Raw genomic sequence first — 114,088 nt, 5'->3', positions numbered from 1 at the left:
ACCACCGCACGATAGGGCGATGCGCCTCTACACCTCTTCCCACGGAAAACTATCCAGCCGTTCGACGCCCTTCTCCGTGATCACCACCTGCGTTTCCAGTTTCACGCATTCGCCTTTGCCGGCTTCGCCGATCAGGCTTTCGACACAGACGGTCATATTGTCCTGGAACACACCTTGGTAGGATGCCTGCCAATCGGGGTGCAGCGGGATTGAGGGATATTCGTCGGCGAGGCCCACGCCATGGACGGCGACGGAGTAGCGGCAGGCCAGATATTTCTCCGGGATGGCCCAGGATTTGGCGTTGAATTCGTCGAAGCTCATGCCGCTCCTGAGGATGCCGAGATTATGGTCGATCTGCTCCAGGGCAGCGGCATAAAGATCGCGCTGGTGCGGGTTCATCCTGGTGTGGCCGATGGTCCAGGAGCGGGAGAGGTCGGCGCAATAGCCATAGGGGCCGATCATGTCGGTGTCGAAGCCCAGCATGTCGCCGGCCTCGGCCACATGGTCGGAGCATTCCTTGAACCAGGGATTTGTGCGGGCACCGACGGTGAGGAGGCGCGTTTCCAGCCATTCGCCGCCCGAGCGGATGTTTTCGTAATGGAGCTCGGCCCAGATTTCCTGTTCGGTCTTGCCTGGGAGCGAATGGTCATAGAGGCGCGCCATCCCGGCCTCGCAGACGCGCACGGTCCAGCGTATGAGCTCCAGCTCTTCGGCACTCTTGATCGAGCGGGCGATTTCGGTGAGGGCCTGGCCCTCGACCACGGTGACGCCGCGCTTGCGGAGCGCGTCGATGCCGGGTGCGTCGAGCTTATCTATAGCGAGGCGCATGTTGCCGCCATTACGTTCCTTGAGGATCGAGACCAGTTCATCGGCCCAGGCATCGACCCGCTCCTGCAGCCGGTCGGCGGTGTACATGTAGAACCAGGCATTGCCGGGCCGGACCTCGTTCACCGTCTCATAGCCATCGGCCAGATGCTCGGCGCCGCGATAGGCGAATTCGATGGCGTGGCCGTCGGCAAAGACCAGGGCATAGTGGAACGGGTTGTGGGTCGCCCAGAGCTGCATGTTGGAAAGATCGAGGGCGTAGCGGATGTTGATCGGGTCATAGAGCAGGATGGCGGCGCAGTCCTTGGCCACCACCTGATCGACCAGCCGTTGCTTCCGGTAACCGCGCGCCTTGATCAGCGTCGCCTTGGGGATGGCGCTTTTCAGCGGCCGGTCGGCGCCCGCCGGGTTGAGATAGGTGGCCTTGCGCGCGTCCTTGAAAATCGGCCCCGTGGTTGGCCCCCCGGTTGGCCCCCTGGTTGGCCCTGGTGCGATCGAATCCGCCGACATGTCTGCCCCGATGAGACTGTTTCGCCGGCTGCAAATCTAGCGCCGGCGGCCCGGAACCGGGGATACTTAAATGGAATAGGCTGATTTCGGACATGAATATGTCCGAATTTGACCAATCCCCCGGGATTGCCGCATAGTAGCCTCTGCAGTGCACAATGCACCTTTTGGCCTTTCATGGAGCAGATGATGAATTCGTCGGTTGCCCGCATCCCCGCAAAAGCCCGGCTCGACAATTCGCATTACGAGGAGCGCTGCCAGCTGGCGGCAGCCTTCCGCTGGACCGCCGAGCTCAACATGCATGAGGGTGTCGCCAACCATTTTAGCCTGGCGGTCTCCGACGATGGCAGCCAGTTCCTGGTCAATCCCTGCGGCAAGCATTTCTCGCGCCTCAAGGCCAGCGACCTCATTCTGCTCGATGCCAACGATCCCACGACCATGGACCAGCCGAACGCGCCGGACCCCACCGCCTGGGCGATCCACGGCGCCATCCACCGGAATGCGCCCCATGCGCGCTGTGTCCTCCATGTGCATTCCAAATATGCGCTGACGCTGGCAACCCTCAAGGATCCCAGCATGCCGCCCATCGACCAGAACACGATGCGTTTCTATAACCGCATCTCCTATGATTTGGGCTTTGACGGCATGGGACTTGGCGACGAGGCCGAGCGCCTCTCCAAATGCCTTGGCAACAACAAGGTCATGGTCATGGGCCAGCACGGTGTGCTGGTGGCAGCCGAAACCGTCGCCGAAGCCTTCGATATTCTCTATTATTTCGAACGCTCGGCGGAGACGCTGATCACGGCCTATATGACGGGGCGCGAGCTCAACATCGCCAGCGCCGAGGTGGCCGAAAAGACCGCGCGCCAGTGGGAGGAATATCCCTCCGACATGATGAGCGCGCACCTTGCCGAGATCCGCGCCATTCTCGATGTGAAGCAGCCGGATTACGCGGAGTAGTTTCGCAGTTTGATCATACGTCATCCCCGGGCTTGACCCGGGGATCAGGTACGGCTGGGCTCTATCCTTCAGTTGCTGACTGATGCCCGGGTCAAGCCCGGGCATGACGTTATTGGGGAGATGCCTGCTTAGTTCACCTCCCCCCTTGAGGGGGAGGTCGCGCGGCGGGGGGTTGGGGCGTTTCAGTTTCGACCCATCGCGTGGGCTGAGAGATACCCCCCTCCCTGCCCTCCCCCTCAAGGGGGGAGGGGAAAAGAAAAGGGGGCGCTACAGCCCCTTCGCCTGCTCGCGCAGCAGGAATTTCTGGATCTTGCCGGTGGAGGTCTTGGGCAGTTCGCCGAAGATGATGCGCTTGGGGGTTTTGAAGCCGGCGAGGGATTCGCGGCAGAAGCTGATGAGATCGGCTTCGGTCGCCACGGCACCAGCCTTCAACTCAATGAAGGCGCAGGGCACCTCGCCCCATTTCGGATCGGGTTTTGCCACGACGGCTGCCAGTGCTACGGCAGGATGTTTGAAAAGCCTGCTTTCGATTTCGATCGACGAGACATTCTCGCCACCGGAGATGATGACGTCCTTCAGCCGGTCCTTGATCTCGACATAACCATTGGGATGCTGCACGGCGATGTCGCCGGAATGGAAGTAGCCGCCTGCAAAGGCTTTGGCGCTGGCATCTGCGTCCTTGTGATAGCCCTTCATCACGGTGTTGCCGCGGATGAGGATTTCACCCATCGCTTTGCCGTCGGCGGGTGGCGTGGCGCCGGTCTCGGGATCACGCAAGCGGATCTCTTCCGTGGTCGGGAAGCGCACACCCTGGCGCGCCTTGATCTCCGCCTGCTCGGTGAAAGGCAGTTCGTCCCACTCGGATTGCCAGGCGCAGTGCACGACATGGCCGAAGGTCTCGGTGAGACCGTAGACCTGCAGCACCTCGAAACCCAGTTCCGCCATCTTGGCGAGGACCGCGCTGGGCGGCGGGGCGCCGGCAGTCATCACCTTGACCGGGTGATCCACGGCGCGGCGGTCCGCCACCGGCGCGTTGACCAAAAGGCCCAACACAACGGGTGCCCCACCCAGATGCGTGATGCCGTGATCCGCGATGGCGTCGAAGATCGCCTTGGCACTGATATAGCGGCAGAGCACGGTGGTCCCCGCCACCAGTGCCATGGTCCAGGCATGGCCCCAGCCGTTACAATGGAACATCGGCACGGTGTAGAGATAGGTCGGATGGGGCGTGAGGCCCCAGCTGACCACAGTGCCGAGGCTCATCAGATACGCACCACGATGGTGATAGACGACGCCCTTCGGCCGGCCGCTGGTGCCTGACGTGTAGTTGAGCGAGAGCGATTGCCATTCGTCCGCCGGCAAGACCCATTCATGGTCGGGATCGCCGCTCTCGAGGAATGCCTCATAGGTAAGCGCGCCGAGGCGATCTGCCGGCGTACCGCCTGATTTTGCTTGGGTGTCGACGATGTCCACGATGAGGGGACGCGAACCTGTCATGCGTTCAAGGGCCAGGCGCACGGTACCGGCAAATTCCGTGTCGGTGATGAGAATCTTGGCGCTGCCATGATCCAGGATATAGGCGATGGTGTCGGGATCGAGGCGCGTGTTGATGGTGTTGAGGAGCGCGCCGGAAAGCGGCACGCCGAAATGCGCTTCAAAGATTTCCGGTGTGTTCGCGGCGATGATGGCAACCACGTCACCTTGTTCGACACCGTTCCGGATCAGCGCCGAGGCGAGGCGCGTTGCGCGCTCATGCACCTGGCACCAGCTATAGCGGCGGTCGCCATAGATGATGGCCCGCCGGTCGGGATAGACATCGCGCGCCCGCGCCAGGAAGGAGAGCGGCGAGAGCGGTACGTAATTGGCAGGATTCTTCTCGAGACCCGGTGTTTCCWTCTGGCGCCTCCACGCCTGCCCTTATGGCCCACGCCAATCGATGTCGCAGATTTCGGCGCTGCGACCGTCGAAATCCCAGACGCGGCCAAAGGCCCGGACGCGGCCCTGGTTGGCCTTGGCGACGGTGATGTCCGGGCCCATCCAATATTCGGTGTTGGTGATGACGACATGACTGCCGGGGTCCTTGCCGCCGATCGGCTCGACCTCGCCGATGATTTTCTTCGGCACGACGAGACGGCGCTTGTCGCCCTCCCGCTCAAAGCTGACGGGTGCGCGTTCGGCGCCGAGGAAGGTACTGACCAGGACCGAGAACAGGCCCGTGGTGCCGCGCGCCTTGCCGCTGAAGATAAGGCCGAGCTTCTCGAATTGCGCCTCTGAGGTACGCTCGTCGATATAGGCCGCGGCCGTCCAATTGCCGCGCGCCATGTTGCCGGGAATGTCGAGCAGCAAGGCGACGTTGAAACCGGAGAGATCGGTATCGCCGCTATGGCCTTCGTCGATGCGGATGCCGGCCCAGCCCTGGCATTGGCCTTCGGTCGGCGGATGCTTGCCCAAGGAGACGACACAGGGACAAAATACCGTGCAGCTGCAATTGAGGATCAATTCCCCTTTGAGAGCCCATTTTTCCATATCGTCTTCTTATCCTCCCGATCACAGCGCCTGCAGCGCAGTTCCCATCATGAAGCCTGCCGCCGACACCAGGATCAGCCCCAAGGGTAGGGTTACATAGCGTCCCGGGCCAGCGAGTTTTTCTAGGATCATCAACACCATGGCGAGGCCCATCCAGGCGAGGTTCATGGTGCCACCGATGAAGGCGAGGAGCATCAGCGCCCAGCAGCAGCCAAGACAATCGCGGCCATGCTTCAGCCCCATTTGGAAGGCGCCCGCGATGCCCTCGCGCCAATTGGCCATGAAGAAGGTCATCGGATGCCGGCAGCGCGTGAGGCAGGCATGCTTCATCCTGCTGAACTGATAGAGGCCGGCAAAGCCGAGCAGCCCTGCGGCCGTCAGGGGATCGGCAACGCGCCCGTCAGGTGCCAACCAGCCATGCTGCGAGAGCGCCAGCTGCATCCCGGCTGCCAACAGCGAGAAGCCGAGCCAGATAATCGTGTAGGCGGCGAGAAAGGCCAGAAAGCGCGTGGCCGCCAGATCGTCGGCACGATTCTGCACGAGAACGGCAAAGCGCTGCAGCGCCGGGAGGGCGGTGGGCAGCATCATGGCCAGCGACATCAGCGCCCACATGGTGGCGAGATGCGCAAGACCAAGGGCCGCGGGAGCGGCCAAGCAGCGCGCCCAGAAATCGTCCGCAACGGGCGCACCGTCCAGAGCGATCAAGCCAACCCAGGCCATGGCCACGATCAGGTAAAACGCGCTCCAACCCAAGAACGGATTGCGGTTCGCCAAGACCGAGATTCGATGTTGCACGTCGCTCATGGCGACAACAAAGCACGATTCACGGGCCGGTGAAATGGGGCGGTGAAACGGCGCCGATGTGCGCTGCAATGCAGCAGATGCAGCCTTGTTACTTAGGCCGAGACGCGTGGCAGACTGAGAGTGGCCACCAGGCCGCCTGCGGGACGGTTTGCCAAGGAGATGTCGCCGCCATGGGCGCGAAAAGCGTGGCGCGCGATGGCAAGGCCAAGGCCCGTGCCGCCCATCTCACCGATCGCGGCCAGATCACCATCGGGCGAGCGCGCCGGGTCGAGGCGATAGAAGGGTTCGAACACCCGTTCCTGCAAATCAGGGGGAATGCCGGGGCCGCTATCGGCGACGGTGATCTCGATCCTGCTGGCGCGTGCGGCCATCGTCACTTCGGCATGGCCGCCATATTTGACGGCGTTCTCGGCCACATTGGTGATGGCACGCATCAGTGACAAGGGGGCGGCTTCGATCTCGAGATAAGCCGGGCCTAGATAGGTGGCGGTGCCGCCAGCATCGGTGATCTCGTCGCACACGGATTGTGCGAGCGAGGCCAGATCGACCTTCACCCGCGCCTCGCCGGCAACATCGTCGCGGGCGAAGGACAGGGTCGCCGCGATCATCCGGTCCATGAGGTCGAGATCAGCAAGGTTCTTGCGCTGCTCGAAGCCCGCCTGTTGCGCCTCTGCCCGCATGCGCAGGCGCGACAAGGGTGTCCTGAGATCGTGGGAGATCGCGGCCAGCATCTGGGTGCGATCGTCGACGAAGCGCTTGAGCCGCGCCTGCATGAGATTGAAGGAGCGCGTGACCGACCGAATTTCACCGGGACCGGATTCAGCGAGGGGCATGGTCTCGATATTGACACCCAACCGTTCGGCCGCATCGGCAAAACGCTGCAGCGGGCGCGAAATGCCGCGCGCTGCCAGCAGCGAAATGGCGATGATGGTGACGAAGGCCAGTACCCAGGGCGTCCACGGATAGAAGGGGGGCGGCGGCAGCAGATCGCGGAGCGGCAGCCGGACCGAGAGCCAGGAACGATCGGCAAGGCGCAACCACAGGACCACGATCTGCTGCGGATCGAGCCGCGACCTGAAGGGTGGTGGTCCTGGCTCTTCCGGCAGGCGCCCCTCGATCAGGATCTGATCGACCAGGCCCGGCAGACGATCCAGCAACAGGCTGCGCGCGCGGCCGACGGGCGGGATATTGGCGATGAGCTCCCTTGGATCGAAAGCCGGCGGCGCCGCCAGCTCAAAATCGGCAGAGCTCAGGGACCGCAGCTTGGCGTTACGCTCGGCCACCGGTGTTGCCAGCACGAGCTCGATCGGTGCCCGGACGCGCGCAGCCAGGTTTTCCAGATGCGCCAGCGGCCCGAAGCCCCAGCGGTCACTCAGGAAAAGCAGATAGCCGAAGATTTGCGTTACCAGCATCGCCACGATCATGACCACGGCAATGCGCGTGGCGATGCGGTCGGGCCATACCTTGATCCGGGACCAGGAGGTGGGAGGCCGGGATGTGGAAGGCCGGAACGTGGAAGGCTGGGACAAGACGGCGCTGCCGTCTATTCCAGCGTCACGCTGGGGGCAAACAGATAGCCGCCGCTGCGCACGGTCTTGATGAAGCGGGGTGCCCGCGGATTCTGCTCGATCTTGCGGCGGATGCGGCTGACCAGGATATCGACACTGCGATCATTGCTGTCGCCACCGCGGTTGCGGGTCAGTTCCACCAGATGATCGCGCGTCAGGATGGTTTGCGGATGTTCGACGAAGGCCAGCAGCAGATCCGTCTCGCCCGAGGTCAGGGTAATGAGGACGTCGGTCGGCGACATCACCTCGCGCTTGGCGGCATCGACACGCCAGCCATCGAAACGATAGACCCGCTTCGCCCCCTTGCGGCCGGGGGCCGGCGGCGTGGCGCCTTCGGCCGTGCGCCGGGCGCGCCGCAGGACTGCGCGCGTGCGAGCCACCAGTTCCGCCGATTCAAAGGGCTTGGCCACGTAATCATCGGCGCCCATGTCGAAGCCGGCAAGCTTGTGCGGGCCACGGCCCAAGGCGGTCAGCATGATCACCGGCAAATCGGATTCCGCCCGGATGCGCCGGCACAAGGAAAGACCGTCCTCATCCGGCAGCATGACGTCGAGGATGACCAGATCCGGCCTGGCGGAGTCCAGCATCTTCAACATGGTCCCGCCGTCGGGAGCCAGCGACACACGAAAACCGTGGTCGCCAAACAGGCGCCCAAGCAGAAGACGGTGTTCGCGATCGTCGTCGACGATCAGCAGATGGGGGAGTTGGGTTGGAATCGGATCGGTCATTGCCTGTTCGGCCAACATCTTTTGGAAACCTGTTGCTTGATGGTCATGGTTTTACATGGCGGGGCTTTGCATCGCCGGATTGGGGCTATTTAATCACGCGGTTTTCTGCCGATCGCAAGGGATTGCTATGGAAATACCGCATGCGAAATGCCGCGGCCGGATATCTGAAGGTCATATTAAGGTTAAGAGGATGGAAGGTGCCCGGCCCCCGGCAAATTGTGCCGAGGACCGGGCGGTCACGATCAGGCAGTCGCTGAGTAAGTCTGACTGGCCTGACTTTCCTGCAGTTTCAGAAAGCTCGACAAGACGCTGGCGAGATCTTCCTGATTGACGCTGCTCGACTTGGTGCCTTCGGTCAGCTTCTGGAGCATCTCCAGCAGCGTGTCCTCGTCGTCATCATCGTCGTCGGTCGACGAGACCGATGAAGATGACGGCGGGCCGCCAGCACCACCGCCCGGCGGCGGGCCACCTGGCCCACCGGGCGGCGGACCGGATGGCCGGCTGTTCTTGAAGCCGGTATCCAGTTCTTCCGCAGTCAAGGAACCGTCACCGTCGCTGTCAAACGAGGCAAACATGTCCTTGAGTTCCGCTTCGCTTGGCCCTCTGCCATCCTGTGGTGCGCCGGCGATGAATTCGGCTTCATCGACGCCGCCGTCAGAATTGCTGTCGAGCTTGGCAAACATCTCCTCAGGTGACGGCGGTTGTGGCCGCGACGCCTCCTGCTGTGCGATCAACGTCGCCCGCATCTGATCGCTCAACTTCTGGAAACCAGTCTCCAGTTCGTCTTGCGTCAGCTTGCCGTCGCTATCGCTATCGAAGCTGCTGAACAGCTCCTTGGCGAGAGAGCTGGCACCGCTGCTGGACTTGCTGCTGCCGGACGTAGCTCCTGTCACGAACTCCGTCTCGTCGATGCCGCCGTCTGCGTTGGCATCCAGCTTGTCGAACAGCTGTTGTCGCATCTGGCTCAGGGCCGCCGTACTGGCGCCCGCCGAGCCATAGTTGGTTGAGATCATTCGTGATACTCCTCCATACGAGTGATGGATACGGGCAGAAATAGCATTTGGCGGATCCACCGAATGCTACACCATGCCAGTATCCGTCCGCGATTTCGCAGAAAACATGCCAGCGAATATTTGATGGATCGCAATCTGTTACTGCAGATATTGGAAATATATTTAAATAATGAACAGTAACTTGCTGAATTCATTGGTGGCGATCTGGCCCCGCCCCCAGCATCGCCGCGCATTCGGCCCGCCTGCAACAGCTAGTTTGTGACGTTTTATTTCTGTGGCGCAGAAGGGATATGTTGTGACACATGGATTGCCCGTCGGGCCGGCCGGGAGTTGGCCTGGGTGCACGGGTGTTTTCCCAAACATTGCCGGAACCAGCCCCTATACTGGCCCGGCAGACAGCAGAAACGGCCGACCGCATGAAGCCCATCAAGGTCAAAATCTCAGATATCTATGTTCCGGCCGCCCTCCGGGCGCCCATCGACGCTGCCAAGGTCGAAGCCCTGGCGCTCAGCATCGCCGAGACCGGCCAGCAGGTGCCGATCCTGGTGCGGGCCGATAAGGAACGCTATGTGCTGGTCGGCGGCCTCCACCGCATCGAAGCGTGCAAGGCCCTGGGCGAGGCCACGGTCATCGCCAACCTGGTGCAGGCCAGGAAGCATTGAGCAGTTCAAGTTTTGCAGGACACGAGGGAATGCCCCTCACCCCGACCCTCTCCCCGCTATCGCGGGGCGAGGGAGCTTTGACTGAGCTTGCTTAAAACCCCCTCGCCCCTCTGGGGAGAGGGGTTGGGGTGAGGGGTTCTTGATTCAGCCGGCGCGGCGCCAGCGTGACAGGCCGTAGACGGCGCCGCCGGCGATGAGGCCCCAGAAGGCGCCGCTGATCCCGAAGAAGCTGAGGCCCGATGCCGTCACGACGAAGGTGATGATGGCGGCCTCGCGGTCCTTGGGATCAGTGACGGCACCAAGGAGGGCGCTGCCGAAGGCACCGAACAGGGCGAGACCGGCCACGGCCTGGATGAGGATCGGTGGCGCGGCGCTGATGAAGGCCGTAGCAGCCCCTGCCCCCAACCCGAAGAGGATATAAAAGATTCCTGAGCTCGCCGCCGCCCAATAGCGGCGCGCCGGATCGGGATGGGCATCCGTACCGGCGCACAAAGCTGCCGTGATCGCAGCCAGGTTGACCGCGTGACCGCCGAAGGGTGCGGCGAGCAGGCTGAAGATGCCGGTGATGCTGAACAGTGGCCCCGGATCCGGGCGATAGCCGTTGACGTTGAGGACGGCGATGCCGGGGATATTCTGCGATGCCATGGTGACGATGAAGAGCGGCAAGGCGATGCCGATGAGGCCGGCCACGGAGAAGTGCGGCATCACCAGCACCGGCTGCGGCCACAGCGCATCGGCCTGCAAGTGCGAGACGTCGACGGTCAGCGCGATGATGACAACCGTCACCAGCACCGCGGCAGGCACCGCATAAAGACGCCGGAACCGCGCCACGAGCGCCCAGGTGAGGATGATGGCCAGGCCATAGACCGGCTCCTGCGCCACGGCCTTGACCGGTGCCAGACAGAGGCCCAGCAGCACACCGGCCAGCATGGCGTTGGCAAGCGGTGCCGGAATGGCGGCGACCGCGCGGCCCAGAGGTTTCCACAGACCGGCAATGACGATGAGGAGGCCGCTCACCAGGAAGGCGCCGACGGCGGTGGCAAATCCGCCTTCCGGCAGGGCTGTCGCCGCCAGAAGGGCAGCACCTGGCGTCGACCAGGCAATACTGATCGGCTGTTTCATCTTCAGGCTGACGACAATCGCGCAGAGGCCCATGCTGATGCAGAGCGCCATCAGGCCGGATGCGGCCTCTACCTGGCTGGCCCCGACCGCCGTCAGCCCCTGGATGATGACGGCAAAGGAACTGGCAGAGCCGACAAAGGCCGCAAGGAGGCCCGCGGCCAAGGCCTGAGCCGAGAAATCCGACAGGGCGCTGCCGCCGGTATCTTGTGGGGATACATTGTTCATGCGAGTCGCCAAGCTGTCGTCAGGTCGCCGACAATGCGAAAATCGCGCGCGTTCGTAAAGGGCTGCTAAGGGGTGGGGTCTTCGTCCCATGTCCCGACAATCGTCATCCCCGGGCGAAGACCCGGGGATCGGGAGCGACCGGCCTCTGTCTTTCAGTTGCGGGCTGATGCCCGGGTCAAGCCCGGGCATGACGAATGAAGCTAAGAGTGCAGGCGTATAGTTAGCTACTGCGCAAGCACCTTGAGGTCGCTCCCCGGATCGGCGATGGCGGCCTTGGTGACGGGCTTGCCGGATTCCAGCATCTTCTTGCCCAGTGCATAGGCCAGTGCATCGTTCATCGCGTCGATGGCGATGAGCGTATCACCACGAAAGTACCAGATCGATTGGCTGAGCGCGCGCTTGCCCGGTCGCAGGATTGTGCTGTCATAGCCGCGATTGAGGCCAGCGATCTGCAGCTTCACATCATATTGGTCGGACCAGAACCAGGGCATTGGGTCATAATCGGGGGCCTGGCCCAGCAGGCAGAGGGCTGCATGTTCGCCCTGGTCGATGGCGTTCTGCACCGATTCAAGGCGCGTACGCTGACCCTGCCACGAAAAATTCGCGCAATCGCCGGCAGCGAAGATGTCGGGAGCGCTGGTGCGGCATTGTCCGTCCACCAGGATGCCACCATCCACGGCAATGCCTGCCGCCTGCGCCAGATCGTCATTGGGCAGGATGCCGATGCCGACGATGGCAAGGTCTGCCGGAATGACAGTGCCGTCCTTGAGCCGGGCGCCCGTCAGTCGGTTACCCTCGCCGATCAATTCGGCAAGGCCCGTCGATTCGCGGATTGTGACGCCATGGGCCTGATGCAGCGTGCGGAAGAAATCGGAGGTGGGACCTGCTGCCACGCGCTGCAGGATGCGGTCGGCCATTTCGATGATGGTGACATCGAGCCCTTTCTGGGCCGCGACGGCCGCCGCTTCGAGGCCGATATAGCCACCGCCGATGACCAGCAATCTCGCCCCCGGTACCAGCGCCGGTGCGATCGCATCGGCGTCGGCGAGATTGCGGACGGTGAAGACATTGTCGAGACTGCCGCCGATCTCGGCCGGCAGCGTGCGCGGCCGCGAACCTGTCGCCAGCAACAATTTGGCAAAGGGCAGTTCAGCACCGTTGGCCAATATCAGTTTGTGTTCCGGAGCCTGCAGCCTTGTTGCGCGGGTACCCAGGCGCAACTCGATCTTCTGCTCGGCATACCAGGTGAGCGGGCGGATGAACAAGCGCTCCAGCGCCAGCTCGCCGGAGACATATTTCTTGGAGAGCGGCGGCCGCTGATAGGGTGCCGCCGGTTCATCACCGACGATCGTAAGCGGGCCGTCGTATCCCAGCATGCGCAGCTTGGCGGCACATGAGGCGCTCGCCTGCCCGGCACCCAGCAGAATGATCGGTGCGGTCATGGTCCACGCCCCGTCAATTATGCGGGACGTGCAGGATCAACCCGTCCAGTTCCTCGGTCGCCACGATCTGGCAGGAAAGACGGCTCATCTCGCGCCGCTCGGCGGTCGTGATTTCCAGCATGTCGTCCTCCATCTCGCCGGGCGTGGCGGTCTTTGCGGCCCAGGCCGGATCGACATAGACATGGCAGGTGGCGCAAGAGAGACAGCCGCCGCATTCGCCGATCACATCGGGCACGTTGTTGGCGACGGCAGCTTCCATCAGATTGTGCCCGATCGCGACATTGGCGCTGATCTCGCGGCCATCATTGAGGACCCAGGTGACCTTCGGCATCGTCACGTTCCTTCGGTATCAGACGTAGTTGATATAGTAGTCGCGCTTGGCGTCGCCTTCCAAGGCACCAACGCGTTCGACTTCATGCTGCTTGATGAAGACATGATTGTCCACCAGACCAGCACCCACAGCCGCCACCAGCGCCTTGTCGGCCACCAGCGCGTCGAGTGCACCCGTCAGGGTCTCGGCAACACCGTCCTTCGCGTCCTGGCTTTCCAGGCAATCGCTGGTCTCGGCTTCGGGCAGCGCATAATTGTTGGTAAAGCCGAGCTTGGCCGCCTGCAGGATGGTGGCGACCAGCGTGTAGGGATTGGCCGCCCCGTCGCCCATGCGATGCTCGATCCGCGACTTGGCGCCACCCTCGGCTGAAAGACGCGTGGTGACGCCGCGATGATCAACACCCCAATTGCGCCAGAAGCCAGAGAGGCTCGCCGGCTTCAACCGGTCGTAGGAATTGACCGTGGGCGCCACTAGGCCAGCCATGCCGGCATGATGATGCATGAGGCCCGCGATGCAGCCCTTGGTGAGTGCGGGCATCTTGTCTGGTGTCGTCACATCGCCGATCGCGTTGCGGCCGTCCTTGTCAAGGAAGCTGAAATTGACATGAAGCCCGCTGCCGCTGAGTGCTGGGATCGGCTTTGGCATGAAGGTGAGCACGATGCCAAAGTCCAGCGCGATTTCCCGCGCCATCATGCGGAACAGGAAAATATCGTCGACGGCTTTCAGTGCTTCATCATAGGTCAGCGTGAATTCGAATTGCGGCGCATCATATTCCGAGGTGAAGCTGTCGATGCGGAAACCGAGCTCGCTGGCCTTCTCCCAGATCGCGTCGGTGAATTGCAGCGGGTCGGCAAAACGGCCGGTGCTGTAGACATAGGCACCGGGCGTCTCATAGGGCACCAGCTTGCCGTCCTCGTTGCGCACGAAGGCATAGGCTTCGAGCTCCAACCCGACCTTGGGCGCATAGCCCAGCGCCTTCCATTCGGCGATGGTGCGCTTCAAGAGTCCGCGGCCGCAAAGCGGCAGGGGCGAGCCGTCATTGTTGTAGAGGTCGGAGATCACCACCTTGGTGTTCTTGTGCCAGCTGTCGCGGATATCGGCGGCCTTGTAGACCGCATCCATGTCGGGGAGGCCTTCCAGCATCTTCGACCCTGGTGCCGGCAACAGATCCTTGGCATAGGAATTGGCGAAGACACCCTGGCAGAAGCGCGAGGAGCCATCGCCGATCTTGCTCGCCGGGACATATTTGCTGCGCGCGATATTGAGATGATCACAAAACAGAAGCCGCAGCCTCTCACCGGTCGCCATTCATTCCTCCCAGATAGATCTTCAGCCACTCAGTTCAATTCTATGCGCACCGGCAGTCGTTTGATGCCACCAATGAAGTTGGAGCGCAGGAATTCATGGGCACCAACCTGTTCGATCGATTTTACGCGCTTCACCAGTTCCTGCAGCAGGATCCGGACCTCGAGCCGCGCCAGCCACATGCCGAGACAGACATGAGGACCACCTTGGCCAAAGGAGAGGTGCCGGTTGGGCGTGCGCAGGAGATCGAGTTCGAAGGGATCGTCGAAGGCCGTTTCATCCCGGTTGGCGGAGACGAACCACATCAAGACCTTGTCGCCGGCTTTGACGTTCTTGCCGTGAAGGTCGAAATCGCGCGTTGCCGTTCGGCGGAAATGCATCGTCGGTGACGCCCAGCGGATGAACTCATCGGGTGCTGTCTCCCAGATGTTGTTGTCGCCGGCGTGCAGCTGATCCATCAGGGCCGGCCGGTTGCAAAGTGCATAGAGCGAGGCTGCCAGCGAGTAGCGCGTCGTGTCATTGCCGGCCGCCACCAGCAGGCAGAAGAAGTTGCGGAATTCGGCTTCGGTGATGACATTGCCATGGGCATCCGGTTGCAGGATCAGATGCAATACGCCGCTGGTGTCGCCCCGGATCTGTTTATCCTGCATCAGCTTCTTGGCGTATTGATAAAGTTCGGCGCCGGCCGGTGAACGGAACGGCATCAGGCGGTAGGCATCGGTATCGGCCTGGTCCAGGACCAGGTCGGTGAATTCCGGATCGGTATTGGCGATCAGCTGATCGCCCTTCTCCACCAGCCAGTCGAGATCCTCGTCGGGCGTGCCAAGGATCTGGCCCAGCATGCGCATCGGCAATTGCCGCGAGACATCCTTCACGGCATCAAAGCTGCCGCGGGGCAAGACATCGTCGAGGATGGAATCGCAGATGTTGCGGATCTGCTGGTCGAAGAGGGCAACCACCGGCTTGGAAAACGCCTTGGCCACCAGCACGCGGGTCCTGGAATGTTCCGGCGGGTCGGTTTCCTGAAAGGTGCGGCGCGCCAGATATTCCTCATAGGTCTGGTCTTCCATGCGGATGCCACGGGCCGAACTCAGCAATTCGTGATTCTTGTTGAGATCGAGAATGTCGCTATGGCGCGTGATCGACCAGAAGCCGAGGCCACCCTTCATCTCGCTCCAGGACATGGGATCATCACGCCGCAGCCGCGCGAACGTGTTGTGCGGCGCGCCGCTCAGAAACGCATCGTGGCTGGAGAGATCGGCATAGCCGTCATCATCTGGCTTGAAACTCGTCATAAACGCAACGCTCCCCTTCACATGGATTGGTCAGCTTTCCGCACATTCCCGCAGCAGCTGCCACAAGGCTTCGACATCTTCCTGTTCGGTGAGGTGCGCGCCCAAAGACAGGCGCACCATCCATCTGCCGTCCAATTGGGCCGGCGTCACATAGGCGCCGCCAGACAGATTGACGCGCTCGGCCCAGGCCAGTGTGTGACGATCCAGTGCCTCACCAGAAAGTCCCGCCGGCTCGTGCCGCACGCAGAGTGTTTGCAAGGGCACGGGGGCAAGAACCCGCCAACCCGGCGTGCCCTCAATTTGTGTCAGCAGCCACTGCGCCTGTTTGAGATCGCGCCGCAACCGGGCTTGCAGGCCCTCGACGCCCTGCTCGCGGATGAGCAGCCACAGTTTCAAGGCGCGGAAGCGGCGGCCGAGCGGGAGGCCCCAATCGCGCAGATTCTTCACCTCGGCATCGGCATTGGTGCGCAGATAGCTGGGATTGGTCGACATCACGCGGATGAGATGTTCGGGATCGCGCACGTAATAAAGCGAGCAGTCGAAAGCGACACCCAGCCATTTGTGGGCATTGGTGACGATGGAATCGGCGCCTTCGACGCCGTCCCACATCCAACGGCATTCGGGGAGGATCATGGCGGAACCGGCCATCGCCGCGTCGACATGCAGCCATAGCCCGTATTCCTTGGCGATCTTGGCAATCTCGGCAATCGGGTCGAGCGCCGTGGTGGCGGTCGTGCCCGTGGTGGCGACGATGGCGCAAGGCTTCAGGCCGGCGGCAAGATCGGCCTCGATCTGCTGGCGCAGCGCCAGGGGCTGCATGGCATAGCTGGCATCGGTCGCGATCTGGCGGACATTGGCGCGGCCGAAACCGGCAAGCAAAGCTGCCTTGTCGACCGACGAGTGGCTTTGGCCTGAGCCGTAGACGATGAGCGGTTGCGCCTCGTCCTGCAGGCCGCCGCGATTGGCGCCGTAATCGGTGGCGCGCTCGCGGGCGCACAGCAAGGCGATGAGCGTGCAGCTCGATGCAGTGTCCTGGATGACGCCGCTCCAGCCGTCGCTGAGACCCAGCATGCGCCGGACCCAATCGGTGGTGACTTCCTCGAGCTCCGTGAGGGCCGGGCTCGATTGCCAGGAGAGGCCGAGGACGCCAAGACCGGTGGCGAGATAGTCGCCAAGCACGCTGACCAAAAGGCTGTTCGACGGGAAATAGGCAAAGAAGCGCGGATGCTGCCAGTGGGAGAGGCCCGGCATGATCAGCCGGTCGACGTCCGCCAGCAGATCGCCCACCGCCTCGCCCTGCTGCGGCGGGTCGGCCGAAAACTGCGCCTTGATGGCGCCGGGCTTCACCTGGGTCGTGATCGGCAGGCTGGCCGCCCGGGCACGGTAATCCGCGACCCAGTCGATGAGTTCATGACCCAGCTTGCGGAATTCCTCGGGTGTCATCGGATCTCCGGCACCAACGACTTGCCACCGTTCCACACCACACCGATCTGCCGATAATAGGCACCGATGATCTCGCGCGGCTTGAGATGGCTGAGTTCTTCCGTGGGCGAGTCGAACAAGGCGAAATGATCGACCGAGGCGGCGAAGGTCTGTGCACCCTCGAACTTGGCACCGGTCGATTCGATGAGTTCGGCATGAGCATCGCCCTTGCCGTCGATCGCCGGCAGCCAGCGATGATGCGCCATGGGATGGCCGTTGACGAAGCCGTTGCGCTCCGTGGGGCCTGTCAAGGTGATCACGGTTTCGGCCAGGCGGCGGTCACCCGCAGCAAGTGTCGCCCCGAACCTGCCACCCACGGCCACTTGCGGCGCCGGGGCGAAGGGGTGCGGGCGCGTCATATGGACCGAGCCGAATTTCTTCGGATAGCCCTGGTGGATGCCGCGCAGCATGGCAAAATCCTTGTCGACCCAGATATAGATGCAGCGCGAATAAGTGCGGCCTTCGAAGGTGCAACGCACGACGGCGAAGGCTTCCTTATATTGCGCGCGGATGGGATCGAGCATTTCCGCCTTTGTGCCGCCACAGGATTGCCAGTCGGCCCAGATGAGGGCGACGGCGCCGGGATCTTCCGCGGCCAGGGTCAGCGGTTTGGGGAGCAGATCGGCAATGAGCTTGGGATCGGTGCGGTATTCGACCGTGAGCAGGTCACCGGCATAATACCAGGGTGGTGGCGGCAGTAGGGCTGCTTGCCCGGTGACGGAGCGTGGGTAGAAGAAGCCTTGTTGCATCGTCATCTTTGCCCCCTCAGGCGCCGGGTTTCTTGGGCGCGCGGATACCGCGGAACTCCCAATCGCCACCGAGCGCGGTCGAAAGCACCTCTTCCGATTCCGTCGGCTGCGCACCGACATCGGCGCGGATCGGTTCCGGACCTTCGACGATGCGGTTCGACAAGCGGCCGAGACCTTCGACCTCGACCTCAACCAGGTCGCCGGGCTGGACGGGTCGCGAATTGGCGGGTGTGCCGGAAAGCAGCACGTCGCCGGGTTCGAGCGTGATGTTGCGGGCGATATCGGCCACCAGATAGTTCATGTCCCAGGTCATCTCGGCCGTGTTGCCGTCCTGCACCACCTTGCCGTTGACATAGGTGCGTAAGAATTTGTTGCGGAAGTCCCAGCCGGTGACGAAGCCCGGCCCCAGCGGGCAGAGCGTGTCGCTGCCCTTCACGCGCAGCATCGAACCCGCGTCAGTGTCGCGAAAATCGTGGAGGCCGAAATCATTGGCGATCGTGTAGCCGGCGATATAGCCGCCGGCCTCGGCTGGGGCGATGTTGCGGGCGCGCTTGCCGATGACGATGGCGACCTCGCCCTCATAGTTCAGCCATTTGCAGCCTTTGGGTCGCACGACATCGCCATTATGGGAATTCAGAGCGGAAGTCGGTTTCTGGAAATAGGTCGGCGTGGCCGAGAGCTTGATCTGGAATTCATGCACCCGGCTGACGTGGTTGAGATGGACGGCAATGATCTTGCCGGGCTGAACCGGCGGCAGGTGAATGGCGTCCTTGATCATGACGCGGCGCCCGTCGCGCGCCACCAGTTCGTCACCCTTGCGCTCCATCTCGACAATGGCGCCACTCAACAGAATCCGACGATATTCGGTCATCCTCAATCTCCCAGAACTTGGGCCTTACTCGGCCGCTTTTTTATGTGCTGTCCAGCCACCTTGCGGCCGGTCGAACCAGATATGCACCTGGCCGGTGCCGATCGAGTTCTCATATTCACTATAGAGCCTGCCGGGTGCCGAGAGAGCCTCTTCGCCCAGCGCCGCCGCCATCATCAGATAATGGCCGAAATTGGCCTCCGGCTTGAACTTCAGGAAGTCCGGCATGGTTTTGAGCACGCGCGCATGGTCGCCCGATTTGAACCAGTCGATCCGCTCCAGATCGGCTGCCGCGTGGGCCGGGCTGAAGATATGCTCAACGCCGGCTGCTTCATGGGCACGCAGTTTCTGTAGCGGCCAGAATTTATGGCTCATGGCGCCGGATGCCAGCAGCAGGACACGCTTATCCGATTGCGCGATCGCCTCGCCCAGGGCGCGGCCGACACGCAGGAAGTCCTCGGTCTCGCCGGTCTGGGCGCAGCTCACCGAGATCCAGGCTTCGTCTGCCTTCTGGAGATAATGCGCGACGTTCACCGTGGCATATTGGATGGGCAGATAAGGATCCGCATTTGCCGTGATCCAGGTACCATGCTTGCCGGCCTTACTCGCCACCAATTCGGCAAAGGCCGGGTCGCCCGGCAGATCATAAGGGACCTGGCTCATGCCACGCGGCAGCTCGTCCGATGTGTATTTGCCGGTGCGGCGGTCATGACTGGTGATCACGAATTCGACCGTGGTGAACCAATGCGAATCCAGCACCACGACAACATCGTAATCGAGCTTCGAGAGTACCTCGTTCTTCAGGCGCTGCAGGCCAGCAACCACGCTGAAATCCTCGCCCTTGTTGAGCTCGTGCCGGATTTCCAGCGGCAGCATGATGGTCGGAACATGGGCAATGAGCCCGCAGCCAACAACTTCGCCCATTACACCTTTCCTCCTACCTGGCCCCAGCCATTCGGCGCATAGACGCTGTTCTTGACGTCACAATAAAAATCGAACGACCAAGTGCCACCTTCGCGGCCGATGCCGGACTTGCCGTTGCCGCCGAAAGCCTGCCGGAGATCACGAACGAAGAAGCAATTGTTCCACACCAGCCCGGCGGAAATCTGCGCCGTCACCCGTTCGGCGCGAGCCTTGTCGCCGGTCATGATAACCCCCGCCAGGCCATAATCGGTGTCGTTGGCCATATTGATCGCCTGCTCTTCCGACGTGAAGGATTGCAGGCAGAGCACGGGGCCGAAAATCTCCTCGCGCAGGATTTCAGCACCTGCCGGTGGATCGAGGAACAGGGTCGGCTTGAAGTAGAGACCGCCGAGATCGGTATTGGGGCCGCCACCGATGACCGGTTTCAGGCCAGCACCGATGGCGCGCTCGACAAAGCCTTTGACGCGCTCGAAATGGGGGCGGCTGATCTGCGGGCCGATGTCATTGGCCTCGTCGCGCGGATCGCCCTGCTTGATCGCCTTGGCTTTCGCCAGGAACGCCTCGACAAAACGGTCGCGGATACCCTCCTCCACCAGGATGCGGGTCCCTGAGAGGCAGACTTGGCCGGCATTGTCATATTGGCCGATGGCCGTATTGACCGCGAGGTCGAGATCGCAATCGGCAAAGACGATGAAGGGCGATTTGCCACCGAGTTCGAAGGAGAGCGGCACCAGATTGGGAGCGGCGGCCGCCGCAATGGTCTTGGCGGTCGGCACAGAACCGGTAAAGCTCAAGCGCCGGATCTTCGGATGACGCGAGAGGGCCGCACCCGCTTCGCGCCCCAGACCCTGCACGACATTGAAGACACCGGCCGGCAAGCCGGCCTCCGCGGTGATGTCCGCCAGAAGCGAGGCCGTGAGCGGCGCCCATTCCGGCGGCTTGTAGACAACGGTGCAGCCAGCCGCCAAGGCAGGGGCAATGCGCCAGGTGCCCAGCATCAGGGGCGCATTCCAGGGGGTGATGATGGCGGCAACCCCGCTCGGGTCATAGCTCACATGGTTGCGGTGGCCGCGCACGTCGAAATCGGCGTGGGTAAGCTGCAGCAGCCAATCGGCAAAGAAGCGGAAATTCATGGCGACGCGGGGCATGACACCACGCCGGTGCGAGCGCAGGAGCGAACCGTTGTCGCGCGTCTCGACGACGGAGAGCTGCTCGACGCGGGCTTCGATGATATCAGCAATGCGGTGCAAATAGGCGGCGCGCTCTTCGCGGCTGATGCGCTTCCAGGATTGGAACGCCTTCAGCGCTGCTTCGACCGCTTGGTCAACTTCCAGCTCGTGGCCGGCTGCGACTTTGGCGATCGGCTGCTCGTCGATGGGCGAGATGCTGTCGAACGATTTGGCGCTGTCGACCCGCCGGCCGCCTATCCAATGCCTGCCATCAATTTCGACACCCTCGACCAGCGACCGCATCCGCCAACTCCGCAAAAATCGTTCGACGTCGAATAATTATTGAAAGCGTCAACCGAGTCAAGCGTCGCAGTGGCAGCTGGTCGCGGGGGCGGTTCAGTCGCCCTCGAGCGGCCCATCGAGTTCGTTGATGGTGGCGAGGATCAGGCGAATCGCGTCGGTCGCCGCCTGCATCTGCTTGGCGCTGAGGCGCGAAACGATACGGGTTTCCTCGGCGTTGAACTTTGGAAAAATGCCGCTGATGAGTTCGGCGCCAGGGGCGGTGAGATTAACGATCACCAAGCGGCGCTCCAGTTCATTGGTGCGGCGGCGCACGAGTTTGCGGCCCTCCAGCATGTTGAGAATGCTAGAGAGCGTGCTCTTGGCGACACCGGCTTCCGCGGCCAGGCGGCGCGTTTCCAGCTCGCCATAGATCCATAAGCACCACAGGGTCACGAAGGCTGACCAATGTAAATCGGCCTCTTCCAGCACAGTGCGTTCGAAATGATCGCGGATGAAGCCGGAGGCGCGGTGGATGTTGGAGACCAGCGCCATGGAATCGAGATTGATGCGCAGGCCCGCGACCCGCTTCTCGCCCAAGACCTCGGCCAAGGGCTTTGTCGACCGTTTGGTGGCTGCCGGCTTTGTCACGGGGTCCGACGATGCGGCTGCGCGGGCACGATTGCCCGAACTCTTCGCGGGTGCGGCAGGGCGGGCGGCGGTTCGGCGGTCCTTGTCCAAAGCTCTACTCCGAAAAGATCAACGCCGGCGCTTTATAGCATCGCTCCTCATTAGGACAGAAGGGGCCAATCGCCGCGCGGGGCTTGGTCGCAACAGGTCTCTTGCCGAGCTTGTCGATTCGCGTTATCGTTCGACATCGAATGAATAATAAAAATCATCGCGCAGGGCTGAGCTCATGCGGAAACGATGATGGTCGGCCTCGGGGAACCCTTTCGTGGCGCGCGCCAGTTTGCGTGACGCACGGCTGGGGCTCCCGTGTGCCATGCAAGGGGGTTTAGGGCGGCCAAGATCATTTGGCCGCCGACGTCTTAGGAGGGGACCAATGGAACAAGCCAATTCTACCGACAGGTTGCGCCGCAATGCCTTGGGCGTCGCCGCGGTCACATTCTTCGTCGTCTCTGCCGCCGCACCTTTGACGGCAGTCGCGGGCGGATTTCCGATTGCGATGCTGCTTGGCAACGGCGTCGGCGTGCCCTTGGCCGTGCTGGTGGTGATGGCCATCCTGCTGATCTTCTCGGTGGGCTACACATCGATGGCACGGCACATTTCCAATGCCGGATCATTCTATGCCTTCACCTCGCGGGGCCTCGGCGGTGTTGCCGGCGGCGGCGCGGCTTACGTCGCAGTGCTGGCCTACAACGCCATGCAGATCGGTCTCTACGGCCTGTTCGGCGCAGTGGCGGCCGGAACCTTCGGCAGTTTCGGCCTCAATTTGCCCTGGTTCGTCTGGTCGGGCATTGCGCTGGTCGTCGTCGCAATCTTCGGCTACCGGCAGATTGACCTTTCCGCCAAGATTCTCGCCATCCTGGTGGCGGCCGAATATCTCGTCGTGGTGATCATGGATTTTGCGATCATCGGGCAAGGCGGGGCGTCCGGCCACAGCATGGTGAGCTTCACGCCGGCAGCTTTCATGTCCGGCTCACCGGTCATCGGCATGCTGCTGTGCTTTGCCGGCTTCATGGGTTTTGAGGCCACCACGATCTATAGCGAGGAAGCGCGCGATCCCGAGCGGACCGTGCCACGGGCCACGTATCTTTCGGTCCTGGTCATCGGCATTTTCTACGCCTTCACCACCTGGTGCATGGTCAATGGCACGGGTGCCGACAAGCTGATGGAAACGCTGGGCGGCCTCGCCGACCCCACGACCTTCGTCTTTGTACTCTCGGATCAATATGTCGGCAGCGGCCTCACCACGATCATGAGCCTGCTGCTGGTCTCCAGTGTATTTGCGGCACTCCTCGCCTTCCACAATGCCGCTGCGCGCTATTTCTATGTCATGGGGCGGGAGGGCCTGTTGCCGGCCGGTCTTGGCCGGACCCATGCCGATCACCAGAGCCCCCATACCGGGTCGATCCTTCAGACTGTGCTGGGAATCATCGTGCTCGGCATCTTCGTCATCGCGGGCCAGGATCCGGTGCTGGCGCTGTTCGTGTGGCTGACCAACCTTGCGACACTCGGCGTCATCACGCTGATGGCCCTGGTGTCCTTCGCCGTCATCGTCTTCTACCGGCGCAACCCGGACCTCGCCCCCTCGCCCGTCAAATCCCTGGTGGCGCCGCTGGTTGCCGGCATCATGCTGGCCATCATCGCCTATTCCGTGGTGACGCATTTCGATCTCCTCACCGGTGCCTCGCCGATGCTGGCGATCGGCCTGCCGATCCTGGTACCGGTGGCGGCCATCATCGGCGCCGTCGTCGCCTACCAGCTGAAGCAATCGGGCGGTTCCCGCTTTGCCCAGCTGGGAGCGCATCAGAAGCTCTAACGACCCTCAGCAAAGGACGGAACGGCCAATACCGTTCCGTCCTTTTTTGTCTGGAGATGGTCATGCCCTTTACCGATCACATCACCGTCCAGGATCTGGAAGAAGATCCCTATCCGCTTTACGCCCGCATGCGCCACGAGGCACCCGTGGCCTTCGTGCCGGCCGTCAATATCTGGCTGGTGACGCGCTGGGCGGATGTTGAATATGTGGCGAAGACGCCGGAGATCTTCACGGCGCAGGTCACAACCTCGCCGGTCGAGCGCACCTTCGGCAAACCCACGATCCTCACCACCGACGGGCCGGTGCATAAGGAATTGCGTGCCGGTATCGACCCCAAATACAAGCCCAAGGCAGTCGCCTCCTATATCGATGCGCTGGTCAGGCCGATTGCCAACGACTATCTGGACAAGGTGCTGGCGGAAGGCTGCGGCGATCTGATGGCCGACTATTTCGAGCCGATCTCGACCTTGAGTCTTGCGCAATCGTTCGGCTTCAACGACATCGACATGCCAACCCTGCGGCGCTGGTTCTATGGCCTCGCGCAAGGGGCCATCAATTTCGAGAAAGACCCGGCACGGCAGAAGATCGGCGATGCGGTGAGCGCCGAGATTTCCGCCGCAGCGGATCTCATCTTCGATCGGCTGGAGCGGGTGCCGGATCATTCGGCCTTGTCGCACATGCTGCATGATGGCATGCCGGCAGGTCAGACACGGCCGCGCAATCTGCTACTGCCGACAGTGAAGGTGACATTGCTGGGCGGCATGCAGGAACCGGGGCATGGTGCGGGATCCGTGCTAGTGGGGCTGCTCACCAATCCCGAACAGCTCATGGCCGTGCGGCAGAATCTTGATGAGCTGCTGCCCAAGGCCGTCGATGAAGGCTTGCGCTGGGTGGCCCCCATTGGCACACAGACACGCGAGACCACGCGCGATGTCGCCTTGGGTGGCGTCACGATCCCAAAAGGCGCTGCGGTCGGGGCGGTGGTCTCCTCCGCCAGCCGAGATGAAGCGCGCTTTACCGATCCGGATCGTTTCAATGTTCATCGCAACGAGGGATCGCATGCGGCCTTCGGCTTCGGTCAGCATTTCTGCTCCGGCCGCTGGTTCGCCCGCGAACAGGTGATCATGGCTTTGCGTGTTCTGCTGGAGCGGACAGCCGAGATCGGCCTGGTGCCGGACAAGCTGCCGACGTTCCGCGGCTGGGAATTCCGGGCACCGACGTCACTGCATGTGACGGTGCGTTAGGGCGATAGCCGACGCATACGTGAAAGACCGTCATGCCCGGGCTTGACCCGGGCATCAGCCCGCAACTGAAAGACCGCGCCCAGTCGTACCCGATTCCCGGGTCAAGTCCGGGGATGACGGAAAAGGCAAGATGCGCTAGGCCGTTCGCAGAGCATCGACATAAGCTGCGTCGGCGCGGATTTCGATAACTGTCGGTGCCTTGCCGGTCGCCGCCTGCCGGAGTGCTGTGACCAACTCGTCGACGCTGCCGGGCCGGGTCGCCCCGCAGCCAAAGCCCTTGGCGATGGTGAGGAAGTCCGGGGTGAAGATGTCGACGCCGATCGGCTTGATCTGGCGGTCGACCATATAGGTCTTGATCTCGCCATAACCGTCATTGTTCCACAGCAGCACGATGAGCGGGATTTCCGCCTCAACCGCCGAGGCCAGCTCGGCGATCGTGAACTGCAAGCCGCCGTCACCGATCAGCACCACGACGGGGCGCTGCGGGGCCGCGAGCTTGGCACCGATGCCGGCCGGCAGGCCGTAGCCCAGGGTGCCGTAGCCGGTGCTGGAATTGAAATATGAGCGCGGGCGCGGCGCTTCGAAACATTGGTTGAGGGCATAGACGGGTTCGGTCGAGTCACCGGCCAGAATGGCGTCCGGCAATGTGTCGAGCACGATCTTGGCGATGCGCTGGTGCAGGCCGACAGCCGGCCACCAATGTTTGCCGGTTTCCGTCCGGATGGTAGCTGCGCGCTTGGCACCCGGCGTGTTGGCGTTGCTCTTGTTGCCCGGCGCGACACCAAGTGCCTGGTTGATCGCCGTCACGGCTTCCCCGGAATCGCTGAGGATCGGCAGGTCAGCCGCCACGGCGCGCACCAATTGTTCTGGATCGATATCGATGCGGATGAGCTTGCCGCCGAAGTTGAGTTTCTTCGGTTCCGGATACATTTCCGTCTCACCGAATTCCGTGCCGATGGCGAGCACGACATCAGCCGTGGCAATGGCGCGGTGGATCGGCGGAAAGGCCATGTTCTCGCCGATGCGCAAGGGATGTGCCGGTGGCAGGATACCTTTGGCGTTGACTGTGTTGACGACCGGAGCGTCGAGATGCTCGGCCAAGGAGCGGATCGCCGTCGACGCATCCGCCGCACCGCCGCCCAGGATGATGAGCGGTAACTTCGCTCCTTTCAGCCACTGCGCCGCCAAGGCAATATCCGCCGCCTGCGGTGCCGGGCGCTTCGGCAAGGGGCGCAGAGCGACAATCGCGGGGTCTGCCTCTGCCGCGATGACGTCGATGGGAATTTCGATATGGACCGGACGTGGCCGGGCGCTGCCAAAGAGTGCGAAGGCGCGGGCAAGGACCTGTGGCAATTGATCTGCGTGCAGCAGCGTGTGGCTGAAAGCCGACACACCAGCAACCACATTGCGCTGCGAGGGCAGCTCATGGAGACGCCCGTCGCCCATGCCGAGCTGTTCCGTGCGATTGACGGCGGAGATCACCAGCATGGGGATGGAATCGGCATAGGCCTGGCCCATCGCGGTCAGGATATTGGTCATGCCGGGACCGGTGACGATGAAACAGACACCGGGCTTGCCGCTGACGCGGGCATAGCCATCGGCCATGAAACCTGCCCCCTGCTCGTGGCGCGGCGTTACATGGCGGATCCGGGTCTGCGGCAGGCCACGGTAAAGTTCGACCGTGTGCACGCCGGGGATACCGAACACCATCTCGACGCCATAAGCCTCAAGAAGCTGCACCAGCAGTTCGCCACAGGTCGCCATGATGGTCTTTCTCCAGTGAAATCAACGCATTCCGGGCATGATAGAGCCTTGCCGGAGTGATTGTTACAATACAGAATAGCGCACGTTCACTTCGACACGCCCCGATATGAGGGGCCGATATAAGGGCGCCGCCATGTTGGCCAATCTGAGCGAGGGCGATCTTAGGCTGTTGCGCGTCTTCGCCAAGGTGGTCGAAGCCGGCGGTTTCTCGGCAGCACAGATCGAGCTCAATGTCAGCCAATCGACCATCAGCACACATATGACGGCGCTGGAGCAGCGCCTGGGGGTACGGCTCTGTGAGCGGGGCCGCGCCGGTTTCAGCCTCACGGAAAAGGGCAAACTGATCTATCAGGCGAGCCAGCGACTGTTCTCTGCCGTCGATGAGTTCCGCTCGGCCGCGGGTGCAGCGCGGAGTAGTCTGGTGGGGACGCTTGCCATTGGTATCGTCGACAATCTCATCACGAACCCCGCCTGCCGGCTGCACCAGGCGATCAGCCGGTTCAATCAGAAGGCGCCGGAGGTGCAGATCTCCGTCCAGGTTACATCACCCACGGAGATCGAGCAGGCCGTGCTGGAAGGCCGCCATGATCTGGGTTTTGGCGCCTGCGGCCGACATTCGCCCTATCTCACTTACGAGGATCTGTTCGAGGAACGGCAGGTGCTCTATTGCGGCCAGGGTCATTCCTTGTTCGAGCACAGTGATGCGGTGACGCTCGACGAGCTCAAGGACCAGCAATTTGTCCGCCGCGCCTATACGGCCCCCAATCAATTCCCCAACGGCGTCAGCCTGACCTCGACGGCAACCGCCGATCTCATGGAGAGCGTCGCGGTCTTCATCCTGTCCGGGCGTTATATCGGTTTCCTGCCGGCGCATTTCGCCCAGCAATGGGTGGCCCAGGACCTGATGCGGCCACTCTTGGAAAAGCGGCTCGGCTACCAGAACCCGATCTACCTCGCCATGCGCAAGACGGAGCAGAAGAAGCCGCTGCTTGGCGCTTTCCTGGACGAGGTCTATCAGGTTCACCGGGCGGCGCCCGACATGCCCAAGCCGAAGAGGCTGGTGCGGGTTTGAGGTAAGGCCCCCTCACCCCAACCCTCTCCCCGCTACCGCGGGGCGAGGGAGTCTTGAGCGAGTTCGCCGTGAAGCCCCTCGCCCCTTTGGGGAGAGGGGTTGGGGTGAGGGGGCTTAACGAACCCTGACCCCGGTCAGTGCTTCAGCAACTGCCCCAGGAACAGCTTGGTGCGCTCATTCTTCGGGTTGGCGAAGAATTCGGCCGGGGGCGCCACTTCGACCACCTGACCCTTGTCCATGAAGACGACGCGGTCGGCGACCGTGCGGGCGAAGCCCATTTCATGGGTGACGCAGATCATGGTCATGTGCTCCTGCGCCAACTCTATCATGACATCGAGCACTTCCTTGATCATCTCAGGGTCCAAGGCCGAGGTCGGCTCGTCGAACAGCATCACCTGCGGTTCCATGCAGAGGGCGCGGGCGATGGCGACGCGCTGTTGCTGGCCACCGGACAATTGGCTGGGATATTTATGCGCCTGTTCGGCAATGCGGACACGGGTGAGATAGCGCATGGCCAGTTCCTCGGCCTCGGCCCGCGGCATCTTGCGGACGCGGCGCGGCGCCAGGGTCAGGTTCTGCAGGATGGTCAGATGCGGGAACAGGTTGAATTGCTGGAACACCATGCCGACTTCGCGGCGGATGAGCTCGATATTCTTGAAATCCTGGGTGAGCTCGACACCTTCGACCAGAATCTGGCCGGCCTGATGCTGTTCCAGCCGGTTGATGCAGCGGATCGCCGTCGATTTGCCGGATCCTGACGGGCCGCAGATCACCACACGCTCGCCCTTGTTCACGGTGAGCGACACGTCCTTCAGTGCCTGGAACGATTCATACCATTTGCTGACATTGCGCAGCTCGATCATCGGGGCGGATTTGTTGATCTGCGGGTCCATGGATAGTCCTCAGCGATGGCCGGTCGGTGTCAGGCACCGCTCCAGGCGCCGCGACCAGAAGGTCAGCGGATAGCACATGGCGAAATAGATGAGCGCCACAAGGGAATAGGTGATGAACGGCTGAAAGGTCGCGTTGTTGATGACCTGGCCGGCCTTGGTGAGTTCATGGAAGCCGACAATCGAGGTGACGGCCGTGTTCTTCACCAACTGCACCAGGAATCCCACCGTGGGCGGGATGGCGATCTTCAAGGATTGCGGCAGGATCACATCGCGCATCTGCTGGATGAAATTCATGCCCAGGCTAGCGCTAGCATCCCATTGGCCGCGCGGGATGGCATCGACACAGCCGCGCCAGATCTCGGCCAGGAAGGCCGTGGCATAGAAGGTGAGGCCGATCGTGGCCGCCATCAGCGGAGAAACATCTATCCCCAGCTTCGGCAAGCCGAAAAAGATGAGAAACAGCTGCAACAGGAACGGCGTGCCCTGGAAGAATTCCACATAGACATGCATGAACGGACGGCCGAAACGCGGTCGCGCATAGCGCAGAAGCAATAGAAGAAGAGCACCGATGCCGCCGCCGAGGAACGCGATGGCGGATAGAAGAACCGTCCAGCGGGCCGCCAGCAGGAGAAAGGACAGAATGTTCGCAAGCGACAGTTCGATCATCGGGCCCGCCCGGCAAATAGGCGCTGGCCAGCCTGAGCCATCAGGCGCCTGAGGCAGACCGCCATGATGAGATAGATGATGGCGACGACAAAATAGGCCTCGAACGTGCGGTAGTTGCGCGACTGGATGAGGTCGGCAACGTGGGTCAAGTCCATCACGGCGATCTGCGACACGACGGCAGATTCCAGCATGGTGAGGACGATCTGGCTGACCAGGGCCGGATAGACGTTGGCAATGGCCTGCGGCAGCATCACGCTGAGAAACGCCCAGACGGGATGGAGGCCCAGAGCCAGGCCAGCCTCGCGCTGTCCTGGCGGGACCGCTTCGATGCCAGCGCGCATGATTTCAATGCAATAGGCGGTGAGATTTATGGTGACGGCAATGATGGCGGCCGTCATCGCCGTCAGTTTCAACCCCAAACTGGGCAGGCCGAAGAAGATGAAGAACATCTGCACGATGAAGGGCGTATTGCGGATGAGCTCGACATAGGCGGCTACCGGCACGCGGGCCCATCGCTTGCCCCAGCGCGCCGTCGCCGCCCCGCCGATGCTGAGTGTGAGGCCCAGCATGGCAGCAATCGCGGTCAATCCCAGCGTGATTCCCGCACCCTGCAGGAACAGGCCGAAATAGCCCGCGATCGCGCCCAAGTCGAAATTGTCATCCATGGCTGTGTCAGCAGCCCGAGATGGTTAGAAATCCTTCGGCAAGGGGGCCTTCAGCCACTTCACCGCGAGATCGTTGAGGCTGCCATCCTTGCGCATGGAGGCCAGCAGCTCGTTGAGCTTCTTCTGGAGGCCGGCTTCGCCCTTTTTCACCGCCATGTTCGAGGGCGAGGTCAGGAGCTGGAACTTTTCCACCGGCTTGATCGCCGGATCTTTGGCGAGGATCGTGGCGCCGACATCGTTGCCAACGACCATCAGCTGTGCCTGGCCGGAAAGAAAGGCCGAGATGACACCATTATAGTCACTGTAGCGCTGGATATCGGCATCTGCCGGCGCGACCTTGGTCACTTCCGTGTCTTCCAGCGTGCCGCGGTTGACGGCGATCGTTTTCCCGGCGAGATCGGCGGCGTCCTTCACCGCAATCTCCTCCGGCCCCATGACCGCGATGTAATAGGGCGCGTAGGGATCGGTGAAATCGACCACCTGGGCGCGTTCGTCGCTGAAGCCGATGCTGAGCAACAGGTCGACCTTGCCTTCGCTCAAGTAAGGAATGCGGTTCTGGCCGGTGATGCCTACCAGATCGGCCTTGACGCCGAGGCTCTTGGCGATGATCTCAGCCATTTCCACGTCATAACCCTGGATGGTCATGTCGGAGCCCATGGAAGCAAAGGGCGGGAAATCTTCGAAAATGCCGACCTTGATGGAGCCGGCCTTGGCAATGTCCTCGAGCGCATCGGCCGACGCGTGGCCAGCATTGAACGTCACGAGGCCCAGCGCCAGAATGGCGCTGCAGGCCAGCAGCGAACGCCGTGAGAGAATTTTTTTCATTGTCGCCCCCTCTGTTGGATGAAGTTTATCGCAGGCAGTTTCGCACCTGCGAAGAAGGTTACAATAGCGAACGGCCAAAACTCAGTTCAGCAACGGCCGATGTAAGAGACTTGACCGATTGGTTGAGAAGCTGGGGAATGGCGCTTATCTTTGCGCTGTTTCCCATTTTTCGTGGAGCCAGACTGGCGCCGTCGCTGCCGGCAGCGGTGGCCGCCCACGGATCATGTCGCTGGCTTTTTCGGCGATCATGATGGTGGGAGCATTGGTATTGCCGCTGACGATGGCAGGCATGATCGAGGCGTCGACCACCCGCAAGCCACCCAGGCCATGGACGCGCAAGGCGTCGTCGACAACGGCGAGCCTGTCAGCCTGGCTGCCCATCTTGCAGGTGCCGACCGGGTGATAGCAGGTCTCGACCGCCTGACGGACCCATGCATCGATCGCCTCGTCCGACTGAATGTCGATGCCGGGGAAAATCTCGTCCCCGGCGTAAGGCGCCAGCGCCTTTTGTGCCAGGATCTCGCGCGTGAGGCGCACGGCAGCGCGCATGTCGGCCCTGTCGGCCGGATCCTTCATGTAGTTGAAGCGGATGCTGGGCTGTTCGCGTGGGTCGGTCGAACGGGCGCGGACGTAACCGAGACTTTTGGGGCGCATCAGGTCGATATGCACCTGAAAGGCATGTTCCGGGACACTGTCGACGCTGCCGGGCTTGACCGCCAGCGGCATGAAGGTCAGTTGCAGATCCGGGAATTCGATGCCGGCGCGGCTGCGGATGAAGGCGCCGGCTTCGAAATGGTTGGTCGCCGCGAGGCCGGTGCCGTCCATGAACCAGCGGATGCCGGTCATGTATTTCCGGATGCCCTTGGTCATCGGATAGATCGAGACCGGTTGCTTGCAGCGATGCTGAATGACGATGTCGGGATGGTCATTGAGATTGGCACCGACACCGGGCAGGGCGTGATGCGCCTTGGCGCCGATCGCTTGCAGATGATCCGGATCGCCGATGCCGGAGAGCTGCAGCAATTGCGGTGAGTTGATGGCGCCGCCGCAGAGCAGGACCTCCTGCGCTGCCTCGGCCTGGGTCCTGCGGCCACCCACGGCATAATCGACGCCGACGGCACGGCTGCCTTGCAGCCTGATCTTGTGGGCGAGCGCGCCGGTGACGATGGTGAGGTTGGGACGCGACAAGGCCGGCTGCAAATATCCCTTGGCCGTGCTCCAGCGCTTGCCGTCGCGCGTGGTCCGGTCGATGACACCGAAGCCCTCCTGCTGCCGGCCGTTGACGTCCGGTGTGAAGGGATAGCCGGCTTCGACACCCGCGGCGATGAACGCCTGATAGAGTGCGGATTCGCTGACATCCGGGCGCGAGACATAAAGCGGCCCATCTGCGCCGTGATAATCGTCGCCGCCGGCTTGATGCATTTCCGCCCGCTTGAAATAGGGCAGCAGTTGCGCGTAGGTCCAGCCGCGATTGCCGGCCTGAGCCCAGCCGTCATAGTCGCGCGCATGGCCGCGCACATAGACCATGCCGTTGATGGAAGACGATCCACCCAGGACCCGGCCGCGCGGGTGCGTGAGGCGGCGGTTGTCGAGATAAGGTTCGGGTTCCGAGAGATAATTCCAATTGAAACGGTTGGAGGACAGCAACTGACCAAGACCCGCCGGCATGTGAATCTGCCAGCTGCGATCGCGCGGCCCCGCTTCCAGCAGCAGCACGCGACAGGCGGGATCTTCCGTCAACCGCGCCGCCAGCACGCAGCCTGCCGATCCGGCGCCGACGATCACATAATCGAAGGATGCCATGATTATTCGCGGATCGCCTGGTAGCAGAGCTTGTGGAAGTGATGCACCAGATGTTCGCTCTGGTTCGGGTGCGCCGCGTCGATCAGATAGCGGCCTTGCGCATAGCCGAAGGAATGCAGGCCTTTCTGGTTGCTGACATTGAGCGCGATATCCTCCGGCCCCAATTCCTGGTTCATCCATTTGATCGCCGCCTTGGTGAGATCCGGCGTCGGGCGATGATCCGGCGCGTAATAGCCAAAGCGCAGCAACGACCTTTCCGGTCCCAGCGGGATCATGACGAAGGTCCCCACCATGTCCGAAAAGGGGAAGCAATAGAACGTGGTGTTGGGCCACAGGCCGATGTTGAAGAACCAGTCGGTCTGATAGGTAGCACCCTCGATCGACAGGCCGTAAGCCTGTTTGGCGCCGGGATTGGGTGGTGCCATATAGGTCCACCATTGACCGTGGGCCGTCAGGCAGTAGGATTTGAAATCGATCAACGAGGCGAGATGCTTGTGAACCGGGCCGGAGAGATCGAAATGATAGCCTTCGATCGAGTTTTCCTGGATCACCTTCCAATTCGCCTCGACCACGACATCGACTTCCTCAATGAGGCGCAGATTGTCGAGATCGGGCAGAAAGCGGCGCATCTCGGCTTCGGCCCCCGAGGCGATGTCGGCCACCGGCGGCGCATCAACGTCCAAAGTCACGAAGACAAAGCCGGCGAAGGTCTCGTGCCGCACGGGCTTCAAGCCATAGAAGGTCTTGTCGAAATTCTTGAGGCACTCGCTGCGTGGTGCCGCACGCAAACCACCGTCGAGATTGTAGCACCAGGAATGATAGGGGCAGCGAATGACACTGGGCGCCTTGCCGCGCCGCTCGGTCAGGATCCGGTTGCCGCGATGCTGGCAGGCATTGTGAAAGGCGCGGATTTCGCCATCCTGGCCGGCGACGACGATGACGCTCTGCTCAAAAATATCCTGGGTGATGAAGGCGCCTGGCTCGCGAAACTCGTTCACATGCCCGACAACGTGCCAGCATTTGAAAAAGATCTGCACCTTCTCGTCCTCAAACACCTTGGGGTCGTAGAAATAGGGTGCGGGCATGGAGAGGCCGCTGGTCGGATCGCTGTAATCCCAGATCATCGGCTTGGTCAGCATGGCATGTTCCCTTCCGCTACCCACGAGGTGGCTTTTGATGAGAGGGATTGTGGGGGTATCATCTCGCTGGATTAGATATTTTCGGCCACAGCCAAGTCGTCTTTTGCAAGGTTCAGACGAATTCTATCTTCTTGTTAATTATGATATAATTTAGCGACCAGCCGAAAATTGGCTAATCCGGATTTTCGGTATTTGGCGAATTTGGCCATCATTCTGGCGTAGAGAATCAAACCTCGCTATCTTGGCCGGCAAGCCGACAGCCAGATAGGCGCCATCCAAATGCCAATGACCCAAACACCTCATCACATTGCTTTCGTCATCCTGCCCGATTTTTCCAATATGGGGCTGGCGCTGGCGATCGAGCCGCTGTTCGTCGCCAATTGGCTGGCGCAATCGAAACTGTTTCGCTGGTCGATCCTGTCGCTGGACGGTCTGTCGGTCCGTGCCAGCAACGGCATGCATCTGCCGGTCGATGGCGCCTTGGGCGAGATCGGCATCCACCAGACCGTGTTCGTGGTGGCGAGCTTCAATGTCAAAGCTCATGCCGAAGACCAGCGGCTGCTGAACTGGCTGCGGCGCATGGCGCGGTTCGGCGTCGAGATGGGCGCCATCGAAACCGGCAGCGAAGTGCTGGCAGCGGCCAATCTGCTGGATGGGTATCCGGCGGCCGTGCATTGGGACAATCTCGAAGGCTTCCGCGAACGCTATCCCGATGTCACGGCGACACCGCAGCTCTATACCATCGGCAGCGGCCGCATGACCTGTGCGGGTGCCACCTCCATCCTGGACATGATGCTAGGCTGGATCGGACAGCAAGCGGATCCAGGCCTTGCGGCCGAGGTGGCGCAGCATTTCCTGCTGGGCCGGCAACGGCCACCGCATCATGAGCAGAACGCGCCGGAATCCGGCGCAGCCGCGGTCTCGAACCAGAAGGTGCAGCGCACCCTGCAGTTGATGCAGGACACGATCGACGAGCCGCTTTCCGGGCCAGAGATCGCCGCAAGGATCGGTCTGTCGTTGCGGCAATTGCAGCGCCACTTCCAGCACCATGTCGGCATGAGCCTGGCGCAGCAATATCTGCAGATCCGCCTTGCCAAGGCACACAAGCTGCTGCAGCAAACCGATCTGCCGGTGACGGAGATCGCCATCACCTGCGGCTTCGGGGCGCTTGAAACATTCTCGCGCACCTATCGCCGCTCGTTCGGTTGCTCGCCCAGCGCCGATCGGCAGCAGATCACCAGCGCCCCGGTGTTCCGCCATCGGCCGATGGGCAAACGCTAGCACGTTGTGCATGCATCGCGGGCCAGCACTTTGACGATGCAGTTGAGGGAACCAAGCTGATTGGCGAGGGGCAGAAAATTGCCGGCACCGATGACATCATATCCCAGTTCGTTCCATATTCTGGCATTGGCAGCATCGGTGACCTGCAAACTGCTCCACGTGCCAAATCCATATTGCGGCAGCCATACCCGGTTGCGTCCGTCGGTGCCGCGCTCGATCAGGCAATTGTTGCTGGAGGCGTAAAACCATTCCCGCAGCTTGGCACCCGGATCGTCGGCATAGATGAGCGGCAAGGGATTGCGGATGATGGTGAAGCCCTGCGCCCGCAATGACCTTGCGATCTCATCGAACGCCTTGATGGGTGCGCCCGGCGGCAGCTTTGTCCCAAGCATCCGGCTCGCCAGCGCGGGATCGCCCACCAGAATGCGGTGTTTGCCGTCGGGGCCAGGGCCGGCCAGCGACAGAAACATGTCGATGTGAAAGATCGGCTGGCGTGACCCGGTTTGCGAGATCGACTGGTCGATCCGCTCCATCCACGACCAGTCGCCGGGTATGTATTGGAACTGGGTCAAGCCGCGACGGGCGAGCCCCTTCTCCACGCCGATAAAGACAGGCCGGCGGTGGCTGTCCCATTCCGCCGCCAGAAGCTTCGCAATACTCCTGGCGCTGGGGCCCCTTCCCCTGGCGCCCGCATGTTTTCTGCACCACACGTCCAGAATATCGGCGCCTACGAGATAGAAGCCATCTCCGACCAGGATATTGCCGCCTTCGAACCAGACCGGGCTGTCGGACCTGCTGGTCGCGCCCTTGACCAAAGCAGCATAACGCACCGTATCGTCGTCATCGGCATCGGCACCGCTCAACAGGCTTGTCTCCTCGCTAATACCATCGCGCCGTACCAGGAATTTGTCCTGGGCCCAGGACCAGAGCCTGGCGGAATTGGGCGCTGGTATAATGTCCAACCTGACGCCCACATGAAGGGCAGAAGCCAGCTGCCTGACATCGCTGACGGCCGATCGGTGCACAATCATGGATATGCGATCAAAATCGGCGGCGAGCCTTAGCACTTGCTCGACGAGTGACGCATGTTCGTCGAAGAAGCGGCCGGTCACAATGCACAGGATGTGCCTGATACGACCACAGCTGCTGGACACAAGGCCATCAGACACAGGAGCGGGCCGACCACGTGCGCGAGACGTTTTGTCTGCACAGACAATATGCGTTCCACCAGTCGTGGCGTCCAGCGACATGGGATCACGACACCGGCTGGATCGTCATGGCTGACTTTTCGAGCTCGCCATCATTGAGCATCTCCAGAAGATAAAGCCATTGCGTGGTCGGTTCGAATGCCCAGGGGCGCTTGCGACGACGCGGCCGGGCCGGTTGCTTGCGCAGCCAAGTGACCGCGGCAAGAGCGTCTTTCCGTTTTTGATCGACGGCGTTTGCCTCGAGCCAACTCAACACAGTCTGTGCTTCGGCCCGGGTCAGGTCGCCACACTGGCGCACGATCTCAGGATAGGTGCGATCTGCATAATGCAGCTGGCGCGCCACGGCGGTGAGGGCCAGCGCCTTCTTCTTGGACAGCGCGCGTGCCGCCGCCAGCCGCTTCAAGGTCGGCTCGATGTTGACCAGCGCTTCCGTCAGCGGCAAGTAGTTGAGTTCTCGCGGTGCATGCAGCTGCGCCACGTCGCTGTCATCGGTGAGGTTTGACACCGCAAACCGGCGAAAGACTGTGCCGATACCGACCATGCCGAATGTTCGGCACTCGGCCGCCCTCAGCGCTCCCATGCTTGCCGCCCCTGCGATGCGGACACCCCGCGATAGAGCGAACAGGATCTCCTTATGCCAAGGCGCTGCATTTTCCGAAAACAGGCCGTCCACCAGAGCAATGGACCCGGCACCGCGCAGAACAGCCCGGGCAATGTCACCACAGCGTGCCGGACCCAGGCAGTGGAGATCGGTGTCATGCTTGCAGATGAATGGCAAATCGCGGTGCAGGCTGGGGCCGGCAAAAAGGACTTTCATATCAGGATACTCACGACAGGCCCTGCAGCAGGACGGAAAAGGCGCGAGCACCCATCGCTCCGTCCCCGTCGACCATTTCCGTCTGCAGGCCAGGGATGATGACCCGCGCTACCGCCATGCCGGTGTCGTTGATCAGCGGCACTGCCACCACCTGATCGATGCCTACCGCCTTCAGCCGATCAAGCAGGATTCCGATCCTGCGTGGGATGCTGTCAACCATATCGAGGGAAGCCACCGACCGCGCCGGCGGCGCGGCACCGGCAAGCGCTGCAAACAGGGCGACGATCTCGGAACGATCGGTATCCTCAGCAATCTGATAGATGGTGGGCGCCATGTCGTCGCGCGACCCGGTAATGCGCGCGAGACGTGATTGTGCAGCTTCAACGATGGCCTGGACGAGAGCTGCTTCCCGGCTGGGATGGCAGCCACAGCCACCGGAATGGGCAAAGCGTGCAATATCGGCCCCGGAATCGGATCCACCATCGCTGATTACCGCCGTGAAGGCCGGGATGCCGACATCCGTCGTCATGTCGATCACGGCAAGTGTGCAACCGGCGACTTCAACCCGGCGTGCGAGATCGACGGCAAAGGTGCCGTCATCTGCACCGATGGGATAGCGGCGCATCTGCACGTCGGCCGCCGATCGAAATTCCATGAGGGCCGATGCATCCCGCTCGATCAGCTCACAAAGACCATGAAATATCGCTTCGCAATAAGTCGAGCCGGAGGCAAGACCGTCGGTTGAGACCTGGAAGGCCTGATGATAGGCAGGCGGGTCGACACGGTAGTCCACCCCAACCAGGGACCAGGGGACGTAGACCAGTTTGCCGGAACATAAATCATAACCCTGCGTCCAATGCAGCGGGTCGTCACCACACAGGAGCTCGGACCGGCATCTTGTCGAGAGCGCCAGGTTTATTGTCCCGGTCGCCGTGGCGCTCGCTTCCGTCAGCGTGGCAAGCCATAAATCGTCGCGTACCTGCTCGGCCACTGCCAATTCGACTGCTTCCATCGTCGCCGACAGCCATGCGGAATCTTGGGTCAGGCCTTTTCCCTGGCTGACGGACAGACTGCGCGAATTCGGCCTGACCGCGATCACGACGGGAATGCCAATCCGGTCCAGGCCGGTGACATCACCAATCCGCGCAATACCGAGTTGCTGCAAGAACGGCACGATTTTCTGTTTGGCCACCACCGGCCGTACCGTGCGATCGCCGTGGCGCGCCAAGCAAGCATCACTCTTGACGTCAAGGCACGCGACCAGCCGGTCCAATTCGCTCGCGATCGGTGTCACGGCACGGCCGCCGCTAGAGCCGACTAGCCCTTGCTGCGCTTGGCCTTGTGCTTGTCGGCAATGGTTTTGAATTTCTTCGACAAAGGCGCTTTGTCATGAAACACCTTGCGCACGGGGCTGCTTCGCTTGCCCAGAACCAGGGCGCCCAATTGGTTGGCGGAGAATGACAAGATGATGCCACGGCTGACCGCGTTGCCGTTCGCAACATTGTCGAGGATGCTCTGGGCGAGCTTGTCGCGCTTGTTTTCGGCGGCGGCACCAGCGCCCTTGATCTGCGACTGGAACACGCTGACGACATGCAGCGCGACATCTTCGGGCACTTTTGTCGCCGTGCCCTCTTTCTTGTTAATAAACCACAACTCACCCTTATCGTCGGCCGCACCGACCAGCATATACTCGGCCATCATTACCCCCCTTTATATAACGACGCCCATAGCGCCATTTACGCTTAGAGATGGTATCGCGGTGCGTGTGACTGGGGCGTGACTGGTGCCACCGCTATTGCAAACCAGCCAGCTTCAACCCTTCAACAAGATGCTTTGTGTCGGCTAAGTTCTTGTTCGGAACGATGGTTTCCACATCTCTGACGCTGAAACCCGGGTAGACGCTGCGGACCACGCGGCTGTAGCGTTGCGCCTCGGCCTTATCACCCAGCTGGGCCGAGCAGGCGGCCAGGAGGCGCGCTGTCGCTGAGTTGTTTTCGACCTGCTTCAGCGCCAGCATCGCATCTTTATACTGGCCGAGCTGGTAGTAGATGCTACCAAGCGTCCAGACATAATCGTCCGGCGGCAGCGGGTTAAGATCGATGGCCTTGAGGCAGTATTTGAGCCCCTCGCTCGGATTCCCGGCATGGGCCAAGGCGTCGGCATAGTCGGCCAGGATGTCTGCATCGTGGGGGTTGAGCTGCAGCGCCTCCTCGAAGGCTGCCAGGCTGTAATCATGTTGCCGCAGATAGAGGGAGGCATAGCCCCGCTCGCGCATTGCCCTGCCGTCAAAGGGATCCAGTTCCGCCGCCTTGTCAGCCAACGCGACGGCTTCCTTCAGCAGGTCGGTCTCGACCATGCCGCGGACCAGCCATTCCGAGGTCAGGCTGCGCGAGAGGCCGATCATGGCCGCCGAATAGTCCGGCACCCGGGTAATCGCCTCCTTGAACAGGCTGCGCGCACGGCGGATATTCTTGAGATCGTGCCGTGTCAGCAGGCGACGGCCCTCCAGATACTGGCGATAGACCGACGCATCCGTTGCTGGAACAGGCGCCTGCAACTCGGTCCGCTCGATGGAATCGACCAGCGAGCGCACGACCAGGGCGATGACGCGGTCGAACACGCCGCGGAGCGCCCCCAGGGTGAATTCCGCATCCGTCGCCCACAGCACCTCCGATGTCGCCGCACTGGTGAGGCGCACTGACAGGCGAAACCCATGCGCGCTGGGCAAAAGTGCCGTCGTCACCGCGTAATCGACATCGACGATCGTCAAGGCCGCATTGAAATCCTGGCTTTGATAGGCAACCGACAACCCGGTATGAGGTGCAATCACCGAGAACTGCCTGAAGCGGCTCAGACCAATCGTAATATCCTCGATGAAGCCCAGCGCCAGGCCGCGCGCGAGATCGTCAGTAACGATGCTGACCGGGGGCAGGACGATGAGGACGGGCGCTGGCCGCGTGCCTGCAGCCGGCTTGCTGGCGCGCATCGGGTCGATCGGCGCCGGCGTGCTGCCGGACACGCGGACGACCTGCGCCGTCACCGGCTTTTTGTCAGGCTGCTGCGTATCCGTCAGCCGCAGCGCTCGCGCAAGGTCATTGGTCCGCTGGTCCGGCTCGACGCCCAGCTCACTGGCCAGTACTCGTTTGCAGCGCCGATAGATACGCAGCGCCAAGCCGCGATCAGCACGGTCGGCGCAGACCCGCATCAAGGCGCGGTAGGCCACCTCCTCGGTATTGTCGATATCGATCAGTTTCAGGGCCAGACGCCAACGGCTGTCGCTCGACGCGGCGCCAGCCTCGGCATCCAGGATATGCCGGGCGGCTTCCAGGAACTGATCCTTGATGCTGTTCCGCCGCTCTTCGAGCCATTCCTCAATACCGGCTTCGCCGAATTCCAGTCCGTCAAGGAGAATGCCCGCCCAAGCCGCCAACAGGGGTTCGCAGAATTCCGCCGGTTCGGCGCTGCTCCTCGCCAGCTGGATCACCGCCATAAGCTCGGCATAGTCAACGCGGCAGTTCTGCGCTGACAAGCTGATTTCGTCCCCGGCGAAGATCAGCAGAACCTGACCCAGGCTGTGTTCAATCTTGCGAATTCTGGCGATCAGCTGGCGAAGATTGGCATTGGCCTTGTGCTGATCATACTCACCCCACAAGATGGGCCGGATTTTGGCGCGGTTGACGGTAAAGCCTTCGGACATGGCCAGGAGGCCGAGCAGAACGAGGGCCTTGTCGGGCACGGAAACCTTCTCGCCGCCCGCCATGAGGCTGGGCGATCCCAGAAGCTTTAATGTGATGTCCCGATCCGACCCCGGCACCATTGAGAGGCCCCCAGCCCCAGTTATTCTCGACGCTCTTAGAATAATTGCAAGTTTACAGGGAATATTCAACTCCGCCAGCTACTTAAGATGAGGCTTGAATATTTGCACCATGACATGGTGCGATGGAGTTCGGCAGATAGCAAAAGTGGCAGCCAGATATCGGGCGTTTTGCAATGCGCCGATGGTCAAAAAGAGTCACGCAGGAATCACCTTCAGTTATGTAGTTTATTGCATGGATCGCGGCAGATAGCGGCCGGATGGGCGGTCACGCAGCCACGCAGTTCATCGTGTTGTAGGGGGCAAGCCATGCCGTACGCGTACAAAGTCAACGGGCAAGCCGTCTCGCTTGAGGCAGATCCGAGCGTTGTCGCCGTCAGGTTCAATCGCGCACATCCCAACAGCGTCCGCGCCATGGCGACCGAGGCTGCCATGGTTGGCCCCTTCTCAAGGCGCTTCGACGTGCCTGGCGAAAATTTCACCCTGGTGCCGGTCGAACCGGCCAAGGGCGCAGCCCGTGCCACCAAAGCACGTGCCGGCCGGCCGGCTCAGCCCCAGATGCAAGCGGCCATCCAGGCCCTCAATACGCAGCCGGCTGTGGACAATGCCCTCCCGGTATTTCGCGTCAATGGCAGCCAGGTCATCGCGCCGGATCGACTCATTGTGGGCGTCAAGGATGTGAAGAGCGCGGGCGCGCTGGCGCGGAAATACAAGCTGAAGCGTCTCGATTCTGTCGGTGACAACATCGTGTTCGGCATTGCTGCATCAGCCGATCCGTTCGACGTGGCGCGGCAATTGGATGCCGATCCGCGGGTGCGATTTGCCGAGCCGGATTTCATCGTCATCGGACGCCATGCCGCCAAGAGCGCCGAGCCGAAGCGGCAAACGCGCGCCGGGAAATCGAAAAAAGCGTCGCAATATGCGATGACCATCACCAAGGCGTCCAAGGCCTGGAAGATCCAGCCGGGCGATCCCAAAATTAAGATTGCCGTCCTCGACGAGGGCGTCGATACCAAGCATCCCGACCTGGCACCCGCCATTGTCGGCACCTACGACGCCGTCGACAATGACACCTTTCAGGAACCGAATGGCTGGGACGGTCATGGTACCGCCTGTGCCGGCCTGGCTGTCGCACAGGGAACCGGCCGCGCCAGCATGCGCGGTGCCGGCACCGGCTGCTCCCTGCTCGCCGTGCGCATCGGCTCGTCGCTCGTTCCCAACTTCCCGATGGTTACCAGCAGCATCAAGCTGGTCGCCGCAATCAAATGGGCCGTGAAGAATGGTGCCGACGTGCTCAGCAACAGTTGGTCGGCACCACCCTCGAACGCCATCGCCGAGGCTTTCGAGAAGGCGCGCCGCAAAGGCCGCAAAGGTCTTGGATGTGTCATCGTGATTGCCGCCGGCAATGAATCGGGCCCGGTCGTCTTCCCAGGGCAGCTTCCCAACGTGCTGACTGTCGCCGCCAGCAACGAATTTGACGAGTTCAAAAGCCCAACCAGCCGTGATGGCGAGACCGGCTGGGGTTCCTGCTTCGGACCGGAAGTCGGCATTGCAGCACCGGGGGTCCACAACCGTACAACCGATATCAGCAGCAAGTCAGGTTACGATCCGGGTAATTATGCCGGCCATTTCGGCGGCACGTCGGCATCGGCGCCCATCGTCGCCGGCGCCTGCGGCCTGGTCCTGTCGGCCAACCCAAAGCTGCGCGAGAGCGAGGTGCGCGCGATCCTGCAGAACACCGCGGACAAGGTGGGGAAGAAACCTTACGGCGCCAATGGCCGCAACAATTTCTTCGGCGCCGGGCGCCTCAACGTCCTGGCCGCCGTGAAGGCAGCGCGCGCGATGCAAGTGGCGCCCGCCGCCAAACCCGCGCGCAGATTAGGAGGCCAGCCGAGGCGCGCAGGGCTGAACGCGCCTTCAATCCTTCAGTGACTGCGACAGCATGAGCGTCGGCGCGGCAACCAGTCCACTCGTCGTCGGGCGCAAGAGCGGCCAGCAGATTGCGACCGTTCTCCTCCGAGGCACCTTCGTAAGTGGCGCGGATGGGGTCGAGATTGGCGCCCCTCTCAGCCCCACTTCATCTCACCGGTGGCAACCTTGGAGCCGATGTCGAGGGCGACCCCCATGCCGAGGCCTGGGAAGCGGGCTTCCATGGCAGCCTTGAGCGCGGCCGAATCCTTGGCCTTGGCCAACTCTTCATCAAACGCCTTCAGGTAGGCGATGGTGTGTTCGACGCCTGAAAGATTGGTCAGCGCTGCCGGCGTCATATGCCCAGCAACCACGACCGCCGGCCTGCGTGCTACGATCTTCTCAAGATTGGCGATCCAGGTCGCGCGCTGTTCCTTGGTCGGCGTGTCGGCGGTCCACACATGGACGCCAGAAAAGATCATCACGCCCCCGAACACCGCATTCAAGGATGGCGCGAAAAGGTAGCGCCGGTTGGTGAGCCCTTCCGCCTCGACGATCTCAATGGTCTCACCATCAACAGTCAGCGTCTTTCCGTCGAATGCTTCCGGGACGACGATATCTGCAAGTACCTGCGGGCCATTTTCCTTGAGTTGCGGTCCCCAGACGGCCAGCTTTTTTTCGACGCTGCCCTTGATGGCCGCAACTGCAGCAGGCGCTGCAATCACACGGGCATCGGGGAAAGCAGCTTTGATCGGGCCGAGGCTGAAGTAATAATCTGGATCGCTCTGGCTGACATAGACTGTCGTGAGGCGCTTGCCTGTGGCCAAGATCGCGTCAGTGACGGCCTTGCCATCAGGGAGTGTGAAGCCGCCATCGATCAGCACGGCTTCCGTGTTCCCGGACACCAGCACAGGGGCGCGGAAGAAGCCGTTCTGTCCTGCGGGGAAATGCTTCCAGGTGAGGCTCCCGGCCGCATGACCCAGCCCCGCAGGGGCAAAGACTGCGGCGGCACCAGCGGCAAGGGTCGATTTCATGATGGATCTCCTTGTGAACATAGATGTCTCCTGACGGTGGCTATGAATCGTGAAATTCAGATGAGACCGGTGAACTGTCTCTGTCGGTTGTCAAAGCTCAGGCTGCCTTCAGTCCCTCTATCAGGACCTCCATGCTGCCAAAGAGAGCGCTCCCTCCCACGATCCGGCGGTTGTCCCCAACGCCGACGAGGAGAGCAGGGACGCCATTGACGCCGAACCGGCGCATCTCCACGCGCGCGGCTTCAAGGCGGGTGCGGTAAGCGATCATCAACACGTCATCGGGATTTGCCAGACGACCCGCGATCTCCGGCAAATTCAACGCGCGCAACACAGCCGAAAGGACTGAGATATCCGTGATATCCCGGCCCTCGACATAGCGGGCATTCTGGATGGCCTTGAGAGCCTCGAACTCTCGATCCGGCGCGGCGAGAGCGACAGCCGTGAGCGCCAATGTCGCCGGGCCGGAATCGAACAGGCGGGTACGATCACCGAGGACATTGCGTCGATAGACTTCGCTGAAAGGCTGCCCGCTCAGGCGCGCGATCCGCTGGTCGTTGGTCCAGGCGTAGGCTGCGAAGCTATCGTCCATCGGTCGCGCGCCGTCGCCGGCAAACAGACCGGTCGCAATGAGATCAATGGCGAAGTCCGATCGAGCGACAAGCTGATCAAGCTTCGCCGAGGCGCCGTAGCACCAGCCGCAGAGGGGATCGAAAAGATAAGCGACGTGAGTAATGACGGCCATATCGTCCTCCATGACCGCGAAAATGGCACGTGCCGGCTGATCGAAGAAGGCCAACAAATCATACAGAATGTATGCTATTTCATGACAATCTGATCGATCTGAGCTATGATCGGGACCATGAACCTTAACCGATTGGCCTATTTCGCGGCGGTGGTTGACTGCGGATCCTTCACGCGGGCGGCGGATCGGCTCGGCATCACCAAGGCCGTGGTGAGTCAACAGGTGGCGCAGCTCGAACGAGAACTCCAGACTAATCTGCTCGTCCGAACGACGCGGCGCGTCCATCCGACCGAGGCGGGCCGCATGCTTCACGCACGTTGCGTCATGATCTTGCGCGAAGCGGAGGACGCCTTCGACGAACTCGCGCAAGCAGCCGCTGAGCCGACCGGCACATTGCGGATCACCGCTCCCAATGACTACGGCACCGAAGTTGTCGTCGCGGTCCTCACGGCCTTCACGGCTCGCTATCCCGCCTGCCGCGTGGAGTTGACGCTCAGCGATGAGACGGTTGACCTTGTCTCAGGTAAAATCGACATGGCGATCCGTGTCGGCTGGCTCGTCGATTCCAGCCTGCAGGCGCGCAAGATCGGTTCCTTCGGGCAACTCCTAGTCGGCGCTCCGGCATTCTCGGATCGGATTGCGACCGCCCACGATCCAGAGGATCTCGCGACGCTGCCGTTCATCGCCAACATGGCACTACGCGAGCCGCTGCTCTGGCAATTCTCAAGGGGTGACCTCGAGCGACGGGCAGTGCGCATGCAGGCGAGTATTGCCATTGATACGACGCCAGGGGTGCTAGCGGCGGTGCGCGCCGGCGGCGGTCTTTCAGTTCTGCCGGACTTCCTGGTTGCAAATGATCTGGCCACGGGGAGGCTGAGCAATGCCCTTCCGGAATGGCGGCTACCGTCGGGCGGAATCTATACGGTCTACCCAGCGGCCCGCTTCCGGCCACCCAAAGTGACAGCTTTCGTCGAAATGCTCATGGCACACGAACGACAAACGAGTTCAATCGCGCAGCCGTAGTTTTGTTGATCGAGTGGGACCCGAAGTGAGAGTTGGCTACCGTACCGGCGATCCGGCCGACCGCCTCGCTTCAGAGGGGATATTCCAGCAGTCCACCACGCTGGTGGTGGAGTACAAGTCTTGACGATCGGGATGCCGGCCGAGCCAGACGTATCTTCCAAATGGCCGGAAAGCCTGCGATCTAGAAGGCGACCTGATCGCCGCCTTTCAGCTTCAGCATGGCGCGCGCCTCAGCCGGCGTAGCGATCTCCAGCGACAGGCCTTCGAGAATGCCGCGGATCTTCTTGACCTGCTCGGCATTGCTTTTGGCAAGCTGGCCCGGCCCCAGATAGATGCTGTCCTCCAGCCCCACCCGCACATTGGCGCCCATGGTGGCCCCCATCGTGGCAAGGTTCATCTGGTGGCGCCCTGCAGCCAGGATCGACCAGTGATAATCGGTCCCGAACAGCCGGTCCGCCGTGCGGCGCATATGCGCCAGGTCTTCCGGATGCGGGCCGATGCCACCCAGGACGCCGAAGATGGTCTGCACGAAGAGCGGCGGCTCGAGGAGCTTGCGGTCGAGGAAATGCGCCAGGGTATAGAGATGCCCGATATCGTAGCATTCGCACTCAAACCGCGTGCCGCAACCCTGGCCGAGTTCGCGGATCACGCGTTCGATCTGGCTGAAGGTGTTGCTGACGATGTTGTCGCGGGTCTTTTCGACATAGGGTTTTTCCCACTCGTATTTCCACTCGGTGATCTTATCGGCGGCATGGAAGATGCCGAAATTCATCGACCCCATGTTGAGCGAGCAGAGCTCCGGTTTGGCGCGCAAGGGCGCCGCCAGCCGGTCGTCCATCGACATGCCGAGTGAGCCACCGGTGGTGATGTTGATGACCGCGTCGCAGGACTGTTTGATGCGTGGCAGGAATTGCATGAACACGTCCGGATTCGGCGTCGGCCGTCCATCTTTGGGGTCGCGCGCATGGAGATGGATGACCGAGGCGCCGGCTTCGGTGGCCGCGATCGAATCTTTGGCGATCTCGTCCGGCGTGATGGGCAGATAAGGTGACATGGTCGGCGTGTGCACCGAACCGGTGACGGCGCAGGTGATGATCACCTTGCGGCTCTTGGTCGCCTTCGGCGCCATCGCGCCAGACTCGATCTTGGCCATTGCCCCACCTATTATTGATTACGACGTGTCTACTTCAATTCTGCAGCAGCCGCAGAATGATGTCCGCGGCTTCGGAGATGTCCTCCTGCAAAGCAGCGCGCGCGCCAGCTCCGTCGCCCTTACGCAAGGCGGCAATCATCGCCTCGTGATGATCCATGCCGAGGCCCAGAGTGGCCTCGCCTCTCATCGTGTTGAGACACGGACCGACCTGCATCCAAAGGCTTTCGATGATCGGCATCAGCAGCGGTGAACGCGCGGCCTTGTAGATGGTGAAGTGGAAATCGAGATTGAGGTCGAGATAGCCTTCGGCCGAGTCCGACGCCGCCATGCGGTTCATGTTGGCCTGGATCTCCTGGAGCCGCGCGAGTTCGGGGCGCGTAATAGTTAGGGCAGCCCATTCCGCGGCCTTGCCCTCAATCTCGCAGCGCACGCGGCGGAGATCCATGAGGCGGGCGGCGGTCATCTGCGGTACCTCTACCCCGCGATTGGGATTGTTCTGCAGCGCCTGCTCCGCAACCAGGCGGCGGAGCGCCTCGCGGATCGGCATGGCGCTCGTGCCGAACACCTTTTCCAGCTTCGCGACCACCAGCCGCTCGCCGGGCACATAATTGGCCGACATGATGGCGCGCTTCAAGCGGGCATAGACGTCCTCATGGGTGGTGCCATGGGGTACATCGCCCACCGCCGCCATCTTGGTGCTGGCGACGCGCAGCTTGGGCGCGCCAGGACCGCGCCGCTTAAGGGTGACGGCCATGATGCTCAGCGTATCCGGTCAGTGCCGGGCCAAGGACGTGCTGGGCAGGATCGAGCGGTAGTCGTTGAGGAAGTCATCGAAAATATCCGTGAAAGCGCCGATATCGGCGCGGGTGAATGGCAGCGACAGGGCGATCATGCCGCGCGGCGTGGTATATTGCCCGCGCAACAGCATTTCCAACTGCCATAGATGCAGGAAGCGATGATCGGCCGCCTCGACGTCATGGGGCGAGCGGATCTCGCCGTGCACGAAATGAAGGTTCATCAGCGATCCCACCCCAGTGACAGTGCCGGCCACGTTCCGCCGCGCCATCTGCTCATTCATGGTCGCGCGCAACTCGTCGCCCAGGGTGTTCATGGAATTCAGCGCTGATTCGGTCAAGACCTGGGTGAAGCCGGTGAAGCCGGCCGCCATGCTGAAGATGTTATTGTTGAAGGTGCCACCATGGCCGAAGGCATTGGGCGACGCCGGGTCGAACCGGTCGAGAATGTCGGCGCGGCCCCCAAACGCGCCGAAGCTGCAGCCGCCACCGATATATTTGCCGAGAGAGATCATGTCGGGCTTGATCGCAGCCTTGCCGTGATAGCCGCGATAGGAAAGGCGCGAGGTCATCACCTCGTCGAAGATGAGCAGGATGCCGGCTTTCTCGGTCTCGGCCCGCAGCATGGCGAGGAAGTCTGACCTAGCCTCAATACAGCCGCCACCACCCATCATCGGCTCCAGGATCACCGCCGCCAACTGTCCGGCATGCTGCTGAATGAGTGCCGTGGTGCCGGCAATGTCGTTGTATTGGGCGACGATAAAGGGAAAGGGCGCATTCAGCGGCGAGCCGCCATGGGCAAAGGTCAGGATGCCGCCGTGATAGCCGCCATCGAACACCAAGATCGACGGGCGGCCGGTTACCGCGCGGGCGGTGGATAGCGCCATCAGATTGGCTTCGGTGCCGGAATTGCAGAAGCGCACACGTTCGACCGCAGGATAACGTTCGACGATGGCGGCCCCCAGCTTGGCTTCATAGGGATTGGGCCCGCCCAGCACCCAGCCGCTATCGGCCACCTGCTTGATCGCGTTGGCGATAAGCTCATTACGATGGCCGTAGAGGCCCGCGGTGTATTCGCTGACGAAATCGACATAGGTATGGCCGTCGAGATCGCTTAGGCGATTGGCCTCGCCGCCGGTCAGGGTCAACGGAAACGGTTCGTAATAGAGGACAGCGCGCGTGTTGCCGCCGGGCAGCGCCTGCTTGGCGGCTTCATGCCGTGCGCGGCTCTCCGGATTGGCCCGGATGAAGCGTTGGCGCGTGTCGGCGATGGCGGCATCGAGCTCGAAATTGGTGCCGATGGCTGGAGCTTGCATGTCTCACCTATTTGATCAAACTTTTCAAAAACTAATCGTCGTCCCTGTCTCTGTAAAGGGTCACTATCTATTTCAGCGCTATATTGTTGGCATTGACAGCCGGAAATCATCGCCCTAACATTTGATCAAATCTGTAAACAAAAACACCAAACAAAGCAGGAGGCTGAAGATGACATCGAAAGTTGTTTGGGCCGCATTGACGTTTGCGGTCGCCACCACCGGTGCCGCAGCAGGCGCATCGGCGGAAGACAGCTTCACCGCCGTCGGCTGGGGCGGCAGTTGGAACGAAGCCTATGACCAGGGCGTATTCCAGCCCTTCACCAAGGAAAGCGGCATCAAGGTGACCGTCGACGAATGGGAAGGCGACCTCGCCAAGGTCCGCGCCCAGATCGAAAGCAACGCGATCGTCTATGATTTCGTCAGTGTCGAAGCGCCGGCCCTGGAAATCGGCTGCGCCGAGGGCCTGTTCGAGAAGCTGCCCGAGGCGATCTATGCCCAGAAGGACGAATATCTGCCGGGCACCATTCACCCCTGCGGCATCGCATCGGATACCTGGGCCACGGTGATGGTTTATGACGGCAATAAGATCAAGGACGGCCCACATAGCTGGGCCGATTTCTGGGATGTCGAGAAATTCCCGGGCAAGCGCGGCATGCTGGGCGGCGCGCAGTATACGCTGGAGAACGCCGTGATGGCGATGGGTGTCGCCCCCGCCGATGTCTATACCGAACTCCGCAAGCCGGACGGCGTCGACAAGGCTTTCGCCATGCTCGACAAGATCAAGCCGCATGTCGTGTGGTGGACCAGTTCAACGAAGGCGCTCCAGAACCTTGCAGCTGGCGAGGTGGTGATGACCGATCTCTACAACGCCCGCGTCACCTCGGAAAACGAGAAGAACAAGACCAATTACGTGATCGCCTGGGACGCCGGCTTCTTCTACGGCACCGATATGTGGGCGGTGGTCAAAGGTGCGCCGCATGCCGCCGAAGCAGAGAAGTTCCTCGATTTCTTCGCCAAGCCCGAGAACCAGGCCGGTTTCCCCAAGCTCTATGCCTATGGCGTCGGTCATAAGAAGGTGGCCGATTACCTGACGCCGGAGCAGATCAAGCGCCTGCCGACCTCGGGCGACAATCTTGCGCACGGCGCTGTTTACGACACCGATTTCTGGGCGGAGAATAAGGAAGCTCTCGAGCAGCGCTTCCAGGCCTGGCTCGCCCAATAATTTGACGCGCAATATGGGTAGGGTGGTTTGACACAAGCGGACTCTATCCAGCGGGAGACGTACCGGGCGCCAGGCTTCTGGCGCTCGGTCTTTTCCAATATCCTGTTCGGCGCCGAGACGCGCCATTTTGCCTTGGTGCTGCCCCTCCTCCTCTTCATCCTGGTAACAGTGGTGGTGCCGGTCGGACATTTCCTCTACCGCGCCATCGACAATTCGGCACTTGCCAACAATCTGCCGCGCGCGGCGGCAAGTCTCGAAAACTGGCGGCCACAGGACGGTGTACCAGGGAATGCTACCTTTGCGGCGTTTGCCGCCGATATCCGTGCTGCCGTGGGAGCTGAGACCCTGGGCCAGATGGCACAGAGCCTCAACCAGCAGCTGACCGGCACGCGCAACATGATGCTGAAGGCCGGGCTGGTGGTCGATGACAGCATCACCGATCTCAACGCCAAGGATATTCTGCTCGCCAAATTGCCGGGTCTCGCCAACGTCAGGATGTGGGCGCGGGTCAAGGCCGGCGGCTCCCCCTTCACGGATTTCTACCTATTGCAGTCGCTGGACCTAGAGCGCGACCTTGATGGCACGATCACGGCAGTGGCGCCGGACCGGTCGATCTTCCTCGCCGCCATCTGGCGCACCATCGTCATCAGCATCAACGTGACGCTGATCTGCGCCCTTCTCGCGCTTCCAGTTGCCCATGTGCTGGCCAATGCCAGGCCGCCTTATGCCGGCATCCTGCTGGCACTGGTTCTGTTTCCTCTGTGGACCTCATTACTGGTCCGTACAGTGTCGTGGATCATCATCCTGCAGGGTGAGGGGCCGGTAAACACCAGCTTGCTGTTCCTGGGATTGATCGATGATCCATTGCACCTCGTCTATACCCGCGGCAGCCTCTATATCGCGATGGTACAGGTGTTGCTGCCGCTCATGATTCTTTCGATCCTTGCCGTTGTCGTGAAGCTGCCCAAGGAATTGGTGCGGGCCGCGACGTCGCTCGGCGCCGATTGGTGGCAGGCCTATTGGCGCGTGCAGTTGCCACTCATCGTCCCCGGTATCGTGACGGGTGCGGGCATCGTGTTCGTGTTTGCACTGGGCTATTACATCACACCGGCTCTCATCGGCGGCCCACGCGACCAGATGCTAAGCTCCTACGTAGCGCTCTACACCAACAAAACTCTGAACTGGGGACTGGCGGCGGCGTTAGCCCTGCAGCTGCTGTTGGTGCTGGCGGTCGCCATGCTGGCCTGGGCCGCGTTCCAGAAGCTGAACCGGAGGAATGCCTGATGCATTTCTGGCCACGCTTCCGCGCCCAGCTCGCCGGCGCCCATACCGCGCTGGTCCTGCTGTTCATCCTGGCGCCGATCGCGATCATGGTGCCGATCTCGCTCACCGCCGGCAGCATGCTGACCCTGCCTGTCCCCGGCTGGTCCTGGCAATGGTACGAGGTCGTGTTCACCGATCCGCGCTGGACGCGGGCGTTCATGAATTCGCTCATCATCGGGGCGGCATCGACCCTGCTGGCCACGATCCTGGGGACACTGGCGGCGATCGGCCTCACCTGGGGTCGTTTTCCGGGGCAGCGATTGATGCTGGCCATCATCTCCGTCCCCCTGATCCTGCCTATCATCATCATGGGTGTGGCCTGCTTCAGCTTCTATGCGACCATGGGGCTGGTGGGATCGCGCCTCGCGCTCATTCTCGCCCATGCCGGTCTGGCAGCACCCGTGGTGGTAACGACGGTGATGGCTAATCTCAAAAGCTTCGACCGAACATTGATGCGCGCGGGCGCCTCGCTGGGGGCCGGCCCCCTCCTCGCCTTCCGCCGCATCCTGGTTCCGCTGGTAGCACCCGGCATCTGCACCGGCGGGTTGATCGCCTTCCTCATTTCCTTCGACGAGGTGGTGATCGCAAGCTTCCTCACCACCGCAGACCAGCGCACTTTGCCGCGGCAGATCTTCAGCGGTGTCCGAGAATCGATCAGCCCCGCGATCGCGGCGGCGGCCGTCATCCTGATCCTTTGCTCCGCCATCGTGCTGGCGCTCACCGCCGAGATGCAGCGTCGTGCTCGCAAACTGCAGATGAAACCCAGATGAAGACGGATTGCCCGATCCTTGATTTGCGCGGCGACGCGCGCAGCCGCGGCCACGCGCATGGCGAAGCCGCCCGGACTCTCATCGTTCAACATATTGACGGCTGGCGCACAGCGTCCGAGAAGCAGACCGGCCTCCCCTATCGCGAGATCATCGCGCAAATACTGGGCGACACCCGCTTTCCGCAGGCGGCGCAAAAATGGACGCCGCATCTGTGGGCCGAACTGGAGGGCATTGCCGAAGGTGCGGGCCAGGCCTTCGAAGACGTGCTGCTGCTCAACCTCACCGATGAGCAATGGTGGTTCTTCGCCCAGCGCCAGACCGAAGCCTGCACCAGCTTCGCCTATCGCGATGGCGACGCCGTGTGGTCGGGACAGAATCTCGACATCACCGGTTGGATGGATGGCTTGCAAGTGGTACTCCGCCACGATCTGGAATCATCCACAGGCGGCACCAGTCTGGTGGCGACACTCGCCGGCACGATCGGCATGACCGGGATCAATTCGTTCGGCGTCTCGATCTGCTGCAACACATTGCTGCAATTGCCACCGGCTGCGGACGGTTTACCGGCCTTGATGGCCATCCGTGGCTTCCTCGACCAGCCAAGCCTCGCTGCGGGCGAAGCCTTCCTGCGCCGCCTCAAGCATGCATCCGGCCTGCATTATCTTCTCGCAGGTCCGGGTGAGTGGCTGGGCGTCGAATGTGATGCAATGGGTGTGCGCAGGATTAACAGCAACAAAAGCTGGTACGCGCATACCAATCATCCCAAGCATCTACCACAATCAGGCTCCCGCTCATCGACTGATCGGCTTGCCGCGATGGAAGCGGCGCTGCCTGACGGCCGAGGATTGGAAGCCCTTGCGCTGGCGCCCATCTGCCGCGATGGCAGCTCGGCCATCGACCCGATCGGCTTTACGATCTTTTCAACCCATTGGAAGAATGAGGCGGGCGCCGCGGCAACTATCGCCCCAGGGCCACCGAGCCACGCAAGCTATCGCAGGATAGCGCAGTTGCGAGACGGCACGGGCACCTGAGAGAGCGTCGCGAAAGGCGGGCGTTTCTCTTCCCAACAGTTTGCCGCCGGCTCTCAGCATCTCGAACATCACGCGCGGCCCAAGCCCCGTTCGGCGCCAAATCTGACTTATGGGTCGCGGAGTTTAAGCTCGCAGACGAGGGCTGTGCACAGCAAGGGCGCGTCAATAGAGCTGGTGAGCCCAGATGTCGCAGAATTAGCCCGTGTAGAGGTCAGTGTTTGTTGGTCGGACGATCCGATGATCAAGAGTTCCTCTCACCAATGAGGTCTCGGACGGCATCTTTTGCACCCACCTGAAGCAAAGAAGTCAGATGCCTAACAAGTTCAGCACGAAATAACCCTTGTCGCGGCAAATCTTCGCCAAAGACCTCTCTTACATTGAGCAATTCCTCAACAAGACGGTGTGGAGCAGCCCCAGCCACCTTGATGATTGTCGCCAAACGCGCCGACAGGGGATCTCTGACGTCGATTGCTTTCCCATGTTCGTCGGTCCCACTGACATAGCGCATCCAAGCAGCCACACCGAGCGTAGCCCGAGTCACCGACAAGCCCTTCTCCAGTCGATCTCGAATCGTATCGAGCAGTCGCTGCGGGAGCTTCTGGCTGCCATCCATGGCGATCTGCCAGGTGCGATGCTGCAGTGCCGGATTTTCAAACCGTTCCAGGAGGGTGTCACGATAGATGGCAAGATCGCCCAAGCCTGGCGGCAGCGTCGCCATCACTTCATGTGTCATGAAATCGTAGATCAGCCGCCGGAATGCCGGATTGGCGATCGCCTCGTTGACATATTTGTAGCCGCCGAGATAGCCCAGATAGGCAAGGATTGAATGGCTTCCATTCAGCATGCGCAGTTTCATTAGTTCATAGGGCCGTACATCGCTCACGAATTGTACGCCCACCTTCTCCAGGGGTGGTCGGCCGGTGGAGAAATTATCTTCTACGACCCATTGTGAGAACGGCTCGGTTACCACCGGCCAGGCGTCCCCGACGCCCCCGGCATCGAGCACAAACTGTCGGTCAGTATCGGTTGTGGCCGGTACAATCCTGTCGACCATGGTTGATGGAAAAGCCACTTCACTGGCGATATATTCCGCCAGCTTTCTATCTCGCTGTTCAGCGAGACCAGTCACGACGCGCGCAGTCGTCTGGCCATTGGCGGGCAGATTATCGCAGCAGAGCACCGTAAAGGGGGCCAGCCCCGCCGCTCTTCGTAATTCCAGTGCCCTGACGATCAACCCGGGTGCAGTGACCGGCGCTTCCGGCCGGGCGAGATCGTGAAGCACATCTGGATGCTTCAGATCGAGCAGGCCTGTTGCCGGATCGTGGCAGTATCCCTTCTCTGTCACCGTCAGGCTCACGACGCGGATACGCGCGTCGGTCATTGCCGAAATCAGCTTGACGTGCTGCGTGGTCGCATCCAGTACGTCAAGCAGAGAGCCTATAGTGCGGGTCTTCATGCCGGCGCCGTCGCGGACGGCAAGCGTGTAGAGAAAATCTTGCGGTGCAAGAGCAAGGCGCGTATCCGGTCGCCGCAATGAAGCGCCTATGATTCCCCATGCCGGGTCCATGCCGAGGATATCATCCACATACACCGCCATATGGGCTCGCTGAAACGCGCCGACACCCAGATGCACGATTCCTGGAGTAATTTTCGAGCGATCATATGGCAGGCTTGCGCTCGCAGCCGACAAGCGCGGGCTGACTTTTCTATCCATCGATTTCAACGAGCGCCTTGATCAGTCCGGACTTCACCGTTGCCCAGATGGGAATAGAATGCATGGCATCCGCCAAGCTTGTGCGATGGGTAATGAGGCGATCGACCGGAACATCGCCCTTGCGGATCGCGTCGATGACCTGGCGAAAGTCATCGGAGGTCGCGTTTCGGCTGCCATAGAGCGTTAATTCCTTGCGGTGGAAATCCGGATCAGCGAAGGTGACAGAACCCTTGATAACGCTGACCAGCACATAGCGGCCGCCATGCGTGACGAAGTCGAAGCCTCTTTCCATCGCCGTCTGGTTGCCTGTTGCATCAAAAACAATATCAAATCCGCTGCCGCCCGAATGCTCAAGAACGGCTTCCAACGCATCGCCGTCGCTCGGAACAACGGCGACGCCGACAATCTCCTGTGCCACACATGCCCGTTCGACATTTTGATCCATAACCGCAACTTCTGCACCCGCCAACCGCGCGAACAGTGCGACGCCCAGCCCGATCGGCCCCGCCCCCCCCACCAATACCCTGTCGCGTCCGGTAACTTGACCGCGCCTCACTGCATGCGCACCGATCGCCAGAAATTCCACGGCCGCACATTGATCGATACTCAAGCCAGGTGCCTGGATAAGATTCGCGGATGGCACAGACAGCAATCCAGTTAGTCCGCCGTCCCGGTGAACGCCCAGGACCGAGATATCTACACAGCAGTTCGGTTTGCCGGTGCGGCAAGCGATGCAATCACCGCAGGATATGTATGGATTGACGACACAAACGTCGGCGGCTGAGAACCCGGCGCCTTCGGGAGCCTCGATCACTTCGACGGCCATTTCATGCCCCATCACGCGCGGATATTGTAGGAAGGGGTGTTTGCCCTCGAAAATATGATAGTCGGTGCCGCAGATTCCTACCCGCCGCGGCCGGACCAGTATGTGACCGCTGGCAGGCCTTGGACTGGAGCGCTGGACCAGTTCAAGCTTACCTGGCTCAGTGCAGATGAGAGCCTCGACAAATTGCACGTCATCACCTCTCGAAATCGCTTGTGCCAACGAGGGCCGGCATGCGGCCGGCCCTCGCTTCATTCTGGTTAGAAGTTGGCCATATTTTCTTTGGTCACCAAGGCGGCACCCGAGTCAATCAGCGACTCGACTTTCTCGCCTCGGATCGCCTTCACGAGCGCGTCGACACCGAGTTCCGCCATTTTGGCCGGAAACTGCGCCACCGTCGCGTCTTCAATTCCTGCCTCGAGCGCTTCCTTTTCGCCGCAGCAGAAGTCGAAACCGGCGAGCACGATTGCATCCTTGGCAATGCCGGCATTCTTGATCGCCTGCGCGGCGCCTGCAGCGGGCGGTCCGCAGGCCGCGAAGATGGCCTTCAAATCTGGATTCTTGGTCAGCAAATCTTCGGCAACGCTGATGCCAAGCTCTTCGGTACAGTTGGTAGCACCCTGACCGACCACCTTGACGTCAACACCTTCGAGTCCGTCAAGCATGCCCTTGACCCGGTCATCCAGTGACGGCACGCCGGGCACACCCTCGAGAATGCCCAATGTGTCACCGTTCTTCAGCACAGTCTTCAGATAGGCGCCAGCGATCTTTCCGGCATTGTAATTGTCCGTGGTCGCCAAGGCCGTCCGCCCATTCCAGTCGGGAATGTTGTTATCCATAAGGACTATTTTGACCCCCGCGGCGACCGCCTTGTCGAGTGCCGGAGCCACCGTGGGATCTACCGGCGTCAGAGCGATGCCCTTGACGCCTTTTGTCACCATGGACTCGATCAAGGCAATCTGGCCTTCGATATCCGTGGCGGAGGTGCCCTGACCATAGATGATCTCCACACCAGGGTGGGCCACCGCATAGGCCTTGGCAGCATCCTCCATCGTCGCAAAGAACGGTACCGGGAATTTCGTGATGAAGCCGATCTTGACGTTTTCATCGGCCGAGACGGGGCCAATGCTTGCCATCGCAACCATCAGCCCTCCCAGCAGAAGTTTCAGTTTCATGATTTTACTCCTCCCATCAGGGCCGGTCCGGAGTGAACCGACCACATGCATCGCCACCATTGCCGGGCGGCGAATTCTATCTTCCCTCCGCCCCCACGATCAGGGAGACGAGTTCCTGCTGATTTTCTCGACTGGGCTTCAGTTCGCCAACCTTGTGGCCCTGCCGCAGGACGACCGCACGATCGGCCAATTCGATTACGTGTTCCATGTTGTGTGTAATGAGGATCACCGCATTGCCTTCGCTTCGTAGCTGAGCAATCAGATCCAGGACCTTGCGGGACTCGCGCAGGCCGAGTGCGGCCGTTGGCTCATCCAGAATGACGACCTTTCGCGCAAAGACCGTGGCGCGGGCGACCGCGATAGCTTGGCGTTGCCCACCCGACATCAAGGCGACAGGCGCATCGAATTTCGGCAGCTTCACCTTTAGCCGCTCTAGGACCGCCGCTGCCTCCTGGTCCATTGCCCGTCCGCGCAGGAAACGCATCCCCCGCGGCAGCCATGCGGGAAAGGCAACTTCCCGCCCGCAAAAGAAATTCTGCGCCGGGGTCAGATTGTCGAACAGCGCGAGGTCCTGATAGACGGTCTCGACACCGGCCTCGCGGGCCACAGCGGGCGATTGAAAAATGACGGCTTGGCCATCGATCAGGATCTGACCTTCGTCGAGTGTGTGGACGCCGCTGATGCATTTCACCAGAGTGGATTTCCCGGCACCGTTGTCGCCCAGCAGGGCAAGAACCTCGCCGCGATGCGCCTCAAGGCTGACATTTTTGAGAGCATGCACCGCGCCAAAGCGCTTCTGCGCATGTCGGATGGCGAGTGTCGGATTGGCTGTGGCCGTACTCATTGCGCCCTCGCGGCCTGTAGGACCCGCACGCGGGCCTCAAGATGGTTGCGCAATACGTCCGACTCGACCGCCACCACGATGATGAATCCGATAGCGATCATCTGAAAGAACACGTCGACGCCCAGCAGGTTGAGTGCGTTGCGGATGACACCGATCATGACCGCCCCAACCAGCGCATGGCCAAGGTGACCGCGTCCGCCAAGGAAGCTTGCACCGCCGATGATTACGGCCGCGATGGTATCGAGCTCAAGGAGATTGCCATAGAGCGGCGATCCCGCCTCGGTGCGGCCGGCCAACACGATCGCGCCGATGCCGGCGCAAAGACCAGAGAACATGTAGGTTGAGATCAGAACGCCCTTGACCGGGATACCCATCTTCAGCGCCGCTTCCGGTTGGCCGCCGACGGCATAGATCCAGCGCCCCCACACCATGGCCTTGGCCATGACCGCCACGATTAGTGCAACACCCAGCACGATAAAGAAAGAATTTGGTACACCAAATGAGCCGCCGCCACCAATCGCGGCGATGGCGTCAGGCATGCCTCGCATCGTGGTGTGGCCGACCGCAAATTCCAGAGCCAGGCCCCGGCAAATGCTGAGCGTGGCGAGCGTGATGATGAACGGATGTGGCAGACGCCCAAAGACATAGGCAATCCCGTTGACGGCGCCGACTGCGCCACCCGACAGCACCATGGCGAGCATAACGACGGCCGGGGAATTGATCTCGCGATAGACCAGACTGCCGATCACCGTCGCCAGAGCGAGGTTTGCACCGACCGACAGGTCGATCCCGCGAGTGAGAATGACCAGATGTTGGCCGATCGCAACGATAGCGATCACCGCCGTCTGCGACAGGATGTTGCTGAGATTTCCCGGCTTAATGAAGTCGGGTGTCAACAGGCTGATGGCGACCACGAGCATTGCGAGGACCAGCAGCGGCCCGATGCCGAGCAGCCGCAGGGCAAGAGATACGAAAGCTGTCCGACGCTGCGTTTGATCCGCGATACGCGCGCCGTGGACACTTTCCGATGGTTCCCCCACAACGTTTGCCGCCACGATCGTTTCCCCGCCTTTGTGTTTCTTATAGATAAAAATCACTAATGCGGGCATGGTCAATCTGTTTTTTATATATTAAAAGTACACTTATGAAGAAAGGTGGCCTGAAATGAAGACAGATGCCGTGTTCAAGCGTGCTTTCAACGACGCCATCGATTTGATCTCTCGCCTGCGAGACGGCGAGCTTTTGCCGTCCGAAAACGAGCTGGGAAGCCAGCTGCACATCAGTCGCACAACGGTACGCAAAATTCTGACGGCGCTCACACTGCAAGGCATCATCGGCGGCAGTGGCCGCGAACGTGTGGTCCTGCGGATTTCAGCGGCTCGGCGCTTTCCAGAAGCAGAGACCGTGCCGATGTCAGAGCAGATCGAGAAACGATTCCTCGAATGGATGTTGCGAGACAACACGCGCCCGGGCACGAGTATCAACGAACTAGAATTGGCGCGGCGATTTGACATGGCCACGACCGGTATCCGTGAATTCCTCAACCGCTTTCAACGTTTCGGCCTGATCGAGAAGCGACCGAATGCGGGTTGGGTATTTAAGGGATTTACGGCGAGTTTCGCGCTAGAGCTGTTTGAAATCCGCGAGATGTTCGAACTGCGATCTGCGATGGCATTTACGGCACTGCCCGAGAGTTCGCCTTTATGGCAGCGACTGGTTGCTTTGCGCGAGCAACATCTCGACTTGTTGAGCGATATCGATCGGCGCTATCACGACTTCTCGGACCTCGACAGCCGCTTCCATCAATTGATCAATTCCGCCGCACCGAATCGCTTCATCGAAGACTTCTTCGACATCATCACGCTGATCTTTCACTATCACTACCAGTGGAACAAGCGTGACGAGCGCGAGCGCAACGAAGTCGCGATCAAGGAACACCTCACCTATATTGACGCGCTACTTAGCCGGAACACCGCCATCGTTCACCTGGCCTGCCGCGCGCATCTAGCTTCGGCAAAAGAGACGTTGATGCGATCGTCTTCCCGAAAGACTTCCGAATTCGCACAAGCGGATGACGTAGAAGATCGATCCACTTCCGCCGCGGCAAGGCTGTCCGCATCATTTTGAACGCGACTGAAGCTTTTTCTCGACCGTGGCAAAGGCCTTCTGATAGACATTCCGCTCAGTCTGCGGAATGAGGATCAGATCGTCCTGCGGGCTCGCATCCCAATCTCCCGTCCACACCGCGAACGTCACATTTCCTGCGGTGACGGGCCAGAGCCTTGGCCCCGAGACATAATTGAGCCACGGAATCTCGCATTTGATAATGCGGTAGGAGAAGGATCGGGTGCGATCGCACAAGTGCAGCAGCTCCTCATTCAGGCGGCCATCGCCGAAGTAAAAGTCGCGCACGCCGGATACCTTGTCGGCCCGCACGCCGTTCAGCATGTGCATCTTGGTGATTTCGTCATGCCACGCGCCCATGCCGGCGAAATCGCGCATAACGTGCCAGACATCTTCGATCGGCGCGCGGATCACGCGTGATGTCCACACCTTGTTCGGAGAAAAACCCTTCCAGCGAACGGCACCTTTTGGTGGCTTCAGCGGCTTATCGGCAATGATTTTGGCCAGACTGGCCCAGTTCGCGGCAAAGACGTCGCGCGATATGATACGTTCATACTTGCCTTCCTCACCGGGTGCCTCGTCGAAGGTAGCTTCCCATTCGGCAAAGGTTCGATCGCTTTCGGTAACTGGATAGAGCCGCAAAGTCGCAATGTAGTTTTTTACCGGAAAGGCCGGCTTCTCGAAATTGTAGGTAAGGGTATGGTTCGCATCATCCAGTGTCAGCAACCTCTCGCGCACATGGCTGCCATCGCGCGTACGGAATGAACGCACGCAACCAACCACGTCAGAATCGCGACCACCCTCTATCCTGGATCTCGTGATACCCGGCGCCCACCGCGGCAATCCATTGAAATCGCGCATCAATCCCCAGATGGTTTCCACGGGTGCTTTCAGGATGCTTGAGGCATAGGCACGGGCCATGATCGTCTCCATCTGCAGATGTTGCGCTGGCGTCCTCGCTCCGGTTCAGCTGGCGATCTCACGGAACGCCGAAATGGCCGCGGCTGCGAAGGCCGGATCGTTGATGTGATGATCGAGCTCGATGAGCTTGCGGTTTGCGGCCATCCGCCAACCCGCCCGAATGCTCTCGAACAGCGCCGCATCCGCGACCGGATCGTGAAAGGGCTGGCCCGGCGCATCTATCGCCGAAATACCCTTGCGCGGCAGCAGGAACCTCACCGGTCCGGTCATCTGGTTGATGCGCTCGACGATGAAGCCGCCGATCCGGGCATTTTCCTCAGGCGTCGTGCGCATTAGTGTGACGTGGACGTTGTGAATATGCAGTTTACGGCGGGCAAACTGCACCGGCACTGTCGCTAACGTACCGAAATTTGCCAAGTCGCAAGCGCCGACCGATCCAACATAGGGGACGGGATGGCGGCAGAACGCGCGGAAGCGGTCGGAAGTGCACGGCATGACGCCACCCACCAGATAGTCCGCTACTTCTGTCGTCGTGATATCGAAGACGGCATCAAAGAATCCGGATTCTGCGAGTTTCTCGAAACTCTGGCCACCAGTGCCGGTGGCGTGAAAGACGATGCTTTCACAGTCCGGCTCGAGGTGCCGCCTGATCTCGTTCACGCAATCCGTGGTCACGCCGAACATCGTATACCCGATCGCGCGCTTCGATTTGCCGATCTCCGGCACGCGGTTCAGTGCCATTCCGGCAGCTGCATGGGCGGCATTTCCGATCACCCTGCGGCTGATGTCGTTAAGACCTGCAATATCGGTCACGGCGTGCATCATCATGATATCGGTCGGACCGACGAAACCAGCCACATTCCCCGATGCCAGGGTGGAAACCATGACCTTCGGTATGCCCACCGGCAGCGCCCGCATCGCTTCTGTTACGATGGCGGTATTGCCCGACCCGCCGAGCCCCAGCACGGCGCCGATATCTCGGCGGGACAGGAGATATCGTTTCAATGCCTCGGCCATGGCCATGACGGCCTGGCCGCGATCCATCTGGCCAAGAACAGCCCCCGCGCCTTCGGGATGGCAACCGGCGACAGTTGCCGCAGTGACGTCGACAGACTCGTCCGGTTCTGCGGTGGAGACATCTACGAGAACGGGTGTCGCACCCGCCCGACGGATGCAATCGCACGCGAAGCGAAGCTCTCTCCCTTTCGTATCGCAGGTTCCGGCGACGTAGACCTGTGGCATCTAGCGCCCCGCTCTGGTCCAACCCTGCTGCATGCTCTTCAAGCCAAACTTGTAAACCTCTTCCTTGTTGGGGAAGAAATCGCGCCACACCCGGGTGGCCGCAGCCAATGCCGGAACGGCACGGCCAAAGGCTTCGATAGTCAGCCAGCCATCATAGCTCGCAGCTCTGAGCGCCCGATACGTGTGCTCCCATGGAACCTGCCCCTTGCCGGGCGTCCCGCGGTCATTCTCTGAGATATGAACGTGGATCATGTGGCGTCTGATGGCCGTGATGGCCGCCGTCGGATCCTTCTCTTCGATGTTGGCATGGAATGTGTCGTACATGCCCTTGACTGCTGGGTGATCCAACTCATCGAGATAGTCCGCCAGTTGCGCCATCGTGTTGAGGAAGTAACATTCGAACCGGTTCAGCGCCTCCAGCGCAAAGCGCACACCCTGTCGATCAGCATGATCACCAGCGCGCTTGTGAAACTCGATCGCACGCTTGCGCTCTGTGGCTGTCGGCCCCTTACCGGTAAAGTGCCCAAGCTCCGAATGCATTGGCCCTGCCAGAAGGGAGCCGCCGAGCGCCTTGGTACAGTCGACGGCCCACTTGGCGCGGGTAACGGCTGCGCGCCGTTCCTCGCGATCGCCTGAGAGCGAGTTGTGACCGGCGCCCAGGACACTCACCGTTGTGACGGCGAGACCCAGCTTGGCAAGAGACGCACCTAACCTTGCATAATGGTCAGGCGTGCCTTCAAAAAGTGGGATCTCCACACCGTCATACCCGGTCTTCTTGAGTGTCCGGAACAGGGGCAAGTGTTCTTCTGTCACGTGCCCTGTCCAGAGCAACAGATTGAATCCGTATCGCATACCTCCCTCCCCTTTCGCCGCCGCCTTGCTGCACTTGCGGTCACGCTTTCGATGGTACCAATTGCTGGACAAGCGCCTGCACCAGACGCGGCAGATCGTAGGGAAAGCGGGCGGTAATCAGATTGCCATCAACCACACATGGCTCGTCCGATACCGTGGCACCGGCATTCTCGAGATCGATCTGGATGTTCCAGACGGCGGTCGCGCGCTTTCCCTTCAGAATCTTGGCGCTCACCATTACCCATTGGCCGTGGCAGATGGCTGTCGTGGGCTTGCCGGCCTCATACATAGCGCACACCAGGGCGAGGGCATGCTTGTCCATACGCAGCGCATCCGGATTCCAGCAACCGCCGGGCAGCAGTATCGCGTCATAATCCGCCGCCTTGGCCTCGTCCGTATAGCGATCGATCTTCAGCCAGCCGGCATTTTCCATGAGCCGGATGGCCAACACATGCGTGGCGCTCTGTGGTGGAAAGCGCAGACCAAGGGTTGGATGGAACTCGCCGATCCGCGGCGAGACGATATGCACCGTGGCGCCATGCTCTGAAAGCCAACGGTGAGCACCCAAAATCTCCACCTCCTCGACACCGTTGGTGCAGCAGATAGCAATCTTCTTTCCTTTCAGCAGATTGGGATCGGAAGGTGGGTCGAACAGGAAACTGTTGAGTTCCCGATTCAGCTCGCCATCGGCCGTTGCGAGCAGTTCTGTCGAGATCGACGGCACGGGCGAAGTCGACATCAACTGCTGCATGCGCAGGAAAGCGGTGGCCTGGGTTGATTTGCTCATTTTTTCCATACTCCCGATATAGGTTGATTGGCGACAGTCATTCATGCAGACGCTAGAACCTGATTTCTTTGAAGGCGCGGACCTGCGCGGTTAGCGCGGTTTCGACCGGCAGGCGTTCCATCGAACTGGCGCCGTAAAAGCCGTGAATGCCTGGCGTCTCCGTGAGAATATACGCTGCGTCTTCCGGCGATGAAATCGGGCCGCCGTGACAGAGGAAGATGACATCCTTGCGTATCTTGCGCGCTGCTTCCGCCCATTCGCTGATATGCTTCGGGCAATCTTCAAGCTTGAGAGCGGTCTCTGCGCCAATACTGCCGCCGGTCGTCAAGCCGAGATGTGCAACGATGATATCGGCCCCCGCGCTGGCCATGGCCGCTGCCTCATCGGCATTGAACACATAGGGTGTGGTGAGCATATCTTTCTCGCGGGCCTTGGCGATCAGGTCGACTTCCAGGCCATAGCTCATGCCGGTTTCTTCAAGGTTGCGACGAAAGACGCCGTCGATCAGGCCGACGGTGGGGAAATTCTGGATTCCGGAAAAGCCGAGTGCCTTCAATTCGTCCAGAAAGGAATCAGCGAGAAGAAAGGGATCGGTGCCGTTCACGCCAGCCAGCACGGGGGTAGACCTGACCACCGGTAACACTTCACGCGCCATTTCCTTGACGATCTCGTTGGCATTGCCATAGGCCAGGACACCGGCCAGAGACCCACGGCCCGCCATTCGGTAGCGGCCGGAATTGTAGATGATGATCAAATCTGCGCCACCGGCTTCCTCACATTTGGCAGACAAGCCGGTGCCGGCACCTGCGCCGATGATCGGCTCCTTCCGGGCGATCATGCCTCGAAAACGCTCCAGTAATTGGCTGCGCTCAATGCGAGGCATCGTTCGCCTGCTCCCCGTGCTCATTCCGTCCACGCCCCAGCAGCGCGACCAACCCGGCCAGGATGCTGGCAATTGCTGCGATGGTCCAGGTGAAGCCGTGCAGGTACCACGGCGTCGCGTTGATCTGTGCCTTGCCCAAAACTGTATTGGGGTTGGGCGGATTGAGAAAGAACACGCCATAGAGATAAGCGGCGAAGATCGCGATCAGCAACGCCAGGCAGAAGATCAAGGCGACGATGAGCGCCACCTTCACCACCGAGCGCTTCGGCACCCCTGCTTGCGCCATTGGCAGCAGGTTGTTGACCAGACCAGCTAGCACTACCAAGACGCAGCCGATCGTGAAGAGCGACATGCTGAAGGGTTGGAAGATCAGTAGCAGCGCGAGGACTCCGAGTCCGATGATGGCAAATTCCAGCCTGCGCGCGGTGGTTGGCGTGAGTTTCCCGTTGCCATCCTGGTTCATGCGCGCACCGCCCTTCCGTCTTCGGCAAAGATATGTGTCTGGGCGGGATCCGGGACAAGATGGAGCGCCTCGCCCGACTTCACCTTCATCTCGCGCGGGACGACCACACGGATGTCGCTGCCGGTCGCAGTCCGGGCATGAACCAGAGTCTCTGCACCCATCGGCTCGATCAGTTCCGCCATGGCGCCGATTGCATCGGCCGTCCCCGTCGGAACAACCGAGAAAGCGCGCGGGCGCACTCCCACGGTAACTCTCCCAGGGCGCAACCGGGCGACGCCTGGATTGACACTGATCACAACATCTTGCTGATCGAAGGCGACCGTTGCCTTCCCGCTACTGTATTCTTTGAATTGCGCCTCGATCAGGTTCATCTGCGGCGTGCCGATGAAGCTTGCCACAAAGACATTCTCCGGCTTGGCAAATACTTCATGTGGGCTTCCGACCTGTTCAATCAGCCCATCGCGCATGATCGCGATGCGATCCGCCATGGTGAGGGCCTCAAGCTGATCGTGCGTCACGATGACGGTCGCTTTGGACAGATTGGACAAAACGGCCTTGATCTGCCCGCGCATGGAGTGACGCAGCTCGACATCCAGCCGGGAGAGGGGTTCGTCAAACAGAAAGCAATTGGGATCGCGGACAATCGCACGCGCCACGGCAATGCGTTGTTTTTCACCCTCCGACACCTGGCCAGGTAGGCGCTCCAGTATCTCGCGAAGATGCAAGATCTCGGCGACTCGGTTGACGCGCGACGCCATTTCGCCCGAACCCAGCTTCTCGTGATAGAGCGGCATAGCAATGTTCTGCCGAATGGTCAGGGCGGGATAGAGTGCGTAGAACTGAAACACCATCGCAATGTCGCGCTTCTCAGGCGGCAGTTCGTTCATCCGTTGGCCAGCAATGATTACGTCGCCGGACGTCGCCCGCTCCAATCCAGCAATCATACGCAGGGTCGTCGTCTTGCCGCAGCCCGAGGGACCAAGCAGGCACACCACTTCGCCCGCCGCCACAGAAAGATCGGCGTCGCGCACGGCCACAAATTGTCCGAACGCCTTGGTGACTTTACGGATATCAATGGTCGGCATGCTATTTCTTCACCGTTCCGAATGTGACGCCGCGCAGCAAATGCTCTTGCAGGAAGAAGGTCACCAGGAAGACCGGGATAAGGAACAGCGTTTCGATCGCCGCCAGCAATGTCCAATCCGTACCGCGTCCGCCCGACGACACCGCCTGGTTCATTGCCACCGGGATCGTGCGTGTATCCGGACCGGTCAAGAGCAACGCGAACAGGAACTCGTTCCAAGTGAGGATGAGACCGAACACAAAGGTCGCCGCCAGACCGGCTACCACCTGCGGCAGGCAGATTTTGAAGAAGACTTTAACCTCAGATGAGCCATCGATCCGGGCCGCGTCTTCTACGTCGGTCGATAGTTCATCGAAGAAGCTCTTCATCATCCATATCGTGAAGGCCAAGTTGAAAGCCGTGTAGAGCAGAATGATGCCAAGATAGGAGCCCGACAGCCCCACCGTGCGAAACATGAGAATGACCGGAATGACGACCACGATCGCGGGTAGCATGCGGGTAGTCAGGATGATAAAAAGATAGGTATCGTTGCCCTTCAGCGGATAGCGCGAGAATCCGTAGGCTGCTAGCGTTCCGAATACCAACGCCGACAGAACGGACACGGTGGCGATCATGATCGAGTTGAGGAAGAATCGGTCGAATCCTGTCGCCTCGGGCTGACTGCCGGCCGTCATGACGCGCGAGAACACTGACCCGAAATTCTCAAGAGTCGGCGTGAAGACGAACTGCTCAGGGATCAGCCCGAACAGCGAGGTCGGCGAGAGCGTCGGAGGCACCGAAAGCGCCAGCCCTTGCGGCTTGATAGCTGTAAAGATGATGAACAGAACGGGCAGGAAATAGATGAGGCTGATTATTGCTACGAAAAACGTGTGACCCCAGCCGGCTTCCGACACGCCGCTGCTCTTGCGAATTCCGAACCGTTCCCAGATCGAGATACCATATGCCATGGTTCAACTCTCCCTGTTTCTGCGGTTGGCCAGATAGAGGTAAAGGTTGGTCAACACGATCACCATGAACAACATGACATACGAGATCGCGGCCCCCTCGCTCGTCTTGTTCTGTTCGTTGGCAATGCGGATAAGATGGTAGGAGATCGTCATGGTGTCATTGCCGCCCTTAGTCAGCAAGATCACGAGGTCGGCCAGTTTGAAAGCTTCGATGGTGCGGAACAGCAACGCCAGCATCAACAATCCGCGGATATAGGGAAAGGTGATGCTCCAGAAGCGCCGCCAGGCAGATACCCGGTCGATCGCCGCCGCCTCATAGAGGTATTTCGGCACCGAAACGAGGCCCGCCAGCACAAGCAGCATGACAAAGGGCGACCACATCCAGGCATCGGCAAAAACGATGCCCGCAACGGCGCCAGCCTTGCTGTCCATCAAGATGAACTGACCGCCTGTGATGCCGTTGATAACATAGCTCAGGATGCCAAAGGTCGGATCGTAATAATAAGTAAAGAACACGCCCGAGGCGACGACAGACAACATCATCGGCGTAAGCACCAAGATGAGAAGATATTTTCTCAACGGAAACTGCTTGGCAAAGAGCATCGCTAGAAGGAATCCGACAGTCATCTGCGCAGAGACCGTAAGGACGACGAACAACGCCGTGTTGACCAGCGCGCTCCAATTACTCGGCGCAGCGATATCGTTGGTCAGGACCTTGATGTAGTTGTTGAGACCCACAAACCGGATGGATTGCTGATTCGACTGATAGGCGAAAAATGACAGTCCTAGCGACCATAGCAGCGGAAAAATGTTCATCACGAACAACACCGCGATCGCTGGCGCGACAAGGAGGCCACCGTAGTAGCGGCGCCGATAAGCATTCACGACAAATGCGGCAGCAATCGAGGCGGCAGCAGCACCGACCACCCAGAAGGACACGGACGCCGGTAAAGTAATGGCGGAAAACACGGAAATGGCCAGGCCCGCGACGATCGCGAGTCGCCAGTTGTCGGCGCGGATCGCCAAAGCGCGTGGTGGCGAACCAGTTGGATTGACTGCTGACATGGTGGGCATCGTCATGCTGTGGCACGTACCATTTTTGTGGTTGCGGGACGGCGCATCCTCGGTGAGCCAGCATCCGTCCCTGCCGCGACGATAGATCGGCAGCAAGGCAGGACATTCGCTTCCCGCAGTCCGGCGCCGGATGCTTCCGCCATGCGCCCGAAGGCGCGATGGCGGAAGCCCCGATGACGCTATTGGATCAAGCCAGCTTCCGTCAGCAGGTCCTGCTGGAACTTGGCAATATTGTCCAAGGTCGTCTTCGCATCCTGCTTACCGGTGATCGCAAGGTCGAATTGATCTTGCTGCTGGGTCAGGAGTTCGAAGAACTGCGGTACGTGCCACACGTCCTTCTGCCAGTCCAGCGAGGCAGCCCAGGCTCGATTCCATGGCCGATAGGTCACGTATTTCGGGTCCGAATACACGGACTTGATGGCAGACTGACCACCGCCGGCCGCAAACTGGTTCTGAATGTCCGCCGATAGCCACCACTTCACGAACTCGACCGCTTCCGTGATTTGCGCTGGGGTCGTCCAAGTGGTCAGAACGAAAGGTTGGCCGCCGATGTTCGACCAGCGAACCATCTTACCGTCGGCGCCAGTGGTGCCCGGCATCATGCCGACTACCAGCTTGTCCGCGACCTTTGAAGTGTTCGGATCGAGCGAAGCTTCACCCAGGCCGATCCAGTCAACATTCATGGCCACCTTACCTTCGCGGAACAATTCGTCGGACTTGAAGATATCCATCGTCCCAGTCTTCGCGACCGGTGGCATGTAGTCGATCAGATTGAGATACTTCTCCAGCGCCTTGACCGCCTCCGGCGAGTTTACGACACCTTCCGCCTGGCCGTTTGGCGCTTTGGTCTCATCCCAGATATCACCACCCATCTGCCAGATGAAGCCGTTGATCTGCATGGATGAGAAGTCATATGACTTGCCGGCCTGGAACGCGATGCCGTAGAAATCGTCATCGGCTGGCTTGCCGGCCAGCATCTCGCCTTTCTTTCGGCGGAAGAATTCGCCGACATTCTTGAAATCGTCCCAGGTCATGGCATCGAGTTCTTCGCCCGTGCACGGCAGCTTCTTGTTATACTTCGCCATGAAGTTTGCCTGCTCGGTCCCGTCGCAGAGCACATCCTTGCGCGCGAAGTTCACCAGCACGTCCGGAAACTGCGGGAACCCATAATAGTTCGTCGATTTGTGCGGATAGGTCGCGTAAGCGTTTAAAGGATTGGGATGGATCTCCATGAACGTCTTCATGAACTCCGGATCTGCGTCCAGCAGATCGTTGATCTGCCGAAAATAGCCGCCTTCGACGAAGGCACCGAGCCACTGCGAATCCGAGACGATGAAGTTGTATTTCTGCTCGCCGGAGGTGAGCGATGCATTGACTCGAGTATAGAAATCCGGCCAGGGAATGAAATCCACATCGAGCTTCACGGTGTTGCCGGATTTCGGCTTGTATTGCTCATCGAAGAATTTCTTCATGATGCGTGTCGGCGGCCAGTCCGGCACGGCCATAGTCAGCGTCACGTCTTCTGCGCGTACAAATGTCGGGCTCGCCGCGACCAGCGAGGCAACGACACCTGCCGCCGTCACAGCGCCTTTGATCTTTCTGCTCATGCTCATCTTCTGGTCTCCTCCCATTTATTGTTCTTTGTTTTTCTTCAGGCTTCTTCGGTCAGGCCATCGCCTGCCCGCTCGAAGCTCGGAAGACGTGGAACTTTCCTGGATCGAGAATGATGGTTGCCGGTTGCCCGGGCTGCAGGGACGACGCGGTCGATTCCGGCAGCACCATGCGGATCGTCTCGCCGCCGGTCTCAACTGAGACTATCGTGACATCGCCCAACGGCTCGAGCATAGCGATGCTTGCGGCAAGCCCCCTCTCATCGCCCACGGCGAAACGTATGTCATTGGGACGGATGCCCACGATGGCGGCCTCGCCGGGCGCCGCCGCCTGGAATCGTCGGACCAGCGGCAAGATCCCGAGCGGGGATTCCAGCCTGGCGCCATCACAGGACAGGCTTCCCTTGATCATGTTCATGTGCGGAGAGCCGATCTTGGCAGCCACGTAGAGATCGCACGGCGTTTCATAGAGTTCGTCCGGGGTGCCGATTTGTACTACGGCACCATCCCGCAAAACGGCAATTTCCTCGCCCATGGAAAGCGCCTCAAGCTCGTCCGGTGTCGCATAGACGATGGTAAGACCGAATTGACGATGAAGACGCTTCAGTTCCGCCCGCATGTCGTGGCGGAGTTTTGCATCCAGGTTGGTGAGGGGCTCATCCAGCAATAGGATTCGCGGGCGCCGGATCAGAGATCGTCCCAATGCCACGCGCTGCTGCTCACCTCCTGAGAGCGTGCCGGGCTTGCGGTCGATTTTCATGTCCAGCCGAAGCATGGCGGCTGTTTCCTTGACGCGGCGGTCTATTTCGTCACGCGGCAGGCGGGCCTCTACCAGAGGATAGGCAAGGTTTTCATAGACGCTCAAATGCGGATAGAGCGCAAAGGACTGGAACACCATCGAGACATCCCGTCCCGCGATAGGTTCATGGGTAAAATCCTTGCCGAAGATCTCGACCCGACCATGGTCAGGGGCGACGAGACCGGCAATTGTGCGAAGCGCCGTGGTCTTGCCGACTGAACTCGGCCCAAACAACACGAAAAAGCGGCCTTCCAAAACATTGAAGGACAGATTCGAAAGCGCTTTGACGCTGCCATAGGATTTGCTGACTTTCGTCAGGCTGAGCGCATTTTTTCCAATGCTGGTATCGGCCGTCATTCGAAGGCCTCCAGCAGGCGATTGCGCGAGCGTTCGATGTGATCGCGCATCGCTTTTTCCGCCCCTATTGCGTCGCCGGAGGACAGTGCCACAAGAAGGGACTCATGCTCGGTCAGGGCCTCTTCCGTGACCCGCGCCTGGAACATCAGGCGGAAGATATGAAAATGCGTGTGTAGGTGCTCGAGCGTGTCACGAATCAGCTCATTGCCGGCGATTTCCATGATCTGATCGTGCAGTTCTGCATCAAGCCGCGCGAACCGGGAGTAGCCAAGCCGCTCACGGCTGCTATCCAGCTTCCGCATTTGGTCAGCGGTATCCGTCAGCTTGCGCATGCGATCATCATTAATGCGCTCCGCAGCGCGGCGGGCCGCGTCCGGCTCCAGCAAGAGACGAAGCTCGTAGAGTTCCTCAAAGCGCCGCCGCGTGATCTGTGGCGCCGCGCTGTAACCGACGAGATGTGTTTTGACGACCAGACCCTCGCCTTCCAGACGCCCGAGGGCTTCGCGAATGGGTGTGTGAGAGACCTCGAGTTCGCGTACCAGTCCGTCAACCGTGATGCGGGCGCCGGGTGCGATATCCAGCGCCATGAGCTTATTGAAAATTGCCCCGTAGACATCGTCGACCAAGCCCTTATGCCGCTGAATAGCCATGAAACTCCCGTTGGAACGCGTCGACGATCGGCCTTAGCCAAGGGCAAAATCCTCCCCCTCAGCGCATTACTCGAACGACAACGAATTGATCTGTCATCTGCTATATCGTATACGATATCATATACGATCTCAACCACCAAGAAGCGGATGTGAGGGTTTTCAAGCTTAATCAAAGGATTAATGGCATGGCTGCCGACGCGACCGATTTTTCTGTGATGAGACTGCCCCGCGAGATTCTGTTCGGCGAAGGTCAGTTGGCTGCCATCGGCCAAGTGGCAGCACGCCTTGGCGCGCGTGCCCTGATCTGCACTGACGGGCGTTTCGCAGCGAGCGAGGCCTTCGCGCAATTGCTGGAAAGTCTTCAGGAAGCGGGCCTCAAATGCCATGTCTTCGACGCCGTTGAGCCGGATCTTCCCTGCGAAAACGTCTATCGCTGCGCTGCGATGGCGCATCCCTTCGCCCCCGATCTCGTCATCGGTATCGGCGGCGGCAGTTGCATCGACCTCGCAAAATGCGCCGGGCTCATTCTCACGCACGGTGGCAAGCTTGAGGATTATTACGGCGAGTTCAGGATTCCCGCGCGCATTCTTCCGGTGATCGCCGTGCCCACCACTTCCGGTACAGGATCCGAGGTAACGCCCGTCGCCGTGGTGTCCGATTCAGAACGCACGCTCAAGGTCGGCATCTCCAGTCCATACATGATTCCGGCCGCCGCGATCTGCGACCCCATCCTCACCTGGACCTGCCCGCCGCCGTTGACGGCGATCGCTGGCGCCGACGCACTGACCCATGCGATTGAAGCTTTCACGGCATGCCGGCGTGTCCCGGACGCTGACCTGGCGCAAAGGCATGTGTTCGTCGGCAAGAACGCCTTCAGCGACATATTCGCGCTGAGGGCCATCTCGTTGATCGGCGGGAGCCTGGAGCGGGCCTGCGCCGACGGATCCGATCGGCGGGCGAGATCCGATCTGATGCAAGGCGCCCTCGCTGCCGGCTGTGCCTTTGGTACCGCCGGCACGTCGCTAGCGCACGCGGTGCAGTACCCGATCGGCGCGGTGACCCATACGCCGCATGGCATCGGCGTCGCCGCTATCCTCCCCTATGCCATGAGCTACAACCGTACTACCGCGCTAGCGGAGATGGCTGAGATCGCGGTCGCGCTCGGCGTGGATCGGGCGCGCCAGTCCGTCGATGCGCTCTCTCAGACCGCGATCCAGGAAGTCAGCCGGATTTTCGCTGCCATCGGCATACCGACGACATTGCGGGACCTTGGCCTGCCAAAGGATCGGATCGACTGGACGGCCGAGCAGGCTGCCGGGATCGCGCGCCTGCTCAAAAACAATCCACGGCCTATCGATCGCGACGGGCTTCAGAGATTTCTCGTGGCGGCTTTCGACGGTGATCTTGCCGCCGCTGCCCAATAGCATCTCTCGCCAACTCATTGGAAAATCTGATATGTCTGCGTTCAAACCTGCCATCGAAAGCACCGCAAATCCGTTTGCCCGGTCCCAGAATCTCTATATTGGCGGTACGTGGCGCCCAGCAACCGGCGGCGCGACAATTCCAGTTCACAATCCTTCCACCGAAGCCATGCTGGCGTCGGTTCCAGACGCCACTCTGGAGGACGCCGCGGCGGCTGTCGATGCGGCCGCGAGAGCCGCGGCGGATTGGGCGGCGACGGCGCCGCGCCGTCGCTCCGAGATACTGCACCGCTGCTTCGATCTGATGACCGCACGCGCCGACGAACTCGCGGAATTGATCTCCCTGGAGAATGGCAAGGCCCTCCGCGATGCGCGCGGCGAGGTCGTCTATGCGGCGGAATTCTTCCGCTGGAACGCAGAGGAAGCGGTCCGCATCCGGGGCGATTTCCAGACCGCACCGTCTGGGATGAACCGGATTATCGTCGATCATCAACCGATTGGCATTTGCATACTAATCACGCCATGGAACTTTCCGGCGGCGATGGCGACGCGCAAGATTGGCCCGGCCCTGGCTGCTGGCTGCACGGTGATTCTCAAGCCGGCTTCCGAAACACCTCTGACCGCCTTCGCGCTGGCGGCGCTCTGTGAAGAGGCCGGGGTGCCGCCGGGAGTCGTGAATGTTCTGACGACAACCAAGCCGGGACCGCTGGTCGCCGCCATGCTGGCAGACCCTCGCGTCAGGAAACTTTCATTCACCGGCTCAACCGCTGTCGGGCGAACCCTGCTTACCGAAGCCGCCAGGAACGTCATTAGTTGTTCGATGGAGCTCGGCGGAAATGCTCCCGTCATCGTCTTCGATGATGCGGATCTAGATATAGCGATCGATGGCATCATGATTGCCAAGATGCGCAATGCCGGACAGGCATGCACGGCCGCCAACCGCATCTACGTCCAGTCCGCCATCCATGATGAATTTGCAGCACGCTTGACCGGACGCATGTCGGCGCTCGCTATGGGGCCGGGCGTTGCTCCAGAAACGGAATGCGGCCCGATGATCACTGCGATCGCTGTCGGCAAGATCGACCGCCTGGTGCAGGATGCTCTTGCAAAAGGTGCGACCCTTCTCTGCGGCGGTTCACGGCCGGATCGCCAAGGGTACTACTTTCAGCCGACCGTACTTTCTGGGGTCGTAGCCGGCGCCGATATGATCCACGAAGAGATTTTCGGGCCTGTTGCTGCGCTGTGCCGCTTCGGTACCGAAGAGGAGGCGATCTCTCGCGCCAACGACACGGAGTACGGCTTGTCGGCCTACATCTTCACCCGTGATATCGCCCGGGGACTAAGAGTGGCGCGGCGTCTGGAATCTGGCATGATCGCCCTCAATCGCGGCTTGGTCTCGGACCCGGCGGCGCCGTTCGGCGGCGTCAAGCAAAGTGGCCTCGGGCGCGAAGGCGGGCCGGATGGCATTTATGAATTTCTCGAGACAAAATACATTGCCGCCACAATCTGATTCTCGCAGCGGGGAGCGGGTGCTTGACCAAAGATCCATTTCGGAACCGTGATCACATAGAGAATTTCGATGCGCTGATCGAAGAATACAAGATCAGGAGCGCCGCAACCCGTGCCTCGCTCAACATGCTGGCTGGCGTCGCATATGGTGCCGGGGTGGGCGAGACGTTGGATTTATTCCTCCCAAAAGACCCGGCAGGTCCATACCCCGTGCACCTCTTCATCCACGGCGGCTACTGGCGGATGTTCGCCAAGGAGGATTTCTCGTTCGTCGCAGACACCATTACCTCGGCCGGGGCAATTGCCGCCATCATGGACTATGACCTGATGCCGGAGGTTCGGATGGATCGAATCGTCAACCAGGTCCGGCAGGCGGTCCAATGGCTCGCCGACAACGTGGGTGATTACAAAGGTGACACGACACGCTTCTCGATCAGTGGTCACTCTGCGGGTGCCCATCTGGCAACTTTCGCATTCCGCGAAGGGACCGGGGGTCTCAAGCCTTGCCGCGCATTGCTTCTCAGCGGAATATATGATCTGAAGCCACTGCAATCCTCATTCCTGCAGCCCCTCATCAGTTTGACCGATCAAGAGGTGGCCTCGTTTTCACCGCTTCGCCACCGCCATGAAACCGGTACGCACGTGGCCGCTGCCTTTGGCGAACGGGAAACAGATCCCTTCAAAAGCCAGGGAACTGATTTCGCCAAACATCTGGCTGATCAAGGGATCTCGGTTGCCGCGCATATGCTGCGCGACGCCGACCATATGACTGCCGTGAGAGATCTCGGCACGCCCGAGAGCGAAGCCGGAGAATTGCTCATTCAAACCATCCGTGCCTAGCCATTAAATCCGAATGGTCGTCACTCCGCTACAACTTGTCTCCGGGGCTTGGTTCTAAACACACTCAGAGGTCAAGCAGCAACCGCGTCGTGCCTTCCGCCGGCACAGCGCAGCAGACAAGTGCCTCGTCATCGCCGGTTTCAGCACTGGGCGGCGTGAGATACGTGACCGCGCCTTCGACAATCTTGGCGCGGCAGCTGCCGCAGTTCCCCGCGCGACAGCTGAAGGGCGGAGCAAGACCGCGCGATTCGGCGAGTTCCAGCAGCGATCCGCTGCCAGGAGTCCAGCGCGCTTCCTTGCCAGATGCCGTAAAGGCTACCGCGACGGATTCCTTGGACGGCGGTCCCAGAACAATTGCGGGCGCGCCCTTATCCGCGACACGGGTCAGTGAGGCCGGCCCGAACGCTTCGGCATGGATGCGCGTATCCGAAATATTGAACCCGCGCAGCCCATCATAGACCGCCTGCATGAATTGACCCGGCCCGCACAGATAGAAATCATAGTCACCGAAGGGCAGCGTCGCACTCAGCAGCGCCATATCGATACGGCCCTCGACATCGTAATCTTCCTGGGCGCGCGCATCACCTGGCTCGCTCAGCACCCGCACCAAACGCACCAGCCCCTGCCCCATCGCCAGCAATCCGGCGATCTCGCCATCGAAGGCGCGGTCATCCTTGTTGCGTGCGGCATATAACAACCAGGTGGGTCGGATGCGGCGCTTGCGCTGGCCCTCAAAGATGATGTGCCGCAGCATGGCGAGCATCGGGGTAATGCCGATTCCAGCCGCCATCAGCACAGCCGGCCGGGGCTCCAATGCGTCGACAGTGAATCTGCCGGCAGGTGCCTGCACCTCCAGCGTATCGCCGACCTTCAGTGTGTGGAGGTGCGCCGATACCGTGCCTTGTCGCTTGACGCTGATGCGATAGAAGCCATCGGAGGGTGCCGCCGACAGTGTATAGGTGCGGATAACAGATCTGTCCGTTCCCGGCAGCGTGAGGCGGATCGGCAGATGCTGTCCCGCTTCATGCGGAATGAGGCCGAATCCGTCCAGCGGCTGCAGATAGAACGATCGCACGCTGGCACTTTCCGGCCTGATCTCTTCGATGCGAAACGGCCGCCATTGCCTGGCGAGTTCCTGCGCCTTCAGCCGCGCCGCCATCTCGGCCCAATCGCCTGTCATTAGTGAATTGGGTGAAGCCCCTTGCGTCTCGTCCGCCCAATGCAACGGCAGCGCCGCCGGGCGATAGACGATGTGGGTGGGTTGCATCCGCCAGAAGCGCTCAGCTCCTTGGAACGCCGCGATCTCCGGCCCATCGAGCATAACCTGCGGCACACCGGTGATCTGCAGCAGATCGCCTGAGGTGAAATCGACGAAGACCAGCCCAGCGCGTGGATTGACGCTGAAATTGCCGAGCGTGTTGAAAAACAGATTGCCGGCAAAATCCGGTACCGTCAGAACACCCGCTTCGCTGATATGCACAAACCCTGGCTTGCCGCCACGATGCGACACGTCCACTTGCCGCCCGCCTTCCGGCAAGTCGACATAGGATGCAACGAAGAACGTGTCCGCACCATTGATCATCGCCCGAGCGCGTGCGTTCAATTTCTCCAGATACTGCACCGTCTGAACTGGCTGGAACCGGTCGGCCGGGCGGGTGAACTCAAATCGCCGCAGCTGGATGTATTGCGGGCAATTGCCGTAACTCTGGTGGACCGCGATGGTAAAGCTGCTCTCATTTTGACGCAGCACCGTGCCGTTCATCCTGTTGCGCCGCCGCGTGTGCAATTCGATCCCAAGCAGCCCGATGGCATCCCCGTCATTGAAGCCCGCCTCTGCCGGATCGCCCGGATCGCGGGCAAGTTTGACGCCAAGGCGCTTCGGATCCGGTGATTGCATGAAGCCTGGCTCGTTCGCTCGCAAGGTGGCCCACACGTCGCCCCGCGCGTCGACCGATCCCAGCACGATGAAGGGAAGTTGCGCGAAAAAATCACGATGCTGGTCCGGCATGTAATCGCGGATGACCCGGCGTCCTACATCCGCCATGCGCTCGGCAACGCCGGCGCTGCGCTGCAGGGCGACCTCGCCGTCATGCCAGGGTGATGCGGTGGATATCTGGGTAACAGTCATCTGCAGGCCTTTCTTCTGCGAGAGTAACACGGGACGAAGGCCAAGCCTGCGCCCCGTGCCGGTTCAATCTTTACGCCGCCAGACCAACGGGCGTTTTCTGGAATGCGACGAATCCGGGAAGGGCTTCGATCCGCGCCAACCAGCCCCGCACATGAGGATATCCTGAGAGGTCGACATTCCCTTCCGGCGCGCTGGCGATGTAGCTGTAGAGGGCGACATCCGCAACGGTCGGCGTCGTTCCAGCAATGAAATCCCGTTGCGTCAACTCGGCATCAATCAGCTTCAGCACATTGTGCGCCCGTGTCAGCACTTCCTCCGGCCGGAAGCCTGCGCCAAACACGGTAATGAGGCGTGCTGCCGCTGGGCCGTAAGCGATTTCGCCGGCGGCGACCGACAGCCATTTCTGCACTTTCGCGGCGGCCAGTGGTTGTTCCGGCAACCAGTCACTGCGCCGCAGTTTCTTTGCGAGATATATCAGGATGGCGACTGAATCGGTCACGATCGTACCGTCATCGTCCAGCACCGGCACCTGGCCGAACGGGTTGAGCTTCAGAAAATCCGCCGCCTTGTGAGCCCCCTTGGCGAGGTCAACGAGGACCAGTTCGTGCGGGACATTGAGCAGCGATAAGAACAGGCGCGCGCGGTGTGAATGTCCCGACAGCGGATGATGATAGAGTTTCATGATTGCGTCTCCTAAAGAGAATGAGGAAAGGAAGGGTCAGGCGGCATCGCGCAAATTGACGCGCGGGAAGTCGATCTCGGTCTTGAACACCTCGTTTACATAATTGGTCCAGGTGTTGAGGGCCACATGCTGCACGATCTCGAGCAACTGGCCATCGTCATAGCCGGCAGCCTTCACCGTGGCGATGTCAGCTTCGCTTACTTGGCCGCGCGAGCGGGCTACCAGTGCTGCAAAGCTGACGGCGGCATCAGCCTTCAAATCGTTGGAGCGGCCACTACGGTTGGCAGTGATTTCCGCGTCGTCGAGCTTGGCGAGATTCTTGGCCGTATAGGTGTGGGCCGAGAGGCAATATTCGCAGCCATTGATCTCCGCGACGGCAAGCGCGATGCGCTCGCGGGTCTGCGGCGGCAAGGCGCCCTTGCCCAGCGTGTCGGCGAGATCGAGATGGCCCTTGAGGGCGGTCGGGCTGTTGCTGATCAGCTTGAAGATATTGGGCACCATGCCGAACTTCTTTTTGACGCCCTCAAGCAGGGACTGCGAAGCGGCAGACGCGTCGGCGATGGTGTTGGGGGTCGGAATGCGTGACATGAGAGCCTCCAGTTGGGGGATGAGGCGGGCGAAGAATTCCCGAACGCGTCATCTACCCGGAAGCTAGATCCTCCCGATAATTTGCGGTAGATTGTCATTTTAGGAACAATCCTCCCAAAAAATGGGAGGTTAGGTATTGAGGAAATGGCATGGATAGGCTGGAGGCGATGGCGCTCCTCGTGACGGTGACCGAGGTCGGCAGCCTGTCCGCGGCAGCCCGCCAATTGGGGGCGCCTCTCGCCACCGTCAGCCGCAAGGTTGCCGATCTCGAGGCGCATCTCAACGCGCGCCTCCTTACCCGCACCAACCGCAAAGTGCAGCTGACCGAAGCCGGCCGCGCCTATGTCGCAGCCGCCAAGGAAATCCTGGGGCGAGTCGAGGAAGCCGAGCGGACAGTGGCCGGTGAATACGTGACGCCCAAGGGGGAACTCACCGTGACTGCGCCGCTGGTCTTCGGGCGCATCCATATCTTGCCGGTGGTGACTGATTTCCTGAACGTCTTTCCGGACATCACGCTGCGCCTCATCCTGGGCGACCGGCTCTCGAACCTCGTCGAAGACCATATCGATGCCGCCTTGCGCATCGGCAATCTACCCGACAGCAATCTGGTGGCGACACGCCTCGGTGCGACCCGACGCTCAACCTATGCCAGTCCTGACTATCTCAAGCGTCGCGGCACACCGATGACTCTCGAGGATCTCGTCCATCACGATTGCGTCAGCTTTGAAAACATTGCCCCATCGAAGTTCTGGAACTTCCACGATGGCAAGCACGAAATGCCGGTCCGTGTTCGCACGCGCCTTAGCGTCACCACCGCGGAGACGGCGATCGACGCCGCGGTCGCTGGCACGGGTATCACCCGCGTGCTCTCCTACCAGGCCGCCAAGGCTGTGGGCGCGGGGGCGCTCGTCTCGATCCTGGAAGAATTCGAACCGCCCGCCTGGCCGATTCACTTCGTCCACGTCGCTCAAGGCGCCCTGCCTCTCAAAATGCGAGCCTTCCTCGACTTCGCGATACCCAGGCTGCGCGCAAAGCTTGCGTGACGGATTCGGCACAGAATCCGGGACCAGGACATCAGGCAACATTTGGGCGCGCCAGATCGTGCTAAGCTACTTCGCCCGACGCATGCTCGACGAAGCCGCCAGCTAGAATGTGTCTGCTGAAGAACGCCGGCAATTCTGCCTGCGATAATTGCTCGCACGCAGAAAGGATCTGCCCTCCACACGCCAGAACTTTCAGGGCTTCAAACGCTTGCCGGGAAACGGATGCCGTCATTGTGGCATTGTGGTGTCGCCACACCATCAACCGAGCGCCACCGCTATCCAGCGTTATCGCTCCGGCATCCCCGCCACCATGCGCTAGTCGATAGATGTCCGGCAGCGGGAAATTGGACCAGAGCAGAGTGAGGCTCGGATGCGCCTTGACAGAGAGCTCAGCCAGTTGATCAGGGGTCAGCACACTCAATAGGTCCGCATCCAGAGCCACCGCGTCAGGTGCAGTCGTCGCCCGGTTGATGGCCCAATCCAATCTGGCTATGTCGGCAAGATAGGGTAAACTCTTCACCAACATCTCGCCATCAAGGTACTCGCCAAAAGCTGCGCCATATTCCGCCAGCCAAGGTTGGAGAGGCGGCTGGCACTGCAAGAATCGCGAGGCAAGCACACGAAACGCTTCCTCCCCGATAAGCAAGGAGACCGTCGGGAACGTCATGGCGAGTGCAGCACAAAGGCTGATTCGATGATGATTGCGATAGACGCTGAGTGGGTCACCTTCCGGCAGATGTTCTGGCCTGACAACATCCATCAAGGAGTCGCAGCCGGTTCCTCGAATGGCCGCCACCATCTGTCGTTGCAGATCAACAAGCGCGGTCATATTTTGCCTCAATCAATGCATCCTGGCGCATCGCATCAGCTTTGGCCGCCTCGGCCACCAAGACAGCAAGGTCCGGGATATTGCTGTCCCATTCAACCAGCGTGACGGCTTCAGGGAAGAGGCATGCAGCCTCACGATAGAGCTGCCAGACGGGATCGGCAACCGTGCCGCCATGATCATCAATCAATATGCGGCGCCCATTCTGCTCGGCGATGTGATGTCCCGCCACATGGATTTCGGCGACCGTACCGGGCGTCAATGCGGCCATCACACTTTGCGGTGAAACTCCGAGATTGTGAGCATTGACGTGGAGATTATTGACATCAAGCAGCAATCCACAACCGCTGCGACGGGCCAACTCCGCCATGAAGGCACCTTCCGGGATAGGCGAGTGAGTGAAAGCGATGTAGGCACTCGGGTTCTCCATCAGAATATTGCGCTTGAGCTGGTTCTGGACTTGATCGACATGGTCGGCCAAGATCGCTAGCGCCTCTTCGGTATATGGCAAGGGCAGCAGATCGTTGAGGTAGACCCCATCCATTCGGCACCAGGCGATGTGCTCGGACACAAGGAATGGGTCGACCACTTCCGTCAGGTCCCGCAATCTATCCAAATGCACACCGTCGATCGGCTCGGCACCTCCCAATGACAGGCCTACGCCATGCAATGATATCGGATGGCAGTCGCGAACGCCGAGCAGGACCTCCCTGGCGCCGCCGCCGCCCATATAGTTCTCAGAATGCGCCTCCAGGAAGCCGATCGTAAGCTTTTGCTCTCGAATGGCTTGATGGTGTGTCACGCGAAGGCCGATGCCCGTGCGCATGGAGTTGGACGGCATCATCATCAATCTGCCGCGCTAGTAGGCGGGCTGATCAGCCTCGCGCCGCGTTGATAGGCTGCATAGGCCCAGAGCCATTGCAGAGCTACCCGAACGCGGCTGCGCACCTCGATCAGGAACGCCACGTGTGGCAAGGCGTCTTCCTTGGATGCTGGATAATGCTGCTTCATGGCGATTGTCCTATTTGGTACGATGATCAAAGATGCGCCTGACCAGATGATCCAGCGACATGACGCCCGGCCCGCGGGTCAGCAGCAGCAACAGGAACGTCATCCAGGTAAGGTGTTCGACCCAGCTCTGCGGATAGACGAAGGTCTGGATAACCAGGGTCATACCGATCATCGGCAGGCAGGCTAGGCGCGTGGCGAGGCCCAGGACGAGTAGAACCGGGGTCGTCAGCTCAACGCTGGCTGCCAGAGGTGCCGCAAGCTCCGGTGGCAGGATGGGCACCTTGTATTCGCTCGCAAAGAGCTGGAGGGTGAGATCCCAATTGGCCAGCTTGCTCTGTCCGGCGCGCCAGAAAATCGTGGCCATGCTGATGCGCGCCATAAGCTGCAAAAGGCTGAGCGGCAGGTATTCCAGGCGATCATAGAGTCGGCGTACTTTATGGGTCAGGCTAGACGAGCGTGTATAGCCTTCGGCTTGCATGAGCATCGTCATGTTAGTCTCCTTCATAGAATGGAATCAGAGCTTTGCGTGCAGGATAACATCGGCGATGGCACCTTCTTCGATCAGCGAGGCGACGCCCTTGGTGCCGTCAAAGGCTGAATCCTGGAGCGCCGCCAATTTCGTTGCTGCGGCAAGGGTTCGGCCGCGAGCGAGAGAGGATTCGAAAGCAAAGCGAGCAGATGGCAGCGTTTCATAGGTAACGGCTGCAATATCATCAGATCGATCGGGAGTAAGCCGCAGAAGGATGGACTGGCTGGCAGGCGCGTTCGGCAAATCGGTATCCGTGGCAGCCCAGTGATGAACGGGGTAGGACAGGCTAAGATAGCGGAAGCTTGGCTGCAGCCGCAGCATGAGGTCCGGATGTCCCTGGATCAGATCGGCAGGCAGGCAGCAGGCACCGATACTTGGTTCGCGATCCTCTAGCCCGGCCAGAAACAGCCCAAGATCGAGCCGCGCCAGATCGGCCAATGCGGGATGCTCTCGACCGACATCTTGGCCAGCCAGGAAAGCGGCAAAGGCGCGCGGATCTCGCGCTTCGAGGCGACCCTCGCTACGATGGGCCTGCCACAGCTCTGCCAAGTGCTTGGGCCCGATGACACGAGCAACTTTCCGGAACACGACCACGGCATCAACGGCGCGGGATGACGGTCGCAAACCGCAGGCATCGCCTCGAATCGCGGCAACGATCGATGTTACATCACCGTCAGATGGGCCTTGATGGATGCAATGGCGAAACTGCAGGGAACGAGACAATTCCGGCACCTGAGACATAGAGAGGGGAAGGCGGCGAGGATGCCCGAAAGGTCATCCTCGCCGGGATAGCGGTCGGTTACTTCGGCTCGAGGCTGCCGCCGTTGATCTTGTTGCAAACGCCCTTCGGCACGAACACCCAGGCATCGCCCTGCCCGCCCGCGGCAACCGAACCAGCGCAGGAGTTGGTCGCAGTCTGGCAATCGTTCTGGCCACCAGCGGCGACACCGAAGCATTTCTCGAATTCATAGGACGGCGGTGTGGCCGGGCCGGCATTGGCGGCGGCGATGCTCATGAGGCTAACGGCGGCTGTCGCGGCGGCAAACAAGCTGGCATTGGTGATCTTCATCTTTGTCTCCTGATGACTGTAAGAGCGGCGAGACCACCTCGCCGTCATCAGCAGTATTTCTGAGGGCAAGGAAGATCTAAAATGCCGCTTCGTCACAGAAACGATGACGTGCGGGCATCGATCGCAGTCACCCCATATGCACAGAAAAACGCCCGGCATTGAGATACCGGGCGTTTCAATGATCGGGCTATATGCCTTACAGGTAGGTCTGCGCGATGTCGACGCTGGACCTGACACCGAGTGCGTCAAAATTGTCGGCAAGCCAGGCATCGGCATGGGACCGACCTGTTTCCTTGAGATCGAGCAGAAAATCCCAGTCGGCGTTCAACTTGGAGAGAACATTGAGCTTCTGCATGACCTGCTCGGCGGAAATCGAGTGGATATGCAGTCGTTTGAGATCCTTCGTCGGATCATCATGGTCCGCGTGCTCGCCGATCAGCTTACTGACAAAGTTGATTGCTCGCATTTCCCGCATCAGGGATGAATTGAAACTGATTTCGTTGATGCGATTGATGATCTCGCTGGCCGTTCTCGGCAGCTCCTCTCGGGTCATGGGATTGATGTGCACCACGACCATATCGGCGCTGTCTGTATTGTAGATGAGCGGGAAGATGGCCGGATTGCCCATATAGCCGCCATCCCAATAATGCTCGCCATCGATCTCGACGGCCTGGAACAGGAAAGGGAGGCAGCCGGAGGCAAGGACCGCGTCGGCAGATACTTCCTTACCGTCGAAGACTTTGACCTTCCCGGTTCGCACATTGGTCGCCGACAGGAACAGTTTGATCGGCTGCGGTCGGCTGCGAAATGCCTCAAAATCGACCGAGGCCGACAAGACCTCGCGCAGGGGATTCCAGTTCATCGGATTGAGCTGATAGGGCGACATGATGCGCGAGACGAAATCGAGCCACATAAAGGAAGGCGAGCTCTCCAGCGCCTGATTGCCCGTGATCTTGTCCCACCAAGTCGCCTGAAACGGCGAAAGACTGGCCGCGTGAGCAATCCGGCGCCAGAAATTGGCGAGCGCCGCCTTGGCTCCGGCCCGGCCGCCCTCTTGATAGCCGTAGACCATCACAGTCGCATTCATGGCGCCTGCAGAGGTCGCCGATATCCCATCGAATTCGATGCGATCGTCCTCCAAGAGGCGATCCAACACGCCCCAAGTGAAGGCTCCGTGAGCACCCCCGCCCTGAAGAGCGAGGTTGATCCGGCGCGTTGCTACGTCGTGAGAGGTCGGCCTGCTGGCGGTCGCCGCATCGTCGGCACGGCGCATCGGCGAGGACAAGGTGTTCATGACAATGTCTCCTTTCAATGTGCCGTCCAGCCACCGTCGACGGACAGGCTGGCTCCGGTAATGGATCGTGCAGCTTCCCCAGCCAGGAAGACAGCGAGGGCGCCAATCTCGCTCGCCTTGGCAAACTGCTTGTTCGGTTGCTGCGCCAGGAGAACGTTGCGGACGACTGCCGCACGGTCGATGTTGTGCGACATGGCCTGCGCCGCGATCTGCTTTTCGACCAACGGCGTCCAGACATAGCCGGGACAGATGGCGTTCGCCGTGATGCCCTCTTCGGCCGTTTCAAGAGCCGTCACCTTGGTGAGGCCCAGAACACCGTGTTTTGCTGCCACATAGGCGGCCTTGAAGGGCGACCCAACCAGCCCGTGCGCTGAGGCAATGTTGATAATTCGTCCGAAGCTGCGGCGCTTCATCCCCGGCAGTACCTGTCGCGTCGCATGGAAGGCCGAGGAGAGGTTGATGGCCAGAATGGCATCCCATTTTTCGACCGGGAACTCGTCGATCAGCGCCACGTGCTGGATTCCGGCATTATTGACCAGGATGTCCACCCGGCCGAACCGGGCCTCTGTCGTCGAGACAAGGTCAGCAATTTCGGCTGGGTGGCTCATATCCGCACCGTGAAAGGGAATATCGACATCATGCGTGGCAGCGACCCGCCGTGCTGCCACCGCCAGCTCTGTGGCATCGCCAAACCCATTCATCACGACATGGGCACCTGCCTTGGCAAGTTCCTCCAGGATAGCAAGGCCGATCCCGCTGGTGGAGCCTGTGACGATGGCAACGCGGCCGGAAAGGGCTCGGCTGGCCAGGGTCGCCGGGCTGGCCTCCGGCCCTACGCCTTCGGGGGTGAGCGTGTTCATATGGGCATTTCCTAAAAAGGGATTGGAATGACGCCAATCTGGTGGAAACCACGCCAGCCAGGAAATGCCAGGTCCCTATGGATTCAATGCCGCATCAGCATCGCCCCTTCCATGCACGCAAGGTATAGTCGGTTCGAGCCCAAGGGCGTATTGGCAGGGGAAAAACCTATTATGGAAATGCATCAAATCCGCTACTTCCTGGCCGTCTGTACGACTCTCAATTTCACGCGTGCGGCGGAACAATGTAACGTCACTCAGCCCGCCCTGACCCGCGCCGTGCAGAAGCTCGAAGAGGAGCTGGGTGGGCTGCTGTTCCGGCGCGAGCGGAAACTGACCCACCTCACCGATCTCGGGCATCTGGTACGCCCGCAATTGGAGGCTGTCCTCTCTCAAAGCGAGCAGGCCAAGACCACCGCCAAAGGTTTCCTACATCTCAAGGACGCCCCCTTGAAGCTGGGGGTCATGTGCACGATTGGACCCATGCGGTTCATCGGATTCCTGTCGCGTTTTCGCGCCGATCATCCCGGTGTCGATGTCAGCTTGATCGAGGGCGTTCCGGAGGAACTGACTGAGTTGCTGATGTCCGGCGCCCTGGACGTGGCGATCATGACGGCGCCGGAAGGCGAGAACGAAAGGTTGACCACACGGCTGCTCTATGAAGAGCATTTCGCCGTCGCCTTCCCGCCCGGCCACCGCTACGAACAATTCGAAGCTGTGCCGATCAAGGAGATCGGCGGTGAATCCTACCTCGCCCGCGTCAACTGCGAGTATTACGAACGTCTCGACAACATCTTGACCGAACGCATGGTGATGTTGGAAGAGGTCTATCGCTCGGAGCGCGAGGATTGGATCCAGACCATGGTCATGGCGGGCATGGGCATTTGCTTCATTCCCGAATTTTCTCCGGTTCTTCCAGGCCTCTGCATCCGCCGGGTCATCGATCCGGAAGTCACGCGCAAAGTCTATCTGATCAGTGTCGCGGGCAGGCGCTTCTCCCCGGCCGTACAGACTTTCGTTAAGGCGATTGACCATCATAAATGGCCGGAGCAGTTGGGCCTGTGATGTCGACGGCGTTCCCTCTCGGTAGCACGGATGCGAAAGGCCTGAGCGCGCGCGTAGCACTCGGCCTGCTCATGGCAGCAGGCTGTTTCCTGATCGCGGGGCTGGTCCATTTCAACTGGCAGCGGAGCGCCGATCGGAATGCGGCCGAACTCGTGACGCAGATCAATAGCCGTATCACCAGTTCCGTCACACGCGACATAAAAAGCAAGGTCGATAGTGCAGAATCGGCCCTCTCTTCGCTGCATACGGTGTTCTTCCAGGATGTGATCCGGATCGACAACGAAGCGAAGCGCGAGTTCGTCTTCCTGTCCTTGCTGCAGTCCAACGCCGATCTCTCCTGGGTATCCTTTGGCTGGCCGGACGGCAGCTTCTTCGGCGCCCGGAAGGACGCCGACAACAACATCCGCATGGCCGAAGTGAAGCGCGGGGCCACTGCGACAAACAATTTCCGGGTCGACAGCTATCTGACCACGGATCGTGACATTCTGTTCCAGACGCGGACACAAACGCCAAGCGACTTCGATGCGACGGCACAATCCTGGTACAAGGCTGCCCAACCGCAAGACGGCGCCGTCTGGAGCGAAAGCCAGACTTTTCCCACTGGCGATCATCCGGCCATCACCATATCGCGCAAGCTGACCCTATATAGCCGCTATATCGGCGTCCTAGCGGTCAGCATTGATCTATCGCGCCTGGCGAAGTTCGTCGATCGCCTGGAAATCACGCAACGCGGCCAAGCCTTCATCCTGGCGCCGGATGGGCAAGTCCTGACTGAGAACGGCTGGGAGCCGCTCAATGACACCCATGATTCAGGGCGGCGCGCCGTCTCCGCGGACATGGACGTCCAGCCGGAGGCGCTCGCAGGGTTGACGGCGCCACGCAGCATGATGGGACGCGATCCACTGACGGGGCGAGACTACTATCTCAATATCTCCCGCCTGCCCTACCAGGATTGGTCGCTCGTCATTGCCATCCCAACGGCGGACATTCTCGGCGACATTCCGGCGGCTACCCACAGACTTTATGTGCTTGTCGCCATCCTGGCTGTATTGGTCGCCGGCAGCGCGTTTCTCGTCGCCGATCGTTTGGTGACACGCCCGCTCGCGGGCATTGCCAAGCAGCTACGTGCGATCGGCGGCTTTGACTTGCATGCCGTCAGATACGAGCATTCTTACCTGCACGAATTCGACCAGCTCTCCCGCAGCCTGGTCCAGATGAGCGCTGGCCTTGGCTCTTTCCGCAAATACCTGCCAGCGGATCTGGTAAAGACACTGGTGAGCGAAGGTATCGAGGCAAAGCTTGGCGGTCAGCGTAGACAGTTGACGTTGCTGTTCAGCGATCTCGCGGGATTCACAGGGCTCACGGAATCCGACCCCGATCGAATGGTTTCCTTTCTGGGGGCCCATCTCGATGACATGTCTCAGGCAATCCACGCGACAGGCGGGACGATAGATAAGTTTATCGGCGATTCGGTCATGGCCTTCTGGAACGCCCCAGGACCCCATGAAACACCCGAACAGGCAGCCTGCCGGGCCGCGTTGGCATGCCGTGATCGCTTCAATCGTATGCTGGAGGAGAATGTCTGGGGCCTCACCGCACGGCCTGGCCTCAGGATCGGCATAAACACCGGGCCGGCTCTGGTCGGCAATATCGGTTCGCACGACCGTCTCAACTATACCGCCCTCGGCGATACCGTAAATGTTGCCAGTCGCTTTGAAGCACTCAACAAGAAATATCGCACGGACATTCTCATCGGCGAAGACACCGCGGCAGCACTCGGCGACGGCTTTGTGCTTCGGAAGCTCGATCGCGTCGCTGTCTATGGGCGCAAGCACGGTATCGAGATCTATGAGCTTGTCGGTGCAGCTGCCGGAGAAGACCTTAAACCAGTTTGGATAAAGAACTACGAGGCGGGCCTAGACGCGTATTTTGAGCGCGACTGGAAGGGTGCTGCCGAATTTTTCGAAATGACAGATCGTAGTCGAGGTGGCGACGGTCCATCGGAAGTCATGATCGAGCGCTGCCAGGAGTATCTCCGCGTGCCACCCCCGGACACATGGGCCGGGATTGCGGTCGCGATGAGTAAATAGGCGCCATTCTACGCAAATCCCACGACCCGAAGCCGCGAGTTCACAACGAGGAAATCGGCTCTGATGTGTTGACAAATTAGGACGGTTGCCCTAATAGAATACTTAGGGCAACCGTCCTAATTTCTGGGTGAAACCAAACATGAGCGCCAACGCCACACGCACAGAGATCGTTGCCGCTGCTGACGGTCTCTTTTATCAGCAGGGATACGAGCATACTTCCTTTGCCGACATTGCGGGCGCGGTGCAGATATCGCGAGGCAATTTTTATTATCATTTCCGGACGAAGGACGAGATTTTGGATGCCGTCATTTCGGCGCGACTCCGGAAAACCCAGGCCATGCTGGATCACTGGGAAGAAATCGGTGAGACACCGCAAGCAAGAGTACGGAGTTTCATTCACATCCTCATCGCCAACCGCGCAGATATCAAACGCTATGGCTGCCCGATTGGTACGCTGACGACGGAACTTACAAAGCTCGACCACGCCGCGCAGGATGATGCGGCCAAATTGTTTTCCCTGTTCCGCGTCTGGCTTTCTCGGCAGTTCAACATCTTGGGGCGCAAAGATGCTGATGCGCTGGCGCTCCATCTTCTTGCGCGCAGCCAGGGCATCGCCACGCTGGCAAATGCCTTCAAGGACGAGGCCTTCATCCGACGAGAAGTCGCCGACCTTGAAGCTTGGCTCCATGAGATTTTCAACAAGGCTCAAATGCCGCGGCGGACACGCAAATCATAGGAGGGGATCTGTATGTACGTCGTTTTGTTAACATTTGGCGATAAGAAGGGTGATGCGGGACAGTACATGCGGGGCCATAAAGATTGGCTCCAGCGCGGGTTCGATGATGGCGTCTTCCTAATGGCAGGCAGCCTGCAGCCCAATCGGGGAGGTGCCATCATCGCTCACAACATAGTTCAATCTGATCTTGAAGCTCGCGTAGCCGATGATCCTTTTGTCGCCGCAAATGTCGTTGATGCCCAAATCCTTGAAATCGCGCCGTCGCGGGTCGACTCGCGCCTCAATTTCCTGCTCGGTTAAAGATATCCTGATAGCGGAGGAGAGCCATGAGTTCCACAATTCCAGGACCGGATGGTAAACCGCGTTGCCGCTGGTGTGCGGCCGCGCCCGAGTTCTTTGCCTATCATGACAGGGAATGGGGGTTTCCGGTCAGCGACGATCGACGCCTATTCGAAAAGTTGTGCCTGGAAGGGTTCCAGTCTGGTCTAAGCTGGCGCACGATCCTTGCCAAGCGAGAGAATTTTCGGAATGCCTTCCATGGCTTCGACTTCGATCGCATCGCTCGCTACACCGAAAGGGATGTGACTCGCCTCCTCACTGACGAAGGCATCATCCGCCATCGGGGCAAAATCGAGGCAACCATAAACAATGCGAAACGGGCGAAGGAACTGGTGAAATCGGAAGGATCGCTCGCGGCCTTCCTATGGCGTTTTGAAACGAAACCAAACGTTCATAGCGCTCCGCAGACCGTCTCCACCTCGGCCAATTCCATTGTATTGTCTAAAGAACTCAAGAAGCGCGGCTGGAAATTTGTTGGCCCTACCACGGTCTATGCCTTCATGCAGGCAATGGGATTGGTCAACGATCACGCCGAGGACTGCATCATCCGCAGCAAAGTTTTAAGAGCGCGTAAGACATTTCGCCTCCCTTAGCCCATTCAAACACGCGGCAGTACCATCCTGTTCGCCAGCATCAAGCCGACCACGATGGATGCGGCGATTCCCGCCACGCAGGCTGTCCACCCCCATGCACCGAACAATTGACCGAGCAAAAAGCTACCGGCAAGGCCCCCCAGGAAATAGCTGGCGAGATAAAGACCTCCCGCTGCGCCGCGGTCGCTTTTGGCGGCCCGCCCGACAAACCCGGTCGCAATCGCCTGTGCAAAGAAGGTCCCAGCGCCGATGAGGCAAAGGCCGATCAGTACCAGGCGCAGCGACGAGGTCAGGAGCAATGGCAGACCAAGCAAAACGACACCAAGACCCGCGAGGCAAGAAGGCCGAGCACCGAAACGCACGACGGCGAGACCAGCCAGCGGCGTGGTCAACATTGAGGGCACGAAGACGAAGTAGACCAGCCCCAACTGCATCTGGTGAACACTGAAGGGTGGGTGTACCAAGACAAAGTTGACGTATGTGAACGTCCCGATGAAGGCAAACAGGATGAGGAAGCCAAGACAAAAGGCGGCACGCAGCAGCGGATTGAAGAGATGGTCACGCAATACCAGCATGGCACCCCTGGTGGCTTCGTTCATGGCGACCATGGGTTGGGCACGCGTCAAGGTCAGATACGTGAGCAGCGCACCCACCAGGTTGAGTCCGGCAAAAATGTAGAAATTGCTGGCAAGACCTAAATGGTCTGCAATCGTTGCTGACATCAGCCTACCGAAGAGATTGCTGGCCACATTCCCTGTTACGTAGGCGGCGAGCGCCGCAGCTATATCCCTGGGTCCGGATTGCTCCGCGAGATAGGCGAGTGTCAGGCTGAAGGCCGCCGACATGCACAGGCCTTGGATGACACGCAATACGGTGAAGACCGTCAAATCCGGCGCAAAGGCCAGGAAGCAGGTCGGAACGGAGAGGACAATGAGGCTCATGACGGCCCACCGTCGCCGATTGAGATGGCGACTGAACAGGGCAACGGCCAATCCTGCGACAGCCATGCCGAAGGTACTTGCGTTGACGGCTACACTCATCGCAGCCGGACTGACGCGATAGGCATCTGCCAGAGCTGGCAAAATCGCTTGCGTCGCAAAAAGGTCGACAAGGGTAAGGAAGGCGATCAGGCCGACGACGATGAGCCTATAGATACTCGATATAAGCGCTGCGTTTCGCTCCAGAGATGATATCGGCAGTTCTGATGGCATATTCATTGCCTGCTCCAAAGGCAAAAGAAGACGCGTGACGCCGAGAGGGACGGTCCCGGCATCACGCATCTCATGCAGGCGGACGGGTGCCACCTGCATGTCGGTGGTCTTACATATTCATGTCGCTGGCATCGTGCAGGATATCGACCGAAATCAGCACGGCCTTCTTCTTGCCGGTGTTTTCCCACCAGTGCGAGGTGACGTGGGTTTCCGGCGCCACGTCGCCAGCCTTGTGGACGATCGGCACGGCACAATTGCTTGCGTGCTCAATGACGGTGCCGCTGACCACGTAGATCATCGCAGGGCGATCGGCATGGGCATGCCATGGAACGATCCCGCCGGGCTGAACTTCCAGGCGGCGCAGACGGAATTGATGGTCGCCGAGCGCTACCATTTCTTTCGACAGGTCGGTGGTAGCGAGCACGTTGTCAGTGACGCCTTTCGGCTCCATTGGCCCCGGCTTGGTCACGTCGATGCCCATCTGGTTGGCTGGGCACGAACCAGCCTCCGCGGCACTTGCCGCCACCATCGAAATTCCGGCGGCGAGGGCCGCCATTGATATCTTGCGCCAGAGATTCCGGCGGTTTCTCTCAAGGGAAATCATGACTCATTCTCCATGTGACTTGGATTGCCAGGCACTTCATGAACCTTGGCGACATGGAGAGGATCGTGGATAATCCGTCATCGGGAAAATGCCGACTGGCTATAGATCCGATAGGTGGAAGTATCGAGCCCGATCTCTGCAATCAGCGCGAATTCGCCAGGGCCGCTTCCATGGCGGTCGCATCCTAGCGCGCGATGATCTTGTCCCGGACCGCGACGCTAAGGCTGCGTATCGAGCTTGCGGACAGTTGCCTCCAACTCATCCAGGATCTCCATTCCCTGTCTCATTCGGGTAGCTTCCGTGTCCAACAGATAGGGCGGGATTTCACGTCGGGAGCGTGCTGCCGTACCATCCAAACTTTCCACGATGGCCTTGAGCATGGCACGCCCGACTAGCGGCCAGGCTCGCGTTGCTGGTGCGCAGCGAACAAATGATCTCAGTCCGGCCGAACTACGCCGCTGTATCGGAAGTCAACTTCCGGCGGAAATGGAACCGAGTGCCGCGCGGCCAGATATTGTGTTTGAGTACCATCAACCCCGTCCGGACGGGCGCTGCTCAAGAAAAGGTGGACTAGCCAGCAGGTAGCCAGAGCCTCGCGCCGACTGATATCGGGCACGTTCATTTTCTCTCAAATAATCAATAACTTAGGTGGGTTTTTGGCTGGGGGACTAGGATTCGAACCTAGACTGGCGGAGTCAGAGTCCGCTGTCCTACCGTTAGACGATCCCCCAACAGGCTGCTGCCGTGTCCGGCGGCGCCGGAAGGGCCGAAAGCGGGCGGAACATAATGCCGGCGGCTGGCAAGTTCAAGCATTCTATCCAGGGCTTGCCCGATCCGCGCCCGCACCGGTCCTGACGACGGCCGGCCCTAAACTTTATCTTGGGCTCCGATGCATGTAGGATGTTTGGCGATGATACCCGGCAAGGGTCGATCCATCTGGCTGCGATCTAGATTATTTGCGCCTTTTCAGTGGGTTAACCCATCGGGGCAGAGGAGCATTACGCGTGAACGGTGCATTATCCGGGTCGCCGGCACCTGCGCTATGGCGTACGCGTGCGGCTAAGCCCGGTCAAATCATGGCCGCCCTGGACCTGGGCACCAATAACTGCCGGCTGCTGATTGCCCGGCAGGGTGCTGGCGGCTATCAGGTCATTGACGCGTTTTCGCGCATCGTCCGGCTGGGCGAGGGTGTCTCGCAGAGCGGGCGCTTGTCTGCCGAAGCCATGGACCGCACCGTCGAGGCCCTCAAAATCTGTGCCGCCAAGATGGAGCGCCGCGGGGTGAGCCTCGCCCGTGCGGTGGCAACGGAAGCCTGCCGCCGGGCCGAGAATTGCGGCGGCTTTGTCGATCGTGTGCGCGAAGAGGCCGGCATCGCGCTCGACATCATCACCTCCGGTGAGGAAGCCGACCTCGCCTTCAAGGGCTGCACACCGCTCCTCGATCGCAACGTGGCTCAAGCCATCGTATTCGACATCGGCGGCGGCTCCACGGAACTGGGCTGGCTGCGCCTCAAGCCCGGTCGGCCACCGCACATGGTGGCCTGGCATTCGATGCCATTCGGCGTGGTGAGTCTCACCGAGGAATTCGGCGCCGAGGCGCCAGCCGGCGACAATCCCATGGCCTTCTACCGCCGCATGGCCGACAAGGTGGCAGCTGAACTCGATCCCTTCCGCCGCGCCATCGGTGCCGGCAGGCTGATCAGCGAAGGCGGCGTCCAGATGCTGGGCACATCGGGCACAGTGACGACGCTGGCAGGCATCCAGCTCGGCCTGGCGCGCTATGAGCGCAGCCTGGTCGACGGCTCATTCCTGCGCTTTGGCGATGTCGAGCGCATCAGCAGCGATCTGGCGCGCCGCGATTGCCGTGGCCGCGCCACGCTGCCTTGCATCGGTGTCGAACGTGCCGATCTGGTGCTGTCCGGCTGCGCCATCCTGTCGGCGATCTGCAAGATCTGGCCCGTGGGCACCTTGCGTGTCGCCGACCGCGGTGTCCGCGAGGGCATTCTGATGAGCCTGATGACCGGAACCGCACCGGACACCGTCTATGGCGACGATGCCGATATGGACGAGCCGAACAATCTGGCTTCGACACTCACACGCGGCGAACCAGCGACACTTGCTATTCCCGACCTGGGGGCTGCCGACCTGCCCACAGCGGACCTCGTCGCCGCCAGCGAATTTTGATGAATTGGAGCTTCAATATGCGTGATCATCCCCATGCGTAACAATAAAGGGGCCGGCGGCCAGCGCGGTGGCGGGCAGCGGTCCGGCACGCGCGACGAAGGCTCGATTACCGGTCGCGGTCTCAAGACCCGCGTGAAGACGGCCCATAAACGTACACTCTCCTCGACCCTGTGGCTCGACCGGCAGCTGAACGACCCCTATGTGGCCGAAGCGAAGAAACGCGGCTATCGCTCGCGCGCTGCCTTCAAGATCCTGCAGCTCGACGAGAAATATCATTTCTTCAAGATCGGCGGACGCATCGTCGACCTCGGCGCAGCCCCGGGCGGCTGGACCCAGGTCGCCGTCGACCGCGTTCATTCCGCCGATGGCCGCGGCAGGGTCATCGGCATCGATCTCCAATTCGTCGAACCTATTCCCGGCGCCACCATCATCGAACTCGATTTCATGGATGCCTCGGCACCCGACAAGTTGAAGGCACTGCTCGCGGGCGAAGCCGACGTCGTGCTCTCGGACATGGCCGCGTCCTCAACCGGGCACGCCCAGACCGACCATTTGAAGATCATCGATCTTGCTGAAACGGCGTTGGCCTTCGCCTGCGAAGTTCTGGCACCGGGCGGCACCTTTATCGCCAAGGTGCTGCAGGGCGGCGCCACCAACGAATTGCTGGCCCAGCTGAAGAAGCATTTCGGCAGCGTGCGCCATGTGAAACCCGATGCCAGCCGCAAGGATTCCGCCGAGATCTACGTCGTGGCCCAGGGATTCCGGAAGTAGCTGGGATTCCGGAACCAACGCGCAACTGCCGCATTTCCTCCTGAAACGAGACGGAGATGCAGCATGAACAACCTCACAGATCGAGAGCTGCATGGTGGCTGTGCGTGCGGTGCGTTCCGCTTTACGGCCCGCGGCACGCCATCGCGCGTGAGCCTCTGCCATTGCATGACCTGTCGCAAGCATCTCGCCGCCCCCTTCGGTGCTTTTGCGATCTACCAGGCTGACCAAGTTACCCTCAGCTCGGCCCCCACCATCATGTTCAAATCCTCAGGCGATGGGCGACGCTACAGCTGTGCTGCCTGCGGCTCGCCGGTCTATGACCGATATGACGGCCAGGACGAGGTCGAGCTGATGTTCGGATCGTTCGACGATACCAGCGTCTTCACGCCCACCTACGAACTCTGGGTGAAGCGGCGCGAGAATTGGTTACCGCCGTTGCAGCACGGGCCGCACCTTTATGATGCGGACCGCCCGGCTACCGCACCGCGGGAGGCACCGAACGAAGGCCCTGAATCGCCATAAAGTAATTCCGAGCCAGATTGACAGCGCAGGTTGACCGCACAGGCGCGATAGCTAAACTCGCCGCACCTTTCATTGCGATCACAGCCCGCCTGCATGACCCTTCCCCTCCTGATTGACACGGATCCCGGCATCGACGATGCCATCGCCATCTGGCTGGCCCTCACCGCACCGGAGATCGACATCCTCGGCCTGACCGCCGTGCTGGGGAACGGCCCGGTCAGTGCGTGCGCCGAGAACGCGGTCCGCATTCTCGACGTCTTCGATCGCGCCGACATTCCMGTTCATGTGGGTGCAGCGCAACCATTGACGCGGCATTACGCGCGCAAGGGCTGGGGCGTGCATGGGCCGGATGGGCTGGGCGGCATTGGCCTCGCCCCACCCTCGCGCGCCATCGACGGCACCGATGCGGTGGGCTGGATGGCGGGGGTCCTGGGGAAGGCCGCACCCGGCAGCGTCACGCTGGCCCCCCTTGGACCTCTCACCAACATCGCAAGGCTGCTGCAGGGTCATCCCGATGCCCGGCGCGGCATCAAGGAAATGATCGTCATGGGCGGCGCCACCAGGCCGGATGGCGGCAATGCGACGCCCCATGCCGAGTATAATTTCTGGCTCGACCCGGAAGCGGCCGATATCGTCTGCACGAGCGGTGTCCCCATCACCCTCGTCACCATTGAAACGGCGCGGCCGGTCAGTGCCACGCCGGAACGCATCGCCCGGATCGAGGCCGCCGGCAGCAGGGTCGCTGGTCACGTTGCCGGCCTGCTGCGGTCCTATGTCCATGAATCGAAGGCCGATGCGCTCTTTGATCCCTTGGTCATGGTCTATCTGCTGCGCCCCGATCTGTTCGAGGCGAGCTTTGCGCATTTCCGCGTCGAGACCGGCCAATCGCCGCGCCTTGGCGCCCTCACCTGGCAGCCATCGCTGGATAGGACCCCGCACCGCCTGTTGCAAGCCCCTGATCCGGATACCATTTTCGATTTCCTGGCAGCGCGTTTCCAATAGCCGTGGAACCACCCTGCGCGCATCCCCGGTAAGCGTCTGGCGCAGACCCTCAAGGCTTGTGAGATTGCGCTCAATCTGTATGATGRGGCGCCAACCAAGACCGCCTCCACAAAGGGGCGGTTTTTCATATCCGGACAGGGCCGTACCAAAGGCCATGTCGCCCAAACATGGTTGGTGCAATGCAAATCCGTGATGCTTTTACCTTCGACGATGTTCTCCTGGAACCCGCGCACTCGCTCGTGCTGCCGGCGCAGGCGAATACCGGGACGCGGCTGACCAGCCGCATCAACCTTCATATCCCCCTCCTCTCTTCCGCCATGGACACGGTGACGGAAGCCAAGATGGCGATCTGCATGGCCCAGAACGGTGCCATGGGCGTCATCCACAAGAACATGGATATCGCCCGCCAGGCCGAAGAAGTGCGTCGTGTGAAGCGTTTCGAATCCGGCATGGTGGTCAACCCGCTCACCATCCATCCCGACCAGACGCTGGCTGATGCGCTCAACCTCATGGCCACGCATTCGATCTCCGGCATTCCGGTGGTCGAGCGGGCGGAAGGCGGCAAGCTCGGCGGCAAGCTGGTCGGCATCCTCACCAACCGCGATGTCCGGTTTGCCACACATATGGACGAGCCGGTCGCCAACCTCATGACCAAGGAACGCCTGATCACGGTGAAGCCTGGCGTCAACCGCGACGAGGCCCGCAAGCTGCTCCACCAGTACCGCATCGAGAAGCTGCTGGTGGTTGATGAATTCTATCGCTGCATCGGCCTCATCACGGTGAAGGACATGGAGAAGGCCCAGGCCTATCCCCATGCCAGTAAGGACGAGAATGGTCGCCTGCGCGTCGCGGCGGCGACCGGTGTCGGTGCCGACGGGCTGCATCGTGCCGAGGCGCTGCTTGAGGCCGGTGTCGATGTCGTCGTCGTCGATACCGCCCATGGCCATTCGGCCGGCGTGCTTGCGGCCGTCACCGCCGTGAAGCGCCTTTCCAACATCGCCCAGGTCATCGCCGGCAATGTCGCCACCGCCGAAGGCGCGCAGGCGCTCATCGATGCGGGTGCGGATGCCATCAAGATCGGCATCGGGCCGGGCTCGATCTGCACCACGCGCATCGTGGCCGGTGTCGGCGTCCCGCAGCTCACCGCCATCACCGATGCGGCCGAGCGTGCGCACAAGGCCGGCGTCCCCGTCATCGCCGACGGCGGCATCAAATATTCCGGCGATGTCGCCAAGGCGATTGCCGCCGGCGCCGACTGCTGCATGGTGGGCTCGCTGCTGGCCGGCACCGACGAAGCACCGGGCGAAGTGTTCCTGCTGAATGGCCGCTCCTACAAATCCTATCGCGGCATGGGTTCGCTGGGTGCCATGGCGCGCGGCTCCGCCGACCGCTATTTCCAGGAAGAAGTCTCCGACAATCTGAAGCTGGTGCCCGAAGGCATCGAGGGCCGCGTCGCCTATAAGGGCCCGGCCGGCACCGTCATTCATCAGCTGGTCGGTGGTCTCAAGGCCGCCATGGGCTATACCGGCAACGGCACCATCGCCGACATGCAGACCAAGTGCCGCTTCGTGCGCATCACCAATGCCGGGCTCCAGGAGAGCCACGTGCATGACGTGCAGATCACCCGCGAAGCCCCGAACTATCGCCAGAATATGTAAGGCGACCGATCGCTCCTTGCTCCCTTGAACCCTCGCCCCGCTTGCGGGGAGAGGGCAGGGTGAGGGGTGGTTGGTTCAGATCCGGTGTAGCGCCCCTCACCCCAACCCTCTCCCCACTATCGCGGGGCGAGGGAGAAATTGGGCGGCCGCTCATAACGATATTGATATGGAACGAACGACATGACTCCCGGCGCCCGCATTCAAGCGGCCATCGAATTGCTGGCCGCCATTCACGGCGGCAGTGCACCTGCCGACCGCACCGCGGCGGCTTTCTTCCGCAACCGGCGCTATATCGGTGGTTCCGACCGGCGTGCCGTCCTTGATCACGCTTATGCGGTCCTCCGGCAGAAGGCCAAGCTCGATTGGTGGATCGGTCGCTTCGAGTCCGAGCAGCCATTGCCGGAACTTGAACGCGCCCGCATCATCGCCAAGCTGGCTTTGATCGATGGCTGGACCGCGGACAAGATTGCCGGCAGCTTCGATGGCGGCGACTATCGTCCGAAGCCCTTCAACCGCACCGAACGCAACTTCGCCGGCTTCCTGGAAGACGCCGATTTCAAGCACGGCCAGCAGCCGAAATGGGTACGCTTCGAATATCCGGAATGGATCGAGCCCAGCCTGGTCAGCCGCTTCAGCCAGGCCTTCGAGCAGGAAATGGCAGCGCAGGTTGAGGAAGCCGCCACCGACATCCGCACCAACACGCTGAAAGCTACCCGCGAAGAGGCGATCGAGGCCCTGCGCGAGGTCGACATCGTGGCAACGCCGACCGCGCTATCGCCGCTGGGTCTGCGAGTCGAGGGCCGTCCCCCGCTGGGCTCGCTGAAATGTTTCCAGGACGGCCTTATCGAGGTCCAGGACGAAGGTTCGCAGCTGGCTGCCTTGCTGGTTGATGCACGACCCGGCCAGCGTGTGGTCGATTTCTGTGCCGGTGCCGGCGGCAAGACACTCGCCATCGCCGCTGCGATGAAGAACAAGGGCAAGATCTTCGCCTGCGACACGTTGAAAGGCCGCGTCGAGCGCGCTGGCGACCGCTTGAAGCGCGCAGGTGCCTTCAATGTCGAACGCAAAGGCCTGGAGAGCGAACGCGATCCCTGGGTGAAACGCCATGCCGGCAGCTTCGACCGCGTGCTGGTCGACGCCCCCTGCTCCGGCACCGGTACCTGGCGCCGCAATCCGGACGCCAAATGGCGCCTCATTCCGGAAGACCTTGCGCGTCTCGTGACATTGCAGGCCAGCATCCTTGATTCCGCCCAGCGCCTGGTGAAACCGGGCGGGCGCCTCGTCTATGCCACCTGTTCGCTTCTCGCCGAAGAGAATGACGGCCAGGTCACCGACTTCCTTGCGAAGCACCCTGACTTCGTTCAGGTACCGGTCGCCGAGGTCTGGCAGAGCGTCATCGGCACGGACTGTCCTGCCAACGGTCCCACGCTCTCGCTGACGCCGTTGCGCAACGGCACCGACGGTTTCTTCGTCGCGGTCATGGAGCGCGTGAAGCCGGTGTCAAAACCCGAAGGCAGCGCGACTGACACGCCAGAGCCTACCATCAAGAATGACGAGGCCTGAGCCGATCAGCCCCATCCCGACAAGGTGATGGGGCTCGATCACCTCATGCAGGAAGAGAACGCCAAGCAGCAGTGCGCTCATCGGGATGAGCAGGGTCACCAGCGACAGATTGGTCGATCCCGCCCGGCGCAGAATGCGGAAGAAGATGACGTAGGCGAGTGCCGTCGAGAACAGTGCCAGAGCGATGATCGCCCCCATCGCGCGGAAGCTCGGTAATGTTCCCAGCCAGGGCCGGTCCAGCAGCAACACCGGCAGCAATAGCCAGCAGCTGCTGCCGGTCAGCTGGCCACTTGCCACCACCAAAGGCGGCCGTGCCTTGAACCGGCGTCCGAACACGCCGGCAAAGCCATAGGACAAGGCCGCCGCCAGCACCGCACATTCCGCCCATAAATGGTCCCCCAGGCCCGCCATCACATCGCTGCCGATCATCACCGCTACCCCCGCTATGCCGGCCAACACGCCGAGGATCTTCGCCGGTCCAGCGCGCTCATCCGCCGTAAAGACATGTGCCACCAGCACAGTGAAGAGCGGTGTCGTCGCATTGAGGATCGAGGCCAGACCGGCGCCTATCGCCTGCTGCCCCCAGAAAATCAGGCTGAACGGGATGGCGTTGTTGAGCAGCCCCATGATGAAAGCGTCGCGCCAGAAGACGAGATCGCGCGGCGCCGCCACCCGCAGGGCAAGGCGAACCAGGTGCAATGTGACCGCTGCCAAGGTGACACGCAGCAGCGCCATGGTAAGTGGCGGCACCTCCGACACGGCAATCTTGGCAAAAATGAAGCCGCCACCCCAGATAAGCGACAGGGTCAGCAGCAAGACCCAATCTTGCGTGGCCATGCGCGGCGCGGTCGTTTGATTCATGAATTCCCCCTGTATCTCACGGAGAGAAATGCCAGGAATGGGACGTCGCGGCTATCCGAAGATTGCGATCTTCGTCACCGGTTGATCAAAAGAGATACAGAAGGCCGATGAGGCAGGCTGCAATCGGCGTCAGCCAAAGAGCAGCGGATTTTGCCAAGAGACCAGAAAATCCGAAGGCGTCGCTCATCCTGGAGGAAGGCCGGTGCCGATCCTGGGTCCTCGCCACCAGTTCTTCAAATGACAGGTCGAGCGCGATATTCCGCAGTTCCGGCGTATAAAGGCTGCGGGCACGACGCCCCTTGCGATAGGCCCGCCAAATTGCCCGCGGTGACCATAGGCAACCCAGCAGAACCAAAGGCAGAATGAGCGCCGTGGCGCCCGCATGCGCATAGGGCCCTGCGGCGAACTCCCAGGTCGCGACCTGGCATTCACCGCGCATATCAAATGGATAGCCCGTGAGAAGATGATGGAGGTCGTGCTGTTGAATGGCTGCACGTCGCCAAGAGAAGTTCGGCACGGCCAAGGTGAGCGGGCCCATTCTGAAAGGCCAGGTCGGTGCCGAATCATATGTGCTATCCAGCCCCATTGTGGCGCGAAAGGCCATCAGCACATCCGCAGCATTCCGCCTCTCCAGAAAACTCTGCAGTGGCATATCATGCCTGCTTGGGCTCGAAGACCATCGCCTGGCGGGCATTCTCCAGCACGATGGCTGGCGTCAGCAGAGCAACGGCCATCAGCCAGCCGAAACGGCCGCGCTGCGCCAGCGCCAGGCACACGGCCGGCAACCCGACAATGGTTTCGTTGCGGCACCGGACGATCAAGCTATCCAGGGCGGGATCGACATGCAGCTCGATATCCTGGCCGAGCAAGCGCGTCATTGAGCGACGGCTGAGAAACGTCGCCGGCCATTCAAGACGGAGGCTCACCCGGTCTTCCTTCATCACCCGCCAGATTGGCGCGATGGCAAGATGCTGCCGTGGCAGGATCCGCAGCGCCGAACGCAGGCGCATGTTCCCCAAACAATCTGCACCCATCAGTTCAGCCCGCGGCGGCAAATCTTCCGGCAGCCTGAAATTCCAGGCCAGCCCACAACGATGCAGCAACACCAGCATCCACCAGCCGGGATCCCACTCGCCAGCAAAGAGACCGAGGCGCGCCGAGCCTGGATAGGCATGATGATTGTTGTGCCAGCATTCGCCCATGGTGAGCAGTGACGCCAGCCGGATATTGCGACCCTGGACGGCTGCCTCTGCAACCTCGAAATGCATATCGCCATCGTTGTGCGCAAAATAGCCAATCAGCCAATGGCCAAAGACACCGGCGGTGATGCGGGCGCAAACGCCGAAGAAGACAAAACTCCAACCGCCCCAAACATAGAAGATCAGCGCCGGTGGCAGCTGCTGCAGCATCCAGGTGGTTTCCAGGAATTGATAGAAGCGATCCTGTGCAATGCGCGGCTCAATCGCGACCTTCGGTGGGTTGGCGAGCCTGAGCTCGCAATTGAGCTGCCACCAGCCATCCTTCCAGAAGCTGCTGCCGTGCCGCAAATAATCGTGGCAAGTCGGCAGGCGCTGCGCAAAGTCACGCAACTCATGAGCCCGCAGGAGACCGATCGGACCTGCAAGCCCGACCTGCACACCCATATAGACCAGAAAATACTCCAGCGCTTTCGGACATTCGAAACTGTTGTGGATAAGCTTGCGATGGCTGCCGAGGGAATGGCCGAGGAGCAATACCGCGCCGGTCGCGCCGAAAAATAGCAACAGGCCCGACCAGGTGAAGAAGATGGCGCCGCCGACGAGCGCACTTGTCGCCATGCCAAAGAACCAGAAAGATTTTACCGGTGAAAATCGCACCTCACCGTCCGAGACACTTGCCAGATCGGTGACGGAGATGCGGTGGCCTTTCAGGCTTTCAAGGATGTTCGACATCGAATTCCCCTATATGGCAGCGCGACTTCCCAAAACTTCAGGCTGGCCGTTTCTTCTGTGCCCCTTTGCTTTTTTCGGCGGCGATTTTCCGTGATTCACGCTTCAACGGACCACCCACCGGGCAAAGCTCGAAGGCAAAGCCCGTCAGATTGTTGACGAGATTGTCCGAGTTAAGCTTGTAAAGGACGAATTGCCCCTGGCGGCTGCTTGTGACCAGATCGGCATTCTCCAAGATTGAGAGATGTCGCGAAATCGTCGGTGCGCTCATGCCAAAGCGCTTGGCAAGTTCCGAGGTGCTGAGCTCCGTCGCCGAGAGATAGGCGAGGATTTCCCGGCGCGGGCGCGAAGCCAGGGCTTCGAATATTTTGTCGAGGGACATGGGCAATAATCACTATTAGCTAATTTGCTAATTTCACAATAACGCAATCATTAAGGACATGTCAAATGGCCGGGTATCCGGCCCGGTCTGCCGCTGCAGCGGTCTCAACTTTGTCAGGAATTTATGGGCGTTTCAGGCTGCGCGTGCCTGGCGCTTTGCCTTGACGAGGCTGGCCCAGCGGCCGGCTACCACGCGGCAGAACTCGTTAGCGGCATCGATATGCTGCTTGAATTCGGCGCGGGCGCGGTTGACGGCTTTGCTGCCTTCGGCCTCGCCCAGTTTCTTCAGGATGACGTGGTTGAATTCCTCGATCCACATGGTGGCATGGGCCGGGGTGATTTCGAAATGGCATTGGAAACCATAGGCCGTGTCGCCATAGCGGAAGGCCTGGTTGGCAGTGGTGGCCCCGGTCATCAGGCGCACAGCCCCTTGCGGCAGGGCAAAAGTATCCTCGTGCCATTGCATGATGTGCTGGCGTGGGTTGAGGTCGCTGAGCAGCGGGTCGCGCGCCCCTTCCGGCGTGATGTCGATCGGCAGAAAGCCATATTCGAAATCATCATTCACGCGGACGCGGGCGCCGAAGGTGCGTGCCAGCAGTTGGCCGCCGAGACAGAGGCCGAGGAGCGGCTTGCCCTGGTCGTGAAACGCCTGGAGAAGAGCGCAAATCGGCGCGAAGGCCGGATAGTCGGCATCATTGTGGGCATGCTGCGGGCCACCCAGCACGACAGCGCCGTCAAAGCCATCGGATGCGGCCGGCAGGTCCATGCCGTGATGCGGTGTGACAGTGACGAGATCGGCGCCGGCGGCCGTGAGATGCTCTCCCAGCAGGGAGATATGCGACGTCGGATCGTTCTGAATCACCAGCAGCCGCATCGGTCATCCCTTCATCAGGCGCAAAGCTGCCAGGATGATGGGCATTTGCCGGACGCATGACAAGGGCTGGGCAATGCGTACAGCGCATAACCGCACGGCTATTCCAGCAAGATCAATGCTGCAGGTGCGCACCCGGAAGCAACCGTCCCAGCAACCCGCCAAACCGGCCGCAGATCACCGATCCGGCATAGATCAGCCCCGCCACCAGCACAATGGCCGGCCCCGGCGGCAGATCGAGGTGATAGGAGCCCATGAGGCCAATGAGGCCGGATGCCAAGGCCAGAGAACTGCCGAGCGCAATCATGCTGGCCACCGACCGGGCCCAGAATCTGGCCGCGGCCGCCGGCAGGATCATGAGGCCCACCGCCATCAGGGTGCCCAGCGCCTGAATAGCCGCCACCAGATTGAGGACGATGAGGATGAGGAAGATCATATGCGCCATCGCCCCCTGGCCACCGACCGCGCGCAGGAAGGTGGGGTCGAAACATTCAACCACCAGGTTGCGATAGATCACGGCAAAGGCCAGCAGCGAGAGGATCGCTGTCGCCACCACCAGGACGAGCCCGTCGCTGCCGATCGAGAGCAGAGAGCCGAACAGGATATGGAGGAGGTCCCGCGTACTGCCGCGCATCGAGACGATGAGCACACCCAGCGCCAGCGACACCAGATAGAGGGCAGCGAGGCTGGTATCCTCCTTGAGCGGTGTCAGCCTTGCAATGAGGCCGCTGAGCAAGGCCACGGCAAGGCAGGCGATCAGGCCGCCGATACTCATCGCCCAGAGGTCGAGGCCGAACAGGAAAAAACCGATGGCGACACCGGGCAGAATGGCATGTGCCAGCGCATCGCCCATCAAGCTCATGCGACGCAATTGCAGGAAGACGCCCAGCGGTCCGGAGACGATGGCAACCGCGATCACCGCCACCAGCGCCCGGCGCATGAAGGCGAAATCGACAAACGGGCCGATCAGAAAATCATAGAGCATGATCAAGCGGCACAGACGCCGGCATCGACCGACCAGCCATCGGCATGGCTGCGGGCACTGGCAAGGTTGGCAGCATTGAGGACGTCACGCGTCGCCCCCCAGGCGATGGGTTCGCGCGCCAGCAGCAGGCAATCCGGGAAATGCGCCCGCACGAAGTCGAGATCGTGGAGAGCGGCGATCACTGTGCGGCCGGCCGCATGCCAGCGATCGATGAGGGCCATCAGATCCTGGATGGTGCGCTGATCGATGGCATTGAACGGCTCGTCCAGGAGAATCAACGAAGCGTCGGCGGCGATAAGGCGTGCAAACAGCACGCGCTGGAACTGGCCCACAGAAAGAGAGGCGATCGGCCGGTCATCGAGGCCGGCAAGACCCACTTCGGCCAGCGCAGCGGCAGATGCCGCACGCATCGCCGGCGTCAGGCGCCGGAAGGCACCGATGCGCCGCCAATGGCCAAGATCAACCACTTCGCAGACGGTCATGGGAAAACTGCGATCGACCTCAGTCACCTGCGGCAGGAAGGCCAAGCCGTTGCGGTCCGCAACCTCAATGGACCCGCCATTGAGCGGCAGCAGCCCGACAATGGCTTTCAAGAGCGTGCTCTTGCCGGCACCGTTGGGCCCGACCAGAGCTGTAAGGCTGCCCTTGGCAAAGGCGCCGGTCAGGTGATGGACGGCGGGATGGCGCTGATAGGCGATGGTGACGTTTGCAAGAGAGATCGCTGGGTCGGTTATCGTCGACGCATCAACATGGTGGTGGCGATGGGCGGTGTGATCGGTGTGCGGATGAGCAACTTCCATATGCCGGATCCAGGGTCAGACGAGAGCCCAGCGCAGCAACAGCATCAAGCCGCCGGCCAGGATTGCCGCCAGCATCAGGCGATGCGTCATGCTCATGCCAAAAGCCATATGCCGATCTCCAAGGACGGACGACCGCCTCGCGCGATACGTCAATACAGTTTGTTATAACATATCAAATCTCCCGAACAACTGCTTTGGCGGCCCCGTTTCCTGTCGGAACCATGCGGCAGGCCAGCACCCACGTGGATCATCTGCCTGAAATCATTACTTTAACGGATATTTATATATCAATATTCTCGTAAATATTGCAGCGCATTGATTGTAGGACTACCATGATCACTCAACCGTCTCGTTCACCAATAGCGAGACTTCAACAGAAGGAGAGAGTCATGGAAGCGTCTTGCAGCTGTGGACAGTCCTTCCACACCATTCATTGCGTCGTGCCACCCATCCTGCTGGAGAACATCGCCAAACACGGCACCGAGAAGCAGAAGGACTGGGCGCTCCGAAATCTGCAATTGTCGGGACAGTTCCGCGGCCATCGCGTGGCGGCACAGGCGATCTGGTCGATGACGCCGGCGGGAGTCAAACGCCGCACGATCTATGATGCCAAAGGCTCGGAGACATTGCCCGGCAAACTGGTCCGTGGCGAGGGCGATCCCAAGGACAAGGATGTCGCCGTCAATGAAGCCTATGACGGCAGCGGTGCCACCTATGATTTCTTCCTGAACGTCTTCAAGCGCAATTCACTCGACGATAAGGGCATGCGCCTCGATTCCACCGTCCATTACGGGGTCAATTACGACAACGCCTTTTGGAATGGGCAGCAGATGGCTTATGGCGACGGCGATGGTGAGCTGTTCAACCGCTTCACGATCTCTCTCGATGTCATCGGCCACGAACTGGCCCACGGTGTCACTGAATATGAAGCGAGCCTTGTCTATCAAGGCGAGTCCGGCGCCCTCAATGAATCCTTCTCGGACGTCATGGGGTCGATGGTGAAGCAATATAAGAAATCACAGAAGGTGGGAGCCGCCGATTGGCTGATCGGTGCCGGTCTCCTTGCCAAGGGCGTGAAAGGCGTCGCCTTGCGCTCGATGAAGGATCCCGGCACGGCCTATAACGATCCAGTGCTCGGCAAAGACCCCCAGCCCAGCCATCGCAAGAACATGTACAAGGGGACGCAGGACAATGGCGGCGTGCACATCAATTCCGGCATCCCCAACAAGGCGTTCTATCTGGCGGCGACGGCGCTGTCGCCCAACGGCTATGCCTGGAGCAAGGCCGGGGCGATCTGGTACGAAACGCTGTGCAACCGCCTGCGGCCGGATTCAGGTTTTGCAGATTGCGCAAAGCTGACGCAGCAAGTCGCCAAGGACATGTTCGGCGCGCCCGCCAAAGCGGCCGTCGCCAAGGCCTGGAAAGCGGTTGGATATTAGGCAGCGGCGCGCCTAGAGTACCAGCAGGGTCGTCATGGCGAGGTCGTTATAGCGCCGGGCGCATCGGCGGCGACCCTGTTGGAGATCGCATGTCGAACATCAAGGCACTCAAGATCGTCAGGGCCGGTGGGGTAGTCGGCGGATTTCTGCAGCACAGGCTGGATGTGGCTGCTCTCGACCAGGCTCAGTTGAAGGATGTCGCAAAACTGGTGCAGTCCCTTGCCGCCTGGAAGCCGACGCCGGCAGAGAGCCGCCCGGTCGACAAATTCGATTACATGATCCATGTGACCACCGACGCCGGCGAGTCGGCCCTGCATATCCAGGGTGCAGGGGCTGAGGCCGCCGTCAAAGCCCTGTGGGCGATGACCAAGCCAGCCGACCGAAGTTGATACCGGGCCATACGTGATCTGCGTATCCGTATATGTTTCACGTGAAACATTTCGGGAACGCTGCCCAAGACAGCGTTTGCGATGTCCATCTGTTCGTCCGGACCATTCGTCCGGGGTCCCGCCACTAGAATCGGCTGATCTGCCTAAAATATGAGCTATTCTGACAACCAACCTCATGGGTCCCAAGGTTTTTGCCAAACATTCCAGCGGCCTCTTGGCCTTGCCGGGATGGCACGCGCCTTGCTGATCTAGGGTTCAAATGGCCGTGCCGGTCCACACGGGGCGGATCCGATAAAAGCGCCACAGGGAGTTCAAATGGCCTTTGACGAGATGCGGCTGGGTGACGGCACGATCCGAGCGCCTTATCTCGAAGTGGCAAATTGGCTGCAAGGTGTTACCTCCGCCCAATTGGAGCGGCGCCGGGCCGAGGCCGAATTGTTCTACCGTCGCGGCGGCATCACCTTTGCCGTCTATGGCGACGCGCAGGGCGAAGAGCGCATCATCCCCTATGACATCATTCCGCGCATCCTGTCGGCAGCCGAATGGGCGCGATTGAAGGCCGGGCTGGAACAGCGCATCCGCACGCTCAATCTCTATCTGGCCGACATCTACGGCCCACGGGAGATTTTGAGGGCCGGCATCGTTCCCGAGGATCTGGTCTGGCGCAATCCGGCCTTCCGTCCGGAAATGGCCGGGCTCAGCGTTCCCCATGGCATCTATATCCATATCGCCGGAATCGACATCGTGCGCGTCGATGGCGATGATTTTTATGTGCTGGAGGACAACGCGCGGACGCCGTCTGGTGTTTCCTACATGCTGGGTGGCCGTGAGATTTCGATCCGGCTGATGCCGGAGCTTTACGCGGCGCACCGTGTCGCGCCGGTCGAGAACTACCCCAACGAATTGCTGGCAACCCTGCGCTCGTCCGCCCCGCGCAATGCGACCAACGACCCGACCGTCGTCCTGCTGACACCGGGCCAGTTCAACTCAGCCTATTACGAACATTCGTTCCTTGCCGACAAGATGGGCATCGAATTGGTCGAAGGCACGGATTTGTTCGTGCGCGACAGCATCGTCTTCATGCGTACCACCGAAGGTCCCAAGCGTGTCGACATCATCTATCGCCGCGTCGACGACGCCTTCATCGACCCCCTGGTGTTCGAACCGGAATCGATGCTGGGCGTCCCTGGCCTCTTTGCCGCCTATGCCGCCGGCAATGTGACGCTGGCGAATGCCCCTGGGACCGGCGCCGTCGATGACAAGGTCGTCTATTCCTATGTCCCGGACATGATCCGTTTTTACCTGGGCGAGGAACCGCTGCTGAAAAACGTCCCCACCTGGCGCTGCCGCGATCCGCAGCATCTAGCCTATGTGCTCGATCATTTGCAGGAACTGGTGGTGAAGGAAGTGCACGGCTCAGGCGGTTACGGCATGCTCGTGGGGCCCCATGCCACCGGTGCCGACATCGCACTCTTCCGTGACCGGTTGAAGGCGGATCCCACCAATTACGTGGCGCAGCCCACCCTTTCGCTCTCGACCTGCCCGGCCTTTGTCGACAATGGTATCGCCCCCCGCCATGTCGATCTGCGCCCCTTCATCCTGACCGGTGCCGATGGCATCCGCATCGTGCCCGGCGGCCTCACCCGCGTCGCCTTACGCGAAGGGTCGCTGGTGGTGAATTCCAGCCAGGGCGGCGGCACCAAAGATACCTGGATCGTGGAAGGTCCGGGGGTGGTGGAGAGCTGACATGCTGAGCCGCACCGCAGATTCACTCTTCTGGTTGTCGCGTTATGTCGAACGCGCTGACTATCTCGCCCGTGTGCTGGAGGCTGCAAGCAGGCTTTCGGCCTTGCCCAAAGCCTATGGCAGCGGTGGCAATGAATGGGAAAGTGCGCTGGCCACTGCTGGCTGCATCGATGCCTTCCATCAAGTCCACGAGACGCCCGATGCCGCCACAGTCATCGATTTCCTGGCCTTTTCCGAACAAAACCCCTCGTCGATCAGGCGCTGCCTGGAAACGGCGCGTACCAATGCTCGCGCCGTGCGGACCGCCATCACCGCCGAGATGTGGCAGGCAATCAACGGCGCCTGGCTGGAACTGCCGACCATGGCGGCGCGTGCCACCGACCCGGACAGCCTCATGGATTTTCTCGACTGGGTGAAGGAAGTCTCGCTGCGCTTCGACGGTTCCGGCTATCGCACCATGTTGCGCAACGACGCCTATTGGTTCGCGCGGCTTGGCATCTTCATCGAACGGGCCGACAATACGGCACGCATCCTCGACGTCAAATATCATGTGCTGCTGCCGGAACATGCGGCGGTTGGTGGTGGCATCGACTATTCGCAATGGGCGGCGATCCTGCGCGCCGTCTCGGCGCTGACCTCCTATCACTGGGTCTACCGGCAGGGCCTGCAGCCCTGGCTCATCGCCGACCTCCTCATCCTCAATCAGCAGATGCCGCGCTCGCTCGCCTCCTGCTATGGCGCCATCGTCGCCAATCTGGAACGGCTCTCCAGCGCCTATGGCCGGCATGGGGAAGCGCAGCGCCTGGCACGTTCAATCCATGTGCAGTTAGAGAACAGCCGCATCGACCAGATCTTCCAGGGCGGCCTCCACGAGTTCATCACCACCTTCACCACCAACAACAACAGACTCGGCGCCGCCGTGGCTGCACAATATCTGAGTTGAGGGGGTTCACCACCGATGCTGATCCATGTGCGCCACCGTACCCGTTACACTTACGATCATCCGGTGCATTCGATGATCCAGGCCCTGCGCCTGATGCCGCGCAACCATGAAGGCCAGTATGTCCGCCGCTGGCAGATCGATCTCGACCAGGAGGGGACGCTGCGCCCCGGCGAGGATTCCTTCGGCAACGTCCTTCACATGCTCTCGCTCGACGGGCCGCTTTCCAGCCTGTGCATCACGGTCGAGGGCGAGGTCGAGATGCAGGATACAAACGGCATCGTGCGCGGCGCGCTGGAAAAATTTCCAGCCGAACTCTACCTTCGCGACACGCCCCTCACCGTGGCCGACGCGGCGATCACCGATTTCGCAAAATCCGTGGCCGCCAAGGCTGGCGGCAGCGAGCTGAAGATCCTGCACGCGTTGCTGGCTGCCCTTCATGCGGACATCACCTTCGATACGACGCAGACGGACACCGCCACCCGCGCCATCGACGCCTTCCAGATGAAGCAGGGTGTCTGCCAGGATCTCAGCCACATCTTCATCAGCTGCGCCCGTGTGCTGGGCATTCCTGCCCGCTATGTCGGCGGCTATCTGATGCGCTCGGACGATGCCATTCATCAGGAAGCGGGCCATGCCTGGGCGGAAGCCCATGTGGCGGGCCTGGGCTGGATCGGCTTTGATCCAGCCAACGGCATTTGCCCGACGGAATCGCATATCCGCGTCGGGACCGGGCTTGATTATCTCGGCGCCTCCCCCATCCGCGGTGCCCGACTGGGCGGACGGGCGGAAAAGATGGAGGTCGAGGTTACGGTCGCCAATACCTATCAAAGCGACCCCGCCCACCAGACCCGCTGGAGCCAGCCGCAGGCGGCCATCGTCCAGGCAGCCCAGCAGTTCCAGGCGTAGCATAGCTCCACGATTGCCCCCAAAGACCGTCATGCCCGGACTTGATCCGGGCATCCACACTCTCATTTGCCGCAGTGGATCCCCGGGTCAAGCCCGGGGATGACACATGAGCGGGGACACCGCCAGCCGCATTGGCAGGAATCGGCCGCCGGTCTATAACGGAACCGTCCCAGCCTAGGGACCATTGGCCCCAGATCGTCGGATCGGGGGGACATCAGGGTGGTTTCGATAGAACAGAAGACGATTCCTATGACGTATTGCGTTGGATTGAAGCTGCGCGACGGGTTGGTCATGATTTCCGACACGCGCACCAATGCCGGCATCGACAACATCTCCTGCTTCCGCAAGCTGCATTTGTTCGGCGAGCCGGGAGAGCGGGCGATGGCCATTGCCAGTTCCGGCAATCTCTCCATCACCCAGTCGGTCATCAGCCTGGTGACCGAAGGTATGCCCGACCCGGAGAGCGGCCAGAAGCGGACGCTCAACAATGTGCCGAGCATGTTCAAGGCAGCGCAGCTGATTGGCGAAGCAGTGCGCGAGGTCTACCGGACCGATGGGCCCAGCCTGGAAATGCATCAATCCGCCTTCGATGTCGCCCTGCTGCTGGGTGGCCAGATCAAGGGCCGCCGCATGCGGCTCTTCATGATCTATTCCGCCGGCAATTTCATCGAAGCCACCGGCGACACGCCCTACCTGCAGATCGGCGAAACGAAATACGGCAAGCCGATCCTGGACCGGGCCGTCACCTATGAGACAGATCTTTACGAGGGGCTGAAGCTCGGCCTGCTGTCGATGGATTCGACCATGCGCTCGAACCTTGCCGTCGGCCTGCCGCTCGACATCATGGTGCAGCGCCTGGACGCCTATCGGCCGGAGCTGGTGCATCGCATCCATGCCGGCGACGCCTATTTCGAGGAACTGAGCAAACGCTGGTCGGAGGCACTTCGCGCCAGCCATCAGGCGATCGCCCAGCCACCTTACAAGGGTGTTGCCGGTGCTGCCTACACCAACCCCGACAGCCTGCTGCGTCCAGCCAAAAAGCGGCACGACGATGTGACGAAAGCTGCCGCCAAGCGCGTTGGTCCGAAACCGCGGCGGAAGTAGCGGCCAGCCTATGCCCAGGCCGTCCACTGAAGCCATTACGGCTTTCCAGCGAGCAGCCCTTTCCTTGCTGGGGCCGAAGGGTTTTCTGACAGCGCCCGCGGACCTTGAAGCTGCGCTCACCGATTGGCGCGGGCTCTATCATGGGCGCGCTTGTGGTCTCGCATTGCCCGAGAGCAGTGCCGCCTGTGCGGCCCTCATCAAGCTCACCGCCCGGCACGGTATTCCCGTGGTCCCGCAAGGTGGCAATACCGGCCTCTCGGGTGCCGCAACACCCGATACCAGTGGCGATACCGTCATCGTCAACCTGCGTCGCCTCAACAAGATCCGGGCGCTGGACACCATCAATGACACGATCATCGTCGAGGCCGGTTGCATCCTTGCGGACGTCCAGGCAGCGGCCGCCGCGGCCGACCGCCTGTTTCCATTGAGCCTCACCGCGGAAGGGTCGTGCCAGATTGGCGGCAATCTGGCCACCAATGCCGGCGGCATGAACGTGCTGAAATTCGGCAATGCCCGTGCGCTCACGCTGGGGCTGGAAGTGATACTGCCAGACGGTGAGCTGCTGGACAGTCTCACCACGCTCCATAAGGACAATACCGGCTATGATTTGAAGCAGCTCTTCATCGGATCGGAAGGGACGCTGGGGCTGATCACGGCAGCTTCGCTGAAACTCTTTCCCGCCTTCAAGAGCCGTGTCACAGCCTTGGTTGCCCTGCCTGCCCTCGACGTCGCCCCCGCTTTGCTCGCGCGCTGCCGGGCAGCAACGGCGGATCAGCTGATCAGCTTCGAGTTGCTGCCACGCTTTGGACTCGATCTCGCGCTGAAGCATTTCCAGGCGCGCAACCCGCTGGAGCATACTGCCGACTGGTCGTTGCTGATCGAAGCGGCAACGCCGGCCGCGGACTTCGACGTATCACTTGCTCTCGAACGCGCATTGGGTGAAGCCCTGGAAGCCGATGAGATCGTCGATGGGTTGATGGCAGAAAGCGAAGCTCAGCGCACGGGTCTGTGGTCATTGCGCGAAGGCATCGTCCATGCCCAGTCGCGTGAGGGCGCCAGCATCAAGCACGATATCGCCGTGCCGGTCGCCAGCGTGCCGGCCTTCGTCGCCGAGGCCTCGAAGGCGCTGGCAGCAGCGCACCCGGCCGCCCGGCTGCTGTGCTTCGGGCATCTGGGCGATGGCAATCTGCATTTCAACCTGTTGCAGCCGACGGCTGGCGATCCAGCCGTTTTTCTGACCGAGACAGGTGCCATCAACCGCCTGATCCACGACCTCGTCACCCGTTATCGCGGCTCGATCAGCGCGGAACACGGCATCGGCCAGCTGCGCCGGGACGAACTCAGGCGCCTGAAATCGCCGGTCGCTCTCGATCTCATGCGCCGCATGAAGGCCGCCATCGATCCCGAGGGGCGGTTCAATCCAGGCAAAGTGATTTAACGGCGGGCCTGGTACCGGCCGGTCATGCCCATGGCGCCAATTTGAGTTGCTGAACGGCGACTGATTTGCCCGCCTGATCCGAAACCTTGATGATGTTCCCCTTGCGATCAAAATATCGCACCGATATCTCCGCCGTCGCCGGATCGACATCAAGGCGGCAGAAATTATCCTCCTGTGTAAAGGCCCAGGCACGGTAGTGCATCTCGCCGCCTTCGAAGGGGAAGCCGTCATACTGGTCGTCCAGTTCGGAATCGTGCACGTAATTGTTGGGATCGCCATCCGCAAAGGGGAATGGCCAATAGAAGGCAGAGGACGTGATGTCGTAGGCGATCAACTTCGCCGCCTCGAGTGTCGCCTTGAAGCGCAACTGCGCGATGTTGGAACAATGAATATCGCCGGTCAGGAAGACAACATTCTGGATATTATTTTTGACGATGTGCTCGACAATGGCCTTGCGCGTCATGGGGAAAGCCGGCCAGGAATCGCTTTCTTCTCGCGATTCAATATCATCAAGGAAGAGTCGGTCGTCGATTGAGCCACCCCGCGCGCGGATGCGTTCACCCATATCGGAAGGCGCAAAGACACTGGAGGAGACAATGAATTTCGGCGCATTTCCCACGCGCGCCTTCTGCTCCGTCAGCCAGTTCAGCAATATCGCCAATTGTCCGGGGTAGGCTGGATCAATACTGGGGCGACCCAGCAAATGGTTATCGCGCAAGGTTTGCGCGTTGCTGTAATAGCGCTGGGTGCGCGCATCCAGCACGAAGAACGGATATTGCGCATAGTCGAACTGGTAGTAGAGATAGCGCCCATATGTTCTGGGGCCGTGGCTCCACTGATAGCTCATGTAAGCGCCGATCGCGAAGTTGAACAGGCTTCTGCTGTCGCTGTTCCCCATGCGATCCTGCGCCCAATTGTCCTCGATCTCATGATCGTCGAGGATCATATAGGTCGGCGCGGTTTTCAAAAGCTGGCGCATATTGGTCGAACTGAAGGCCGTCTGGTAGCGTTCCTGGAACT

Annotated in this window: 107 protein-coding genes, 1 tRNA gene and 1 pseudogene (1 of these 109 only partly in view); 35 read left to right on the top strand and 74 right to left on the bottom strand. The window is 60.8% G+C overall.

The annotated features are described in order from the left end of the window. Window positions 1–27: 27 nt before the first annotated feature. The gene (locus AC1DWZ_RS09475; RefSeq protein ID WP_477168637.1) at window positions 28–1,335 is read right to left on the bottom strand and encodes a M24 family metallopeptidase; all 1,308 of its coding nucleotides are present in this window, start codon (window positions 1,333–1,335) and stop codon (window positions 28–30) included. A 183-nt stretch (window positions 1,336–1,518) separates the two neighbouring features. On the opposite strand from AC1DWZ_RS09475, the gene AC1DWZ_RS09470 reads away from it, so the two are divergent. Continuing rightward, window positions 1,519–2,292 (top strand): class II aldolase and adducin N-terminal domain-containing protein, encoded by a 774-nt coding sequence (locus tag AC1DWZ_RS09470; RefSeq protein WP_477168636.1) that lies wholly within the window; start codon window positions 1,519–1,521, stop codon window positions 2,290–2,292. 267 nt (window positions 2,293–2,559) lie between these two features. Here AC1DWZ_RS09470 and AC1DWZ_RS09465 read toward each other — a convergent pair. From AC1DWZ_RS09465 to AC1DWZ_RS09440, 6 genes and pseudogenes are all read right to left on the bottom strand, one after another. Beyond that, window positions 2,560–4,167: pseudogene (locus AC1DWZ_RS09465) on the bottom strand (acyl-CoA synthetase); the annotation flags it as partial. A gap of 42 nt (window positions 4,168–4,209) precedes the next feature. Further along, window positions 4,210–4,818, bottom strand: coding sequence for a DUF1326 domain-containing protein (locus tag AC1DWZ_RS09460; protein WP_477168635.1), 609 nt, complete (start codon window positions 4,816–4,818; stop codon window positions 4,210–4,212). A 21-nt stretch (window positions 4,819–4,839) separates the two neighbouring features. Next, on the bottom strand, window positions 4,840–5,622 hold the full coding sequence (locus tag AC1DWZ_RS09455) for a DUF2182 domain-containing protein (protein WP_477168634.1): 783 nt from the start codon (window positions 5,620–5,622) through the stop codon (window positions 4,840–4,842). A 92-nt stretch (window positions 5,623–5,714) separates the two neighbouring features. Continuing rightward, a complete protein-coding gene (locus tag AC1DWZ_RS09450) occupies window positions 5,715–7,151 on the bottom strand; it encodes an ATP-binding protein (RefSeq protein WP_477168633.1) in 1,437 nt (478 codons plus the stop codon). 14 nt (window positions 7,152–7,165) lie between these two features. After that, window positions 7,166–7,918 (bottom strand): response regulator, encoded by a 753-nt coding sequence (locus tag AC1DWZ_RS09445; protein WP_477168632.1) that lies wholly within the window; start codon window positions 7,916–7,918, stop codon window positions 7,166–7,168. 242 nt (window positions 7,919–8,160) lie between these two features. Continuing rightward, on the bottom strand, window positions 8,161–8,931 hold the full coding sequence (locus tag AC1DWZ_RS09440) for an EF-hand domain-containing protein (protein ID WP_477168631.1): 771 nt from the start codon (window positions 8,929–8,931) through the stop codon (window positions 8,161–8,163). 416 nt (window positions 8,932–9,347) lie between these two features. Between AC1DWZ_RS09440 and AC1DWZ_RS09435 the strand changes: the two genes are divergently transcribed. After that, window positions 9,348–9,593, top strand: a complete 246-nt coding sequence (locus AC1DWZ_RS09435) for a ParB N-terminal domain-containing protein (protein WP_477168630.1) — start codon at window positions 9,348–9,350, stop codon at window positions 9,591–9,593. A gap of 144 nt (window positions 9,594–9,737) precedes the next feature. On the opposite strand, the gene AC1DWZ_RS09430 is transcribed toward AC1DWZ_RS09435, so the two are convergent. From AC1DWZ_RS09430 to AC1DWZ_RS09380, 11 genes are all read right to left on the bottom strand, one after another. Then, window positions 9,738–10,940, bottom strand: a complete 1,203-nt coding sequence (locus AC1DWZ_RS09430; RefSeq protein WP_477168629.1) for a benzoate/H(+) symporter BenE family transporter — start codon at window positions 10,938–10,940, stop codon at window positions 9,738–9,740. 224 nt (window positions 10,941–11,164) lie between these two features. Then, window positions 11,165–12,382, bottom strand: a complete 1,218-nt coding sequence (locus AC1DWZ_RS09425; RefSeq protein ID WP_477168628.1) for an NAD(P)/FAD-dependent oxidoreductase — start codon at window positions 12,380–12,382, stop codon at window positions 11,165–11,167. 13 nt (window positions 12,383–12,395) lie between these two features. Further along, window positions 12,396–12,713, bottom strand: a complete 318-nt coding sequence (locus AC1DWZ_RS09420) for a 2Fe-2S iron-sulfur cluster-binding protein (RefSeq protein ID WP_477168627.1) — start codon at window positions 12,711–12,713, stop codon at window positions 12,396–12,398. Between the two features lie 18 nt (window positions 12,714–12,731). After that, window positions 12,732–14,021 carry a type I glutamate--ammonia ligase gene (locus AC1DWZ_RS09415; protein ID WP_477168626.1) on the bottom strand — a complete coding sequence of 430 codons (1,290 nt, stop codon included), beginning with the start codon at window positions 14,019–14,021 and terminating at the stop codon, window positions 12,732–12,734. Window positions 14,022–14,050: 29 nt separating this feature from the next. Further along, window positions 14,051–15,313: a cytochrome P450 gene (locus AC1DWZ_RS09410; RefSeq protein ID WP_477168625.1), complete on the bottom strand. Its 1,263-nt coding sequence runs from the start codon at window positions 15,311–15,313 to the stop codon at window positions 14,051–14,053. A gap of 30 nt (window positions 15,314–15,343) precedes the next feature. Then, the gene (locus AC1DWZ_RS09405) at window positions 15,344–16,756 is read right to left on the bottom strand and encodes a pyridoxal phosphate-dependent decarboxylase family protein (RefSeq protein WP_477168624.1); all 1,413 of its coding nucleotides are present in this window, start codon (window positions 16,754–16,756) and stop codon (window positions 15,344–15,346) included. Next, the gene (locus AC1DWZ_RS09400; RefSeq protein WP_477168623.1) at window positions 16,753–17,550 is read right to left on the bottom strand and encodes an acetoacetate decarboxylase family protein; all 798 of its coding nucleotides are present in this window, start codon (window positions 17,548–17,550) and stop codon (window positions 16,753–16,755) included. The genes AC1DWZ_RS09405 and AC1DWZ_RS09400 overlap by 4 nt, the downstream gene beginning before the upstream one ends. 10 nt (window positions 17,551–17,560) lie before the next feature. Further along, entirely contained in the window at window positions 17,561–18,415 is an 855-nt protein-coding gene (locus AC1DWZ_RS09395; protein ID WP_477168622.1) for a fumarylacetoacetate hydrolase family protein, read from the bottom strand. 24 nt (window positions 18,416–18,439) lie between these two features. Next, window positions 18,440–19,336, bottom strand: a complete 897-nt coding sequence (locus tag AC1DWZ_RS09390) for a DODA-type extradiol aromatic ring-opening family dioxygenase (protein WP_477168621.1) — start codon at window positions 19,334–19,336, stop codon at window positions 18,440–18,442. Further along, window positions 19,336–20,808 carry an aldehyde dehydrogenase gene (locus AC1DWZ_RS09385; RefSeq protein WP_477168620.1) on the bottom strand — a complete coding sequence of 491 codons (1,473 nt, stop codon included), beginning with the start codon at window positions 20,806–20,808 and terminating at the stop codon, window positions 19,336–19,338. Before AC1DWZ_RS09385 ends, AC1DWZ_RS09390 begins: the two co-directional genes overlap by 1 nt. 93 nt (window positions 20,809–20,901) lie before the next feature. Next, window positions 20,902–21,525: a MarR family winged helix-turn-helix transcriptional regulator gene (locus tag AC1DWZ_RS09380; RefSeq protein ID WP_477168619.1), complete on the bottom strand. Its 624-nt coding sequence runs from the start codon at window positions 21,523–21,525 to the stop codon at window positions 20,902–20,904. A 322-nt stretch (window positions 21,526–21,847) separates the two neighbouring features. Here AC1DWZ_RS09380 and AC1DWZ_RS09375 point away from each other — a divergent pair, with 322 nt between their 5' ends. Together AC1DWZ_RS09375 and AC1DWZ_RS09370 are read left to right on the top strand one after the other, a co-directional pair. Then, entirely contained in the window at window positions 21,848–23,287 is a 1,440-nt protein-coding gene (locus AC1DWZ_RS09375; protein WP_477168618.1) for an APC family permease, read from the top strand. A gap of 62 nt (window positions 23,288–23,349) precedes the next feature. Continuing rightward, entirely contained in the window at window positions 23,350–24,531 is a 1,182-nt protein-coding gene (locus AC1DWZ_RS09370; RefSeq protein WP_477168617.1) for a cytochrome P450, read from the top strand. Between the two features lie 135 nt (window positions 24,532–24,666). Here the strand turns inward: AC1DWZ_RS09370 and AC1DWZ_RS09365 are convergent, their stop codons facing one another. Next, the gene (locus tag AC1DWZ_RS09365) at window positions 24,667–26,295 is read right to left on the bottom strand and encodes a 5-guanidino-2-oxopentanoate decarboxylase (protein WP_477168616.1); all 1,629 of its coding nucleotides are present in this window, start codon (window positions 26,293–26,295) and stop codon (window positions 24,667–24,669) included. A gap of 133 nt (window positions 26,296–26,428) precedes the next feature. Here AC1DWZ_RS09365 and AC1DWZ_RS09360 point away from each other — a divergent pair, with 133 nt between their 5' ends. Further along, complete coding sequence (locus AC1DWZ_RS09360; protein ID WP_477168615.1) at window positions 26,429–27,367, top strand: LysR family transcriptional regulator; 939 nt, start codon at window positions 26,429–26,431, stop codon at window positions 27,365–27,367. A gap of 134 nt (window positions 27,368–27,501) precedes the next feature. Here the strand turns inward: AC1DWZ_RS09360 and AC1DWZ_RS09355 are convergent, their stop codons facing one another. From AC1DWZ_RS09355 to AC1DWZ_RS09330, 6 genes are all read right to left on the bottom strand, one after another. Continuing rightward, window positions 27,502–28,260 (bottom strand): amino acid ABC transporter ATP-binding protein, encoded by a 759-nt coding sequence (locus tag AC1DWZ_RS09355; protein WP_477168614.1) that lies wholly within the window; start codon window positions 28,258–28,260, stop codon window positions 27,502–27,504. A gap of 9 nt (window positions 28,261–28,269) precedes the next feature. Beyond that, complete coding sequence (locus AC1DWZ_RS09350) at window positions 28,270–28,926, bottom strand: amino acid ABC transporter permease (protein ID WP_477168613.1); 657 nt, start codon at window positions 28,924–28,926, stop codon at window positions 28,270–28,272. Further along, the gene (locus tag AC1DWZ_RS09345) at window positions 28,923–29,591 is read right to left on the bottom strand and encodes an amino acid ABC transporter permease (RefSeq protein ID WP_477168612.1); all 669 of its coding nucleotides are present in this window, start codon (window positions 29,589–29,591) and stop codon (window positions 28,923–28,925) included. The genes AC1DWZ_RS09350 and AC1DWZ_RS09345 overlap by 4 nt, the downstream gene beginning before the upstream one ends. A gap of 24 nt (window positions 29,592–29,615) precedes the next feature. Next, a complete protein-coding gene (locus AC1DWZ_RS09340) occupies window positions 29,616–30,416 on the bottom strand; it encodes a transporter substrate-binding domain-containing protein (RefSeq protein ID WP_477168611.1) in 801 nt (266 codons plus the stop codon). Between the two features lie 144 nt (window positions 30,417–30,560). Beyond that, a complete protein-coding gene (locus tag AC1DWZ_RS09335) occupies window positions 30,561–32,219 on the bottom strand; it encodes a choline dehydrogenase (protein WP_477168610.1) in 1,659 nt (552 codons plus the stop codon). A gap of 2 nt (window positions 32,220–32,221) precedes the next feature. Next, entirely contained in the window at window positions 32,222–33,358 is a 1,137-nt protein-coding gene (locus tag AC1DWZ_RS09330; RefSeq protein ID WP_477168609.1) for an aromatic ring-hydroxylating oxygenase subunit alpha, read from the bottom strand. Between the two features lie 285 nt (window positions 33,359–33,643). On the opposite strand from AC1DWZ_RS09330, the gene AC1DWZ_RS09325 reads away from it, so the two are divergent. After that, window positions 33,644–34,639, top strand: a complete 996-nt coding sequence (locus tag AC1DWZ_RS09325; RefSeq protein WP_477168608.1) for a GlxA family transcriptional regulator — start codon at window positions 33,644–33,646, stop codon at window positions 34,637–34,639. Here the strand turns inward: AC1DWZ_RS09325 and AC1DWZ_RS09320 are convergent. The 5 genes from AC1DWZ_RS09320 to AC1DWZ_RS09300 all read right to left on the bottom strand — a co-directional run bounded on the left by AC1DWZ_RS09320 (window position 34,636) and on the right by AC1DWZ_RS09300 (window position 40,424). After that, window positions 34,636–35,793, bottom strand: coding sequence for a hypothetical protein (locus AC1DWZ_RS09320; RefSeq protein WP_477168607.1), 1,158 nt, complete (start codon window positions 35,791–35,793; stop codon window positions 34,636–34,638). The two genes, AC1DWZ_RS09325 and AC1DWZ_RS09320, sit on opposite strands and share 4 nt — an antisense overlap. A gap of 100 nt (window positions 35,794–35,893) precedes the next feature. Next, a complete protein-coding gene (locus AC1DWZ_RS09315) occupies window positions 35,894–36,664 on the bottom strand; it encodes a TfuA-like protein (protein ID WP_477168606.1) in 771 nt (256 codons plus the stop codon). A gap of 10 nt (window positions 36,665–36,674) precedes the next feature. Then, window positions 36,675–37,958 (bottom strand): YcaO-like family protein, encoded by a 1,284-nt coding sequence (locus AC1DWZ_RS09310; protein ID WP_477168605.1) that lies wholly within the window; start codon window positions 37,956–37,958, stop codon window positions 36,675–36,677. Window positions 37,959–37,981: 23 nt separating this feature from the next. After that, entirely contained in the window at window positions 37,982–38,362 is a 381-nt protein-coding gene (locus AC1DWZ_RS09305; RefSeq protein ID WP_477168604.1) for a hypothetical protein, read from the bottom strand. A 94-nt stretch (window positions 38,363–38,456) separates the two neighbouring features. Then, a complete protein-coding gene (locus AC1DWZ_RS09300; protein ID WP_477168603.1) occupies window positions 38,457–40,424 on the bottom strand; it encodes a BTAD domain-containing putative transcriptional regulator in 1,968 nt (655 codons plus the stop codon). A gap of 363 nt (window positions 40,425–40,787) precedes the next feature. On the opposite strand from AC1DWZ_RS09300, the gene AC1DWZ_RS09295 reads away from it, so the two are divergent. Next, window positions 40,788–42,410 carry a S8 family serine peptidase gene (locus tag AC1DWZ_RS09295; protein ID WP_477168602.1) on the top strand — a complete coding sequence of 541 codons (1,623 nt, stop codon included), beginning with the start codon at window positions 40,788–40,790 and terminating at the stop codon, window positions 42,408–42,410. Window positions 42,411–42,544: 134 nt separating this feature from the next. Here AC1DWZ_RS09295 and AC1DWZ_RS09290 read toward each other — a convergent pair whose 3' ends face one another. Continuing rightward, window positions 42,545–43,420, bottom strand: a complete 876-nt coding sequence (locus AC1DWZ_RS09290) for an MBL fold metallo-hydrolase (RefSeq protein ID WP_477168601.1) — start codon at window positions 43,418–43,420, stop codon at window positions 42,545–42,547. Window positions 43,421–43,517: 97 nt separating this feature from the next. Beyond that, window positions 43,518–44,162 carry a DsbA family protein gene (locus AC1DWZ_RS09285; RefSeq protein ID WP_477168600.1) on the bottom strand — a complete coding sequence of 215 codons (645 nt, stop codon included), beginning with the start codon at window positions 44,160–44,162 and terminating at the stop codon, window positions 43,518–43,520. A gap of 105 nt (window positions 44,163–44,267) precedes the next feature. Between AC1DWZ_RS09285 and AC1DWZ_RS09280 the strand changes: the two genes are divergently transcribed. Continuing rightward, window positions 44,268–45,185 (top strand): LysR family transcriptional regulator, encoded by a 918-nt coding sequence (locus AC1DWZ_RS09280; RefSeq protein WP_477168599.1) that lies wholly within the window; start codon window positions 44,268–44,270, stop codon window positions 45,183–45,185. Between the two features lie 181 nt (window positions 45,186–45,366). Here AC1DWZ_RS09280 and kce read toward each other — a convergent pair whose 3' ends face one another. From kce to AC1DWZ_RS09265, 3 genes are read right to left on the bottom strand one after another with little or no spacing between them, the layout of a single operon-like run. Further along, window positions 45,367–46,338 (bottom strand): 3,5-dioxohexanoate:acetyl-CoA acetone transferase, encoded by a 972-nt coding sequence (gene kce / locus AC1DWZ_RS09275; RefSeq protein ID WP_477168598.1) that lies wholly within the window; start codon window positions 46,336–46,338, stop codon window positions 45,367–45,369. 34 nt (window positions 46,339–46,372) lie between these two features. Continuing rightward, on the bottom strand, window positions 46,373–47,092 hold the full coding sequence (locus AC1DWZ_RS09270; protein ID WP_477168597.1) for a GntR family transcriptional regulator: 720 nt from the start codon (window positions 47,090–47,092) through the stop codon (window positions 46,373–46,375). Window positions 47,093–47,110: 18 nt separating this feature from the next. Next, window positions 47,111–48,448 carry an aspartate aminotransferase family protein gene (locus tag AC1DWZ_RS09265; protein WP_477168596.1) on the bottom strand — a complete coding sequence of 446 codons (1,338 nt, stop codon included), beginning with the start codon at window positions 48,446–48,448 and terminating at the stop codon, window positions 47,111–47,113. A 169-nt stretch (window positions 48,449–48,617) separates the two neighbouring features. Here AC1DWZ_RS09265 and AC1DWZ_RS09260 point away from each other — a divergent pair, with 169 nt between their 5' ends. Genes AC1DWZ_RS09260 through AC1DWZ_RS09245 form a run of 4 tightly spaced genes read left to right on the top strand, consistent with a single transcriptional unit; the run spans window position 48,618 to window position 52,794 of the window. Then, entirely contained in the window at window positions 48,618–49,670 is a 1,053-nt protein-coding gene (locus AC1DWZ_RS09260) for an ABC transporter substrate-binding protein (RefSeq protein ID WP_477168595.1), read from the top strand. A gap of 27 nt (window positions 49,671–49,697) precedes the next feature. Beyond that, window positions 49,698–50,954, top strand: a complete 1,257-nt coding sequence (locus AC1DWZ_RS09255; RefSeq protein WP_477168594.1) for an ABC transporter permease — start codon at window positions 49,698–49,700, stop codon at window positions 50,952–50,954. Further along, complete coding sequence (locus AC1DWZ_RS09250; protein WP_477168593.1) at window positions 50,954–51,763, top strand: ABC transporter permease; 810 nt, start codon at window positions 50,954–50,956, stop codon at window positions 51,761–51,763. The genes AC1DWZ_RS09255 and AC1DWZ_RS09250 overlap by 1 nt, the downstream gene beginning before the upstream one ends. Continuing rightward, window positions 51,760–52,794, top strand: a complete 1,035-nt coding sequence (locus AC1DWZ_RS09245) for a C45 family autoproteolytic acyltransferase/hydolase (protein ID WP_477168592.1) — start codon at window positions 51,760–51,762, stop codon at window positions 52,792–52,794. The genes AC1DWZ_RS09250 and AC1DWZ_RS09245 overlap by 4 nt, the downstream gene beginning before the upstream one ends. Window positions 52,795–53,035: 241 nt before the next feature. Here the strand turns inward: AC1DWZ_RS09245 and AC1DWZ_RS09240 are convergent, their stop codons facing one another. From AC1DWZ_RS09240 to AC1DWZ_RS09220, 5 genes are all read right to left on the bottom strand, one after another. After that, on the bottom strand, window positions 53,036–54,508 hold the full coding sequence (locus AC1DWZ_RS09240; RefSeq protein ID WP_477168591.1) for a mannitol dehydrogenase family protein: 1,473 nt from the start codon (window positions 54,506–54,508) through the stop codon (window positions 53,036–53,038). Beyond that, entirely contained in the window at window positions 54,501–55,523 is a 1,023-nt protein-coding gene (locus AC1DWZ_RS09235; RefSeq protein WP_477168590.1) for a zinc-binding alcohol dehydrogenase family protein, read from the bottom strand. The genes AC1DWZ_RS09240 and AC1DWZ_RS09235 overlap by 8 nt, the downstream gene beginning before the upstream one ends. Before the next feature lie 68 nt (window positions 55,524–55,591). Next, on the bottom strand, window positions 55,592–56,506 hold the full coding sequence (locus AC1DWZ_RS09230) for a sugar ABC transporter substrate-binding protein (RefSeq protein WP_477168589.1): 915 nt from the start codon (window positions 56,504–56,506) through the stop codon (window positions 55,592–55,594). Between the two features lie 76 nt (window positions 56,507–56,582). Beyond that, a complete protein-coding gene (locus AC1DWZ_RS09225; RefSeq protein ID WP_477168588.1) occupies window positions 56,583–57,350 on the bottom strand; it encodes an ATP-binding cassette domain-containing protein in 768 nt (255 codons plus the stop codon). Then, window positions 57,347–58,405 (bottom strand): ABC transporter permease, encoded by a 1,059-nt coding sequence (locus tag AC1DWZ_RS09220; protein WP_477168587.1) that lies wholly within the window; start codon window positions 58,403–58,405, stop codon window positions 57,347–57,349. Before AC1DWZ_RS09220 ends, AC1DWZ_RS09225 begins: the two co-directional genes overlap by 4 nt. Window positions 58,406–58,514: 109 nt before the next feature. Here AC1DWZ_RS09220 and AC1DWZ_RS09215 point away from each other — a divergent pair, with 109 nt between their 5' ends. Beyond that, on the top strand, window positions 58,515–59,477 hold the full coding sequence (locus AC1DWZ_RS09215; RefSeq protein ID WP_477168586.1) for a GntR family transcriptional regulator: 963 nt from the start codon (window positions 58,515–58,517) through the stop codon (window positions 59,475–59,477). Here the strand turns inward: AC1DWZ_RS09215 and AC1DWZ_RS09210 are convergent. From AC1DWZ_RS09210 to AC1DWZ_RS09155, 12 genes are all read right to left on the bottom strand, one after another. Continuing rightward, the gene (locus AC1DWZ_RS09210) at window positions 59,469–60,395 is read right to left on the bottom strand and encodes an SRPBCC family protein (RefSeq protein ID WP_477168585.1); all 927 of its coding nucleotides are present in this window, start codon (window positions 60,393–60,395) and stop codon (window positions 59,469–59,471) included. The two genes, AC1DWZ_RS09215 and AC1DWZ_RS09210, sit on opposite strands and share 9 nt — an antisense overlap. A 45-nt stretch (window positions 60,396–60,440) precedes the next feature. Then, window positions 60,441–61,637, bottom strand: coding sequence for a Tm-1-like ATP-binding domain-containing protein (locus AC1DWZ_RS09205; RefSeq protein WP_477168584.1), 1,197 nt, complete (start codon window positions 61,635–61,637; stop codon window positions 60,441–60,443). Beyond that, complete coding sequence (locus AC1DWZ_RS09200; RefSeq protein ID WP_477168583.1) at window positions 61,638–62,489, bottom strand: sugar phosphate isomerase/epimerase family protein; 852 nt, start codon at window positions 62,487–62,489, stop codon at window positions 61,638–61,640. Window positions 62,490–62,529: 40 nt separating this feature from the next. Further along, window positions 62,530–63,276 (bottom strand): DJ-1/PfpI family protein, encoded by a 747-nt coding sequence (locus tag AC1DWZ_RS09195; RefSeq protein ID WP_477168582.1) that lies wholly within the window; start codon window positions 63,274–63,276, stop codon window positions 62,530–62,532. Window positions 63,277–63,328: 52 nt separating this feature from the next. After that, a complete protein-coding gene (locus AC1DWZ_RS09190) occupies window positions 63,329–64,159 on the bottom strand; it encodes a phosphoenolpyruvate hydrolase family protein (RefSeq protein ID WP_477168581.1) in 831 nt (276 codons plus the stop codon). Then, complete coding sequence (locus tag AC1DWZ_RS09185; protein WP_477168580.1) at window positions 64,146–64,622, bottom strand: hypothetical protein; 477 nt, start codon at window positions 64,620–64,622, stop codon at window positions 64,146–64,148. The genes AC1DWZ_RS09190 and AC1DWZ_RS09185 overlap by 14 nt, the downstream gene beginning before the upstream one ends. Then, entirely contained in the window at window positions 64,619–65,707 is a 1,089-nt protein-coding gene (locus tag AC1DWZ_RS09180) for an ABC transporter ATP-binding protein (RefSeq protein WP_477168579.1), read from the bottom strand. The genes AC1DWZ_RS09185 and AC1DWZ_RS09180 overlap by 4 nt, the downstream gene beginning before the upstream one ends. Before the next feature lies 1 nt (window position 65,708). Beyond that, on the bottom strand, window positions 65,709–66,599 hold the full coding sequence (locus tag AC1DWZ_RS09175) for a carbohydrate ABC transporter permease (RefSeq protein WP_477168578.1): 891 nt from the start codon (window positions 66,597–66,599) through the stop codon (window positions 65,709–65,711). Window positions 66,600–66,656: 57 nt separating this feature from the next. Beyond that, the gene (locus AC1DWZ_RS09170; protein ID WP_477168577.1) at window positions 66,657–67,823 is read right to left on the bottom strand and encodes a carbohydrate ABC transporter permease; all 1,167 of its coding nucleotides are present in this window, start codon (window positions 67,821–67,823) and stop codon (window positions 66,657–66,659) included. 83 nt (window positions 67,824–67,906) lie between these two features. Then, the gene (locus tag AC1DWZ_RS09165; RefSeq protein WP_477168576.1) at window positions 67,907–69,340 is read right to left on the bottom strand and encodes an extracellular solute-binding protein; all 1,434 of its coding nucleotides are present in this window, start codon (window positions 69,338–69,340) and stop codon (window positions 67,907–67,909) included. A gap of 52 nt (window positions 69,341–69,392) precedes the next feature. Further along, on the bottom strand, window positions 69,393–70,493 hold the full coding sequence (locus AC1DWZ_RS09160) for an ABC transporter ATP-binding protein (RefSeq protein ID WP_477168575.1): 1,101 nt from the start codon (window positions 70,491–70,493) through the stop codon (window positions 69,393–69,395). Then, window positions 70,490–71,143 carry a GntR family transcriptional regulator gene (locus tag AC1DWZ_RS09155; RefSeq protein ID WP_477168574.1) on the bottom strand — a complete coding sequence of 218 codons (654 nt, stop codon included), beginning with the start codon at window positions 71,141–71,143 and terminating at the stop codon, window positions 70,490–70,492. Before AC1DWZ_RS09155 ends, AC1DWZ_RS09160 begins: the two co-directional genes overlap by 4 nt. Before the next feature lie 185 nt (window positions 71,144–71,328). Here AC1DWZ_RS09155 and AC1DWZ_RS09150 point away from each other — a divergent pair, with 185 nt between their 5' ends. From AC1DWZ_RS09150 to AC1DWZ_RS09140, 3 genes are read left to right on the top strand one after another with little or no spacing between them, the layout of a single operon-like run. Beyond that, window positions 71,329–72,567, top strand: a complete 1,239-nt coding sequence (locus tag AC1DWZ_RS09150; RefSeq protein ID WP_477168573.1) for an iron-containing alcohol dehydrogenase — start codon at window positions 71,329–71,331, stop codon at window positions 72,565–72,567. Then, the gene (locus AC1DWZ_RS09145; RefSeq protein ID WP_477168572.1) at window positions 72,542–74,074 is read left to right on the top strand and encodes an NAD-dependent succinate-semialdehyde dehydrogenase; all 1,533 of its coding nucleotides are present in this window, start codon (window positions 72,542–72,544) and stop codon (window positions 74,072–74,074) included. Before AC1DWZ_RS09150 ends, AC1DWZ_RS09145 begins: the two co-directional genes overlap by 26 nt. 23 nt (window positions 74,075–74,097) lie before the next feature. Further along, the gene (locus AC1DWZ_RS09140; RefSeq protein ID WP_477168571.1) at window positions 74,098–74,913 is read left to right on the top strand and encodes an alpha/beta hydrolase; all 816 of its coding nucleotides are present in this window, start codon (window positions 74,098–74,100) and stop codon (window positions 74,911–74,913) included. A gap of 64 nt (window positions 74,914–74,977) precedes the next feature. Here AC1DWZ_RS09140 and AC1DWZ_RS09135 read toward each other — a convergent pair whose 3' ends face one another. The 3 genes from AC1DWZ_RS09135 to AC1DWZ_RS09125 all read right to left on the bottom strand — a co-directional run bounded on the left by AC1DWZ_RS09135 (window position 74,978) and on the right by AC1DWZ_RS09125 (window position 78,311). Next, entirely contained in the window at window positions 74,978–77,041 is a 2,064-nt protein-coding gene (locus tag AC1DWZ_RS09135) for a 2Fe-2S iron-sulfur cluster-binding protein (RefSeq protein WP_477168570.1), read from the bottom strand. A 70-nt stretch (window positions 77,042–77,111) separates the two neighbouring features. Beyond that, window positions 77,112–77,723 carry a glutathione S-transferase family protein gene (locus AC1DWZ_RS09130; RefSeq protein ID WP_477168569.1) on the bottom strand — a complete coding sequence of 204 codons (612 nt, stop codon included), beginning with the start codon at window positions 77,721–77,723 and terminating at the stop codon, window positions 77,112–77,114. Between the two features lie 36 nt (window positions 77,724–77,759). Then, a complete protein-coding gene (locus AC1DWZ_RS09125) occupies window positions 77,760–78,311 on the bottom strand; it encodes a carboxymuconolactone decarboxylase family protein (protein WP_477168568.1) in 552 nt (183 codons plus the stop codon). A 149-nt stretch (window positions 78,312–78,460) separates the two neighbouring features. Here AC1DWZ_RS09125 and AC1DWZ_RS09120 point away from each other — a divergent pair, with 149 nt between their 5' ends. Further along, complete coding sequence (locus tag AC1DWZ_RS09120) at window positions 78,461–79,354, top strand: LysR family transcriptional regulator (RefSeq protein WP_477168567.1); 894 nt, start codon at window positions 78,461–78,463, stop codon at window positions 79,352–79,354. Between the two features lie 61 nt (window positions 79,355–79,415). Here the strand turns inward: AC1DWZ_RS09120 and AC1DWZ_RS09115 are convergent, their stop codons facing one another. From AC1DWZ_RS09115 to AC1DWZ_RS09080, 8 genes are all read right to left on the bottom strand, one after another. Then, window positions 79,416–80,183 carry an HvfC/BufC family peptide modification chaperone gene (locus tag AC1DWZ_RS09115; RefSeq protein ID WP_477168566.1) on the bottom strand — a complete coding sequence of 256 codons (768 nt, stop codon included), beginning with the start codon at window positions 80,181–80,183 and terminating at the stop codon, window positions 79,416–79,418. Continuing rightward, a complete protein-coding gene (gene bufB / locus AC1DWZ_RS09110; protein WP_477168565.1) occupies window positions 80,167–81,027 on the bottom strand; it encodes an MNIO family bufferin maturase in 861 nt (286 codons plus the stop codon). Before bufB ends, AC1DWZ_RS09115 begins: the two co-directional genes overlap by 17 nt. Further along, window positions 81,027–81,191, bottom strand: a complete 165-nt coding sequence (locus AC1DWZ_RS09105) for a hypothetical protein (RefSeq protein ID WP_477168564.1) — start codon at window positions 81,189–81,191, stop codon at window positions 81,027–81,029. The genes bufB and AC1DWZ_RS09105 overlap by 1 nt, the downstream gene beginning before the upstream one ends. A 10-nt stretch (window positions 81,192–81,201) precedes the next feature. Beyond that, window positions 81,202–81,681, bottom strand: a complete 480-nt coding sequence (locus AC1DWZ_RS09100) for a DoxX family protein (RefSeq protein WP_477168563.1) — start codon at window positions 81,679–81,681, stop codon at window positions 81,202–81,204. Between the two features lie 24 nt (window positions 81,682–81,705). Continuing rightward, on the bottom strand, window positions 81,706–82,344 hold the full coding sequence (locus AC1DWZ_RS09095) for a hypothetical protein (protein WP_477168562.1): 639 nt from the start codon (window positions 82,342–82,344) through the stop codon (window positions 81,706–81,708). A gap of 175 nt (window positions 82,345–82,519) precedes the next feature. Further along, on the bottom strand, window positions 82,520–82,789 hold the full coding sequence (locus AC1DWZ_RS09090; protein WP_477168561.1) for a BufA1 family periplasmic bufferin-type metallophore: 270 nt from the start codon (window positions 82,787–82,789) through the stop codon (window positions 82,520–82,522). A 196-nt stretch (window positions 82,790–82,985) separates the two neighbouring features. Next, complete coding sequence (locus AC1DWZ_RS09085; RefSeq protein ID WP_477168560.1) at window positions 82,986–84,083, bottom strand: patatin-like phospholipase family protein; 1,098 nt, start codon at window positions 84,081–84,083, stop codon at window positions 82,986–82,988. A gap of 14 nt (window positions 84,084–84,097) precedes the next feature. Beyond that, a complete protein-coding gene (locus AC1DWZ_RS09080) occupies window positions 84,098–84,943 on the bottom strand; it encodes a 3-hydroxybutyrate dehydrogenase (protein WP_477168559.1) in 846 nt (281 codons plus the stop codon). Between the two features lie 171 nt (window positions 84,944–85,114). Between AC1DWZ_RS09080 and AC1DWZ_RS09075 the strand changes: the two genes are divergently transcribed. The 5 genes from AC1DWZ_RS09075 to AC1DWZ_RS09055 all read left to right on the top strand — a co-directional run bounded on the left by AC1DWZ_RS09075 (window position 85,115) and on the right by AC1DWZ_RS09055 (window position 89,763). Further along, the gene (locus AC1DWZ_RS09075; protein WP_477168558.1) at window positions 85,115–86,005 is read left to right on the top strand and encodes a LysR family transcriptional regulator; all 891 of its coding nucleotides are present in this window, start codon (window positions 85,115–85,117) and stop codon (window positions 86,003–86,005) included. Further along, window positions 86,005–88,095, top strand: a complete 2,091-nt coding sequence (locus tag AC1DWZ_RS09070; RefSeq protein ID WP_477168557.1) for an adenylate/guanylate cyclase domain-containing protein — start codon at window positions 86,005–86,007, stop codon at window positions 88,093–88,095. The genes AC1DWZ_RS09075 and AC1DWZ_RS09070 overlap by 1 nt, the downstream gene beginning before the upstream one ends. Before the next feature lie 139 nt (window positions 88,096–88,234). After that, entirely contained in the window at window positions 88,235–88,831 is a 597-nt protein-coding gene (locus AC1DWZ_RS09065) for a TetR/AcrR family transcriptional regulator (protein ID WP_477168556.1), read from the top strand. Window positions 88,832–88,843: 12 nt separating this feature from the next. Continuing rightward, entirely contained in the window at window positions 88,844–89,131 is a 288-nt protein-coding gene (locus AC1DWZ_RS09060) for a YciI family protein (RefSeq protein WP_477168555.1), read from the top strand. A gap of 26 nt (window positions 89,132–89,157) precedes the next feature. After that, window positions 89,158–89,763 carry a DNA-3-methyladenine glycosylase I gene (locus AC1DWZ_RS09055; protein WP_477168554.1) on the top strand — a complete coding sequence of 202 codons (606 nt, stop codon included), beginning with the start codon at window positions 89,158–89,160 and terminating at the stop codon, window positions 89,761–89,763. A gap of 5 nt (window positions 89,764–89,768) precedes the next feature. On the opposite strand, the gene AC1DWZ_RS09050 is transcribed toward AC1DWZ_RS09055, so the two are convergent. The 3 genes from AC1DWZ_RS09050 to AC1DWZ_RS09040 form a co-directional block, all read right to left on the bottom strand. After that, complete coding sequence (locus tag AC1DWZ_RS09050) at window positions 89,769–91,043, bottom strand: MFS transporter (protein WP_477168553.1); 1,275 nt, start codon at window positions 91,041–91,043, stop codon at window positions 89,769–89,771. A 40-nt stretch (window positions 91,044–91,083) separates the two neighbouring features. Next, window positions 91,084–91,578, bottom strand: a complete 495-nt coding sequence (locus AC1DWZ_RS09045) for a cupin domain-containing protein (protein ID WP_477168552.1) — start codon at window positions 91,576–91,578, stop codon at window positions 91,084–91,086. Between the two features lie 657 nt (window positions 91,579–92,235). Continuing rightward, window positions 92,236–92,309, bottom strand: a tRNA-Gln gene (locus AC1DWZ_RS09040). 345 nt (window positions 92,310–92,654) lie between these two features. On the opposite strand from AC1DWZ_RS09040, the gene AC1DWZ_RS09035 reads away from it, so the two are divergent. From AC1DWZ_RS09035 to AC1DWZ_RS09010, 6 genes are all read left to right on the top strand, one after another. After that, window positions 92,655–93,761, top strand: coding sequence for a Ppx/GppA phosphatase family protein (locus AC1DWZ_RS09035; protein ID WP_477168551.1), 1,107 nt, complete (start codon window positions 92,655–92,657; stop codon window positions 93,759–93,761). Between the two features lie 33 nt (window positions 93,762–93,794). After that, on the top strand, window positions 93,795–94,532 hold the full coding sequence (locus tag AC1DWZ_RS09030; protein WP_477168550.1) for an RlmE family RNA methyltransferase: 738 nt from the start codon (window positions 93,795–93,797) through the stop codon (window positions 94,530–94,532). A gap of 63 nt (window positions 94,533–94,595) precedes the next feature. After that, entirely contained in the window at window positions 94,596–95,054 is a 459-nt protein-coding gene (locus tag AC1DWZ_RS09025; RefSeq protein ID WP_477168549.1) for a GFA family protein, read from the top strand. A gap of 93 nt (window positions 95,055–95,147) precedes the next feature. Next, window positions 95,148–96,056, top strand: a complete 909-nt coding sequence (locus AC1DWZ_RS09020; protein WP_477168548.1) for a nucleoside hydrolase — start codon at window positions 95,148–95,150, stop codon at window positions 96,054–96,056. 179 nt (window positions 96,057–96,235) lie between these two features. Further along, on the top strand, window positions 96,236–97,714 hold the full coding sequence (gene guaB, locus AC1DWZ_RS09015; protein ID WP_477168547.1) for an IMP dehydrogenase: 1,479 nt from the start codon (window positions 96,236–96,238) through the stop codon (window positions 97,712–97,714). 180 nt (window positions 97,715–97,894) lie between these two features. Then, window positions 97,895–99,277, top strand: coding sequence for an RsmB/NOP family class I SAM-dependent RNA methyltransferase (locus tag AC1DWZ_RS09010; RefSeq protein WP_477168546.1), 1,383 nt, complete (start codon window positions 97,895–97,897; stop codon window positions 99,275–99,277). Here AC1DWZ_RS09010 and AC1DWZ_RS09005 read toward each other — a convergent pair. The 7 genes from AC1DWZ_RS09005 to AC1DWZ_RS08975 all read right to left on the bottom strand — a co-directional run bounded on the left by AC1DWZ_RS09005 (window position 99,215) and on the right by AC1DWZ_RS08975 (window position 105,103). Further along, window positions 99,215–100,138, bottom strand: coding sequence for a DMT family transporter (locus AC1DWZ_RS09005; protein ID WP_477168545.1), 924 nt, complete (start codon window positions 100,136–100,138; stop codon window positions 99,215–99,217). The genes AC1DWZ_RS09010 and AC1DWZ_RS09005 overlap by 63 nt on opposite strands. An 85-nt stretch (window positions 100,139–100,223) precedes the next feature. After that, window positions 100,224–100,676, bottom strand: a complete 453-nt coding sequence (locus AC1DWZ_RS09000; protein ID WP_477168544.1) for a hypothetical protein — start codon at window positions 100,674–100,676, stop codon at window positions 100,224–100,226. 115 nt (window positions 100,677–100,791) lie between these two features. Next, complete coding sequence (locus AC1DWZ_RS08995; protein ID WP_477168543.1) at window positions 100,792–102,069, bottom strand: acyl-CoA desaturase; 1,278 nt, start codon at window positions 102,067–102,069, stop codon at window positions 100,792–100,794. Between the two features lie 37 nt (window positions 102,070–102,106). Next, entirely contained in the window at window positions 102,107–102,448 is a 342-nt protein-coding gene (locus AC1DWZ_RS08990; protein ID WP_477168542.1) for an ArsR/SmtB family transcription factor, read from the bottom strand. A gap of 132 nt (window positions 102,449–102,580) precedes the next feature. Next, window positions 102,581–103,321, bottom strand: coding sequence for a type 1 glutamine amidotransferase (locus AC1DWZ_RS08985; RefSeq protein WP_477168541.1), 741 nt, complete (start codon window positions 103,319–103,321; stop codon window positions 102,581–102,583). Between the two features lie 112 nt (window positions 103,322–103,433). Beyond that, window positions 103,434–104,303 (bottom strand): metal ABC transporter permease, encoded by an 870-nt coding sequence (locus AC1DWZ_RS08980; RefSeq protein WP_477169490.1) that lies wholly within the window; start codon window positions 104,301–104,303, stop codon window positions 103,434–103,436. 2 nt (window positions 104,304–104,305) lie between these two features. Further along, on the bottom strand, window positions 104,306–105,103 hold the full coding sequence (locus tag AC1DWZ_RS08975) for a metal ABC transporter ATP-binding protein (protein WP_477168540.1): 798 nt from the start codon (window positions 105,101–105,103) through the stop codon (window positions 104,306–104,308). A 389-nt stretch (window positions 105,104–105,492) separates the two neighbouring features. Here AC1DWZ_RS08975 and AC1DWZ_RS08970 point away from each other — a divergent pair, with 389 nt between their 5' ends. The 7 genes from AC1DWZ_RS08970 (at window position 105,493) to AC1DWZ_RS08940 (ending at window position 113,068) form a co-directional block, all read left to right on the top strand. After that, window positions 105,493–106,542 (top strand): M4 family metallopeptidase, encoded by a 1,050-nt coding sequence (locus AC1DWZ_RS08970; RefSeq protein WP_477168539.1) that lies wholly within the window; start codon window positions 105,493–105,495, stop codon window positions 106,540–106,542. An 89-nt stretch (window positions 106,543–106,631) separates the two neighbouring features. Further along, window positions 106,632–106,931 (top strand): protealysin inhibitor emfourin, encoded by a 300-nt coding sequence (locus AC1DWZ_RS08965; RefSeq protein ID WP_477168538.1) that lies wholly within the window; start codon window positions 106,632–106,634, stop codon window positions 106,929–106,931. Between the two features lie 315 nt (window positions 106,932–107,246). Beyond that, the gene (locus AC1DWZ_RS08960) at window positions 107,247–108,677 is read left to right on the top strand and encodes a circularly permuted type 2 ATP-grasp protein (RefSeq protein WP_477168537.1); all 1,431 of its coding nucleotides are present in this window, start codon (window positions 107,247–107,249) and stop codon (window positions 108,675–108,677) included. Between the two features lies 1 nt (window position 108,678). Then, window positions 108,679–109,620 carry an alpha-E domain-containing protein gene (locus AC1DWZ_RS08955; protein WP_477168536.1) on the top strand — a complete coding sequence of 314 codons (942 nt, stop codon included), beginning with the start codon at window positions 108,679–108,681 and terminating at the stop codon, window positions 109,618–109,620. A gap of 15 nt (window positions 109,621–109,635) precedes the next feature. Further along, complete coding sequence (locus AC1DWZ_RS08950) at window positions 109,636–110,526, top strand: transglutaminase family protein (protein WP_477168535.1); 891 nt, start codon at window positions 109,636–109,638, stop codon at window positions 110,524–110,526. A 249-nt stretch (window positions 110,527–110,775) separates the two neighbouring features. Then, the gene (locus AC1DWZ_RS08945) at window positions 110,776–111,630 is read left to right on the top strand and encodes a proteasome-type protease (protein WP_477168534.1); all 855 of its coding nucleotides are present in this window, start codon (window positions 110,776–110,778) and stop codon (window positions 111,628–111,630) included. Window positions 111,631–111,640: 10 nt separating this feature from the next. Beyond that, window positions 111,641–113,068 (top strand): FAD-binding oxidoreductase, encoded by a 1,428-nt coding sequence (locus AC1DWZ_RS08940; protein WP_477168533.1) that lies wholly within the window; start codon window positions 111,641–111,643, stop codon window positions 113,066–113,068. Between the two features lie 22 nt (window positions 113,069–113,090). Here AC1DWZ_RS08940 and AC1DWZ_RS08935 read toward each other — a convergent pair whose 3' ends face one another. Further along, a protein-coding gene (locus tag AC1DWZ_RS08935; RefSeq protein ID WP_477168532.1) for an alkaline phosphatase D family protein crosses the window boundary here: on the bottom strand, window positions 113,091–114,088 show its 3' portion. 709 nt of this gene lie beyond the right edge of the window; the window shows 998 of its 1,707 coding nt (coding positions 710–1,707); the start codon falls outside the window, past its right edge; it ends in the stop codon at window positions 113,091–113,093.

The sequence above is a fragment of the Dongia sp. P2_B8 genome (assembly GCF_056404715.1).
Note: the sequence above shows the minus strand (reverse complement) of the source record. Positions and strands in the feature narration are given on the sequence as shown.

Bases quoted from the DNA above. Each gene is read 5' to 3' on its own strand.
- AC1DWZ_RS09475 (WP_477168637.1), bottom strand. From the start codon at position 1,335: ATGTCGGCGGATTCGATCGCACCAGGGCCAACCAGGGGGCCAACCGGG.
- AC1DWZ_RS09470 (WP_477168636.1), top strand. From the start codon at position 1,519: ATGATGAATTCGTCGGTTGCCCGCATCCCCGCAAAAGCCCGGCTCGAC.
- AC1DWZ_RS09460 (WP_477168635.1), bottom strand. From the start codon at position 4,818: ATGGAAAAATGGGCTCTCAAAGGGGAATTGATCCTCAATTGCAGCTGC.
- AC1DWZ_RS09455 (WP_477168634.1), bottom strand. From the start codon at position 5,622: ATGAGCGACGTGCAACATCGAATCTCGGTCTTGGCGAACCGCAATCCG.
- AC1DWZ_RS09445 (WP_477168632.1), bottom strand. From the start codon at position 7,918: ATGACCGATCCGATTCCAACCCAACTCCCCCATCTGCTGATCGTCGAC.
- AC1DWZ_RS09440 (WP_477168631.1), bottom strand. From the start codon at position 8,931: ATGATCTCAACCAACTATGGCTCGGCGGGCGCCAGTACGGCGGCCCTG.
- AC1DWZ_RS09435 (WP_477168630.1), top strand. From the start codon at position 9,348: ATGAAGCCCATCAAGGTCAAAATCTCAGATATCTATGTTCCGGCCGCC.
- AC1DWZ_RS09430 (WP_477168629.1), bottom strand. From the start codon at position 10,940: ATGAACAATGTATCCCCACAAGATACCGGCGGCAGCGCCCTGTCGGAT.
- AC1DWZ_RS09425 (WP_477168628.1), bottom strand. From the start codon at position 12,382: ATGACCGCACCGATCATTCTGCTGGGTGCCGGGCAGGCGAGCGCCTCA.
- AC1DWZ_RS09420 (WP_477168627.1), bottom strand. From the start codon at position 12,713: ATGCCGAAGGTCACCTGGGTCCTCAATGATGGCCGCGAGATCAGCGCC.
- AC1DWZ_RS09415 (WP_477168626.1), bottom strand. From the start codon at position 14,021: ATGGCGACCGGTGAGAGGCTGCGGCTTCTGTTTTGTGATCATCTCAAT.
- AC1DWZ_RS09410 (WP_477168625.1), bottom strand. From the start codon at position 15,313: ATGACGAGTTTCAAGCCAGATGATGACGGCTATGCCGATCTCTCCAGC.
- AC1DWZ_RS09405 (WP_477168624.1), bottom strand. From the start codon at position 16,756: ATGACACCCGAGGAATTCCGCAAGCTGGGTCATGAACTCATCGACTGG.
- AC1DWZ_RS09400 (WP_477168623.1), bottom strand. From the start codon at position 17,550: ATGACGATGCAACAAGGCTTCTTCTACCCACGCTCCGTCACCGGGCAA.
- AC1DWZ_RS09395 (WP_477168622.1), bottom strand. From the start codon at position 18,415: ATGACCGAATATCGTCGGATTCTGTTGAGTGGCGCCATTGTCGAGATG.
- AC1DWZ_RS09390 (WP_477168621.1), bottom strand. From the start codon at position 19,336: ATGGGCGAAGTTGTTGGCTGCGGGCTCATTGCCCATGTTCCGACCATC.
- AC1DWZ_RS09385 (WP_477168620.1), bottom strand. From the start codon at position 20,808: ATGCGGTCGCTGGTCGAGGGTGTCGAAATTGATGGCAGGCATTGGATA.
- AC1DWZ_RS09375 (WP_477168618.1), top strand. From the start codon at position 21,848: ATGGAACAAGCCAATTCTACCGACAGGTTGCGCCGCAATGCCTTGGGC.
- AC1DWZ_RS09370 (WP_477168617.1), top strand. From the start codon at position 23,350: ATGCCCTTTACCGATCACATCACCGTCCAGGATCTGGAAGAAGATCCC.
- AC1DWZ_RS09365 (WP_477168616.1), bottom strand. From the start codon at position 26,295: ATGGCGACCTGTGGCGAACTGCTGGTGCAGCTTCTTGAGGCTTATGGC.
- AC1DWZ_RS09360 (WP_477168615.1), top strand. From the start codon at position 26,429: ATGTTGGCCAATCTGAGCGAGGGCGATCTTAGGCTGTTGCGCGTCTTC.
- AC1DWZ_RS09355 (WP_477168614.1), bottom strand. From the start codon at position 28,260: ATGGACCCGCAGATCAACAAATCCGCCCCGATGATCGAGCTGCGCAAT.
- AC1DWZ_RS09350 (WP_477168613.1), bottom strand. From the start codon at position 28,926: ATGATCGAACTGTCGCTTGCGAACATTCTGTCCTTTCTCCTGCTGGCG.
- AC1DWZ_RS09345 (WP_477168612.1), bottom strand. From the start codon at position 29,591: ATGGATGACAATTTCGACTTGGGCGCGATCGCGGGCTATTTCGGCCTG.
- AC1DWZ_RS09340 (WP_477168611.1), bottom strand. From the start codon at position 30,416: ATGAAAAAAATTCTCTCACGGCGTTCGCTGCTGGCCTGCAGCGCCATT.
- AC1DWZ_RS09335 (WP_477168610.1), bottom strand. From the start codon at position 32,219: ATGGCATCCTTCGATTATGTGATCGTCGGCGCCGGATCGGCAGGCTGC.
- AC1DWZ_RS09330 (WP_477168609.1), bottom strand. From the start codon at position 33,358: ATGCTGACCAAGCCGATGATCTGGGATTACAGCGATCCGACCAGCGGC.
- AC1DWZ_RS09325 (WP_477168608.1), top strand. From the start codon at position 33,644: ATGACCCAAACACCTCATCACATTGCTTTCGTCATCCTGCCCGATTTT.
- AC1DWZ_RS09315 (WP_477168606.1), bottom strand. From the start codon at position 36,664: ATGAAAGTCCTTTTTGCCGGCCCCAGCCTGCACCGCGATTTGCCATTC.
- AC1DWZ_RS09305 (WP_477168604.1), bottom strand. From the start codon at position 38,362: ATGGCCGAGTATATGCTGGTCGGTGCGGCCGACGATAAGGGTGAGTTG.
- AC1DWZ_RS09300 (WP_477168603.1), bottom strand. From the start codon at position 40,424: ATGGCGGGCGGCGAGAAGGTTTCCGTGCCCGACAAGGCCCTCGTTCTG.
- AC1DWZ_RS09295 (WP_477168602.1), top strand. From the start codon at position 40,788: ATGCCGTACGCGTACAAAGTCAACGGGCAAGCCGTCTCGCTTGAGGCA.
- AC1DWZ_RS09290 (WP_477168601.1), bottom strand. From the start codon at position 43,420: ATGAAATCGACCCTTGCCGCTGGTGCCGCCGCAGTCTTTGCCCCTGCG.
- AC1DWZ_RS09285 (WP_477168600.1), bottom strand. From the start codon at position 44,162: ATGGCCGTCATTACTCACGTCGCTTATCTTTTCGATCCCCTCTGCGGC.
- AC1DWZ_RS09280 (WP_477168599.1), top strand. From the start codon at position 44,268: ATGATCGGGACCATGAACCTTAACCGATTGGCCTATTTCGCGGCGGTG.
- kce (WP_477168598.1), bottom strand. From the start codon at position 46,338: ATGGCCAAGATCGAGTCTGGCGCGATGGCGCCGAAGGCGACCAAGAGC.
- AC1DWZ_RS09270 (WP_477168597.1), bottom strand. From the start codon at position 47,092: ATGGCCGTCACCCTTAAGCGGCGCGGTCCTGGCGCGCCCAAGCTGCGC.
- AC1DWZ_RS09265 (WP_477168596.1), bottom strand. From the start codon at position 48,448: ATGCAAGCTCCAGCCATCGGCACCAATTTCGAGCTCGATGCCGCCATC.
- AC1DWZ_RS09260 (WP_477168595.1), top strand. From the start codon at position 48,618: ATGACATCGAAAGTTGTTTGGGCCGCATTGACGTTTGCGGTCGCCACC.
- AC1DWZ_RS09250 (WP_477168593.1), top strand. From the start codon at position 50,954: ATGCATTTCTGGCCACGCTTCCGCGCCCAGCTCGCCGGCGCCCATACC.
- AC1DWZ_RS09245 (WP_477168592.1), top strand. From the start codon at position 51,760: ATGAAGACGGATTGCCCGATCCTTGATTTGCGCGGCGACGCGCGCAGC.
- AC1DWZ_RS09240 (WP_477168591.1), bottom strand. From the start codon at position 54,508: ATGGATAGAAAAGTCAGCCCGCGCTTGTCGGCTGCGAGCGCAAGCCTG.
- AC1DWZ_RS09230 (WP_477168589.1), bottom strand. From the start codon at position 56,506: ATGAAACTGAAACTTCTGCTGGGAGGGCTGATGGTTGCGATGGCAAGC.
- AC1DWZ_RS09225 (WP_477168588.1), bottom strand. From the start codon at position 57,350: ATGAGTACGGCCACAGCCAATCCGACACTCGCCATCCGACATGCGCAG.
- AC1DWZ_RS09215 (WP_477168586.1), top strand. From the start codon at position 58,515: ATGAAGACAGATGCCGTGTTCAAGCGTGCTTTCAACGACGCCATCGAT.
- AC1DWZ_RS09210 (WP_477168585.1), bottom strand. From the start codon at position 60,395: ATGGCCCGTGCCTATGCCTCAAGCATCCTGAAAGCACCCGTGGAAACC.
- AC1DWZ_RS09205 (WP_477168584.1), bottom strand. From the start codon at position 61,637: ATGCCACAGGTCTACGTCGCCGGAACCTGCGATACGAAAGGGAGAGAG.
- AC1DWZ_RS09200 (WP_477168583.1), bottom strand. From the start codon at position 62,489: ATGCGATACGGATTCAATCTGTTGCTCTGGACAGGGCACGTGACAGAA.
- AC1DWZ_RS09195 (WP_477168582.1), bottom strand. From the start codon at position 63,276: ATGAGCAAATCAACCCAGGCCACCGCTTTCCTGCGCATGCAGCAGTTG.
- AC1DWZ_RS09190 (WP_477168581.1), bottom strand. From the start codon at position 64,159: ATGCCTCGCATTGAGCGCAGCCAATTACTGGAGCGTTTTCGAGGCATG.
- AC1DWZ_RS09185 (WP_477168580.1), bottom strand. From the start codon at position 64,622: ATGAACCAGGATGGCAACGGGAAACTCACGCCAACCACCGCGCGCAGG.
- AC1DWZ_RS09180 (WP_477168579.1), bottom strand. From the start codon at position 65,707: ATGCCGACCATTGATATCCGTAAAGTCACCAAGGCGTTCGGACAATTT.
- AC1DWZ_RS09165 (WP_477168576.1), bottom strand. From the start codon at position 69,340: ATGAGCATGAGCAGAAAGATCAAAGGCGCTGTGACGGCGGCAGGTGTC.
- AC1DWZ_RS09160 (WP_477168575.1), bottom strand. From the start codon at position 70,493: ATGACGGCCGATACCAGCATTGGAAAAAATGCGCTCAGCCTGACGAAA.
- AC1DWZ_RS09155 (WP_477168574.1), bottom strand. From the start codon at position 71,143: ATGGCTATTCAGCGGCATAAGGGCTTGGTCGACGATGTCTACGGGGCA.
- AC1DWZ_RS09150 (WP_477168573.1), top strand. From the start codon at position 71,329: ATGGCTGCCGACGCGACCGATTTTTCTGTGATGAGACTGCCCCGCGAG.
- AC1DWZ_RS09135 (WP_477168570.1), bottom strand. From the start codon at position 77,041: ATGACTGTTACCCAGATATCCACCGCATCACCCTGGCATGACGGCGAG.
- AC1DWZ_RS09130 (WP_477168569.1), bottom strand. From the start codon at position 77,723: ATGAAACTCTATCATCATCCGCTGTCGGGACATTCACACCGCGCGCGC.
- AC1DWZ_RS09125 (WP_477168568.1), bottom strand. From the start codon at position 78,311: ATGTCACGCATTCCGACCCCCAACACCATCGCCGACGCGTCTGCCGCT.
- AC1DWZ_RS09120 (WP_477168567.1), top strand. From the start codon at position 78,461: ATGGATAGGCTGGAGGCGATGGCGCTCCTCGTGACGGTGACCGAGGTC.
- AC1DWZ_RS09115 (WP_477168566.1), bottom strand. From the start codon at position 80,183: ATGACCGCGCTTGTTGATCTGCAACGACAGATGGTGGCGGCCATTCGA.
- bufB (WP_477168565.1), bottom strand. From the start codon at position 81,027: ATGATGATGCCGTCCAACTCCATGCGCACGGGCATCGGCCTTCGCGTG.
- AC1DWZ_RS09105 (WP_477168564.1), bottom strand. From the start codon at position 81,191: ATGAAGCAGCATTATCCAGCATCCAAGGAAGACGCCTTGCCACACGTG.
- AC1DWZ_RS09100 (WP_477168563.1), bottom strand. From the start codon at position 81,681: ATGACGATGCTCATGCAAGCCGAAGGCTATACACGCTCGTCTAGCCTG.
- AC1DWZ_RS09090 (WP_477168561.1), bottom strand. From the start codon at position 82,789: ATGAAGATCACCAATGCCAGCTTGTTTGCCGCCGCGACAGCCGCCGTT.
- AC1DWZ_RS09085 (WP_477168560.1), bottom strand. From the start codon at position 84,083: ATGAACACCTTGTCCTCGCCGATGCGCCGTGCCGACGATGCGGCGACC.
- AC1DWZ_RS09080 (WP_477168559.1), bottom strand. From the start codon at position 84,943: ATGAACACGCTCACCCCCGAAGGCGTAGGGCCGGAGGCCAGCCCGGCG.
- AC1DWZ_RS09075 (WP_477168558.1), top strand. From the start codon at position 85,115: ATGGAAATGCATCAAATCCGCTACTTCCTGGCCGTCTGTACGACTCTC.
- AC1DWZ_RS09070 (WP_477168557.1), top strand. From the start codon at position 86,005: ATGTCGACGGCGTTCCCTCTCGGTAGCACGGATGCGAAAGGCCTGAGC.
- AC1DWZ_RS09065 (WP_477168556.1), top strand. From the start codon at position 88,235: ATGAGCGCCAACGCCACACGCACAGAGATCGTTGCCGCTGCTGACGGT.
- AC1DWZ_RS09060 (WP_477168555.1), top strand. From the start codon at position 88,844: ATGTACGTCGTTTTGTTAACATTTGGCGATAAGAAGGGTGATGCGGGA.
- AC1DWZ_RS09055 (WP_477168554.1), top strand. From the start codon at position 89,158: ATGAGTTCCACAATTCCAGGACCGGATGGTAAACCGCGTTGCCGCTGG.
- AC1DWZ_RS09050 (WP_477168553.1), bottom strand. From the start codon at position 91,043: ATGCGTGATGCCGGGACCGTCCCTCTCGGCGTCACGCGTCTTCTTTTG.
- AC1DWZ_RS09045 (WP_477168552.1), bottom strand. From the start codon at position 91,578: ATGATTTCCCTTGAGAGAAACCGCCGGAATCTCTGGCGCAAGATATCA.
- AC1DWZ_RS09035 (WP_477168551.1), top strand. From the start codon at position 92,655: ATGGCCGCCCTGGACCTGGGCACCAATAACTGCCGGCTGCTGATTGCC.
- AC1DWZ_RS09030 (WP_477168550.1), top strand. From the start codon at position 93,795: ATGCGTAACAATAAAGGGGCCGGCGGCCAGCGCGGTGGCGGGCAGCGG.
- AC1DWZ_RS09025 (WP_477168549.1), top strand. From the start codon at position 94,596: ATGAACAACCTCACAGATCGAGAGCTGCATGGTGGCTGTGCGTGCGGT.
- guaB (WP_477168547.1), top strand. From the start codon at position 96,236: ATGCAAATCCGTGATGCTTTTACCTTCGACGATGTTCTCCTGGAACCC.
- AC1DWZ_RS09010 (WP_477168546.1), top strand. From the start codon at position 97,895: ATGACTCCCGGCGCCCGCATTCAAGCGGCCATCGAATTGCTGGCCGCC.
- AC1DWZ_RS09005 (WP_477168545.1), bottom strand. From the start codon at position 100,138: ATGAATCAAACGACCGCGCCGCGCATGGCCACGCAAGATTGGGTCTTG.
- AC1DWZ_RS09000 (WP_477168544.1), bottom strand. From the start codon at position 100,676: ATGGGCCCGCTCACCTTGGCCGTGCCGAACTTCTCTTGGCGACGTGCA.
- AC1DWZ_RS08995 (WP_477168543.1), bottom strand. From the start codon at position 102,069: ATGTCGAACATCCTTGAAAGCCTGAAAGGCCACCGCATCTCCGTCACC.
- AC1DWZ_RS08990 (WP_477168542.1), bottom strand. From the start codon at position 102,448: ATGTCCCTCGACAAAATATTCGAAGCCCTGGCTTCGCGCCCGCGCCGG.
- AC1DWZ_RS08985 (WP_477168541.1), bottom strand. From the start codon at position 103,321: ATGCGGCTGCTGGTGATTCAGAACGATCCGACGTCGCATATCTCCCTG.
- AC1DWZ_RS08980 (WP_477169490.1), bottom strand. From the start codon at position 104,303: ATGCTCTATGATTTTCTGATCGGCCCGTTTGTCGATTTCGCCTTCATG.
- AC1DWZ_RS08975 (WP_477168540.1), bottom strand. From the start codon at position 105,103: ATGGAAGTTGCTCATCCGCACACCGATCACACCGCCCATCGCCACCAC.
- AC1DWZ_RS08970 (WP_477168539.1), top strand. From the start codon at position 105,493: ATGGAAGCGTCTTGCAGCTGTGGACAGTCCTTCCACACCATTCATTGC.
- AC1DWZ_RS08965 (WP_477168538.1), top strand. From the start codon at position 106,632: ATGTCGAACATCAAGGCACTCAAGATCGTCAGGGCCGGTGGGGTAGTC.
- AC1DWZ_RS08960 (WP_477168537.1), top strand. From the start codon at position 107,247: ATGGCCTTTGACGAGATGCGGCTGGGTGACGGCACGATCCGAGCGCCT.
- AC1DWZ_RS08955 (WP_477168536.1), top strand. From the start codon at position 108,679: ATGCTGAGCCGCACCGCAGATTCACTCTTCTGGTTGTCGCGTTATGTC.
- AC1DWZ_RS08950 (WP_477168535.1), top strand. From the start codon at position 109,636: ATGCTGATCCATGTGCGCCACCGTACCCGTTACACTTACGATCATCCG.
- AC1DWZ_RS08945 (WP_477168534.1), top strand. From the start codon at position 110,776: ATGACGTATTGCGTTGGATTGAAGCTGCGCGACGGGTTGGTCATGATT.
- AC1DWZ_RS08940 (WP_477168533.1), top strand. From the start codon at position 111,641: ATGCCCAGGCCGTCCACTGAAGCCATTACGGCTTTCCAGCGAGCAGCC.